Here is a 108,162-nt window from a genome sequence, read left to right as displayed (position 1 = left end):
ATGAAGGAGCCCTTCATCAATCAGCTGAAGCGGCGCTGCAGGCTCACCACGTGTGCGGTGGCGCGCCACGGTTCGAGGCGGACGTAGTTGGCCTGTCCCCAGTCCCAGGTCTCGCCCGTGACCTCGTCGTGCGCGATCACCCGCTCGTGCCAGTCGAACCCGAGCTCCGGCAGGTCGAGGTACAACGTCCCCTCCTGCGCGTTGTGCGGGTCGAGGCTGACCACGACCACGACGGTGTCGCCGGTCTCCGGATCACGCTTGGAGAAGGCGAGCATCGCGTCGTTGTCGGTGTGCTGGAACTTCAGCGTGCGCATCTGCTGGAGTGCCGGGTGCGCCTTGCGGATGTGGTTCAGCTTGCGCAGCCACGGTTCGAGCGAACGCCCGTCCGCGAGGGCACGGGCGTAGTCACGAGGCCGCAGCTGGTACTTCTCGGAGTTGAGGTACTCCTCGCTGCCGGGTTTCACGGCCTCGTGCTCGAAGAGCTCGTAGCCGCTGTAGACACCCCAGCTCGGCGCGAGCGTGGCCGCGAGCGCCGCACGAAGCCCGAACATACCGGGACCTCCGTGCTGCAGCGACTCGTGGAGGATGTCGGGGGTGTTCACGAAGAGGTTCGGGCGCGCCTCGTCCCAGTGGTCGCGCAGGTCCTCGCCGAACTCGATCAGCTCCTGCTTGCCCGTCCGCCACGTGAAGTACGTGTAGGACTGGGTGAAGCCGAGCTTCGCGAGGCCGTAGAGACGGGCGGGCCGGGTGAAGGCCTCGGACAGGAACAGCGTGTCCGGGTAGACCTCCTTGACCTTCCAGATCAGCCACTGCCAGAAGTCCGGCGGCTTGGTGTGCGGGTTGTCGACCCGGAAGATCCGCACCCCGTGCTCGGCCCAGTACAGGACCACGCGCAGCACCTCGTGGTAGAGGCCCTGCGGGTCGAGGTCGAAGTTGATCGGGTAGATGTCCTGGTACTTCTTGGGCGGGTTCTCCGCGTACGCGATCGTGCCGTCCGGCCGGGTGGTGAACCACTCCGGGTGCTTGAGCACCCACGGGTGGTCCGGCGCGCACTGCAGTGCGAAGTCGAGCGCGACCTCCAGGCCGAGCTCGTGCGCACGCTCCACGAGCGCGTCGAAGTCCTCGATCGTGCCGAGCTGCGGGTGGATCGCGTCGTGCCCGCCCTCGTCCGCGCCGATCGCCCACGGCGAGCCGGTGTCGTCGGGGCCGGCGACGAGCGTGTTGTTGGGGCCCTTGCGGTTGACCCGCCCGATCGGGTGGATCGGCGGGAAGTAGACGACGTCGAAGCCCATCGCCGCGACCCGGTCGAGCTCCTTGGTCGCGGTGGCGAACGTGCCGTGCACCGCCTGGCCGGTCTCGTCGATCCCACCGGTGCTGCGCGGGAAGAACTCGTACCACGAGCCGTACGCGGCCTTCTTGCGGTCGCACCAGATCTTGTGCGTCTTGCCCTTGGTGATCAGCTCGCGCACCGGGTGCTCGACCATGACCTTCTGCACCTCGTCGGCGAAGGCCTGCGCGACGCGTTCGGTGAGCGGCCGGTCCTCGTCCCGCAGCGCTTCCGCGGCGGACGTGAGCAGTGCTCGCTCTTGCCTTCGATCGGGTCGGCGTGCCACCCGATCGAGTAGCTGAGCGCCGATTTCCAGATCGTTTGCGAGATCACCGGGGCCTTGGCCGGCCGCGATCTTCACCTCAACGGCGTGGTTCCAGGTGCCCCAGGGGTCACTCCACGCATCGATCCGGAACGTCCACGCGCCCTGGTGGTCGGGAACGATCGTCGCTCCCCACCGGTCGAGGCCGATGCCGACCTCGTGCATGCGCGTCTGGCGAGCGACTCGGTCGTTCGGCCCGCGCCACGTGACTGTGGCCGCGAGTTTGTCGTGTCCCTCGCGCCACACCGTGGCCTGCACCGGAATGTGTTCTCCCACAACGGCTTTGGCTGGATACCGTCCAGCCGAGACCACCGGGGATACGTCGTCGATACCGAGCCGTCCACTCATCGGCAGCGCCTTTCCGCCGTGTCGCTCCGCGTAGGTCGCAATCCTGCCTTGCTCGATCAAGCACCCTGTCAGCGGGTTACCCCATCTAGATCCGTACCCCTTCGGTGTCGATCGCACACCTTGAGCCGCCGGTGTGTCCAGCGTCTCGGCCCACGAGGTGTCGAAAGCATTGGACCGTTCCCAGGCAACTCACATCGTTGCGAACGTGCTACAGGTAGCCTCCCGCGCGTGAACAAGCTTGGCGACCGTTACGTCCTGCTCGACCAGCTCGGCGCCGGAGCGATGGGCGTCGTGTGGCGAGCACGCGACGAACTCCTGCACCGGGACGTCGCGGTCAAGCAGCTGCTGCTCAACGAAGTGCAGCCCAACGAGTTCCACGAGGCGGTCCAGCGCGCCATGCGCGAGGGTCGCATCGCCGCGCGCCTGCAGCACCCGAACGCGATCGCGGTCTACGACGTCGTCGTCGACAACGGCAAGCCGTGCCTGGTCATGGAGTACCTGCCGTCCCGCAACCTCTCGGCCGTGCTGGACGAGCGCGGTCCGATGCCGCCGATGGAGGCCGCGCGGATCGGTTCGCTCGCGGCGTCGGCGCTGGCCGCCGCCCACGGCGCGGGGATCGTCCACCGCGACATCAAGCCCGGCAACGTCCTGATTGGACGTGACGGCGCCGTCAAGATCACCGATTTCGGAATTTCGCGTGCTTTGGGCGATGTGGCCGTGACGAAGACCGGCATGCTCGCCGGCACGCCCGCGTACCTCGCGCCGGAACTCGCCCGCGGCGCCGAGCCCGCGCCGCCCTCGGACGTGTTCTCGCTCGGCGCGACGATCTACGCGATGACGGAGGGCGAGCCGCCGTTCGGCAAGAGCACCAACGACCTCGGCCTGCTGTACAAGGTCGCGAGGGGCGAGACCCGCCCGCCCATGCGCTCCGGCCCGCTCACCGGGTTGCTGGTCCGCATGCTCGCCAACGAGCCGTCGCAGCGCCCGACGGCGGCCCAGGCGGTGGAGGAGCTCAAGGCGATCGCGTCCGGCGCCCCGGTCCCGGTCACCAGGGTGATCCCGCCGCGGCCGGTGACGCCGCCGTCCGGCACGGCCGTGATGGGGGCGTCGGGACCGGGCACGCAGGGGCCTCGCCCGGTGCCGCCCCCGCCGACGCGCACCCGGCCGCCCGCCCCGTTGATGGAGCCGGAGCCGTACGAGCCGGAGCCGGAGCCGAAGAAGAACCGGGGCCTGGCGATCGCCGCGGCGGTCCTCGCGGTGCTGCTGATCTCCGGCGTCGCGTACGCGATCATCGACGGCATGGGCGACGACGGCAGCAGCGCGGATCCCAGCACCTCGACGCCGAAGACCTCCTCGCAGACGCAGGACCCCAGCCCCACGAAGGTGACCAGCACCCCCGCGGCGACGACCCAGAAGCCGACGCAGTCGCAGACGTACCAGAGCCCGCCGCCGTCGTCGAAGCCGTCGGGGAGCAAGTTCACGACCGCCCAGGTCACCCAGTTCGTGAAGCAGCACTACGGGAAGCTGCCGCAGGACCTCGACGGTGCCCGCCAGGACTGGGACCCGGACCAGGCGCCCAGCCCGTCCACCGACAAGGACTACTGGGGCAACTACACCAAGGTCGCGATCAAGGGCACGCCGCTGGTCAAGGCCAACGGCGACACCTTCACCGTCACGACCGCGCTGCAGCTGACCGAGGCGGAGACGAACAAGACCACGACCGAGGAGCACACGCTCACGATCTCCGGCAAGGGCGAGAAGCTGCTGATCACCGGCGAGGAGAAGGGCTGACGTGCAGACCTTCGCCGGCCGGTACGCCCTGATCGAGCGCCTCGGCAGCGGTGCGATGGGTGTCGTGTGGCGCGCACGCGACGAGCTGCTCCACCGCGAGGTCGCGATCAAGCAGCTGCTCCTGCCCGACCTCGAGCAGAAGCAGGTCGAGGAGGCCTGCCGGCGGGCGATGCGCGAGGGCAGGATCGCCGCGCGGTTGCAGCACCCGAACGCGATCGGGGTCTTCGACGTCGTGGTCGAGGACGGCCGGCCGTGCCTGGTGATGGAGTACCTGCCGTCCCGGAGCCTCTCGGCGGTGCTGGCGGAGCGGGGCACGCTGCCGCCGGAGGAGACCGCGCGGATCGGAGCGGAGGTCGTCGCCGCGCTCGCCGCGGCGCACGAGGCGGGGATCGTCCACCGGGACGTCAAGCCCGGCAACGTCCTGATCGGACACAACGGCAAGGTCAAGATCACGGACTTCGGCATCTCGCGGGCGGCCGGGGACGTGGCGGTCACCAGGACCGGGATGCTGGCGGGCACGCTCGCCTACCTCGCGCCGGAGCTGGCCCGCGGCGCGGACCCCGATCCGGCGGCGGACATGTTCTCGTTCGGGGCCACGCTCTACGCGATGATGGAGGGGCAGCCGCCGTTCGGGCGCAGCGCGAACGAGTTCGGCCTGCTCTACAAGATCTCGACCGGACAGCTCGTGCCGCCCACCAGGTCCGGACCGCTGACGCCGTTGCTGACCCGGCTGCTGGCCATCGAGCCGGCGGAGAGGCCGACCGCCGCGCAGGTCGCCGAGGAGCTGGCGGCCCTCACCGGCCCCGCGCCCGCCCCGGTGTCCGCCACCGCGGTCCAGCCCGCCCGCCGTGTGCGCCGCGCCGGGATCCTGGCCGCCGCGGCCGTGGTGCTCGTCGCGACGGTCGTGACCGCGTCCGTCCTGGTCAACCGCTACCAGGCCGCCGGGTCCGGCACCCCGCAGACGAGCCAGAGCACGTCGGCACCCGCAGCCTTGACCACCAAGGACGTGGACGCCTTCGTCCAGCAGCACTTCGCCAAGCTGCCGAAGGACCCTGCGGGCGCGCGCCAGGACTGGGCTCCCGAGTTCCGGCCCGCCGAGCAGGCCGACGACCAGTACTGGAAGCGGTACGAGGTGGTGGCGATCTACGGCGAGCCCCGGATCAGCAGCACCGCGCAGGACGAGGGGAGATACGCCGTCGAGCTCGACCTGACGCTGCGTGAGCACGGTGCCCCCACGAGCGACTTCCCGGGGAAGAACGTGTCGATCGCGGGTTTCCGGCTGGACCTGGTGGTCCGGGACGGCGAGTTGTTCATCGCGCACTCGCGCGAACTGGCCAATTGAGCCGCAAGTCGTTGCAGGTGTGACCGGGAACGTTGTCAGCCCCTCGGGGGTGGCAGGTAAGTTCGCTCGTCATGCGAGCACTTCGCCGGTTCACCGTCCGAGCCAGCCTGCCGGAGCCCCTGTCCGCGCTGAGCACGCTCGCCACCAACCTGCGCTGGACGTGGCACCCGCCCACGCAGGACCTCTTCGCCTCGATCGACTCACGCGTCTGGTCCGAGGTGGGTGGCGACCCACTGCGCCTGCTCTCCGTCGTCGACGCCGGGAAGCTGGAGTCACTCGCGAGAGACGAACAGTTCCTGCTCAAACTCCACGCCCTCGCTTCCGACCTGGAGCGCTACGTCAACGGGCCGCGCTGGTACCAGCGGCGCCAGGACGAGATCGCGGGTCGCCGGGAGCGCGGGTCGAGCGACACACCGCTGCCCACGAGCGTCGCGTACTTCTCGATGGAGTTCGGCGTGCACGAGGCGCTGCCGAACTACTCCGGCGGTCTCGGCATCCTCGCCGGTGACCACCTGAAGGCGGCCTCCGACCTGGGCGTTCCGCTGATCGCGGTCGGTCTGCTCTACCGGTCCGGGTACTTCCGCCAGTCGCTGTCGCTCGACGGCTGGCAGGTCGAGCACTACCCGGTGCTCGACCCGCGCGGACTGCCGCTGGAGCTGCTGACCGAGCCGTCCGGGCTGCCGCTGCTGGTCCACGTGGCCATGCCGGGCGACCGGATGCTGCGCGCGAAGATCTGGAAGGCGCAGGTCGGGCGCGTCCCGCTGCTCCTGCTCGACTCCGACGTGGAGCAGAACGACGACGACCTGCGCGGCGTCACCGACCGGCTCTACGGCGGCGACCAGAACCACCGCATCCGCCAGGAGATCCTCGCGGGCATCGGCGGCGTGCGGGCGGTCCGCACGTTCTGCGAGCTCACCGGCCACGCGCAGCCCGAGGTGTTCCACACCAACGAGGGCCACGCGGGTTTCCTCGGCCTCGAGCGGATCCGCGAGTACATCACCAACGACGGCCTCGACTTCGACCAGGCGCTCACCGCGGCCCGTGCCGGTGCCGTGTTCACCACGCACACGCCCGTGCCGGCCGGCATCGACAGGTTCCCGGTCGACCTGGTCCAGCACTACTTCGGCGCCGAGAACCTGGTGCCGGGCGTGAACACCCAGCGCATCCTCGCGCTCGGGGCCGAGGACAACCCCGGCATGTTCAACATGGCCCACATGGGCCTGCGGCTCGCCCAGCGCGCGAACGGCGTGTCCAAACTGCACGGTGAGGTCAGCAGGGACATGTTCCGCGGCCTCTGGCCGGGCTTCGACGCCACCGAGGTGCCGATCGGCTCGGTCACCAACGGCGTGCACGGGCCGACGTGGGCCGCGACCGAGATGAGCAAGCTGCTGGGGGCGTCCGAAGCTGACAACCAGAGCTCCGGACTCGGCATCGGCGCGTTCGAGCCGGTCACCGACGCGGGCCTGTGGGAGCTGCGGTCGACGTTGCGAGGTCGCCTGGTGCATGAGGTGCGCAGGCGTTTGCGCGAGTCGTGGCTGCAGCGCGGTGCGTCCGCGCTGGAGCTGGGCTGGACCGACTCGGTGTTCGACCCGAGCGTGCTGACCGTGGGCTTCGCACGGCGCGTGCCGACGTACAAGCGCCTCACGCTGATGCTGCGCGACCCGGAACGGCTGCGTTCGCTGCTGCTGCACCCCGAACGGCCCGTGCAGCTCGTGGTGGCTGGCAAGTCGCACCCCGCCGACGACGGCGGCAAGGCGCTGATCCAGCAGATCGTGCGCTACGCCGACGACGCGGGTGTGCGCCACCGGATCGTGTTCCTGCCCGACTACGACATGTCCATGGCCCGGTACCTGTACTGGGGCTGTGACGTGTGGCTGAACAACCCGATGCGTCCGCTGGAGGCGTGCGGCACGTCCGGCATGAAGGCGGCGCTGAACGGCGGTCTCAACCTGTCCATCCGCGACGGCTGGTGGGACGAGCTGTACGACGGGTCGAACGGCTGGGCCATCCCGACCGCGGACGGCGTCAACGACCCGATCCGCCGGGACGACCTCGAGGCCAACGCCCTGTACGAGCTGCTCGGCTCGCAGGTCGCGCCGCTGTTCTACGACCGCGGCGAGGACGGTGTGCCGACCCGCTGGATGTCGATGGTCCGGCACACGCTGGCCTCGCTCGGGCCGGTCGTGCAGGCGTCCCGGATGGTCCGCGAGTACGTGGAGACGTACTACGCGCCGGCCGCCGCGTCCGCGCAGAACGTCGTCGGCGAGGGCTACCGGGGTGCGAAGGAGCTGTCCTCGTACCGGCACCGGCTGCGCGCGTCGTGGACGCGGGTGCGGGTGCTCGACAGCGACCTCGTGCTCGGTGGGTCGTCGGTGCCGGTGCTGGGCGCGCCGGTCATCGTGCGGGCACGGGTGGAGCTGGCCGGGCTGGAGCCGTCCGAAGTGGACGTTCAGGTCGTGCTCGGCAAGGTGTCCCACGACTCCGACGAGCTCAAGGACGTCGTGACGGCGCCGATGAACTACGCGGGCAACGGCAACTACGAGGCGGAGGTGCCGCTGCCGCACGCCGGTGCGCTCGGTTACACCGTGCGCGTGCTGCCCCGGCACGGCCTGCTGGCCTCTCCCGCCGAGCTCGGCAGGGTCGTTCTGGCCAGCTGACCAGGTCAGTTGGATCAACACAGGGCATCCAGTTCGCCTTCAAACGGCGGGCTGGATGCCCTGATGTGTTCGTCTTCTTTGTTCCCTGTTAACTGCTCGTGACCTCGCTCAGGCGCGTGCACGATTCAGGGCCTTCCCTCATTCGAATGAGCGCTTTTTCGAGTGGGTGAATTCGCAATCTCCGCTGGTAGGGGTGCGTGCACGGGCTTACGCTTCATCGCATGGAATGAACCGCACCAGAATTCCCAGTAGGCATTTCCGGCGCGGCTCCAGCGAATTGCGCATTGAGGAAGAAGGTAGCCGTGAAGAAAACGATTACCGCACTCTCGCTCGTCGCAGCACTGTTCACCGCCTCATCGGTCCCGGCTGCCAGTGCGACGCCCGCCGCGCCAGAACTCCCAGCCGCCTGCGCCGGTCTCGTGACGGACCTCGCCGGGAAGCTCACGAAAGTCGTCGGCAGTTTGTTGCCCATTCCGAACGTGGGTGCGGTGACACCGTTGATCGGTGACCTGCTCAACCTCGTGACGGCGTTGCAGGGCGCCGGCTGTCTTCCGACACCGCCGGTGAGCGTGCCGGGCGTGCCGCTGCCCGCGAAGGCCGTGGAGTACAGCGGCCCCGTCGACCAGTGCCTGCCGGTCGTGCTGAACCTGATCTCGTCGATCGCCGGTCTCGGCGGCACGATCCTCGGCGCCGCCAGTGGTGGTCTGCCCGACGTCGGCAAGCTCACAGGAATCCTGACAACGCTGTTGAAGACAGTCACCGACCTGCTGCAGAAGTGCGGCCTGCCGGCGCCGCCCGGTGGCCTGCCCGCGCTGCCCGGCCTGCCGCTGCCGGTCGAGAACAGCTGATCTCCGAACGCGGGGTGGGAAAGGGCCCGTCACCGGTCTCGGTGACGGGCCCTTTCCCGTGCGCGGTGCGTAGTATTCCGGGCAGTGCGGAATGTTGGCGACGAGCTGCGCGCTCACCCGTTCGTTGCGGATCAAGCCATTTCCGGGAATGCACACAATGGGGCGACCGATTCGTTTTCGGCCGTGAGGTGTGGTTAGCCTGCGGGTTGGTGGCGGCGGCAACTGTCCGGGGTCAGCTGATCTCCAGACGGGCGCGGGTCGCCGCCACCCGCGGGCTCCACCCGGCGAGGCCGGTCGCCTCGGCCGTGAGCTCGCGGGCCTTCGCGTTGTTGCCGTCGGCCATCCACGCCCGCGCGATCGTGATCAGTTCGTCGGCGCGGTCCAGCGCGTTCTCGCTCGACTCGGCCGCGTAGCCCGCCAGCTGCCTCGCCTTCGCGGTGTCGCCCTCGATCAGCGCGATGACCGCGAGCACGCCGTTCGACCGGTGCTTCGGATAACCGGCCTCGTAGGCGTTGGCGAGCATGCTCTTGGCCGTCTCCAGCCCGACCTCGGCGGGGAACTGCCCGGCCTCCACCGCGGCCACGGCGACCGCGGCCGTCGTGGCCATCACGAACGCCATCTCGCGCGTGCCGAGGTCCCGCCGCCCGCTCAGCCCGACGACGGTCTGCAACGCCTCCAGGTACTGCTCGCGGGCGCACGCCGTCACGACCTTCAGCCCGACCACGGTGAGCAGGTCGGGGTGGTCGCGCACCAGCTCCTCGTGGATCCGCTCGGCCTCGTCGAGGTCGCCGCGGTGGTAGGCGTCCATCCCGGCGACGACCTGCGGCCGCGCCTCCAGCTCGCCGAGCCGCCGGCCGGTGAGCTTCGGCAGCCCGAAGACGAACCACCCGAGGCTCGTGTGGCCCGGCTTCTCGACGGGCACGAGCTGGAGCAGGAAGCACGCGGTGGTGGCCAGCGCCAGGCCCTTGCCGAACGCCGCACCGGTGGCGAGCCACGTGGCCGCCGCGACCACCGCACAGAGGAGGATCGCGAACGCTCCGGTGAGGACGGTCCGCCTGCGCACGCCCGGCTTCAGTCCGGTGATGCCGATCGTGGCGAGCACGGGCAGGGTCCGCAGCACGATCCGCTGGTGCGTCCTCGTCCACGACTTCAGCTCGCCGCCGACACCGATGATCACGTGCGTGACGCGGAGTCCGAAGAGGACGGCACCGAGCGCCAGCCCGGCCTGCGCCAGCGTGAGCTCCAGCAGCAGTCCTGCCAACGCCCCGGCGAGTCCGGCGAGGGGATCGGGGAAGGTCCAGGCGATCGTGCCCGCAACGACCAGGGCCGTCACGACCCAGCGCACAACTGTCACGATCTCAAGACGCTACCGGCGTGACAGCGGTTCCGCGGTCACACGACGGCCTGCGAGCCACCTTCCCTGATCGGCAGCCCCGCCGCGCGCCAGGCCCGGTACCCGCCGACGAGGTCCGTGGCGTTGGGCAGACCGATGCGCTGGAGGTCGCGGGCGGCGAGCGAGGACGCCCAGCCCTCGTTGCACACCACGACGACCGTCGTGTCCGCGGTGAAGCCGGGCAGCCGCCACTCGCCGGCCGGGTCGAGCCGCCACTCCAGCACGATCCGCTCGACCACGACGGAGTTCTCGATCTCGCCCTCGGCCAGCCGGTTGTGGTGCGGCCGGATGTCGACGACGAGAGCGTCCTCCAGCCGGTGCAGCTCGTGCGGTTCCAGTCGCTTCAGGTGGGACCGTGCCTCTTCGAGGATGGTGTCGACGGTGCTCACGGGCCCTCCTGGTCGGCCAGCTGACGCAGTTCGGACAGGGGAAGGCGCCGGGCGGGCAGCGGCGGGATCGAGTCGGGGATGTCGAGCAGCGACGCGTACTCGCGGGTCGGCACGAGCGGCGGCGAGTAGGCGTGCACGGTCGCGGCAGGCGCCTCGAACGGGTTCAGCACCTGGTGCGCCCGCCCGGACCCGAAGCCCAGTGCGTCACCGGTCTCGCGGACGGCCGACCGCACCGGGCCTGCGGGGTAGCGGTAGTCCTCCCGCAGCCTGCCGGTCAGCACGGTGAACGACCCGGCGGACCCGCCGTGGTCGTGCGGCTCGGTGCCCTGGCCGGGCAGCCACGACAGCAGCCACAGCTCCACGCCCTCGGTCAGTCCCAGCCGCGCCCACCAGCGGCGTTCCGGGGAGTAGTCGAGGATCTCCAGCAGCCCGGTCGTGAGCTCGCTCGCCACGAACGAGGTCAGGTCGCGCAGTTCGCGCGGCGTCCACAGGGATCGGGACGGGTGGATCACGTCACGCAGCAGCCGGCTGTCCAGCCGCGGGTGCAGGTCGAATTGGTCTTGCTCGGCGAACGTCGAAGTCACCGGGTCGCTCCTGGTCGCGTCGGCTTCGGGTCGACGCGCTCTTCGTCGACCCGAAGATGACCCCCATGTTTTTGGGGGTGTCACTGTTACGGCGGGGTAGCGATCAAGACGCGACGCAGCTGCTCAGCGCATGCGTCGCGTCGAGCTACACCCGCACGACGCCACGAGCACGAGGTCGATCGTGCGGTCTGTCCAGCAGTAGACCAGCACGCGGTGATGGTGCCAGACGCTCTCGGAAAGTGGCTAGAGCGTCCACAGGGTGATCAGCGCGGCACCCGCAGCAACAGCAGCGACCGGGCCTCCACCGTCACCTCCGCGCGTGGCGGCAGCGAACCGGGAGCGGCGGGCGATCCGTCCGCCGTCGTCGTGTCCAGGAACGGGTCGTAGGACGGTCCGTACCGCTCGTGGGGCAGCGTCACGGTGATCGGGTCCGCGCCGGCGTGCATCAGCAGCAGCCACGAGTGGTCCGACACGAGCTCGCCCTCCCGCGTGCGGGACAGGCAGTTCGAGCCGTCGATGAACATGCCGAGCGTGCGGCGGCCCTCGTCGAACCAGTCGGTCTCGGCCATCTCGTGCCCGTCCGGCCGGAACCACACCAGGTCCGGGTTGCCGCTGGGTGTCGTGCGGCCCTCGAAGAACTCCGGCTGGCGCAGTGCGGGGGAGGAGGAACGCAGGTCGATCAGCCGCTGGGTGAAGCCGAGGATCGCCTTGCTCGCGTCGGTCTCCTCCCAGTCGACCCAGGAGATCCGGTTGTCGAGGCAGTACGCGTTGTTGTTGCCGCGCTGGGTGCGCCACATCTCGTCGCCCGCGACCATCATCGGCGTGCCGGTGGACAGCAGCAGCGTCGCGAGGAGGTTCCGCGCCTGCTTGGCCCGCAGCGCGAGGACGTCGGGATCGGACGTCTCGCCCTCGGCGCCGCAGTTCCACGACCGGTTGTCGTTCGTGCCGTCGCGGTTGTCCTCGCCGTTCTCCTCGTTGTGCTTGTCGTTGTACGACACCAGATCGCGCAGCGTGAACCCGTCGTGCGCGGTGATGAAGTTGATCGACTGCCACGGCCGGCGCAGGTCGTCCGCGTACAGGTCCGACGACCCGGAGAGCCGGTACGCGAGGTCGCGCACGGACGTGTGGCCGCGCCAGAAGTCCCTGACCGTGTCGCGGTAGCGGCCGTTCCACTCCGCCCACTGCACCCCGAAGTCGCCGACGCGGTACCCGTCGCCCGTCGCGTCCCACGGCTCGGCGATCAGCTTCGCGCGGCACAGCACCGGGTCCGTCGTGATGGCCGTCAGCAGCGCGGAGTCGCGGTCGAAGAACCCGCCGCCCGGCCTGCCCATGGTCGACGCGAGGTCGAACCGGAAGCCGTCCACGCCCATCTCGTCCGCCCAGTACCGCAGCGAGTCCGTGACCAGCCGCACGACCTGCGGCGACCCGGCGTCCAGCGTGTTGCCGCACCCGGTGATGTCGACCGTGCTGCCGCCGCCCGCGTGCAGGTAGTACCCCGGCGCGTCGTACCCGCGGAAGCAGATCGTCGGCCCTTCCGGTCCGCCCTCGCAGGTGTGGTTGTAGACGACGTCGATCAGCACCTCGATGCCCGCCGCGTGCAGGGCCGAGACCATCGTCCGGAACTCCTGCACCTCGTTGCCCGGCTCGCTCGCGTAGCCCGCGTGCGGAGCGCAGTACCCCAGCGGCGAGTAACCCCAGTAGTTGACCGCTTTGCGGCCGATGAGCGACGGCTCGTCCTGGAACGCCTGCACGGGGAGCAGTTCGACGCTCGTGACACCGAGCCGCGTGAGGTGCTCGACCGCTGCCGGGTGCGCCAGGCCGAGGTACGTGCCGCGCAGCCGCTCGGGGATGTCCGGGTGGTTCTTCGTGAAGCCCTTGACGTGCAACTCGTAGATGACGGCCTCTTCGAACGGCACCTCGGGCTTCACGCCCGTGTCCGCGCCGCCCGGCGCGCTCACGACGGAGAGGGGAACGCTGCCGAGCGAGTCGACCGCGGACGGCGGCCCGTGCATCGGGTCGCCCACGTACCCGAGCGCGGCCTCGACGTCGGTGATCCGCCCGGTGATCTGCCGCGCGTACGGGTCGACCAGCAGTTTCGCCGGGTTGCACCGCAGCCCGCGCCCCGCGTCGTACGGGCCGTGCACCCGGAAGCCGTACTTCTGGCCGGGCGTCACGCCGGGGACGAGGCCGTGCCACACGCCGAACGTTCGTTCGGTCAGCTCGACCCGCTTCTCGGCCCCGTCGTCGTCGACGAGACAGACCTCGACCGCGTCGGCGACGTGGGACGTCACCGCGAACCGGACACCGCCTGCTTCGGCGTGTGCCCCCAGTGGGAACGGTCGGCCTGCCAGCACCTCGGACTCCGGTCGCATAGCCATACCTCCGATCTTGGCATCCGGCACCGACAAAAAACTTGAGAGTTCACACAGGCGGCGCAGCCCGGAGTGCACGCGGGGAGCTTTCGTGCGCTCCTGGCGCACGCAGCGTCCCCGCGTGTCGTCTGGAGACCCCCGATGGAGGGGTTGGGGAAGGCCGTTCGGAACAATGGAGGCGTGGCGGACGTCGACGTGACAGATCTGGTCGTGCACATGGCGGGCGTGTCGGTCCGCCGAGGGAAGAACACGCTGGTCGGCAACATCGACTGGAGCGTGGAACTGGACGAGCGCTGGGTGGTGCTGGGCCCGAACGGTGCCGGCAAGACGACCCTGCTACGGCTCTCCAGCGCGGAACTGCACCCCACCAGGGGCAAGGTCCACCTCCTGGGTGAACGCCTGGGCAAGACCGACGTCCAGGAGCTCAAGCCCCGCATCGGTCTGTGCTCGGCCGCGCTGAACGGCCGCGTCCCCGGCGACGAGACGGTCGTCGACCTGGTCGTCTCCGCCGGTTACGCGGTGCTCGGCCGGTGGCGCGAGGAGTACGGCAAGGAAGACACCGACCGCGCCCGCGAGCTGCTCGGCACGCTGGGCATGGAGCACCTCGCCGACCGCCTGTACGGCACGCTGAGCGAGGGCGAGCGCAAGCGCACGCTGATCGCCCGCGCGTTGATGACCGACCCCGAGATGCTGCTGCTCGACGAGCCCGCCGCCGGCCTCGACCTGGGCGGCCGTGAGGACCTCGTCGCGAAGCTGTCCGAGCTGGCGATGGACCCGGACGCGCCCGCGATGGTGCTGGTCACGCACCACGTCGAGGAGATCCCGCCGGGCTTCACCCACGCGTTGCTGCTGCGCGAGGGCTCGATCGTGGCGCAGGGTCTGCTCGACGACGTCCTGACTGAGGAAAACCTCTCAAAGACGTTCGGGCAGGACCTGGAGCTGCAAAAGTCGGGGGACCGGTTCTTCGCCCGGCGCAAGGTCTGACAAGCTACCGCTGGGTAACGTGACATCGCCGTCGCGACAACTAGGAGGGCGCTGCGTGGCTGAGTTCGTGAGGCTCGAGGTCGAGGACGGGATCGGCACGATCCGGCTGGACCGGCCGCCGATGAACGCCCTGAACCGGCAGGTGCAGTCCGAGCTGCAGGCCGCCGCCAAGGAGGCCTCCGAGCGCTCGGACGTCTACGCGGTGATCGTCTACGGCGGCGAGAAGGTCTTCGCCGCCGGTGCGGACGTCAAGGAGTTCGCGCAGATCTCCCACGCCGAGATGACGTTGCGGGCGAAGGGACTGTCCGACGCTCTCGGTGCACTCGCATCGGTGCCGAAGCCCACGGTCGCCGCGTTGACCGGCTACGCGCTGGGTGGCGGCTTCGAGGTCGCGCTGGGCTGCGACCGCCGGATCGCGGGCGACAACGTCAAGGTCGGCCAGCCCGAGATCCTGCTCGGCCTGATCCCCGGCGGTGGCGGCACGCAGCGCCTCGCCCGGTTGATCGGTCCGTCGAAGACCAAGGACCTGCTCTACACCGGCCGGTTCGTCGGCGCCCAGGAGGCGCTGGAGATCGGCATGGTCGACGAGGTCGTCGCTCCCGACGACGTCTACGCGGCCGCGGTGCGCTGGGCGAAGCAGTTCGTCAACGGCCCGGTGCTCGCCCTGGCGGCGACCAAGGCGGCCGTCGACGGTGGCCTCGACACCGACCTGGAGTCGGGTCTGAAGCTCGAAAGCCACCTCTTCGCGGCCCTGTTCGCGACGGAGGACAAGAAGGCCGGTGTGGAGTCGTTCATCGAGAACGGCCCAGGGAAGGCGAAGTTCAGTGGCAACTGATCCGGCACCGAACCCGCACGCGACCGCGGAAGAGGTCGAGGCGGCCTACAAGGACACCAAGCTCGCGCAGGTGCTCTACCACGACTGGGAAGCGGGCACGTACGACGAGAAGTGGTCGATCTCGTACGACGACCGCTGCATCACCTACGCGACGGACCGCTTCCGGGCCGCCGCCGGTGACGTCGGACCGTACGAGCACGCCCTGGAACTGGGCTGCGGCACGGGTTTCTTCCTGCTGAACCTCATGCAGGGCGACGTGATCAAGAAGGGCTCGGTCACCGACCTGTCGCCGGGCATGGTCGAGGTGGCGTTGCGCAACGCTTCGCATCTGGGCCTGGACGTCGACGGCCGGGTCGCCGACGCCGAGCGGATCCCGTACGACGACAACACGTTCGACCTCGTCGTCGGTCACGCGGTGCTGCACCACATCCCCGACGTCGAGGGTGCGATGCGCGAGGTGCTGCGCGTGCTGAAGCCGGGCGGCAAGTTCGTGTTCGCGGGCGACCCGACGAACATCGGCAACTTCTACGCCCGCAAGCTCGGCCAGGCGACGTGGTGGCTCACCACCAACATCACCAAGGCTGTGCCCGCTCTGGGCGGGTGGCGTCGTCCGCAGGAGGAGCTCGACGAGTCCTCCCGGGCCGCGGCGCTGGAAGCCGTCGTCGACCTCCACACGTTCGACCCGGACCAGCTGGAGGCCACGGCTCGCCGCGCCGGTGCCGTCGACGTGCACGCGGTGACCGACGAGCTGTCGGCCGCGCTGTTCGGCTGGCCGGTGCGCACGTTCGAGGCCGCGGTCCCGCGCGAGAAGCTGGGCTTCGGCTGGGCGATGTTCGCCTACCGCACCTGGCAGAACCTCTCGTGGGTGGACCAGAACGTGCTGTCGAAGGTCCTGCCGCGCGAGGTCTTCTACAACGTGTCGGTCACGGGCAAGAAGTCTTCCTGAGTTGGGCTACGCGTTCACCTCCGCCGACGTGGCATTCCTGCGTTCCGGCGCCGGAGCCGCCGCGCTGGCGGAGGTGGACGCGTTGCCGTTCTCGGACGCTTCGCGGCTGCACGACGTCGGCGTGGCCCGCAAGTTGCTGGGGGAGTCGTTCGCCCCGGTCGTGGAAACCGTGCTGCTGCGTCGTCGTGCAGTGTCCAAACTGGACTCACCTGGTTCGTGGCTCTTCACCGATGACGCTCTTCAGCAGGCCACGGCCTCGGCTGTCGCACGGCATCGTGCTCTGCGGTTCGCCGGCCGTGACGTCCACGACGTCACGTGTTCGATCGGCGCCGATCTCTTCGCTTTGAGCGCCGTGGCCTCTCGTTGCATCGGCTCCGACCTCGACCCGGTCCGTCTCGCCATGGCGCGCAACAACGTTCCCGGTCAGCTGGTCGTGCAGGCCGACGCGTTGCGGCCGGTGTCGCGGGCCGGCGCGGTCACCGCGGATCCCGCTCGCCGTGACTCGTCCGGCCGGCGCAAGTGGCATCCCGCGGACTTCGTGCCGCCGCTGGACGAGCTGGCCGAGGTCTACGCGGGGATGGACCTCGCGGTGAAGTGTGCGCCAGGCATCGACTTCGCGGTCGCGCCGTGGGCGGACGAGATCGAGGTCGTGTCGCTGGACGGCGCGGTCCGCGAGGCCTGCCTGTGGACGCGAGGCCTTGCCACGCCAGGGGTTTCGCGCCGCGCCACCGTTCTGCACGGCTCCTCGTCGTGGACTGTCACGGACTCCGAGCCGGACGACTGCCCGGTCGCCGCCCCCGGCGCGTGGCTCATCGACCCGGACGGCGCGGTCGTGCGCGCGGGCCTGGTGCGGCACTACGCGGCGCGACACGGCCTGTGGCAGCTCGACGAGCGCATCGCGTACCTGAGCGGTTCCGAGCCTCCTCCCGGCATCCGGGCGTTCCGCGTGCTCGAACACGGCCACTACACGGAGAAGTCGCTCAAGTCGCTGCTCCGGGCGCGCGGCATCGGCAGGCTGGAGATCCTGGTGCGCGGCCTCGACGTCGACCCGAACACGCTGCGCAAACGCCTGAAGCTGGCCGGTTCCCTCGAACGCACGGTCGTGCTGACGCGGATCGGGTCACGGCCGTTCTTCGTGCTGTGCGAGGCTGAGCGCACCTAGCAGGAGGTCGAGCCGGGTTTCGTCTAGTTCCGGGCGGAGTCTCTTGCCCTGAACGAGCGTCGCGATGCCGTGCAGCGAGCTCCAGAAGACCTCCGTCAACGCCTCCAGGTCTCGTTCGCCCCGGACGGGTTCGACGGCGGCGACGAGCTCCCCGAACGCGTCGAGCAACTCCTGCGGCACCTCTCCCGTGCCCCACGGGATGTCGGACTGCTGCACGAACATCGCGTCGTAAAGCGCAGGCCTCTCTCTCGCGAACCGCAGGTACGTCTCCGCCGCGACCCGCAGCCGCGACTCCCCGCGTGAGGGACGGGCCTGCCGCAGCAACCGCGCCAGCTCACCGCACCCTTCGATCGCGACCGCGCGCACGATCGCGTCCTTGCCCTTGAAGTGGCTGTAGAGCACCGGCTGGCTGTACTCGACCTTGTCCGCGAGCCGACGCGTGGTGACCGCGTCCCACCCTTCGGCCTCGGCCAGCTCCCTGGCCGCCTCGATGATCAGCCGATGCCGTTCCGCGCGTTCACGCTCGCGCCGGTTCTGAATGCTCACGCTCCCAAATCTAGCACCGCTAGACATCCGAGCGCCCATCCTGCTAGCGTCGCTTCTGTCGCTAGCACCGCTAGAACTTCTGGAGGACGAAATGCGTTTCACCACGGTCATGGCCTGGCTGGTAGTGCTGGCAGGCTTCTACTTCGGCCTGAGCTACCTGCTGAACGGCGAGGGCTCCGCCGCAGGCTTCGGCATCGTCGACCCGGCCGGCTATTACGTCGTGAAGGGCGTGCGAGACCTCGCCTACGCCCTGACAGCCCTGATCCTGCTGGTGATGAAGCAGCGCCGAGCCCTCGGCTGGGTGGTCCTGGCGGACGCGATCATCCCGATCGGCGACTGCCTGGCCGTGATGACGCACGGCGGCACCGTGGCCTACGCGTTGATGGTGCACGGCTCGGCCGCAGTCCTGGTGCTGCTCACGGCGTGGCTGCTGCTGCGGGAAAAGGCGCCCGCGCAGCCGAAGCCGGCACCGGTGGGCTGAGGGCAGCGCCGAGGCGATCTCAGGCGGTGCCGGTGGGCTGGCGCCGCCCAGCAGTCCAGAGGACAACGCGCAGCACTACTGGCCGATGGTCTCGAAGCAGCACCCACCGCGCACCTCGCGCGCTGGTCCGGAAGGCACCCCGGCACTGCGCGTTCGCGATCCGCGGCTCACCTTCGCGCGCCAGGCCCCACCCACGGCTCACTTGCGCACGTCAGGCTCAACCCGGCGCTCGCGCCCCAGCCGGGCCGCCGCACCCTCGCTTCAGTCCCGCGCATCTCGCGCGCTGGTCCTGATGGCACCCTCGCACTGCACGTTCGCCACCCGCGGCTCACCTCCGCGCGCCGGGCTCTACCCGCGGCTCACCTCCGCACGCCAGGCCTCAACCCAGCGCCCCCAGCCCGGCCGCCGCCCCCTCAGTCCCGCGCACCAACCCCGTCCGCCAACGCGCGCACCACCTCCGCCACCCCCGAGTCCTCGATCTCCCCCACCAACAACCCGGTCAACACCCGAAAAGCCCGCCCCAACTCCTCAACCCGAGTGGACAACGCGAGCGTCCCCGCAAAAGCCTCCACCCCCGGCAAGTCATCCACCCCGCGCCCCTGCACCGCAGTGACCCCGAAACGCAAGCACCACAACGACATCACGTGATCCCGCATCCCGTTGAGCATGTACAGCGCCTGCCACACCCGCCCCCGCGCGAGCGCCGACCGCACGTGCAGCCCGTGTAGCCAGGCGAGCCCGACGAGCTCATCCCGATCCGGCTGACCCGACTGCGGCAACGAGTTCGCCGCACCGAACAGCAGCCGGAACGTCGGCCCGGTGGCACCGAACTCGGACGACGGCCAGAACGCGATGTCCACCTGCAACGTCGACCGCATCAGGAACACCCGGAACAGCACGGCCCCGCGCCGCACGTCGACATGGCTGACCGCCCCGCGCGAGTACATCAGCGTGGTCCAGTCGCTCACGATCGGGTCCAGCGGGCCGTCAACGGACAGGGCGAGGTCGATGTCGGACCAGCGGTCTTCCTCGCCCACCGCGAAAGATCCCGTCAACGCCGCCCCGACCACGCGCGGGTCGGACTCGGCGGCGGAGACGAGGTCGCGGCGCAGCTGGTCACGTTCGGAAATTGTGAACACAAAGCGACACTATTGGCCCGCGGCTCGAGGGGCCGACACGGGCGAACGGCAGCAGGTCGACCATTCCGAACCGGCCACCAACGCGAGTCGAGGTCGAACGTGAAGCCCCGTGGTCGATGAACTGCCCGAGGAATGTGGAAGGGGGTTGTCGAGGTTCCCCAGGCTCACCTCCGGGTTGGTGAGCCGGATCGGCCCTTCGTGCAACGGATCCTCGGCGGCCCGCCCTCCGCACTCCTCGCGAGCAACGCGTCTTGGACGCTCGGCGAACGGCGCCAGGTCAGGGATACATCCGCCCGAAGAAACCGGGACGAGGCCAGGAGGCCAGCGTGCGCCACGTCAGCTGGGCTTGCGCACCAGGTTCGTGTACCCGGCCAGCGCCAGCGTCGCCAAACCCCACACCGCGAGCTGCACCAACCAGATCGCGGCCGTGAACGCCTGCCCCCACCCCGTGCCGGTGTCGAGATCGCACCTCGTCCGCATGCCCGTCATCGCGAGCGGCAGCCCGCGGTCCAGTCCGAGCCCGACCAGTTCCACTGTGGAGCAGGGAACTCCGGCCGCGGACGTCGACGAGGTGACGCGTTCGGCGGCCAGATGTCCTGGGCGCGTGGAGACCTGGCCCGCCCACCAGCCGAGCACACCGGCCGTGGCGAGCACGAGCACCAGGGCCAGCGCGGTGCGGCGGGCCTGGTAGCCGTAGCCGGCCAGCACTCCCCACAACCAGTGGAAGAGCCGCGTGAGCCGGTTGCTCAGGGCGTCCGGGTTCCGGCGCCGCAGGTCGGTCTGCTGCGCCATCAGGATCCGGCGCACGGTGCCGTCGTGCCCTGCGGCCCGCTCGACGGCGGCCAGGCGCTGGTAGGCGGAGGCGTGGTAGGCGGGCGTGTGGCAGCGGATCAGGTGCAGCCACTGCCGCCAGTCCACTCCCTCGCCGAGGCTGGCGTACGTGAACTCGTCGAGCCGCACCAGCCTCTTGTTCTCGCACGTCGTGCTGATCCCGTTCTCGGGGCACACGAGACCGGGTGGCAGGTGCACGGTCGTGCCCACGGACGTGTTGCGCAGGTCGAGAACCACACCTGATCCCGTGGCGATCCGCACGTCGGTGTCCGCGCTCCTGACGCCGAACGCTCCTCCGACACGGGCACCGCGCAGCGAGACGGTGCCGGTGGGGTCGTTCCCGGAGAGCTCGACCCGCTTCTGCAGGTAGACGCCGACCTCGACACGTGCGCGGTCCAGGCAGATCGCGGGCCCGGTCGTGTTCGTGATCCACACGTCCTTGAACTCGATCTCCTGGTGGACCGCGGCACCGATCAGATCGACCGCGCCGCGTTCGCCCTCCCCCGAGAGCCGGACCCCGTCGCGGAAGAAGACGCTGCCGGTGACGTCGATGCCGTTGAGGTAGAGGGCGGGCCCGTCGGGGTTGGTCACCTCCACGTCGCGGTGCAGCAGGAAGTACTTGGAGATCCTGGCGTTGAGCAGGTTGATCCCGCCGAACCGGCCGTGCCCGGTGAACCGGGCGTTCTGACGTGCGGAGACCGCGCCGTCGACGCGCAGGTCCTCGCAGTCCCAGGCAGGCCCCGCGCTGTTGTGGACCTGCACGTCGTTCAGTTCGAGGTTCCCGCCGATGTGGGCACCGGCCATGTTGATCGCGCCGAGATCGCTGTGCCCGGTGATCCGGCTGCCACCGCGCACGAACATCGAGCCGTCGACGCGCAGGCTGTCGGCCTTGACCGCGGACGCCGTCGTGCAGGTGACCTCCACGCCCTCCAGGTCGAGATCTCCGCCGATGTGCGCGGCGTGCAGCCGGATCACGGCGTCGTCGCCTCCGGTGAACTTGACGCCCTCCCGCAGGTACAGCTCCCGGCGAACGCGCGCGGCGCCGGCGTACAACCCCGCGAGCTGCCCGCCGATGATCATCAGGTGCGGTATTTCGGCGTCGTAGGCCAGAATCGGTTCGTCGAACACGCAGTCGGTGAAGAGCATGCCGACGACGACCTTCGCGCTGTCGAGGTCGAGCATTCCCCCGATCCGCACACCCTCCAGCCGCAGCCCGCGCGTGTGCAGGTCGCCGTGGTGGCCGAGCAGCAGCTCTCGCAGCTGCTCGGCGCGCACGACCTGATCAGGCGTTGTCCCGGTGAAGCAATCGCCGTTCTTGGCCGCCTCGATCAGGTGCTGTTCCGACTCGATCACGGACCGATCATGCCCGTTGCGGCCCACTCGCGGTTGGCGAACTAGCCCATCGCCACGGCGAAGACGTGCAGGTCGCCGTCCTCCGGCAGCACGATGCTCGCGAGCGTCTTGCCTTCCGGAGCCACGTACGTCTTCGTCGCGAAGATGTGCGTGGCGACCTTCTCGTTGCCGCCGCCGAGCTGGTTGCGGTACGGCGTGTTCGCGACGATCACGTTGCCGTAGCTCGGTGTCTGCCCGCCGCCGCCGAGCGTCCAGTCGCTGAAGCCGATCTCGACCGGTGCCGTGGTGCCGTCGGTGAACGTCACCGTCGCGGTCCTCGTCCGCCCGCCGTTGGCCGCCGAGCCGAGGAACGCGAGCCGGGTTCCGGACAGGACAAGCGTTTGCTTCGTCCCTGTCGCATTGTCCGGCCTGCCGGCGGGGGAGTTCGGCCACGTGAACGTCAGACCGTCGACCGTGCCCGTGCCGCCCGGCGTGAGACCCGCCGTGGCCAGCGCCTCGCGCGAGTAGCTGTAGCCGCCGCCGTCGAAATCGCCGTCGCCGTCCGCATCAGCGGACGCACCGACGTTGTTCACGGCGGCGAGCATGCTGCCCGCAGGGGCGACCTTCACCGTCTGCGGCAGCACGACCGGTTTCGCGGCGCCCGCGACGTTCACCGTGACGGTGAAGTCGTAGAAGCCCTGCGCGGTACCGGCTTCCGCCGAGATCGTGAACTCCGACGGCACGGCACCGGTGGTGGGCGTGAACTTCAGCGCCTCCGGTCCGGAGATCGTGTAGGTCGCCTTGGGGTCGCCGTCGTACAGCTTGACCGCGTTGACTCTCGCCGTCACCGACTTGCCCGGCTCGACCACGAGCTGCCGCGGCTCGACCGTGAGGTAGTAGGGCTGGTCGTGCCTGATCGGCTGCTCCCCGTCGCGGAACGACGGCGGCGCGTCCGACGCACCCGTGCCCCACGCGGAGGGCGACTTGCCCAGCACGAAGTCCAGCTTGCCGCCGCGCTCCGCGAACGACTCGGGCAGCCAGGTCTTCGACGACGCGCGGCCGTTGACCTTCAACGACTGCACGTACTTCGTGGCGGTGTTCGCCTGCGGGGCGTTGATCGTGATGTCCTTGCCACCACCGCGGTTGATCTTCACCGACGTGAACAGCGGGCTGCTCAGCACGAGCTCGGCGCGTGACGGCACCTGCGGGTAGATGCCCATCGAGGTGAAGACGTACCAGGACGACATCGCGCCGAGGTCGTCGTTGCCGGGAATACCACCGGGGGCGTTCTTCCACAGCGTGTTGATCGTCTCGCGCAACGTCTCCTGCGTCTTGGCGGGCTGGCCGGTGTAGTTGTAGAGCCACGGCACGTTCACCGACGGTTCGTTGTCCAGTTCGGACTTCGCGCCGCCCTTGCCGGTCAGCGCCCAGCTGCCGTCCGCGTTGTGGAAGAAGTCGTCCAGCCGCTTGTTCGCGCGTTCCCGGCCGCCCAACGACTCCACGAGCCCGGCGACGTTGTGCGTGACCATCCACGTGTACTGCGCGCTGCTGCCCTCGACGAACCCGTTGCCGGTGTCGGGCGTGAAGTCCTTGACCCAGCTGCCGTCGGCGTTGCGGTTGCGGATGTACCCGCCGGTCTTGTCCGCCACGGGATCGAAGTTGTTCTGCCACCACTGCGCGCGTTCGGCGAACGTCTTCGCGGTCTTCTTGTCGCCCGTGCGCGCGGCTAGCTGACTGATCGCGAAGTCCGCCGCGGAGATCTCCAGGGTCTCCGCCGCGCCACCCCACGCGTTCGACACGGACGGCATGTACTGGTGCTTCAGGTACTTGTCGAGCGACGGCCGCTGCCCGACCGACATGACGGCCCAGCCGTCCTTGCTCAGGTCGAGCGGGGTGGGCACGGTCGCGGCCTTCACCAGAGACGTGAGCGACGACTTGATGTCGTACTTGTCGCCGCCGAACGCCGCGATGGCGGCCAGCGCGATGGGCGCGGGGTCGCCGTTCATCACGTGCGTGCCGCCACCGTTGTGCGTCCAGCGGTCCCACACGCCGTTGTTCTGGTCGGCCTGGTTGAGCAGAGACTGCGCGATGTCCGAGCCGATCTGCGGTTCCAGCAGCGTCACGAGCTGCAGCTGCGAGCGGTAGACGTCCCAGCCGGAGAAGGTGCCGTACTGGGCCTTCTGCCTGCGCTTGTCGATCTTGTGGGTCTTGCCGTCGAAACCGGCGTACTCGCCGTTGACGTCGCTGAACAGGTTGGGGTGCAACAGGGAGTGGTACAGCGCGGTGTAGAACTTGGTCCGCTCGTCATCGGAGCCGCCGCCGACCTCGATGCGCCTGAGCTGCTTCTGCCACGCGATGTACGCGTTGTCCCTCATGTCCTCAATGGACTGACCCTTGTTCTCGGTCTTGAGGTTCTCGCGCGCGTTGTCGAGGCTGACGTAGGAGATGCCGACCTTGACGCCGACCTGCGAGCCGGGCGCGAAGCCGAGGTAGGCGCCGGAACCCTTGCCGAGCACCGGCCAGCCGTTCGTGCCGTACGTCGTGCCGCCCTTGGCAGAGGTGGAATCGGGCGTGACAACGTTGTCTTGATACGTGCCGACCTCGGTGAAGTCCTGGTCGAACTCCGCCACGAAGTGCAGCGTGTAGTAGCTGCGGCGGCCGACCTGGTTGATGTAGCCGCAGAAGTTCCCGGACGTGACGCTGCCGGTGATCGTCCGCTTGGCCCTGTCGATCACGGTCTGGGCGTCGGTGCTGCCGACCTGCGACTTGGACGTGTTGACCAGCACCGTCGCCGGCTTGCCCGCGGGGAAGCTGAACCGCGCCGCACCGGTGCGTTCGGTGGCGGAGAGCTCGGCTTTGGCGCCCGACTTGAGGGTCACGTCGTAGCGGCCGGGCTTGGCGACCTCGTCGGCGTGCGCGAACTCGCTCGCGTAGACCTCGTCCTTGGCGTCCGTCGTGGGGCTGGTCGTGACGGTCCCGACGTGCGGGAAGATCGGGATGTCCCCGCTGCCGCCCGCGCATCCCGTCCCCGACATGTGGGTGAGGCTGAAGCCGCGGATCTTCGTGGCGTCGTACCGGTAGCCGCCGGGAGCCGCGGCGCGCAGGGTGTTGCCGCGGGACGCCTCGGGGCTGAAGGAGAACATGCCGAACGGCACGACCGCGCCGGGAAAGGTGTTCCCGAGGTTGGTCGTGCCGATGAACGGGTTCACGTGTGCCGCGGGGTCCGGCACCACCTGGATCTGGGGCTGAGCGGAGGCAGGGACCACTCCGAACGTCATGGCCACCGCCACCGCAGCTGTCGTGAGGACTCTTCGCTGCATGGTCGCGGACCCTACTTTCCGTGCCCGCACAACCCCAGAGAGCGACACGAAGTTGTCGTCAAACGGACAACCGCTGCTCCATGAAGGCCCTCAACGCGGGCCAATCGGTGTCCAACGCGACCTCTACCTGGTGGTTTCCGTCGACGAGCGCACCTTCGTCGTCGACGTCGAGCCGGTGCGTCTCGGTCTTGAGCGCGCCGGGAACGATCGCCTCGGCCACCGCGACCGCGTCGTGGACGTAGATCCCCTGGTTCTCCGACCGGTTGGCGAGGTACGCGCGGTAGGTGCCGGTGAAGTTGCTCAGGACCGGGTCGACCTTCTCGAGGAACTCGGTGTCGGCGATGCAGCGGTGCGTGAGGTTGAGCGGCACGACGACCGGGTTGCCCTTGCGGATCACCGTGCGCGCCGCGGCGGGATCGGCCCAGAAGTTGAACTCGGCGCGCTCGGTCGTGTTGCCGACGTCCAGCCCGCCACCCATGACGATCAGCCTGGGGAACACGAGCCCGGCGTCGAGCGCCCTGGCGATGTTGGTCTGCGGCCCGATCGCCACCACCACGGTCTCCGGCGTGAGGCGCTCACGGAAGAAGCCGACGACGTCGTCACCGAAGAGCTCCCGGTCGTTCTCGGGCAACGTGTGCGCCTGCCCGCCGAGCCCGTCCTCGCCGTGCACGTCCGCCGCCCCGCTGGGCCCTTCCGCACCCTTGACCACGGGCACGTCCGTGCGGCCGAGGTGGGCGAGCAACCGCTGGGCGTTGCGGGTGGTGAGGTCGAGCCCGACGTTGCCGAACACGGTCGTGAGGCCCACGAGCTCGACCTCGGGACTGCGGGCAGCGAGCGCGATCGCGAACGCGTCGTCGACGCCGGGATCGGTGTCGATGATGAGAGGAGTCGCCATGCCTCTAGGGTGCCTGAGACTCCGCGCCCACCTCGGCCAAGTCCCACACGAGGCACGTCAGCCCCGGCCGTTCGAGATAGCCCTCGTCGCGCATCTTCGCGTGGTAGCGACGCGCGTCGTCCTTGTTGTCGAACACCTGGACCGCGTGGCCGTCCTGCGTCCACGTCCCGTGCACGAACCCCGGCGTCCCGACCTTGCTCGACGCCATCAGCGGCACCTGCGCCCGCCACTCGTCGTGCATCTCCGGGCTGAGCTCCCAGACGCCCACGACAGCCCACACGTCGCACCTCCGCTCACCGCCGGGTCACTGTAGAACCGTTTCCCGGTCACCGACGGCTCGAAGTTAGAGTCTCCGGTCATGACATCGACGTGTGCACGATCAAGCGCTGACCTGCTGTAAGAGCTCTCTTTGATCTTGTTCCGGTCCGTCAGGCCGTGTCCAGGCTGTCAGACGTCCTCGGGCCGTGCGTTCGGCACGATCTCGCCGGTCGCTGTCTGCCCGCTGATGGACGGGGCCACCTTGCGCGGTTTGATCATCGAGTTGACGGCCAGGCGCGCCCTGTGGTGACTGGACGGCATCAGGTGTGCGTACTTGCGGAGTGTGAACGCAGGGGAGGTGTGCCCGAGGTAGTCCGCCAACTCTCGGATGCTCACGCCTTGTGCGAGCAGGTGAGAGGCGTAGAGGTGCCTGAGAGCGTGCCAACCTCACTCAGTGGGATTTCCCGCGTCTTGTGTCCCTTTGGCAGTCTGAAAGTCAGCCTGTTGTTGATGATCGCGATCTGGCGGTTGCACGTCGGCAACATCTTCGCTGAAGCTGTGCTTCGCCCCCCGGTGACGACCGCAACCGCCTGGTGCTCGCCACCCTCACGTACCTGCGGGACGGAGCCCAGCTGAACCGCCCGTGACCGGTGACCTCCCATTCTCCTGCGGAACGGACGTCCTCTCCTGCCCGGAAAGGAGGTCGCACGGCGATCAGTGCGCCGGTACTGCAAGAATCGGGTGTCATGTGGGGAGAACAAACTCCGCGGTGGATCGATTCCACCCGGTTTCCGGAAGCCGTCATAGCGGCGATCGAGGTCCTTCCTCCGGGTGAGGATCTCTTCATCGTCAAGGACGGTGTGCCGATCGCGAAGATTTCCGAGGCGGGCGGAACATTCCGCGTCGAAACTCCGAATTCCGACGAAAACCCGTCGGGGACCTACGACGACGTGACCGTCGTGGCCACCGCCATGACGCTGTCGTCGTCCGCGAGGTCGACGCTGTCGGCGCAGCTCGGCTCCGACTACATCGTGCTGGACATGTACTCGGCCCCCGCGAGCGCCGAAGTACTGTTGATCCCGCCGCTCAGCCCGCAGTTGATCGGAAGCCTCCGGCAGATGTTCCCGAAGGCGCGGGTGGTCATCGCGGAGGTCGAGGACAGGGAGCTCGGGGTCGTCTACGAGGGTCCGGTCCGCCGCCTCCTGGACGCCGGTGCCGACGTCTACTTCCCGCCCAACACGATCCCCGGCCTGGCAAAGCAACTGGACCGCACGATCGTCCAGTTCAACCAGATCGCCGCCGCCGAGACTTCGGCACCGCTGGTCATCGAATCAGCGCAGGACCGCGAGTCCACCGAAAGCGAATAACAAGGCAACGGTCCTGACAAGTATCAGTACCCGACCGGCGGGCCGGCGGGCAATCTCGGTACGAGCCATGTCCAAATGGTCGATTGTCCTGACGTTTCCACGTTTCTGATCTCACCGATTCCGATTTGGTGCTTCCGCGCCGGAAACGGCGTCACGACAACCCGGATCGACGATGGCGACGGACAGTGGTTTCCGGAGGCGTGCGTCGAGAGCAGCAGAGGTCAAAAGCTAGAGTCTCCGGTCATGACATCGATCTGTGCACGATCAAGCCCTGACCTGCGATAAGCGCCTTCTTTGATCTTGTTCCTAGGTCGTCACGCTGAACATGTTGTGCCAGCAGTACTCCGACAAGAGCTTGCTGGACGGGATCGAGGAAGGCACGGCCATCAGGGCGTTGTTCCTCGACCCGAACGGCACCCACACCGCCGCTCGTGAGAGCGAGGAGGGGTTGCCCGCGGGACACCTCAGCACGCTCACGCGGTTGAACATCGAGGCACTGAGCCGTCTCGGGGCGAAGGTGTCACCGAACGCCAAGGGTTCGGTAGGCATCCGCGTCTACGACGAGCCGATCCGCTACAACATCACGATCGTCGACCAGTTCAAGTGTGTGGTGCAGCCGTACCTGCCAGACGCGCGGGGCGTCGAGTCGCCCACGTTGGTCATCGAGAAGGACGAGACCATGCCCGGTCTCTACACGACGTTCGCTCAGGTCTTCGAGTCCATGTGGGACCGCGCTCGGGAGGTTGCTTGATGTACCAGCTCGACCACCTGGCGGACGTCGCCCGGAAGGCCGTCCGCATCGGTCGTGAGCTGATCAAGACCGCCCGCCCGGAGACCGTCACGGAGAAGACCGACCGCGACACGTTCACTGACGTGGACGTGAGGATTGAGCACGAGATCCGCGCCTATCTTGCCAAGACAACGCCCGAGATTGGGTTTATCGGCGAGGAAGAAGGTCGCAGCAATGGGGCCGCAGATAGCGAATTCGTCTGGTGGCTGGATCCGATCGACGGAACAGCCAATTTCGTTCACGGCGTGCCGCTATGTGGAGTATCTCTTGCTCTTGCGCAAGGCGATCACACACTCGTTTCCGCAGTTTCTTTGCCCTATATGGATCTTCACTACTCTGCAGTCGAGGGCGCGGGGGCCATCGTAAATGGGAGGACGATGGCAGTAAGTGCTGCTACTGATCTAGCGAAGTCGATCGTGGCGATCGGTGACTACGCAGTTGGAGAAAATGCGACCGAAAAGAATAGGCAACGGATTGCCGTTACTGCCGCGCTCGCGGCGCGCGTAGAGCGCGTGCGGATGTTCGGGTCAGCGGCACATGACCTTGTCTGGCTGGCCGAAGGGCGAATCGATGGTGCGGTAATTCTTTCAAACAGGGCGCTCGATCTAGCGGTCGGTCTACTCATTGCCCGAGAGTCGGGGGCCATCGTAGTCGATAGCGCAGGGAGACCTCATGTGCCAACGTCGGCACACACTATCGTTGCTGCGCCCGGTGTTGCCGACAGCCTGCAGTCGCTCGTCCAATCCGCGATCTCTTGAGATAGGTTAGTCGGAGAATTCTACAATCACCGCTGGGACAGTCTCGGGAATGGCCTCGCCTTTCTGGCTCTCATTAGGAATAATAGTGGAGGTAATCTCTCGCAGTTGACTATCTCCTGCTACGTCGCGAACAACATGGAACTCCGCTCGACTTAGGATTTCGACCATTCCAATTTCGCGTGAACGGACGGCGTCCTTGATTATGTCGAGCAAGTTATCTTGCGCGCCTTTGAAAGCGGCCTCGATAATCCTAAGGCGTGCATCATTGTTTGGCCAGTCTAGTGATGACGATATGGTTCGTGCCTGCTCCGGGCCGCCGTTGAGGTATACCGCCGTTAGCAGTAGAACTTGGAGTCTATCGACCGGTTCGACATCACTTGCAAGGAAATCGAAGCTCGCCGCAAGAGGTCTGATGGATTCCGCATTGCCGCTGCGGATTATATCGGATATGGAGTCCGACAAAACTTCCCTTAGTCGACGGTGGTGCTGTCCGTCGTCGTCTGAACCAATCTGCTTCTTTCCCATTCCAAAGTAGATATGAGCAGCGACAGCTAGCGCTGCGCCTGCGGCAATTACAACGTTGTCTTGCTCGAGCTCGATCGCATGACCGCTGCCTGGTGCATCGATTCCATATTTCTTCATTCTTGCGGCGTAGCGTTCGTCCGTATTTCCTCCAGCATGGATCAAGCAGTTGCGAACCACAAATATCTGCCCGAGGAGTCGCCATTGAACTGGCCACTCTGCCGGCCTCTTTGCAATGCGCATCCCAGTATGCTGCATCAGCAGGGAAATCCAGTCCTCGAACGGCTTCTCCATCTGCGAATTTGCAGCCTTATTTGCGGCTTGCTCAATCACTTTCTCGATCGATCCCAGGGATACCGCATCCTTCAGGGAGAACTGGGGATCTTCTGAAATTGCCGAAGGATGGAGTCCGTAGAAGTATGACAATACCTGTACGGAGAATACCTCGAAGGCCGACACGATTGAGACGATAGCCGCCTGTAGGGCGTACTCCTTGTCCGATATTTGCCTAACAGATCTGAACATATCGGTCGTGACAATATCAAAGGCGGCGCGCACTTCCGGATCTGCGATTCTGTCAGGCAAAACCTGTATATTGGCGCCGGTACTGCCATTTTCTGCAGCATTGAGAGCGGTATGAATGGAGTCTCGGAGTTCGGTGAGGTGGGACCTAAACTTCGCGCTTTGTTCGGGATTTAGGAGCGATTCGACATCTTTGATAATCTTCTTGTTCAGGCGGTATTCGCCCCTGATCTCCGCAGTGGATGTCATTGCCATTCGCAGTGTGGCGACTAGTCGGCGAAAAGCGTCTTCTGCTCCGACCTGGAACGCATTCCTGTCCAACTCTACCCCTAGGCCTCGATGGCGATGTGGGCAACCATGCTAGCCGCTTCTGCGACGTGATCAAAATGGATATTTCTGCTGTCGGTCAATCTCGTGCCATCTGGGTCGGCTCTCGGATGCCGCCTTCCGAGGGCACTTACGATCGTAGTGTGCGGATATCAACGGCGAACTGATGACCAGCTGTACTCCTTGTTGCTGAATTCGGCTTTATGGGATCAAGGCGCGCCGCCGCTGGCGGCGCGCGGGCGGGCGTCTCGCGCTGACACCGCCCACCGTTGCGCCCGCTCCCCGCATCGGGACACGCCGGGCTCCCGCTTCGCTCCGCCCGTCGGCCCCGCGCGGGAGCGCGCGCAGGTGGCCGAGCCCGCGCGCCACCAGCAGCGGCCACACAGGCCGGCCGCGAGCTCCATGAAAGCCGATTGATCTCACCGCGGAATTGCCCGCAAACGCGCAGCTCACAGGCGCTGGCTCCTCCCACGGAGGCCAGATCGTTTAGCACCGTGCCGCCGGTATCAAGGGCGCCTACGGCGTCGCTGCGCGATGGGCCAAGGCCCACCCTTGACACCAACGACACGGTGCTAACTGCGGCCAGGGCCGAGGGAGCGGGGGCGAACAGCCACCGCCCCACTCAAACCCTTCGACCGCAGGAGCGCCGATCATGAGGACTCGCCGCCACCACGCCCCCGCCGGACAGCTCTCCCTCTGGGGCACCTACGAGCTCGAGGCGCAGGCCGTGAGATGGACGAGCCGCCAGGCCCCTCAGGCCTTGGCAACGCTGCCAGCCGCTAAGCAGACGGAGCCTGTGCGCTTGATGCCCTCGTTCCGCTCTGCCGTCAGCCTCATCCCGACGTTCGTCGAGCCCCTCAGCCCATGCCAGAACGGCTCATCGGTCCGTACCAAGGAGCGGGCACGAGGGGCCGTGAAGGTCGAGTTCCAGGCCGTCTCCAGGCCGTCAGAGGTCCAGAACCGACCGGATCTGACCGGATACAACGAGGAAGAAACCAGCAGGTCAGGCCAAGGGCGCGTCGAGAGCAGCAGAGGTCAAAAGCTAGAGTCCCCGCATGACTTCCATGTGGGGCGCTCCGGTGTGGACTCGGTGGGCCAGGTCGCGCCGCGACCCCCAGCAGGCCCGCTTCCTCACGATGGCCTCCCTGCGCTGGGTCCTGCGCCACCGCGCTTACACCCCGTGGTACCTCGTCCGGTACTACCGCCTGCTGAAGTTCCGCCTGCTCAACCCCCACGTGGTGCTGCGCGGCATGGTGTTCTTCGGCAAGCGCGTCGACGTCATGGCCCGCCCCGGCTACGGCCGGCTGGAGATCGGGCGCTGGGTGCACATCGGGGACGGCAACGCCATCCGGTGCCACGAGGGGTCGTTGCGCATCGGCGACAAGGTCGTGTTCGGCAAGGACAACGCGGTCAACTGCTACCTCGACATCGAGATCGGCGCCTCCAGCCTCGTCGCGGACTGGGTCTACATCTGCGACTTCGACCACAAGACCGAGGACATCACCCTGCCGATCAAGGATCAGGGCATCGTGAAGTCGCCGGTCCGCATCGGGCCCGACTGCTGGCTCGGGGCCAAGGTGACCGTGCTGCGCGGCACGCGGGTCGGGCGCGGGTGCGTACTCGGGGCGCATGCGGTGGTGCGCGGGGACGTGCCGGACTTCAAGATCGCGGTGGGCATGCCGGCCCGGGTCGTGCGGGACCGGCGTGCCGACTACGAGGCCGATGCCCAGCGGCGGGCGGACATCGCGGACATGGCGCGCAAGGCCAAGGAGGCGCTGGCTAAGCGAGCGGAAGAAGCGTCGGACGCTTCGGCCTGAAACCGTCGCCCGGCTGCCGTCCGATCAGCTTGTTCCGCGTCCGCGTGTACGCCACCGGCAGCACCTGGTCGCGCAGCCACCGCCAGTGGTCCAGCAACGACGCCGGCGCCGCGGCACCGTCCAGCGGCGCGAGCCACGAGGAGTCGAACGGGATCTCCAGCGCCGACAACAGGTGCCCCGCCAACCGCCGGTGCCCCAACGACGACAGGTGCAGGCGGTCCGGGCCGAAGTAGCGGGAGTCGTGCACGCACTCGTCGGCCTCGACGTCGACCAGCAGAGCGCTGTACCGCACAGCAGCAGCACGAACGGCCGCGTTCAACGCCTCGATCCGCGGCCTCACGCGCCAGCCGAACGGCATGCGGTGCGAGACGTCGCTCAACGTGAACACGGCGACGGTCGGCGCGAACGACGTCACGGCACGAACGAGCGCATCGACCCGTTGCTCGATCTGAGCAGCGGACGCGCCCGACATCACGTCGTTGCCGCCGCCGAACACCGCCACCAGGTCCGGCTTCAACGTCGCGGCGGACGGGACCTGCTCCACCAGCATCTGGTCGAGGCGACGGCCGCGCACGGCCAGGTTGGCGTAGCGGAAGCCCGGCGCGTCCAGCACCGAAGCGACGCGGTCCGCCCAGCCGCGGTACCGGCCGTCGGGAAGCAGGTCGTCCAGGCCCTCGGCGCAGCTGTCTCCGATGGCCACGAAGCGTTGGTATTTCATTCAGTCCTCGGTCACCTGTTGTTCACGGGACCGGCGACTGTAGCGGATCTAGGTGAACAGATTTCCGGTCGCGATCTTGGGCCGGCCGAGGACGCGTGGCTCGCGCACGACGGCGGCCGCGTAGACCTCCGCCGTGTCGGACGCGATGCTCGCCCAGTTGAAGTCCGTGGCCAGCCGGGCTTTCGCGGCACGGGCACGTCCAGCGGCCGCCGCCGGGTCGGACAGCACGTCACGCACGGCGCGGGCGAGACCGTCCACGTCACCGGGAGCGAACGACAGACCCGTCACGCCGTCCAGGACCACCTCGCCGAGACCGCCGGCGGTCGACGCGACCAGTGGCGTTCCCGCCGCCGCCGCCTCCAGGGCCACGATCCCGAACGGCTCGTAGCGGGACGGCAGCACGACGGCGTTGGCGGCCGTGAGCAACGCCGCCAGTGACCTGTCGGAGAGGTGCCCGACGAACTCGACGGCCCGCAGCACGCGGTGCTTGCGCGCCTGCTCCTTGAGCCACTCGGTCTGCGAACCGCCGCCGGCCACGACAACGCGCGTGCCGCGGAAGGTGCGGCGGATCCGGGGGAGCGCGGCGATCAGGTCCTGGATGCCCTTCTCCCACTCGATCCTGCCGAAGAAGAGCAGCAAAGGATCGCCGTGCGGCGAGTACGTGCGCCGTGCCGCACCGACGTCCTTCGCCCGCACCTTCCAGCCGCCCGGCTCGATGCCGTTGTGCAGCACGGAAACGTCGGCGGTGTCCACATCGAACAGATGCGCCACCTCGCGTCGCATGGCCGACGAGCACGTGATCAGCGAGTCCGCGCGGTTCGCGAGCCACCACTCCACCGAGTGGACCTGCTGGTTCAGCGGGTGGGACAGCCAGCCCGAGTGCCGGCCGGCCTCGGTCGCGTGGATCGTGGCCACCAGCGGCACGCCGAACGCCTCCGCCAGCGCGACCGCCGGGTGCGTGACCAGCCAGTCGTGCGCGTGCACGACGTCCGGCCGCCACGAGCCCAGCGAGAGCCCCGCGCGGGTCATCGCGTGTCCCATGGCGAGCGTCCACGCCACGAGGTCCTTCTCGAACACGAGGTGCGCGGGATCCTCGGCGACGCGGATCAGCCGCACGCCCTCGCTCACCAGGTCGGTGGTCGGGTGCGTGACCGCGTCGGTACCGGCCTCCTGACGGCACAGCACGACGACCTCGTGCCCCTGCGCGGCCAGCTGTGTCGCGAGCGCGTGGACGTGCCTGCCCAGTCCGCCGACGACCACCGGCGGGTACTCCCACGACAACATCAGCACGCGCATCCCGTTACCTCATTCCTCGCGCGTCCAGATGCCCGAACGGGCCGTCCGCCGCGCGGAGTTCCGCCGCCCTCGCACGTCCACGACCGCTCCGCGTCAACGCCGCGAGCTCGCTGAAGCGATCGCTGTGAATCTTCGCGCGGTAGCGGGCGTAGTCGGCGGCCGAGTCCTTCGTGACCATGAAGGCCCAGTCGCTCGACAACGCCAGCAGCGCCTCGCGCACCGCCTGGTCCAGCACCGGATCCCGCACCTCGGAAGAGAAGTCCAGGCCCAGCAGTTCCCGTTGCACCGACTCGTTGAGCGACACGATGTCCGACACCTGCGCGCCGTCCCACACCCGCCAGTCCTTGCCGCTGCCCCACGACGACGCCGGCAGCTCGACCGGCGCACCCACGTGCCCGGCCTCGACCGCGCCCCGCAACGTCGTCACGCGCACGCCCGCTTCCGGCAGCGCGCGCAGCACGGCCTCCAGCCACAACGGACCTTCGTGCCACCAGTGCCCGTACAGCTCGGTGTCGTACGCCGCGACGACCAGTCCGCCGTCGATCGCCCGCAACCGCCGCACCACCGTCTCGACGAAGTCGTCAACGTGGCGTGAGATCGCTTCGCGCGCCAGCAGCGGGTCGTAGGGCCGCTTGTCCTCCGGCGCCACGTGCTTGCCGGTCACCCGCGACGGCTTCAGGCCCGTGGGGTGGTCGTAGGTGTGAAAATCCCGGTACGCGGGATCGCCCGGATAGCCGACCTTCGGCGACCAGACCCGGTACGAGACCTCGAGATCACGCCCGAACGCCAGCACGTCCGACGATCCGACGGGATGCGCCGACGAGGTGTCGCCGTGCAGCGCGGGCCCGTCGACCATGAACCGCCGCACGCCCGCCGCCGCATACCCCGCCTCCATGCCAGGCGAGTAACCGCACTCCGGCGCCCAGATCCCTTCCGGCGCACGGCCGATGCGCAACGCCGTGTCGTCCAGGCCGGTCCGCAGTGCGAACGACCGCACTTTCGGGTCCAGCAACGGCTGGAAGGGGTGCGTCGCCGGCCCGCCGAGCAGCTCGATCGTCGATGAGTCCACAAGGGACCGCAGCACGGGTGAGAACCCGTGGCGCCACTGGGTTTCGAACTGGTCCAACGCCCAGGACGACGCGCGGTGCTCGTACGTGGACAGCTCCGGCAGCCGTTCGCCCGCGAAGTGCGAGCGCAGGTGCCAGTTGCCGAGCCAGTCGTGCATGCCGCGCAAGCAGTACGGGTCATCCAGCTGTGCGGCCAGGATCGGCGTGACACCGAGCGTCAGCACGTCCGAGCGGCCCTCGTCGGCGAACCGGCGCAGCATGTCCACGACGGGCAGGTACGAGTGGGCCCACGCCTGGTAGAGCCACTCCTCGCCGACCGGCCACGCGCCGTGGTGCGCGAGCCAGGGCAGATGGCTGTGCAGGACCAGGCAGAACGTTCCTTCTGTTTTCTGTCGGGTCACGCGCGCACCGCCACGGCCACGAGGTCGAGGCTGGTGTCCATGTCCTCGGGCGTGATGTCGAAGTCCTCCACCGTCACCGACTCGACAGCCTCCTTCAGCTCGGCCGGCCACGGCGCACCGGACAGGGCGACTTCGACCTGTGCACTGATGATCTGTCCGTTGAGGAGAGAGTCAAGCCTGCGTCCGTGACGCAGCCCCGTCAGTTCGTCAACCCGGAAACCAGCCTCGCGCAGCATCTCGTCCAGTTCGGACGGTGCGAGCTCCCTGGTGTGGAACGGGTTCAGCGGGGTGTCCTGACCGGGGGAGAACGTCAGCCTGTTCGGGGTGGTCACGATGAGCGTCCCGCCTGGACGCAGCACCCTGCGGCACTCCGCCAGGAACCCCTCCTGGTCCCACAGGTGCTCGATGACCTGCAGGTTCGCCACGACGTCGACCGCGCCGTCGCGCAACGGCAGGGTCGCGAGGTTGCCGCGCAGCACGTTCAGCTGCGGGTACGCGCGGGCGACGTGCTGCGAGGTGAGCTCGTCGTAGTCGAGCGCGACCACCCGCCGCGCGACCGTGCGGATCAGCTGGGCGCCGTAGCCCTCGCCGCAGCCCGCCTCCAGCACGACGGCGTCCGCGCAGTGGCCGATGAGGTGCAGATACGCGGCCTCGTGGCGGCGGAACCAGTAGTTCTCCTCGGCGATGCCGGGCACCGTGCGTTCGCCGGTCAGGGGGAGGGTCACGCGGCCAGGTTACTTGCCAGTAGAGCGCCTGCGAACTACCTGGTGCGCGATGGCTGCCGCGACTCCGGTTCCGGCGAGCAACGCGGTCGGCGTGGTGTCCATGTACTTGGACAGGCTCGGTGCCTCGCTCGGTCCGGCGAGCCACGTCGTCAGCGGGGTGGCGTAGGCCAACGCGAGGGCTCCTGCCCACCAGCGCAGTGCTGTCGAACGGCGGTCGCGCAGGCTCGCGACGAGCACGACGGCGATCGGAATGCCGGAGAGCAGGCCGAACTGGCCGATGACCATGACCGGGGCGGCCCAGGCCGCGACGAGAGTCGACGTCGACGGAGTGGCGGACGTGCGGATGTTGACAGACATGATCTCACCATCGTTACGGGTGGTCGCTGTAGTTATAGCCTCTAACTGTGGTGACAAGCTGAAGCTAGGCTGATGCGCCCGTGAGTGTCAATAGCGAATGTGAGAGGGTCTAACCATGACGGAGTCGGTGCGTAAGCCGCGCGAGCGCTATCGGGCTCAGGTGCGCGATGAGGTCAAGCGGCACGCGTGGTCGCAGATCGCCGGAGCAGGGGTGACAACGTTGTCACTCAACGCCATCGCCAAAGAGATGGGCATGAGCGGGCCGGCCCTCTACCGGTACTTCTCCGGTCGCGACGAGCTGATCACCGAACTCATCCGGGACGCCTACCGCAGTCTCGCCGACACCGTCCGCGCCGCGTTCGAGGCCGGCACCACCGCGGTGGCGCTCGCCGCGGTGATCAGGAAGTGGGCTCTGAGCGACCCGCACCGGTACCTGTTGATCTACGGCACGCCGGTGCCCGGCTACCACGCGCCCGACGAGATCACCGCGATCTCGAACGAGATCCTGGCGGTGCTGCTGGAGGTCTGCGCGGATCCGTCGGACCAGCCGAAGACGCCGTTCGACGTGCTGCTCGGCACGAACCGCGAATGGGCGAGCGCTCTGCCCGCGTCGTCGCCGACCGTGCACCGCGCACTGTCGTTCTGGACGCGTCTGCAGGGCGTGCTCTCCCTGGAGCTCGCCGGCCACTTCGGGCCGATGGGCTTCGACCCCGGACTGCTCCTCGCGGAGGAAGTCGCAGAGTTGTCTTCAGGCTTGTCTTCGGGGTTGTCTTCAGGTCTGTGATCAGAACGGCGAGACCGTGACGGCCAGCGCGCCCGGTCCCACGTTCGCGCCGATCGCCGCGCTGACCTGGGTCAGGACGATGTCGCGCGCGTGCGGGATCCGCTTCTGCAGCAGCTGGAGGAGCTGGTGGCCCTCCTTCTCTGCGGCGAAGTGCTCCACCGCGAGGTCCACGTCGCGCCCGTGCGCCAGGGCCGCGGCCTTGTCGACGAGCTTCGCCAGCGCGCGCTCGCGGCCCACGACCTTGTCGAACGGCTCCACTTCGCCGTTCACCACGGTGAGCAGCGGCTTCACCGAGAGCGCGTCGCCGAAGAGCTTCGCCGCCGCGCTGACCCTGCCCGCCTGGCGCAGGTACTGCAGCGTGTCGACGTAGATCAGCACGTGGGCGTCGCGCCCGCGCTGCTCGGCGACGCTGCGGGCGTGCTGGACGTTGCCGCCGGTCTGCACGATCCGCGCCGCGGCGAGCGCGGCGAACCCGAGCGTCATGCCCGACGAGTGCGAGTCGACGATGAACACCGGCACGCGCGACTTGGCCGCGGCCGCCTTCGCCGCGTCCGTCGCGGGGGAGAGCTTCGGCGTCACGTGCACCGACACGATCGTCTCCGCGCCCTTGGCCCACGCGTCCTGGTACGCCCAGAAGAACGCGTCCGGCGCCGGCGGCTGGGTGGTGATCGGGATCTGCGCCTCCATCGCCTGCAGCAGGCGGTCCGTCGGCACGTAGGCCTCGTCGATCAACTCGGACCCGATCTTCAGCTGCATCGGCACCGTGATGATGTTGAACCGCTCCGCCAGACGGGTCGGGAGTGACGCGGTCGAGTCGGTGACGACGGCTACTCGTGAGGACACGAACGAGAAGGTTAACCAAGGGTGATCGAAGTAGCCACGACCGATCGATGGCAATTCGTGTGATCTACGCCTGGGCGGTTGCATTCCGTACACGGCGAACGCACGGAGTGATCCCCTCGGAAAGGCGTCCTACTTGACACAATCGGGTGACTGCCTGTTGTTTGGAGTTGATCTTAAGCTGCCTTGTTTGTGCAGGAAAGGGACGTTATTCCACGTGTTACAGGCACCCGTTCCGTGCGCTGTCGACGCTGGTTGGCGGTACCGGCCGTGGGTAAGCTCGCACAATCTTCAGCCTGGTTGAGTGAGTAGGTGACCATGGGTGCAAAAGAGCAGGAACTAGTTCCGCTGCACGCCGCTTTCGACGTTGTGTACCGAGGTTTTCATCGACGTCAGGTCATCGAGCACATCGAGAATCTCGAGGAGCAGCTGCGCTTCACGAGTCTCGACCGGGCCGAAGCTCTGGCGCAGGCGGCCGATTTGCGCAAGCTCCTGGAAATGACGCGTCAGGACCTCGAGGAGGCGCGCGCCAGGATCGAACGCCTGGAACAGACGTCCGGCTCGCACGCCAGCGCCACCGAGCGGATGCACCGCATGCTCCGCCTCGCCGAGGACGAGACCGCGGAGATGCACCTGCAGGCCGAGCGCGAGTGCAACGACCTCCGCGCCCGCACCGACGTCGAGGTGGCCGCGTTGCGCGCCGAGGCCGAGCGCGAGGCGGCCGCCATGCGGTCCGAGGCCGAGTCCGAGCTCTACGCGTCCCGCCAGGACTGCGCCTCCCGTGCCGCCGCGATGGAGCGCCGCGAGATCGAGATGGAGCGCCGCTGCGCCGATCTCGAAGCCCAGCACCGCCAGCGCGCCGACGAGGTCGAGCGCGAGTGCACAGAGGCGGTCGCGCAGGCCCAGGCCGACGCCGACATGCTGCTGCGCGAGACGGCCCTGCAGTGCAACTCGCTGGAGGCCGACTCCGAACGCAAGCGCGAGAAGGCCCAGCAGTTCTTCGAGCTCACCATGACGCGCCGCCGCAACGAGGCCGCGCAGCACCTCCAGGAACAGGAGGCGCTCGCGAAGGCCCGCGCGGAGTTCGTGGTGAAGGTGGCGTGCCGCGAGGCGAACCGCCGCCTGGCCGAGGTCGCCGAACGGACCGACGAGCTGCACGAGCTCCGCCGCGTCGTCCACTCGCAGCTGTCCGCGGCCCGCGCGGCCCTGTCGGTGGCCGCCGACCGCGTCGCACCGGTGCACATCCCGGAACAGGTGGCCGCGTCGTGAAGCGCTGGGTCCCGCTGGTCGTCGGTGCGCTGATGGTGCCCGCGTCGGTGACGGCGTTCGGGTTCTCCGTGTACGGCGAGGAACTGGAGACGGCGCTCTCGTCGTCTCCCGCCGTGCCGGACGTGCGCAGCGGCCCGGTGCAGATCTGGGACTCCCTGCCACCGCAGCGGATGCAGCCGCCCGCACCCCTGCTGGTGCCGGCGGCGGTCGCACAGCAGAACGTGCGCGACCTGTTCACGTCGCACGCCGTCAAGGGCATCACGTTCGCGCCGGGCACCGCGTCCCTGGTGGGCCGCGGCGAGGACGTGCGCCGGAGCCTGGCCAGTGTGCTGCGCAACATCTCCGGCGGCGCAGTGACCCTGGTCTCCCACGCGTGGAACGGCGAGACGGCCTCGCACCGCTGTGACGTGCTCGCGATGGAGCGCGCCGGCCTGGTGCGGGACTACCTGGCCGCGCAAGGGGTGGAGAGCGTCATCACCACTCGGGTGATCGTGGACCCCGTCTGGGGCCCGCCCTCGGACTTCGGACCTCAGGTCGACGTCCTCGTCAGCTAGGAGCCTTCGCATGGCAGGGGCCGTCGGAATCGTCTTCGGTTTGTGCGTGCTGTCCTTCACGTTGGGGGCGGCCCTCATGTACGTGGTGCTGAGACGCCGCGAAGACGCCGCATCGCCTTCTCCTTCGGACGAGCCGGTGGAGCGGACGTGGGTGGAAAAGCCCGCGCTCGTGGAACCGGTGGAGGACGACTACGACTCGCGCCCGATCCACCGCAACCCGGTGGTGGGGCTGCCGCAGCTGGAGCCGGCGCTTTCGGTGCTGGCCGCGCCGGTCGCGGAGCCGGAGGCCGAGGTGGAGCCCGAGCCGGAGCCCGAGCCGGCCGAGGTCGAACCGGAGGCCGTTGAGGTCGAGAGCGAACCGGAGCCTGTTGAGGCGGAGGTCGCCGAGGCTGAGGTCGAGGAACCCGAACCGGAGCCTGACGTCGTCGTGGAGGCGACGCTGCCTCCTCCCGCCGAGCCCCAGCCGGTCGAACACACGACGTGGGTGGAGCGGGAAGACTTCCGGCAGCGCTACCTGCGCACGTTCGAAGAGGTCCGCCGGAAGGCCGGCAGCAACTAGTGTCCGAAAGTCTTCGGTTCCCGTCCGAAACTCGCCGGACTTTTGTCGGTACCTGCTGATATCACTTGATCATGCCTTCTGCCGCTGACCGCACCGCGCTCTTCCACGCCCTCCACCGCCCCGGCCCGCTCGCCCTCCCCAACGCCTGGGACGTCGCCTCCGCCCTCATCGCCGAGGCCGCCGGCGCCAAGGCCGTCGCCACCACCAGTGCCGGCGTGGCGTGGACTCTCGGTGCGGCCGACGGCAACAAGGTCGACCGCGACCTCGTCATCGATCTCGTCGCCAGGATCGCCGAGGCGGTCGAGGTTCCGGTGACGGCGGACATCGAGTCGGGCTTCGGCGACACAGCCGAGGAGGTCGGTGCGACTGCCAAGGCCGTCACCGAGGCGGGGGCGTCCGGCGTCAACATCGAGGACGGGCTCGGAGGCGTGCTGCGGGACGTCCAGGAGCAGAAGGAACGGTTGGCGGCGGCACGTGAGGCCGCTCCGGACCTGTACATCAACGCTCGGATCGACGTGTATCTGCGCGGCATCGGCGAGCCCGAGGGCCGCCTCAAGCACACCCTCGACCGCGCCGAGGCCTTCCTCGAAGCCGGGGCCAGTGGCATCTTCGTGCCGGGCGTGACCGACCTCGAGATCGTCACGGAGCTGGCCAAGGGCATCAACGCCCCGCTCAACGTTCTGGTGGGGCCGGGCGCGCCCGCCGTCGACGAGTTGGCGAAGGCGGGCGTCGCGCGGATGAGCCTCGGATCAGCGGTGGCCGAGGCTGCCTACGCCGTCGCCAAGAAGGCAGCCGAAGAGCTGCTGACGCGCGGCACGTACGGCAGCGTCGAGGGTGGCATCGAGTACGGCGAGCTCAACGCCCTGTTCAACTAGCGATGCAGGCGCTAGTGCTTCCTGCCGCGGAGCTTGCGCAGCAGCTGCTCGGCCTGCGCGCGCTTGCGCGGGTCCTGAGCCATCTGCCGCGCCTTGGCTTGGAGCTTGTGGCCCTGCGGGCTGCGCAGGAACCTGGCGATCTTGTCCATGAACGAGGCCATCTGAGGTCCCTCCAGGTGTCCGTTACGTCCAGTTCAACGGACGGAACAGCACCCGGAGTTCCCGAAGATCAGACCGGCGAAACGGTGATGCCCAGCGCGCCGGGGCCCACGTGGGCGCCGATCGCCGAGCTGACCTGCGTCAACATGAACTGGCGGACGTTGGGCACGCCCTTGCGGAGCTTGCGCAGCAGCCGGGTGGCCTTCTCTTCCGCGTCGAAGTGCTCGACGGCGACGTCGACGGTGTCGGTGCCCGCGCGCTTGATCGCGATGTCCAGCATCCGGTTGAGCGCGCGGTCGGCGCCGATCACCTTGTCCAGCGGGGTGATCTGGCCGTCGGCCATGGTCAGCAGGGGCTTCATCGACAGGACGCCGCCGACCAACGCCGCCGCGGCACCGATGCGGCCGCCGCGCCGCAGGTACTCGAGGGTGTCGACGTAGATCAGCTCGGTGGATCTGTCGAAGCGGTGCTGGGCGGTCGCGAGCACTCTTTCGAGGTTGCCGCCCGCCTCGGCCACCTTCGCGGCGGCCTGGACTGCGTAGCCGATGCTCATCCCGCAGGTTTGGGTGTCGATGACGTGCACCGGGACGCGGACCTGGGCGGCGGCCGCGCGGGCCGCCTCCACGGTCGCGGACTGGCGGCTCGACACGTGGATGGACACGATCGAACGGACGCCTTGCGCGGCCAGTTCGTTGTACGTCCAGAAGAACGCGCCGGGGTCGGGCGGGATCGTCGCCACGGGCACGTTGGCACGCATGGCGGAGACCAGCTCGGGGACCGGGATGCGGGACTCGTCGTCGGTGTGGTCGCCGATCCGCACCTGGATCTGCACCACCTCGATGCCGAGTTGATCAGTCAGCTGCGCCGGGAGACAGGCCGTGGAGTCGGTCACGATTGCTACTCGCCGGTACATGTCGGCGCAGCCTAGTCCTCCGAATGGGTTACATCTCAAAAGGTGTCGTCAACGGGTGACAACTGTCACGCTAGCGGGGTGCTTGCTGCCGTTTGCAGGGGTGCTACTGGCGGGTAACATCCGGGTGATGGCAGGGTCGTGAACACCCGGCGGCGCAGTCCCTAAAGTCCTCTGCGCAAGCGTCGCCGCCCGTCCGCAGGAGGTCGAAGAGGACCTATGAACATTGTTGTCCTGGTCAAGCAGGTGCCTGACACCTGGTCCGAGCGCAAGCTCACCGACGCCGACCACACCCTTGACCGCGAGTCCGCGGATGCCGTGCTCGACGAGATCAACGAGCGCGCCGTCGAAGAGGCCCTGCAGCTGCAGGAAGCCCACGGCGGTGAGGTGACCGTGATCGCCATGGGTCCCGACCGCGCCACCGACGCCATCCGCAAGGCGCTGTCCATGGGTGCCGACAAGGCGATCCACGTGAGTGACGAGGCGCTGCACGGTTCGGACGTGCTGGCCACGGCGAAGGTCCTCGCGAAGGCGATCGGCACGGTCGAGAACGTCGACCTGGTCATCGCGGGCAACGAGGCCACCGACGGCCGCGCGGGCGCCGTGCCGGCGATCCTCGCCGAGCTGCTCGGTCTGCCGCAGGTCACCCAGCTGCGCAAGGTCACCGTCGAGGGCACGACGATCAAGGGTGAGCGCGAGACCGACGAGGGCGTCGCGTTCCTCGAGGCGTCGCTGCCGGCCGTGGTCTCCGTGACCGAGAAGATCAACGAGCCGCGTTACCCGTCCTTCAAGGGCATCATGGCCGCGAAGAAGAAGCCCGTCTCCACCGTCACGGTGGCGGACCTGGGCATCGACGCGTCCGAGGTCGGCCTGTCCGGCGCGTACACCCAGGTGCTGGAGGCGGCCCCGAAGCCGCCGCGCAGCGCGGGTCAGCGCGTCGAGGACGGTGGCGACGGTGGATCCAAGATCGCCGAGTTCCTCGTCGGCCAGAAGCTCATCTGAGGGAGGGGAAGTCATGTCTGAAGTTCTGGTTCTGGTCGACCACGTCGACGGCGAGGTCAAGAAGGTCAGCTACGAGCTGCTGACGGCAGCGCGCCGTCTCGGCACGCCGTCCGCGGTGGTCGTGGGTGCGCCCGGCACCGCGTCGAAGATCCGTGAGTCGCTCGGCAAGTTCGGCGCCGCGAAGGTCTACGCCGTCGAGTCCGACGACGCCGTCAACTTCCTCACCACCCCGAAGGTCGACGCCCTGGCCGCGCTCGCCCCGAACGCGTCCGCGGTGCTCGTCTCCGCGACCGTGGAGGGCAAGGAGGTCGCGGGCCGTCTCGCCGTGCGCATCGACTCCGGCTGGCTGGTCGACGTCGTGGACGTCGAGGCCGACGGCACCGGCGTGCAGTCGATCTTCGGTGGCGCGTTCGTCGTCAAGGCGAAGGTCAGCAAGGGCACCCCGGTCATCACCGTCCGCCCCGGCGGCGTCGAGGCCGAGGAGTCCCCGGCGGACGCCGTGCTGGACGAGTCGGTCTCCATCTCGGTGGACACCGCCAAGGCCGCGAAGGTCACCAGCCGTGAGGCCGTCGTCGGTGGCGACCGCCCGGAGCTGACCGAGGCCTCGGTCGTCGTCTCCGGTGGTCGTGGCGTCGGCTCGGCGGAGAAGTTCTCCGTCGTCGAGGAGCTCGCCGACTCGCTCGGTGCCGCCGTCGGTGCCTCGCGCGCCGCGGTCGACTCCGGCTACTACCCGCACCAGTTCCAGGTCGGCCAGACCGGTAAGACGGTCTCGCCGCAGCTGTACGTGGCGCTGGGCATCTCCGGTGCCATCCAGCACCGTGCGGGCATGCAGACCTCGAAGACGATCGTCGCGGTCAACAAGGACCCCGAGGCGCCGATCTTCGAGATCGCCGACTTCGGTGTCGTGGGCGACCTGTTCAACGTCGCGCCGCAGCTGACCGACGAGGTCAAGAAGCGCAAGGGCTGAACAAGGCCGCAGTTGTGAAAAGGGTGTCAGGATTCGGTCCTGGCACCCTTTTTCGTTGTCCGGAATCCTGGCCAGAGCAAGATCGATTCGACTGTTCGGCGGTACCTCTCGCCGTCGTGACCCGGAATTGTCGCAGCTGCATTGTTGTGGGGGCGATGCTCACTGGGGTCAATTCTGGGGTGTCTTCCTCGCACAATGCTTCATCCGCACCTGTTCGGTGCGCTACTGGGGAAAGACTGAGGGAGAACACACTCCATGGGGAACAGGAAGTCGTCGTTCATCGCGGCAGCCGTGCTGGCCGTGTCGGCACTGATCACGACCACCGGGGTCGCGTCGGCGGCCGAGGAGGCCGAGTCCGCCGCGCCGTCCGTCATCGACAGCGCGCAGCCGGGTCAGCTGGAGATCACCGCGGTGTCCGACGGTGACGGTCTGAGCGCGCAGGCCGTGATCACGTGCCGTGGCAACACGGACAACCCGCACAAGTCGCACACGGATTCGACCAGGGCGAACGTGCACGTCAACATCACGTGCACGTCCAGCGTCCCCAGGATCGCGGTGCGCGGCGCGATCTACCGCGACGGCAGGCTGGCCGGCACGTCCGCGCGCAACAGCGTGGCGACGGGTCGCAACAAGGCGACCAACCACGCCAACACGGCCTGCGTCAACAACCGCGTGTACGACAGCTGGGTCGGTGGCGAGATCACCTTCCCGCCCGGCTACCGGCCGGCGACGGGCCGGATCAACGCTTTCGGCCGCAGCGCCCGCATCACCAACTGCTGAGACGATGAGGGCATGACGACAAGTCCCGTTGGCGGCGCACCGAAGCCGGCTCCGGCGGCGACAGCTCACGCTTCCGCGTGGGTTGTCGCCGGTGTCCGAAACTTCGACGGCACGGTCGGCTCGATTGTGCCGCCGGTTTTCCCGGCCTACGCACGCGTGTTCCACCCCGGGTATCGCAGAATCGCGGAAAACGGTGCCGAACCGGTGCGCTGGAGTGAAATAGCAGAAGCGCACCACCGGGTCATGCACCCGCTCGCGCAGTGGCGGCAGATCAATCCGCCGTTGCCGGGCGAAACAACGAATCCCGAAAAATGGGGCAAAGACCTCGGCAGCCTTCCGGCCCGCGCGGGCGTGTGGGACGACGAACCGGTGCTGGGCGCGATGCCGACCTCCGTCGCCGCCCGCCTCGCCACCCTGCTGACCAGGCACACCGGCACTCCCGGCCGGTGCTGGCTGGCGGTCTGGGAGGGCTACGGAGACCTGGCCGGGCGCTGGACCGCCGGGCCTCGGTTCGACGTGCCCGACCGCGGTATGCACCTGCTCGTTGGTCCGGTGGCCGCGGCGGCGTTCCCGCTGGGCGACGAACGCTGGCCGCTCGCGGAACCCGATCGCCGGCTGCACCCGAACCTGTGGTGGCCCGCGGACCAGGCGTGGTGCGTCGCCACGGACGTCGACATGATGACCACCTACGTCGGTGGCAGTGCCGAAACCATCGCCGACGTGCTGGCCGACACCGGGCTCGAGGCGCATCCCGTCAAGGCCGACGACGCCGTCACGTGGGACTCGGACACGATCAACCGCACCACGGGTTAACCCGACTGCCACTGAGGCGTCATCGTTCTGACCTGCTGTCATTCGCCTGCCCGGCTTCACCCTGGTTCGCATGACGCAGCCGCAACTGCTTGTCAGCACCCCCGCCCAGCAGGGCGAGGACACCCCTCACTACTCCCTCCTCGTCGCCCGTGACAGCGAAGAAGTCGTGGCCGCGCAGAAGCTGCGCTACGAGGTGTTCGCCGGCGAGATGGGCGCGACGCTGCACACCGCCGTACCCGGCCACGACGTCGACGAGTTCGACGAGCACTGCGACCACCTCGTGGTCCGCGACGACCGCACCGGCGAGATCGTCGGCGGCTACCGGATGCTGCCGCCCGAGCGCGCGCGGGAAGCCGGACGGCTCTACAGCGACGGCGAGTTCGACCTCTCGAACCTCGACGGCATCCGCCACACCACGGTCGAGACCGGACGTTCCTGCGTGCACCCCGACCACCGCAACGGGGCCGTCGTCAGCCTCGTCTGGGCGGGCATCGCGCGGTACATGCTGCTGAGCGGTCACAAGTGGCTCGTCGGTTGCGCCTCGATCCCGTTGCAGGACGGCGGCAGCCTCGCGGCCGGCGTGTGGGACACGGTGCACGCCAAGCACTACGCGCCCGAGCAGTACCGCGTCACGCCGCACCACCCCTGGGACGTCGACGCGATCGCGCGGCCCGCGAAGACCGTGCTGCCACCGCTGCTCAAGGGCTACCTGCGGCTCGGAGCCAAGATCTGCGGACGGCCCGCGCTCGACGCCGACTTCGGCGTCGCGGACCTCTTCATCCTTCTCGGCATGGACCACGTCGACCAGCGCTATCTCAAGTTCTTCCTGGGGGAGACGGCATGAGTCACGCCTGGATGCCCTCTTCGCCGTGCGGTGACGGCTGTGTCGGCGGCACGGTGGAAGAGGTCGGCAAGCTCAGGCAGATCTGGCGGGTGGTCACGGCGGTCACCGCGCTCCTGTGCGGTGCGGCGATCGCGGTCGCGCTGCTGTTGCCGGGCAAGCAACGGGAGAACGCGATCCGCCTGTGGTTCCACGCCGTGCTCAGGGCGTTCGGCGTCAGGCTGGAGATCCACGGCGCCAGGAAGTTTCAGGCGGTGCCCAGACGCGGCGTGCTCGTCGCGAGCAACCACGTGTCGTGGCTCGACGAGCTCGCGATCGACTCGGTGCAGCCGATCAAGCTCGTGGCCAAGAAGGACATCAGGAGCTGGCCCGTCCTCGGCCGCATCATCACCGCGGCGGGCACGGTCTACCTGGACCGCGAGAACCTGCGCGAGCTGCCGCGGACCGTCGACGAACTCGCGGCAACGTTGCGGGGTGGCAGTGCGGTCGGCATCCACGCCGAAGGCACGACGTGGTGCGGGCTCGCGTCCGGGCACTACAAGCCCGCGCTGTTCCAGGCCGCGCTCGACGCCGGCGTGCCGGTGCGGCCGATCGTGCTGCGGTACCGGATCGGCGGCCACGTGACGACGCAGCCCGCGTTCGTCGGCGGCGACACGCTCGTCGACTCGATCAAGCGCGTGCTCAGGGTCAAGGGACTGGTCGTCGAGGTCCACGTGCTCGACGAGATCGCTCCCGGCCGTGCGGCGACGCGTCGGGAACTCGCGAAACTTGCCGAAGAGCAATCAATTCGCTTGACCTCGACCGAACTGGAGATAGCACCATCAACGGGTGACTCTCACCGCGCCCGCACCATCACGCCTCTGGTCGCCTGACCGCCGCTGGCCCACGACGGGCATCCTGCTGCTGGTGACGCTGTTCGCCTTCGAGGCGATGGGCGTCGGCACCGCGATGCCCACCATGGTCCGCGAGCTGAAGGGCGAGGCGCTGTACGCGTGGCCGTTTCTCGCGAACCTCGCGGCGAGCGTCATCGCGACGGTCTTCTCCGGGCGGCTGTCCGACCGGCGCGGGCCGAAGCTCCCGATCCTGATCGGCGTGGTGCTGTTCCTCGTCGGACTGGTCGTCGCGGGCGTGGCCGGGACCATGACCGTCCTGCTCGTCGGCCGCGTGCTGCAGGGTTTCGGTGTCGGGTTCCTGATCGTCGCGATCTACGTGCTGATCGCGCGCGCCTACCCGGAGAGCGACCGGCCGGCGGTGTTCGGCGCGCTGTCCGCGGCGTGGGTGGTGCCGTCGCTGGTGGGTCCGGCGGTCGCGGGCTGGGCGACCGAGCACCTGACGTGGCGGCTGGTGTTCATCGGGATCATCCCGCTGGTGCTGATCGGCATCGTGCTGCTCGTGCCCGTGCTCAAGGGCCTGCCTCCGCACGACGCGACCCCGCCGCAGCGCAGGTACCTGCCGCTCGCCGCGGTGGCGGCCGGGCTCGGTGTGGCGAGCCTGAGCTGGGCGTTGCAGCACCGCACGTGGTGGCTGCTCGCGGTGGCGTTGGTGTTGCTGGCACCGGCGCTGCGGATCCTGTTGCCGAAGGGCACGCTCCTCGCTCGGCGAGGCCTGCCGGTGACGATCCTCGCGCGCGGCCTGCTGGCGGGCACGTTCTTCGCGGTCGAGAGCTTCGTCCCGCTGACGCTGACCGTCGTGCACGGCTACTCGCCCCTCGCGGCGGGCATCCCGCTCACGCTGAGCGCGCTCGGCTGGGCAGGAGCGTCGATGTGGGCGTCAAGGCACCCGAAGATCGAGCGTCACACCCTGGTGCGGACCGGCTTCCTGTTCACCGCGACCGGCATGGCGGCGGTGACGTTCATCGCACCGTCGTGGGGTCCTGCCTGGCTGACGCCGGTCCTGTGGGGCGTCGCGGGCGCCGGCATGGGCCTGGCGACCTCCAGCGTCGGTGTGCTGATGATGGCCGCGTCGCCCGAGGAGGACCGCGGGTTCAACTCGGCGGCGCTGCAGATCTCGGACATGCTCTTCTGCGCGACCATGATCGGACTCGGCGGCGTCGTGGTCGTGGCGACCGCGCCGACCGCGGGCGTGGTGGTGCTGAACCTCTCGATGGCGGCGTTGGCGGTGGTGGGAGCGGTTCTGACCGGGCCACGCATGCGGGCTACCCTTGAGTCCTGATGGCTTATCTCGACCACGCTGCCACGACCCCCATGCACCCGGAGGCGGTCGCGGCGATGACCGAGGCGTTGTCCACCACGGGCAACGCCTCGTCGCTGCACACCTCCGGCAGGCGGGCGCGGCGTGCGATCGAGGAGGCCCGCGAGAACATCGCCGACGCCCTGGGCGCCCGGCCGTCCGAGGTGCTCTTCACCGGCGGCGGCACGGAGAGCGACAACCTCGCGGTCAAGGGCGTCTACTGGGCCCGTGAGCGGCGCCGGGTGCTCGCGTCCGCCGTCGAGCACCACGCCGTGCTGGACGCCGTCGAGTGGCTGGAGCAGCAGGGCGCGGACGTCACGTGGCTGCCGACCGACCGCTTCGGCCGGGTGTCCGCGGAGGCCGTCGCCGACGCCCTCGACGACGACGTAGCGCTCGTCACGACGATGTGGGCGAACAACGAGGTCGGCACCATCAACCCCGTGCACGACATCGCGCGCGTGTGTGCTGAACGCGGTGTGCCGTTCCACACCGACGCCGTGCAGGCCGTGGGCGCGGTGCCGGTCGACTTCGCTGCTTCCGGCGCGTCCGCGTTGACCATGACGGGCCACAAGGTCGGCGGCCCGTACGGCGTCGGCGTGTTGCTGCTCGCGCGTGACGTGAAGTGCACGCCGTTGCTGCACGGCGGCGGCCAGGAGCGGGACGTGCGGTCCGGCACGCTGGACGTGCCGTCGATCGTCGGCCTGGCCCGCGCGGTGCGGATCGCGGTGGAGGAGCAGGAAGCCAGGGCTGTCGAGCTGGCCGCGTTGCGGGACGACCTGATCGCCTCGGTGCGCGCGGTGGTGCCGGACGTGATCGTGAACGGCGACCCGGTGGACAGGTTGCCCGGCAACGCGCACCTGACGTTCCCCGGCTGCGAGGGTGACAGCCTGCTGATGCTGCTGGACGCGCGCGGGGTCGAGTGCTCGACCGGGTCCGCGTGCACGGCCGGCGTCGCGCAGCCGTCGCACGTGTTGCTGGCGATGGGCGTCGAACCTTCGCTGGCTCGTGGATCTTTGAGGTTCTCGCTCGGGCATACGTCGACCCGCGCGGACGTTGAGAAGTTGGCGACCGTGATCGGCCCGGTGGTCGAGCGCGCGCGTACGGCAGGTCTGGCAGGCATGAGGCGTTCCCGGAAGGTGGTCAAGCAGTGAAGGTCCTCGCGGCGATGAGCGGTGGTGTCGACTCCGCGGTGGCGGCGGCACGCGCCGTCGAAGCGGGACACGACGTGACGGGCGTGCACCTGGCGTTGTCGGCCAAGCCGGGAACGCTGCGGACCGGCGCCCGCGGGTGCTGCACGATCGAGGACGCGCACGACGCCCGTCGTGCTGCCGACCTGATGGGGATTCCCTTCTACGTCTGGGACTTCGCCGAGCGGTTCACCGAGGAGGTCGTCGAGGACTTCGTCGCGGAGTACGCGGCCGGGCGGACGCCGAACCCCTGCTTGCGGTGCAACGAGCGGATCAAGTTCGAGGCGTTGCTGGACAAGGCGATCGCGTTGGGGTTCGACGCTGTGTGCACCGGGCACTACGCGCGGCTCGAGCTCGTGGACGGGCGGCCGGAGCTGCGGCGGGCGGTGGACATCGGCAAGGACCAGTCGTACGTGCTGGCTTCCCTGACGTCCGAGCAGCTGTCGCACGCGATGTTCCCGTTGGGGGACACGGTGAAGGACGACGTCCGGGTCGAGGCTGCGTCGCGTGGGCTGTCGGTGGCCAAGAAGCCGGACTCGCACGACATCTGCTTCATTCCTGATGGGGACACGCAGAAGTTCTTGGCTGGCCGGATGGAGACTCGGCCCGGGCTGTTGATCGACGACGAGACCGGCGCGGTTCTCGGGCGGCACGCCGGGGTGCACGAGTTCACCGTGGGGCAGCGCAAGGGGCTCGGGATCGACGGGCCTGCTCCTGACGGGCGGCCTCGGTACGTGCTGGCGTTGGAGCCTGTGTCCGGGAACGTCCGGGTGGGCTCGGTCGAGAAGCTTGCTGTGACTGAGATTTTTGCTTCTTCTGCCGTTGCTCATGTCGAGTTCGACGGGCCCGTTGAGTGCGTGGCTCAGGTTCGGGCGCATGGGGGGACTGCGCCGGCTGTCGCCGAGCTCGTCGACGGAGGCTTGCGGGTTTCGTTGCGGGAGCCGTTGAAGGGTGTGGCTCCCGGGCAGGCTGTGGCTGTCTACCGCGAGGACGCGGCGGGTGACGTGGTGCTGGCGAGCGCGACGATCGATTCGACCTCCTGAGCTCTAATTCGGTTGTTGCGCTTCCCGGTGCTCTCTAACGTCGGCGGCGTGACGTTCACGGACATGGCGTTCTACGACGGACTTGTCGATGAGGCACGTGTCGCGTTCCGGTGCTTCGTCGCGCAGCGGAGGTCGTTGCGGGGGATCAGGAACGTGCTTCGGGCCGGCGGTGGTGCCCGCCGGCCCGAGCAGCCGATGTGGGCCGTGCCGTTGCACCGGCGGGTGCATCGGGTGCGGGCTAACGCGGTTGCCACTCCGAGTTCGCTCCGCACAGGATCACGCAGGGCAGCTCGCCCGGCACATCGCCCCTGAGGAAAGACGCGAAGGCGGCGGCTCCGGCTGGTTCCACTGCCAGCCGGAAGTCTGCCCAGAGGCGGTCGCGTGCTGCGAGGATCTCCTCGTCGGACACCAGTGCGGACGTGATGTTGTGGTGTTGCAGGACTTCCAGCGGCACTGAGCCTGCCTGGGTGGCGCCGAGTGCGTCCGCGGCGATCGAGTTCACGGGTGAGTCGACGGGCCGGCCCGCCTCGAGGGCGTTGTGCATCGCGCAGCAGTTTTCTGGCTCTACGGCGATGATGCGGCGTCCGCCGGAGGCCAGTGCGGTTCCGGCCACCAGGCCTCCTCCGCCGACGGCCACGGCGATCGAGTCGACGTCCGGGGCGTCCTCGACGATCTCCTGCGTCACTGTGGACTGGCCCTGGATGACGTCGGGGTCGTTGTAGGCCTCGATGTAGGGGAGGCCGAAATCGCGGGCCGCTGTGGCGGCTTCGGCGTAGGTGCTGCCGTGGCGGATCAGCTTGGCGCCAAGGGCCTCGATGCGGGCGGTCTTGGTTTCCGGGGCGGTCACGGGGACGAAGACCGTGGCGTGGGCGCCCAGGAGCTGGGCGGCCTGGGCGACTGCTATGCCGTGGTTGCCGCCTGAGGCGGTGACCACCTCTGAGACGTCGAGGGAGAGCAGTTTGGTGACCGCGCCGCGGATTTTGAACGAGCCGGTGAGCTGGAGGTGCTCCAGTTTGAACACCAGGGGGCGGCCATCTGCGGTGGTGCGCATGATCGGGGTGCGGCGGACGTACTGCGACAACGTTCTCATGTGAACAGCTTCCACAAGAACTGGACGAGAGTCACGATGCCCAGGAGGAAGCACACGACCACGAAGGTGCCGCCGACCATGACTACCAGGCAGGCGCCCCAGGACGTCTCCTCGTGCGGGGTGGCGTCCAGTTCTCGTTGGAGCTCGATCCGGGCTTCCAGGTAGAGGGAGGCGAGGCGGGTTCTCGCCGTTTCGGTGGGGGCCTCGTCCACCCGGCCCTGCCAGCTCAGGGCCACCAGTCTGGCCTCGGCTCGGCGGTAGGCGCGTTCGAAGGCCAGGGTTTCTTCCGGGTCGCGTTCGTCGGAGAGGTAGGCCCAGCGGCCCGCTTGGGCCGGCTGGCCCAGGACTCGGTAGACCTCGGCGAGGCGTTCGCGCAGATCCAGCCGGTGCGGGTAGGTGCCGACGAGTCCGGCGACGCGCTGACGTGCGCGAAGCACGTTTGCGAGGTCGCCTCGCCGCAACTCCTCGGCCGCTTTGTGGAGCGTCAGCTCTACCGGCATGAACATTAGTTTCGCAGGTAGGGCTAGTTTTGACCCGTGTTTGGCCTATCGCTGCTGGTCTCCGGCCTCGCCTGGTGGCTGGGGCTGTACCTGCTCGCCCGTGATCCGCGCAAGCCGCTGATGTGGTGGGCCGGCGTCGGAATGATCGGCTATTCGGCGGCGGTCGTCGTGCCGCATTCCGTGCTCATCGGTGTACCTGCGCTGGCCTGGACGGGTGCGGTGCTGTTGCTCTCCCGGCCGGAGTTGATCAAGTGGTGGGCCTTCGCGGTCGTACCGTTCTTCGTCGCATCGGTCTGGGTGCCGTGGATCGTGTTGCTCCCTCTGGCCGTGTCGACAGTCCTAGCCATAAGGAAACGCTCTTACTTTTCACTCGTTGGAGTGATGTTCGGCCTGTCGGCGGGCGCGTTCCTGCTCGGGCTGCTGCCGGACGCGATCACGTTGCCGTCGCTCGGTTTCGACGTGGTGGCCTTCGGGATCCTGGTCGCGGTCACCGACGCCGTGGAGGAGGGGGAGGCGATCCGCGCGGACATGATGCGGTCGCTGGTGATCTCCGGGTTCACGGCGGTGCTGTTCGGGTCGCAGGTGATCTTCTTCGGCGGCCCGGTGCTGCTGGTGTTCACGACCGTGGCGGCGGCGATCGCGGTGCAGGTGCTGGCGAACCCGCTCGCGGCCGTGGTCGACCGGCTCGCGGTGCCCAGGGTGGCCGCTGAACGGGCCGAGTTGCGGGAGGCGGCCGAGTCGTTGCCGAAGAGGCGGCCGTTGGTCACCGAGGACGAGGCCGAGTTCGCTCGGCTGACGCGCAAGGCGCTGAGCCACTACGGCGATCTCGGAAAGCTCGTCGCGAGCCCGTTGATCGCGCTCACCGACGATGCTCCGCCGCTCGACCGGGCCGCGCAGTTGAAAGGCATGTTGCTCACGAGCATTCAACGGCTCAAGCCCGCGGACGGCGATTTCGGCACGAGCGACGAATGGCGTTATTACAACGCCCTCTACTTCTACTACGTCAAAGGAGTTCGCCCCTACTCGGTCCGGACCAAGCGCGAGGACCTCGACGCCGAGGACCGGCGCGCTCTGCAGTGGTTCGTGACCCAGGTGCCCGAGCGAACCCTCCACAACTGGCAGAACGCCGCCGCGCGCCTGGTCGCGGTGGACCTGATGGCAGGAGTTGGCAGCGCTTGACGTGGTTCTGGCAGCGTCCGGCGGGCGATGGTCAGGCCATGTTGAAATTCGCCTTGAAACTCGACGGTGTCGCTTCGTTCGCGCTGGGTCTGCTGACCCTGCTGGTTCGTCCGGAAGTGGGCATGCCGGTCGGCTGGCAGATCGGCCTCGGCTCTTTCTGCGTGGTTTACGGGATGTTCGTGTTCGGTTTGGGCACCCGCGCCACCCCGGACCGCCGAATGGTGCTGCTGATCATCATCGGCAATCTGGTCTGGGGTCTCGACAGCATTCTCACGGCCGCGCTGAAGTGGTTCCCGCTCACCGGCGTCGGCGTCGCGCTGGTCCTCGCTCAGGGGCTCGCAGTGATCGGCTTCGCGGTGCTGCAGTTCATCGGTCTTCGCGCAGCGTCCGCGAGCGACCGCGGAACTCCGCAACGGTCTCGGGCCCTCGCCTGACCGTGATGTCGTAGATCCCGCTGCGGCCGAACCGGGTCCGTTCCACCGCCTCCGCCACCAGCTCGTCGCCCTCGTGCACGGGCCGGATGAAGTCGATCTCCGCCGTGGCGGCGACGGTGACGGACCCGGCCCTGTTGCAGGCGCAGGCGAACGCCGTGTCCGCCAGCAGGAAGACGTAACCGCCGTGCGCGATGCCGTGACCGTTGATCATCAGCTCGGAGACCGTCATCCGCAGCAACGCGTAGCCGTCGCGCAGCTCGACGGGCTCGATGCCCAGGGCGTTGGACGCCTTGTCGGCGGCGAGCATCTCGGCAGGACCATTCATTCGTGGCAGCGTAATCACTCTGGCGGTGGTGTCACGCCGAGTTGAGCGCCCCTTACTGTCCGGATGCCTTGATCGCTCAACGTCGGAGGTGGTCGTCATGGGTGGTTGTTCTTGCTGCAGCTCGTGCACGGGTCCGAGCTGCGGGTGCTGCGGCTCCTGCTAGCGGTTCCGGACGAACGAACGAAGGCCGGTGCGGGGACGGAAGATCCCGCACCGGCCTTCGCTCCGCAGGGTGAATCAGCCCGTGTAGACCTTGAACAGGTTCGTGAACTCCCAAGTGCTCTGGGAGATTCCGCTGCACGTGGGGGAAACTCCGCCACCGGCGCACGAACCGTTGTCACGGCCCGCCGACCAGAACGCCACGCGGCCGACGTGGTTGGCCTTCGCGTAGTCGAGGACCTTGCGCGCATCGGTCTGTGTTGTCGTCATTCCGGTGTCGTTGCGTCCGATCATCGGCGTCAATCCGAGCAACGCCTTCAACTGCGCGTCGGACTTCGACGGCCAGATGGTGCGCATCTGCCCGAGGGTGGCGTTGGCCGCGGCGACCATCGCGTCGCCCCAGTTACCCGTGTAACCGAAGTTCATCAGCATGGGGTTCACCAGCACGGTGACGCCCTTGGCCGCCGCGTCCTTCAGGACGTCGACCGAGTACGGGTCCATGCCGTAGTCCTGGCCCTGGATGCGCATCGTGTAGCTGACCGTCGTGCCGCGGGTGTCCTGCAGCCGCTTCAGCGCCGTGTTCACGATCGCCTGCGGGATCGTCGCTTCCACGTCCACGTCGATGCTGTTCGAACCCACCGCGTCCAGCACGGCGACGTAGGCGTTGTACAGGGCGTCGGCGCTTGAGCAGACGTGCTCGAGATACGGGCCCATGGCGCCGCCGGTCGCGACGATCACGCTGCCGCCGCGTGCCTTCAACGCGTTGACGTCGTTCACGATCCGGCTGTCGTTCAACGGCACGGTGCCGCCCCACGCCGGTGCACAGCCCGAAGAAGAACCGAGTGCGAACGCCAGGGTGAAGACCTTCTGGCCGGTCGCGTTGGCCACGTCGACGAGTGACGGCGTGGGCATCGTGATGTCGATGTACGGCGCGACGCGCGCGCTACCGGGCGTTGGCGGTACATCGGACGTTGTGGTGGTGGAAGGCGGAGTCGTCGTCGTTGGGGTGCCACCACCACATGGGACGCCGTTGAGCTTGCAGTTCGACGGCACCGCCGAGCCGCTCACCAGGAAGCCGAAGCTTGTCGACGCGCCCGCGGAGACGTTGCCGTTGTACTCGCGGTTGGTGAACGTGTGGTGGTTGCCGCTGCTGGTCAGCGTGGCGTCCCAGTAGGAGCCCACGGAGGCTCCGGCGAGGTCGAACTCGAGCTTCCAGCCGGCCAGCGCGGTCGTGCCGGCGGTGATCGTGTACTTGCCCTGGTAGCCGGAGCCCCAGGTGGAGTCCTGACTGAACGCCGCGGACTCGCCGGCGGCGGAAGCGGGAGCGATGGCGACGAGTCCGGCCACCAGTGCGGTGGCGGCCCCGGCGGCGAAGAGGGCGAAGCGGGCCATCGGGTGGTCCTTCCGGCAGGGGAGGAACACAGTGGCGCAGGACCGCGGGGCGCGTCGCGGTCCTGCGCCACGTGCAGGGAGGTGCTCGCACGCTCAGCACCTGCTCAATCACGGTAAGTGGCCTAGACCATAGCGTCAATGGGTCTAGACCTCTTCTGTCTGCCGGACAGTGGAACAATTCGGCGGGTGCGTGGAGCCACTGGAATCGGATCGCTGCCCGGAACCGACATCGACGAGGCGGCGCGAGTCGTCGTCGGTGAGCTGCCGGAGCTGCCGCACGTGCCCGAGCTGCCCGCGCGGGGCGTCGGCGCGGACATGATCGGCCGCACCGCCGGCCTGCTCGTCGACCTCGCGATCGAGGTCATCACGTCGGGCTACCGCGTCACCGCGCGTCCCGGCCGTGACCACCGGCGTGCCGTCGACCTGTTGCGCGGCGACCTGGACGCGTTCGACGAGGCCCTGGAACGGGCGGGCGCGCAGCCGGAGACGGTCAAGGTGCAGGCGGCCGGGCCGTGGACGTTGATGTCGAACATCGAGCTGATGCGCGGTCATCGCGTGCTCACCGACCACGGCGCGGTGAAGGAGTTCTCCGAGTCGCTCGCCGAGGGGCTGCGGCAGCACGCGGCCGAGATCGCCAAGCGCACCAGGGCGAAGGTCGTGGTGCAGCTCGACGAGCCGGGCCTGCCCGCCGTGCTGCAGGGCCTGCTGCCGACGCCGTCGAAGCTCGGCACCGTGCCCGCCGTGCCGGAACCGGACGCCCGCGCGGTGCTCGCCACCGTGATCGAGGCGCTGAAGGACCACGAGGTCCTCGTCCACTGCTGCGCGCCGCAGCCGCCGTTGACGCTGCTACGGGAGGCCGGTGCGGCCGCGATCGCGTTCGACGTGACGTTGGTCAAGGGGGCAGAGGCGCTCGACGAGATCGGCGAGACCTGGGAGGCGGGCACGACGCTGGCGCTGGGCCTGGTGCCCAGCACCGACCCCGGCACGCCCGTGACGTTGAAGGAGGTCGGGCAGAGGGCGTTCACGCTGGTCGACCGTCTGGGCTTCCCCCGCTCGATCCTCGCGGAGAAGGCGTTGCCCACTCCGACGTGCGGTCTAGCGGGTGCGACGGCCAGTTGGGTCAAGCGTTCGCTCTCGTTGACCCGTGATCTCTCCTCGGCCTTCTCGGAGCCGCCAGAGGGCTGGTGATGTCCGGTTTGGGCGGCTAGTCTGCTGCGAACTATTAGGAAACTTTCTTAACCGAAGGCCACCGCCGCGGCCTGGACCGGGAGTTCCGAACATGCGCATCAGACGTGCGGCCCTGGTCGCCGCAGTTCTCACAGGTGTGGTCGTGGCGCCTGCTCAGGCGGCCCCCGCCGCGCACATCAGGCTGGACCAGATCGGTTTCGGCACCGCCGAGGCGAAACACGCCTACGTGCTCGGTGGTGCCGCGAACACCAGGTTCACCGTGGTCGACAGCTCGGGCAGGACCGTGCTGACCGGCAGGACGGGCGCCTCGACGGGCTCGTGGAGCGACAGGTTCCCCGCGGTGCACCCCATCGACTTCTCCGCGGTGAAGACGGCGGGGACGTACCGGATCAAGGTCGGTTCGGCCACCTCGACGCCGTTCAGGATCGACTCGCCGGCCCGGTTGTTCCAGCCGGTCGCGAACAGCACGGTCGAGTTCTTCCAGGCCCAGCGCGACGGCGCGTCCGTCATCCCCGGCCGGTTGAACCGCAAGCCCGCGCACCTCACCGACCGCGACGCGATGGTCTACGAGGAGCCGGTGTTCAAGGGCGAGGGCGGCGACGAGATCGCGGCGCCTCTGCAACCCACGGGTGTGAAGGTCGACGTCGAGGGCGGCTGGTTCGACGCGGGTGACTTCGTGAAGTTCACCCACGCGTCGTCGTACTCGACCGCGTCGATGCTGCTGGCGTTGCGCAACAAGCACAACGACGCGCTGTACGAGGAGGCCAAGTTCGGCCTCAAGTGGCTCGACAAGGCGTGGGACGAGAAGACCGGCGTGCTCTACGCCCAGGTCGGCATCGGCACCGGCTCCGAGGAGTTCGGCTTCGTCGGCGACCACGACGTGTGGCGCCTGCCGGAGGCCGACGACAAGCTCGACGTGAAGCCGGGCGACAGCCAGTACTACATCAAGTACCGGCCGGTGTTCCGGGCGAACAAGCCGGGCGAGAAGATCAGCCCGAACCTGGTCGGGCGCGTGGCCGGGTCGTTCGCCCTGGCCGCGCAGATCGAGTCGCGCCGCAACCCGCGCCTGGCTTGTCAGTACTTGGAGAAGGCGGCGTCTCTCTTCGCGCTGGCCAAGACTTCGGACGTCGGCGAGCTCGTGACGGCGTTCCCGCACGCGTACTACCCCGAATCGTCGTGGGCCGACGACATGGAGTTCGGCGCGACCCAGCTGGCGCTGGCCGCGAAGGCGTTGAACGACAGGCGTTACGGCGAGTTCGCGCGTGCCGCCGCCCACTGGGCCAAGGAGTTCTTCGCCACCGCCGATCCCGACACGTTGAACGTCTACAACATCTCCGCGCTCGGCCACGCCGACCTCGCCCCGTTGCTGAAGAGGGGCGTTCCCGGCGCCGAGGTGACCGAGGCTCAGGTCGTCGGCGACATCAAGCGCCAGCTGCAGCAGGGTGCTTCCGCGGCTCAGTCCTCGCCGTTCCGCACGGCTGCCAACGTCGAGACCTGGGACGTCGGCTCGCGCACGTTCGGCTTCATCACGACCGCCGCGCTGTACCAGAGGCTGACCGGCTCCCGGGAGTACCAGACGTTCGGCACGCAGCAGCGCGGTTTCGCCCTCGGCACCAACGCCTGGGGCACGTCGCTGATCGTCGGTGTCGGCGCGAAGTTCCCCGAGTGCCCGCACCACCAGGCGGCGAACCTGTCCGGTTCTTCTTCCGGCGGCTCGAAGGTGCTGGTCGGCGCCGTGATCAACGGCCCGAACGACGCCTCCCTGTTCACCGACCTCGGTGAGATGCCGCCGGGTTCCGTGGACTGCACCAAGCCGTACACGAAGGAGTTCGACTCCGCGAAGTCCGTGTTCGCCGACGACCTGAGGTCGTGGCCGAGCTCCGAGCCGGCCATCGACTTCACGGCGACGGGCGTGCTGGGCTTCTCGCTGATCGCTTCGAGCTGAGTGGCGCCGGCGCGGGCCCGGGTGTCCAATTCGGACTTGTGCTCAGGCTCGCGCTGGTGCTGCTGCTTCTGACCGCGGGTACGGCCGAGGCCCTGCCTTCGAAGGTCTCCTGCCGAGTTCCCGGCGTGCACGACCCGGACGTGATCCGGGCCGTGCACGCCGTCGGTCTTTCGCTGCGGGTCAGCGACAAGGTGATGCTCGCCGGCTTCGAGGCCGGCTGGGTCGAGTCGCACATGAACAACCTCGCGTGCGGCGACCGCGATTCGCTCGGGGTGTTCCAGCAGCGGCCGTCGATGGGCTGGGGCACGCCCGCGGAGATCATGGATGTGTTTCACGCGGCCCGGCGGTTCTTCGAGTACGCGGTGAAGGTGGACCGGCCGGAGTTGAGCGCGGGGCTGCTCGCCGACGCGGTGCAGCGGTCGTGCTGCCCGGAGCGCTACGACCAGGCGGTGGACCGGGCGTCGTTCATGCTGCGCCAGGCGTGGCAGGGAGGGCCGGAGGTCGCCGAGGGCGTTGTGCACGTGGTGTCCGACGGCGATGTTCGTGCCGGTGATGTCGTGTTGAGCCGCTCCGGTGACTTCGTCGGGCGGCCTTCGGTGGCCGGGCGGTTGGTGTTCGCGCGGACGGCTCGGGGCGAGGTGCGGGTGCTTGCCGGTGGGGTGTGGCGGTCGGTGGCTTCGGGGGTCGGCGGGGATCCCGAGGCCGTGGTTCGTCCTGATGGGACGGTCGGCGTGTACAGCCTGATCGGCGGCCGCGTGCACCGCCTCGGTGCGGGCTGGGAGCCGTTGGGCGCAGGTACCTTCATCGACACCGTGTCCGCGCTGCCCGACGGCACGGTCTACGCGCGCAAGGCCGACGGCACGGTGCTCAAAGCCGGTTGAACGGCTCCGCGTACCGGAACGCCCCGGCCGGCACCTCGCCGAACAGCCGGGCCTGGAAGTGCGGCCCCCACTCGGGAACCGGCGGCGTGATCCCGAACTCCGAAGCGAGCCGGAAGCCGAACCGCGAGTAGTAACCAGGGCTGCCGAGCAGGATCACCGCGCGCTCGCCCCGTGCCTCCGCCGCGCCCAGGACGGCGTGCATCAACGCCTTGCCCACGCCCCGTCCCTGGTGGTCCGGGTGCACGCTGACCGGCCCGATTCCGACCGCGGGGAAATCACCGACGTACCCGCGCGTGCCGACGACGTGTCCGATCACGCCGTCCGCGACCAGCGAGAACTCGGGGATCCAGCCCTCGTCGGCGCGCAGCCAGTCGATCAACGGAGCTTCGGGGCCGTTCTTGAAGGCGAGGTTGGTGACTGCACGGATCGCGTCGACGTCTGCGGGCGTTTCCCGGCGGATCAGCATGTGCGAACTGTGCCTGGGCAACACGACCGGGTGCCACTCATAATTCGCCTGGACGAGGGGGAGTTCATGAGGCGTTGGTGGCCGTTGCTCGTGCCGGTGGTCGTGGCGGCGCTGGGGTGGTTCCTGCTCGGCGGGACGGAAACGCTTGCGGGCACCGCGACCGGCATCAAGCCGGTCAAGCTGGACCGGTGGGAGTCGGCGCAGGTCGGCGACTGCGTGTGGTTGGACGAGGCGGGCACGCTGTTCCGGGTCGACTGCCGGACCGGTTACGCCGGGCAGCGGGTGGTGTTCCACAACGACCCGCTGACGGCCTGCCGCAACCAGGACGCGTACGTGTGGCTGCAGCAGGACGACCACTCGCCCCGGTTGTGCATGGTCCTCAACGCCAACACCGGTGACTGCTTCTCCGGCGTTCTCAACCGGACCTCCTACATGGGGCAGGCCGTCAAGGTCGAGTGCGCGACGGCGACGGCCGAGATGAAGGTGCTGATGGCCGGGACCTACGACTACACCGCCCGGTGTCCCGAGGAGACGACCTTCGCCCACCGGTACCCCTATCCGCCGATCCTGCTCTGCATCAAGACGTACTGAGCGCCATAATCCGCGTCGTGGTTGTGCGACAGACCGTGCTCGTGTGCGTACTCGCCGTGCTGGCCTATCTCGGGTTGTGGTGGGCTTTCAGCTCGGACGAACCGTCGCCGGCGGCACCGGAGTCCCTGTTCCTCACCGACTACTCGAAGGCGGAGAAGGGCAGCTGCGTCAGGTTCAACGGGCCAGGCGAGGACGACCTCGGGCTGACCGTCATCGACTGCAAGGGCGAGCGGGCCGCGTTGAAGGTCGGGACCGTGCTGGGCGAGACCAGTGCCGAGTGCCCGCGCGGTGAGTACAAGGTGTTGCGCGACACCAGGCACAACGCCGCGCTGTGCCTGCTGCCCAACGCCGAGCGTGGCGACTGCTTCGAGCTCGACACCGAGGACCTGCAGCGGTCGGTGGTGTCCAAGTTCGACTGCGCGGCGCCGCGGGTGAACGTGCAGGTGGTCGGCATAGCTGAGGAAAGTTGCCCCGAAGAGGCCGAACTCGGTGTTCCCTATGAGGAGATGACGCTCTGCCTGAGGAGGGTGCGTTGATCTTCTTCGAAGGTCCCGCCGAGTTCGACGCGTGGCTGCACGAGCACGGCGCCACCGAGACCGAGCTGTGGATCAAGTACGCCAAGAAGGGTTCCGGACTGAAGACGATCACCTACGACGAGGCGCTGGACGTCGCGTTGTGCCACGGCTGGATCGACGGGCTCGTGCGGTCCATCGACGAGACCTACTACTCGCAGCGTTGGACGCCGCGGACGGCGCGCAGCAAGTGGTCCAAGCGCAACTGCGGCAAGGTCGAGGAGCTGGTCGCGGCCGGCCGGATGCTGCCGGCGGGGCTCGCGGAGATCGAGAAGGCCAAGGCCGACGGGCGGTGGGAGGCGGCGTACGCGGGTCCGGCGACTATCCAGATGCACGACGACCTGCGCGCCGCGCTGGACGCGAACCCGGCGGCCGCCAAGGCTTTCGAGACGTTGAACAGCCAGAACAGGTACGCGATCCTGTTCCGCGTGCACGACGCGAAGAGGCCGGAGACGCGGCAGAAGCGCATCGCCCAGTTCGTCGACATGCTGGCCGAGGGACGCAAGCTCTACCCTTGAGAATCATGAAGTGGTTCCGCCGCCGCAAAGCCGAAGACGCCGTCCCCGCCCACCTCCCGAACGCGGAGGAGGCAGCGCTTCGGTTCTGGGAGCGGTGGTTCGAGCTGGTACCGGTGGTCAGCGCGGCGCTCGGCGACGGCGAGCCGCACCGCGTCGAGGACGAGCTGCAGGAGCTCGTGCGCGCGATGCACCCGGACCTCGTGTTCTCGCTCGAGCAGGGGCACATGGCGATGTACGCGCTGGTGATCACCGGTCAGGAGGACCCGCGGCTGCGGCCGTACACCGACGCGTGGATCAAGGCCGCGCCGCCCGCGGACATGGTGTGGGAGTTCCACAACTCGGTGCCGCCGGTGCCGGACCCGACCGAGGTGGTCGTGAACCTCGGTGAGGTGAAGGTGCGGCTCGGCGACTACCGCGTGGTGGCCCAGGTGGACGGTGACGTCGTCGACGTCGCGGTCTACCACCCGGCGCTCGCCGAGCTGACCGAGCGGCAGCGGCAGACGATGACGTTCCTGCCGCTGGACGTCACTCTCGGCGAGCGGCTGGCGGGGGAGCGGTTGCGGCGCGTGGAGACCGCGCAGCTGGAACCGGAGGGCACGATCAGCCTGCTGGAGCTCCGTTCACTCGTCCGGACACTGGCTCAGGTCGCGGACGACTGAAAACTGTCAGACCTGCTCACTAAGCTGTGGGACGTGACCAGCGAGAGCCTTGAAGACGTCCCCGCAGAGGTGCGCGAGCGGCATGCCGTGCTCGCGGAAGAGGTGCGCTCGCACCAGTTCCGCTACTACGTGCTGGACGACCCGACCGTCACGGATGGTGAGTTCGACGCGCTCCTCAAGGAACTCGAGGCGCTCGAGGCGGATCATCCCGGTCTGGCCACACCGGACTCGCCGACGCAGCTCGTCGGCGGCACGTTCTCGACCGAGTTCAAGGCTGTCGACCACCTGGAGCGCATGCTCAGCCTCGACAACGTCTTCACGCAGGACGAGCTGACGGGCTGGTTCGAGCGCGTCCGGAAGGACATCGGCGAGGGCACGCACTTCCTGTGCGAGCTGAAGATCGACGGCCTCGCGATCAACCTGCTGTACGAGAAGGGCAGGCTGACGCGCGCGCTGACCCGCGGCGACGGCCGCACCGGCGAGGACGTGACGTTGAACGTCCGCACGATCGCGGACGTGCCGGTGGTGCTGAAGGGTTCCGGCGAGTACCCGGTGCCGGACCTCGTCGAGGTGCGCGGTGAGGTCTTCTTCGCGGTCGAGGACTTCCTCGCGTTGAACGCCTCCCTGGTCGAGCAGGGCAAGCCGCCGTTCGCGAACCCGCGCAACACGGCGGCGGGTTCGTTGCGGCAGAAGGACCCGAAGGTCACCGCGTCGCGCAAGCTGCGGATGATCTGCCACGGCATCGGCAAGACCGAGGGCTTCGAGCTGGCTCGTCAGTCGCTCGCGTACGAGGCGCTCAGGTCGTGGGGCCTTCCGGTTTCCTCGCACACCAAGGTCCTCACGGATCCGGCCGGGATCCGCGAGCACGTCGAGTACTGGGGTGAGCACCGGCACGACGCGGTCCACGAGATCGACGGCGTGGTGATCAAGGTCGACGAGGTGGCGCTGCAACGGCGCCTGGGGACGACGTCGCGGGCTCCGAGGTGGGCCATCGCGTACAAGTACCCGCCGGAGGAGGCCACCACGACGTTGCTGGACATCCAGGTCCAGGTCGGCCGCACCGGCCGCGTGACGCCGTTCGCCCTGATGGAACCGGTGAAGGTGGCCGGCTCGACGGTCGCGCGCGCCACGCTGCACAACGGGTCCGAGGTCAAGCGCAAGGGCGTGCTGATCGGCGACCGCATCGTCATCCGCAAGGCGGGAGACGTGATCCCCGAGGTGCTGGGTCCCGTGCTGGCCGCGCGCCCAGCCGACGCGCGCGAGTTCGTGATGCCGACGCGGTGCCCCGAGTGCAACGCCGAGCTGCGTCCGATGAAGGAGGGCGACGTCGACATCCGTTGCCCGAACGCCGAGACGTGTCCCGGCCAGCTGCGGGAACGCCTGGCGTACCTGGCCTCCCGTTCCGCGCTGGACATCGAGGTGCTCGGCTACGAGGCCGCTGCCGCGATCACCGAGTCCACGGTGTACACGAACGAGGCCGACCTGTTCGACCTCGACGCCGAGGCGTTGAGCCAGATCGAGCGCTTCAAGACGAAGAACGGCGAGCTCTCCGCGAACGCGCTGAAGCTGCTGGACAACCTGGAAGCCGCCAAGTCGCGTCCTCTGTGGAGGGTGCTGGTGGCGTTGTCGATCCGGCACGTCGGCCCGACCGCCGCCCGCGCGCTGGCGCTGCAGTTCGGCTCGATGGACGCGATCCTCGCCGCCGACGAGGAGGTGCTGGCCGGCGCGGAGGGCGTGGGCCCGACGATCGCGACGGCCGTCGTCGAGTGGCGTGAAACGGCGTGGCGTCAGGAAGTCGTCGAACGGTGGCGCGCGGCGGGCGTGCGGATGGAGGACGAGCGCGACGCGTCCATCACCCGCAACCTCGAAGGCCTGTCCATCGTGGTCACCGGCTCGCTCACCGAGTTCTCGCGCGACTCGGCCAAGGAGGCCATCCTCGCCCGTGGCGGCAAGGCGGCCGGTTCGGTCTCCAAGAAAACAGCTTTCGTGGTCGTGGGCGACTCACCAGGATCCAAGTACGACAAGGCCATCTCCCTGAAGGTCCCGGTGCTCGACGAGGCGGGCTTCCGAGTCCTGCTCGAGCAGGGCCCGGACGCGGCGAGGGACGTGGCCATCACCGGGGAAGAGGAGACAGATGGCTGACCTGATCATCCGCGCGGCCACGGAAGCCGACCTGCCCGAGGTCGGCTCCGTGACGGTCGAGGCGTACAGCGCGGACGGCTTCGTCGGCGCCCACGACGACTACGCCCGCGTCCTGGCCGACGCCGCGGCACGCCACCGCGACGCCGAAGTGCTCGTCGCGACGGACGACACCGACGCCGTGCTGGGCACCGTGACGGTGGTCCTGCCCGGCACGCCCTACGCCGAGATCTCCCAGCCGGGCGAGCTCGAGTTCCGGATGCTGGCCGTCTCGTCGGCCGCACGGGGCAGGGGCGTGGGCGAGGCCCTGGTGCGCGCGGTGATCGACCGCGCGCGGTCGGCCGGCATCGGCAGGGTCGTGCTGTCGTCCTCGGAGAAGATGCTGGCGGCGCACCGGCTGTACGAGCGCCTCGGCTTCACGCGCCTGCCGGAACGCGACTGGATGCCGTTGCCCGGCGTCACGCTGAAGGCCTACGCGTACGGGATGCCGCTCTGAGCGCAACCACCCGCGGTGCCGGGCGTCCACCGGACAGCACTGGTGACCGCGAATGGGGGTTCGCGCATGAGACCGGCCGCACTGTTCCTGCTGATCGTCGTGCTGACCGCTGCCTCGACCGCACCGGCTCACCTGCCGGACCACGAGCGGCAGCAGATCGCGGAACTCGCCCAGCGCTACCTCCAGCACCGGGCGGACAAGGTCACGAACAGCCCTCAGGTCGCGGGCTTCGGCGTGCCCACGACCGACGCGCTGGCCGCGGGGCTGCGCGACGACGAACGAAAACTCCGCGCCCGCAACGCGTCGTACAGCTCATTTCCGGGCGGCGGCTACTCCCGCGCCGCCGTCAGCACGACCCTGCGACGGCTCCACGTCGACCCGGACGGCAGCGTCGTCGCCCACGTCCGCGAGGTGACAGAGCTGCACTTCGCGAGAACCGGATCCGTGACGCACTCCACGTTCTCGATCACCACGGTGCTGGTCTTCGACCGCACCGCCACCGGCTGGGTGCTGGCGGCCGCGATCAGGCCACCGGGCACCAAGTGCGGCCTGCCGGCGGAAACGCAGTTCTGCGGCCACCTAACCGAGCGATGACACGATCCGCGCCCGCAGCTTCAGGTCTCCGGCGGCCTGGTCGTAGAGCAGGTCCCGCAGCACCTCCGCGGGCAACGCTCTCAGCACGTCCCGGAGCTCCACGTCCTCCGCGTCCGGCGGCGGCACCGTCTCGCCCCGGTCCAGCAGCACCAGCCCGACCGCCACGCAGTGCTTGCAGAAGAACCCCTCCGACCCGTGCGGGCAGCTGCACGCGCCCACCAGGTGCGTGCCCGACCAGGAGAGCTCCACCGCGTACGCCGCCTCGTCGCTGCCGCGCACCCGAGCCGCCACGTGCCGGCTGTGCACCCGCAGGGACAGCACGGCGTCGCGGTAGGTCAGGCCGCGCCAGTACGACTTGGTGCCCGCGCGGTGCAGCAGCAGCTCGGTGGTGAGATCCGTCGACACGGGGGTCATCCAACCGGGTGACCGCAGAAAGGATCAACATGATCGCGATCAGCCCGCTCCAGCCCGCAGACCGCGCGAGGTGGCAGGAGCTCTTCGAGGGCTACAACACCTTCTACGAACGCACGCTGCCAGCGGAAACCTACGACGAGAAGTGGGAAGCGTTCCAGCGGAACGAAACCATCCACGCGCTGTGCGCCCGCGACGAGACCGGCGTCGTCGGCATCACGCACTTCTTCAAGCACCCCAGCACGTCCGGCCCGGACGTCTGCTACCTGCAGGACCTCTTCACCGCCCCCGAGGCGCGCGGCCGTGGCGTCGGCGGCGCGCTCATCGAGGCGGTGACCGAGTGGGCGAAGCAACGCGACTGTGCCCGCGTGTACTGGCACACCAGCGAACGGAACGAAACCGCCCGCCGGCTCTACGACAAGGTCGCGGAGAAGACGCCCTTCGTGAACTACCGAATCGTGCTCTAGCGAGCCGTCGACTCCAGGTCGAGCAACGTCACGGCGGCGCGGAAGTACTTGTTGGTGCCCAGGTCACGCACGGTCTTGATGTTGAACGCGGCCTTCAGCTTCTCCGCGTCGCCCGCGCTCACGCCCTGCAGCGCGTCGACGGGGGCGTCCAGGATCTCGTTGAGCGGGAGGTTCTCGTAAGCCTTGTCGAGGAGCATGTCGAGGTTCACGGTGATGGCCATGATCTTCTTACCTCCTGGAGGTGGGGCGATCACGGCCGATTCTGGGGGCAGATCGCGGACTTCGCAGGACGTAACGGCGGTCGCAGGGCTCGCGATGAGGCGGTCATGCAAAAGCTCGAAGCCCATGAGGTGCCACTGCACAAGGTGTTCGGCAGCGACTACGACTTCCGGATTCCCGACTACCAGCGGCCCTATGCGTGGGAGGTCGAGCAGGCCCAGCAGCTCCTCGACGACCTTGTCGAAGCACTCGACAGGGACAGCGACGAGCCCTACTTCCTCGGTTCGATGGTGCTCGTGAAGAGCGACGGTGCCGCGGACTCCGAGGTGATCGACGGCCAGCAACGGCTCACGACGCTCACGATTCTCCTCGCCATCGTCCGGGATCTGGCCAACCCAGGAGGTATCCGCGACTCGCTCGGCAAGATGATCGTCGAGCAGGGTGACGAGCTGCTCGGCCTCGAAGCGAAGCCGCGCCTCGCGCTCAGGAAGCGTGATCAGGCGTTCTTCCGGTCCTACGTGCAGATGCCGGGTCGCATCGGGGAACTGGTCGCCCTCAGCGACGGGGCGTTGAAGACGGACGCGCAGAAGGCGATCCGCGACAACGCCAAAGCGTTGCGCGACGCTCTCGTCGAACGAGACGAAGAGGCCCGGCACCGGCTGGTCAAGATGATCAGCGCACGGACGTTCCTCGTGGTCGTCAGCACGCCGAACTTGGCCAGCGCGCACCGGATCTTCAGCGTGATGAACGCCAGAGGCCTCGACCTCTCTCCGGCGGACATCTTCAAGTCGAAGGTCATCGGAGAGCTCGACGACGAGTACGCCACGAGGTGGGACGAGGCCGAGGTGATGCTCGGCAGGAACGACTTCGCCGACCTGTTCCTCTACATCCGGATGATCTTCGCCAAGGAACGCGCGAAGCAGGACCTGATGACGGAGTTCCCGAAGCAGGTGCTGAACCAGTACCTGCACGGACGGGAGGCCGAGTTCGTCGACGACGTGCTGGTGCCCTACGCGGAGGCCTACCTGCAGATCCGTGACTTCGGGTACGCCGCGACGGAGAAGGCCGAACGGATCAACTCGTGGTTCCGCAGGCTCGCCCAGATCGACAACAGCGACTGGCTGCCGCCCGCGTTGTGGGCCGTGCGCCACCACGGTGACGACCCGGACTGGCTGGACGGCTTCTTCCGGAAGCTGGAGCGGCTCGCCGCGAGCATGTTCATCCGCCGGATCTACACGACGCCGCGGGTGATCAGATACGCCAACCTGCTGCGAGATCTCGCGGCCGGGCACGGGCTGGGTTCGGCCGCCTTCGAACTCGACGCCGACGAACGCGCCGACACGGTGCGGCAGCTCGACGGCGCGCTGTACCTGGTCCAGAAGACGCGGAAGTACGTGCTGCTCAGGCTCGACGAGATGCTTGCGGACAGCTCCGGGGTCACCCACGACTTCCCGATCATCACGGTGGAACACGTCCTGCCGCAGCAACCGAAGGAAGGTTCGCGGTGGCGGGACGACTTCACGGCCGAGGAGCGAGTCGTCTGGACGCACAGACTCGCGAATCTGGTGCTGCTGAACAGGTCGAAGAACTCGCAGGCCAGGAACTACGACTTCGCCGACAAGAAGGCCAAGTACTTCCTCAGCGGCAAGGGCGTGGCGGCGTTCCCGCTGACCAGCCAGGTGCTTGCTCACACGGAGTGGACACCGGCGATGCTGGAGACCCGGCAGAAGGAGCTGCTCCGGACGCTGGCGGAGGAGTGGAAACTCTGATCAGCGCCGCTTCCGGCGCGTGAGGGCCACGACGATCACGCCCGCCACCGCGAGCACCCCGGCCGCCCCCAGCACCAGATCTCCTGCTGCCAGGTCGGATTGGGCGAGCGCCAAGGCCAGTCGCATGCCTTGAAGCTAGCCCTTGGAGCAGCGCGGCGGCGAGGTTTGTGTGGGACCGTGGAACTGTGCTGCAAGCCTGCCTGAACGGCTCCCGCACGGCCGAGGAGCACCCGGCGCTGCCGCTCACCGCCGAGCGCCTGGCCGAGGACGCCGCCGACGTCGCCGCGCTCGGTGTCACGTCGGTGCACCTCCACCCGCGGGACGTCATCGGGGCGCCCACGCTGGCCGGTCCGGAGATCGCCGGCACCATCGCCACGGTCAGGGCGGCCGTGCCGGGCATCGAGATCTGCGTGTCGACGGACGTTCCCGGCAGCCGTACCACCCTCATCGCCAGCTGGGCGGCGCTCGCGGCAGGCCGGCCCGACATCGCGAGCGTGCACACACAGGAACCGTGCTGGCGGGAGCTCGCCCGAGCGTTGCGCCAGGTCAACGTCGGCGTCGAGCTGGTCGTGGAGGAGCCCGTCGAGCTCCGCGAGCTGCCCGCGGGGACCAGCCGGATCACGGTGAGGGCGACCGCGCGAACGGCGGAAAGCCTGCTGGAACGCGTGGAACCGCTCGGCCTGCCGATCCTGTTGCACGGCAGAGACGACGACGCCTGGGTCGTGTTCGACTACGCGGCACGGCTCGAGCACCACGTGCGCATGGGGCTGGAGGACACCCTGCGCATGCCCGACGGCCGCACGGCCAGGAACAACGCCGAGCTGATCGCGATGGCCCGGCGGAACCAGAAGACCAAGGCGCCCAGTTAGTCGGGCAGCACCACGGCGACGATCCCCGCCAGGTGCGCGAGGCGTGCCACCTCGGCCGCGCGGAACATCGGGCCGCCCGGTCGTCCCACGACCAGCACGCGGTCCGGCTTGCCCAGCGGGGTCGCGGCCAGCTCGGTGCCCAGCTCGCGCCAGGTCTCCGGCACCCACTCCTCCTCGCCGTCGAGCACGGTCGCGCGCTCCAGCGGGAACCACGGCACGTTCGCCATCCGCGTCTCCGGGGCCGCCGACGACGACGTCAGCCGGTTGATGCCGGTGCCTTCGGGGCCGACGACGACGGCCCAGCCCGCGCGGATGATCTTCGGAACGCCCTCGGTGAAGACCTCGAGGCCCTTGTGCGGCTCCTCGGCGATCTCCTCGACCAGTTCGAGCTCGCGGTGGGTGTCCAGAATCCCGGCGTACGGGCGCACCGCGTCGACCTCGACGCCGTCCACGGACTCGGCGGCGGTGATCAACGTGTCGGGCAGGCGGCCCGACGGCAGCTCCACCACCAGGTCGTCGATGGCCACGCCGGAACCGCGTTCCACCACGTCGACGCTGAGTATGTCCGCCCCGATCTCGCCCAAAGCCGTTGCGACCGCGCCGAGGGTGCCGGGACGGTCCGGGAGCTGGACCCGGATCAGGAACGACAAGGTGAACGCCTCCATAGCTCGTGCGTGAGACCCCGCGTCTCGCGCCGTTGCCGGTCGGTGATTCTCGCAGACGGATCCTCAACGCATGACCCGCTGTCCGCGTTGCGAACCGGTTAAGTTGACGTGCCGGTCAACCACGGAGGCGGTAACCGGTTCGAAGGCGCGCCTGACCAGCCCATAGACTCACGGGGTTCCCGATTCGTATCCCGACCCTACGGGGGTTGACAGGAGTGCCCAGCATCTCCCGCGACGAGGTCGCGCACCTGGCGAAGCTCGCCAGGCTGGCCGTCACCGAGGACGAGCTCGACTTGTTCGCCGGCCAGCTCGACGTGATCCTCCAGTCGGTGGCTTCCGTTGGCGACATCGCCACGGCCGACATCCCGCCGACGTCGCACGCCGTTCCGCTGACCAACGTCTTCCGCGAGGACGTGGTCCGTCCGAGCCTCGGTCAGCAGCAGGCGCTCTCCGGCGCTCCTGAGGCCGAGGACGGCCGGTTCCGCGTGCCCCGCATCCTGGGTGAGGAAGCATGACCAACGACCTGATCCACGCCACCGCGGCCGAGCTCGCCGCGAAGATCCACAGCGGTGAGGTCTCGTCCGTCGAGGTCACGCAGGCCCACCTGGACCGCATCGCCGAGACCGACGGGAAGGTCAACGCCTTCCTGCACGTCGACACCGAGGGCGCGCTCGCGCAGGCCCGCACGGTCGACGAGGCCGTCAAGGCCGGTGAGACCGTCGGAGCGCTCGCGGGTGTCCCGCTGGCGCTCAAGGACGTCATGACCACCGAGGGCGTGCCGACCACGGTCGGTTCCAAGATCCTCGAGGGCTGGCTGCCGCCCTACGACGCGACGGTGACCCGCAAGCTGAAGGAAGCCGGCGTCGTCATCCTCGGCAAGACGAACATGGACGAGTTCGCCATGGGTTCGTCGACCGAGAACTCGGCGTACGGCCCCACGCACAACCCGTGGGACCTCGACCGCATCCCCGGCGGCTCCGGCGGTGGCTCGTCCGCGGCGCTCGCGGCGTACCAGGCCCCGCTCGCGATCGGCACCGACACCGGTGGCTCGATCCGCCAGCCCGGCGCGGTCACCGGCACCGTCGGCGTGAAGCCGACCTACGGCGGTGTGTCGCGTTACGGCCTGGTGGCGTTCTCCAGCTCGTTGGACCAGGCCGGTCCGTGTGCGCGCACGGTGCTCGACGCTGCGTTGCTGCACGAGGTCATCGCCGGCTACGACCACATGGACTCGACGTCCATCAACGCGCCCGTGCCGCCGGTCGTCGCCGCTGCCCGCGAGGGTCTGTCCGGTGACCTGTCCGGTCTGCGCATCGGTGTCGTCACGCAGTTCCAGGGCGAGGGCTACCAGCCCGGCGTGCTGCGCAGCTTCCAGGCCGCCGTGTCGCAGCTCAAGGAGCTCGGCGCGGAGATCGCGGACGTGTCGTGCCCGAGCTTCGACTACGCGCTGCCCGCCTACTACCTCATCGCGCCGAGCGAGTGCTCGTCGAACCTCGCCCGGTTCGACGCCATGCGCTACGGCCTGCGCGTCGGCGACGACGGCACGCGCAGCACCGAGGAGGTCATGTCGCTGACCCGCGAGGCCGGCTTCGGTCCCGAGGTCAAGCGCCGCATCATGATCGGCACGTACGCGCTGTCGTCCGGCTACTACGACGCGTACTACGGCTCGGCGCAGAAGGTCCGCACGCTGATCACGCAGGACTTCGCGAAGGCGTTCGAGAACTTCGACGTGCTCATCTCGCCGACCACGCCGACCACGGCGTTCAAGATCGGTGAGCGCGCGAACGACCCGATCGCCATGTACAAGGCGGACCTCTGCACGATTCCCGCGAACCTGGCGGGCACCCCGGCCATGAGCGTCCCGAGTGGTCTGTCCGATGAGGACGGTCTGCCGGTCGGCCTGCAGATCATGGCTCCGGCGCTGCAGGACCACCGCATGTACCGCGTCGCCGCCGCGTACGAGGCCGCGCGTGGTGCATTCGGAGGTCCGTCACTGTGAACATCAAGAAGGCGCGGGGCCTGCTCGGCCTCGCCGGTGCCGTGGCCGGAGCCGTGGGAGCGTTCTCCGGCTTCCGGAACGCCCGTGCGAAGAATGACAAGCTGCTCTTGGCGAACGCGATCGCCAGCATCGCCGTGGCGGTCACCGGTGCGGCGCTGGCCGTTCGTGCTCTGCGGAAGGACGAGTTGGCATGACCTCTCTGGTTGAGCTGATGGACTACGACGAGGTCATCGAGAAGTACGACCCCGTCCTGGGCCTCGAGGTGCACGTCGAGCTGCACACCAACACGAAGATGTTCTGCGGCTGCGCCAACGAGTTCGGCGGCGAGCCGAACACGCACACCTGCCCGACGTGCCTGGGTCTCCCCGGCTCGCTGCCGGTGGTGAACGGCAAGGCCGTCGAGTCCGCGATCCGCATCGGCCTCGCGCTGAACTGCGAGATCGCCGAGTGGTGCCGGTTCGCGCGGAAGAACTACTTCTACCCGGACATGCCGAAGAACTTCCAGACGTCGCAGTACGACGAGCCGATCGCCTTCAACGGCTGGCTCGACGTGACGCTGGACGACGGCGAGGTCATCCGCGTCGAGATCGAGCGCGCGCACATGGAGGAGGACACCGGCAAGTCGCTGCACGTCGGCGGCGCCACCGGTCGCATCCACGGTGCCGAGCACTCGCTGCTCGACTACAACCGCGCCGGCGTGCCGCTGATCGAGATCGTCACGAAGATGATCCCCGGCACCAAGGAGCGCGCTCCCGAGGTCGCCCGCGCGTACGTCACGGCGCTGCGCGACCTGCTCAAGGCGCTCGACGTGTCCGACGTCCGCATGGACCAGGGCTCGCTGCGCTGCGACGCGAACGTCTCGCTCAGCCCGAAGACCACCGGCGCCCTGGGCACCCGCACCGAGACCAAGAACGTCAACTCGCTGCGCAGCGTCGAACGCGCCGTCCGCTTCGAGATGACGCGTCAGGCCGCGGTGCTGGAGTCGGGTGGCGAGGTCATCCAGGAGACCCGTCACTTCGACGAGTCGTCGGGCAGCACCTCTTCTGGCCGCAAGAAGGAGACGGCGGAGGACTACCGCTACTTCCCGGAGCCCGACCTGGTCCCGATCGCGCCGTCGCGCGAGTGGGTCGAGGAGCTGCGCGGCACGCTGCCGGAGCTCCCGTGGGAGCGCCGTGCGCGCATCCAGAAGGAGTGGAACCTCACCGACGAGGTGCTGCGCGACCTGGTCAACGCGAACGCCCTGGACCTCATCGAGGCCACCGTCGTCGCGGGCGCGAAGCCGGACGAAGCCCGCTCCTGGTGGGTGTCGTACCTGGCCCAGCAGGCCAACACCCGTGGCGTCGAGCTGACCGACCTGCCCATCACCCCGGCCCAGGTCGCACGGGTCATCGAGCTGGTCAACACCGGCGCGCTGACCAACAAGCTCGCCCGTGAGGCCGTCAACGGCGTCCTGGAGGGCGAGGGCTCCCCGGACGAGGTCGTCGAGAAGCGCGGCCTGAAGGTCGTCTCGGACGACTCGGCGCTGGAGAAGGCCGTCGACGAGGCCCTCGCGGCCCAGCCTGACGTGGCCCAGAAGATCCGCGACGGCAAGGTCCAGGCGGCCGGCGCCATCGTCGGCGCGGTCATGAAGGCCACCAAGGGCCAGGCCGACGCGGCCCGCGTGCGCGAGATCGTGCTCGCACGCTGCTCGTAGATACATAAAGGACGCAAAAATCACAAAGGGTCACCTGTTCGTGCAGGTGACCCTTTGTGATCTTAGGCCGACCGAGTGGCTGTTAGCTAAATGAGACGCATACCCGTAGCTGTGTGTGCCACCCTCTTTGACGCGCCCATCTGGGGGGATGGGAAGTAAATAGTCCAAACGAGGGGGGAAACCTCATGACTGGCCAGCGCGAAGGTTTGATCGGCGACATCTTCAAGAAGGTCAAGGACCTCGTCACCGACGACGACAACACGAACCCGACGCCGCCTCCTCCGGCGCCTGAACCGACGCCGGCGCCGCAGCCGGGGCCTCCGGTCACGCCGCAGTGCTGTGGCCACACTCCGAAGTTCGCGGGCACCGCGGAGGAGCTCACCAGCGACGAGCCGATCGTCCACGACGCGAACTGCCCGAACCACCCGGACAACCTGGCCAAGGAAGTAATGGTCTAGTCACCCTCCGCGCTGTCCGCCACCACGCCCCTGCGCCTGGATGGCGGACAGCGCCATTTGGAGGCGTGTGGTGTGATGATCACATGCCCGCTCGTGCATTGGACACAGCGCGCGAGTTGTACGAGAAGGGATGGACGGAGCAGGATCACTACCGCTTCCCCTCCGCCATCCGCCTTCACAAGCGTGCGCTCGTGCACGCCGATCGCGCGCCTGACAGTCCGGAACGGACGGAGCTGCGGGTCCGCATCCTGTACTGCCTCGGCGACGCCACCGGTGAAGCCAGCGGGTTGGACGCCGCCGTCGGGTTCTTCGACCAGGCGCGTCAGGAGATCGAACGACTCGAAGACCCGTGGTTGCGCGTCCTGCTGAAGGGCTGCGCCGACTACTACCAAGCCTGCATCATCCTGCGCACGGGGCAGCCTGAGCAGGCGGTCGCGTGGTTCGGCCCGTTCATCGACTTCGCCGAGGCCGCTCTCGCGACCTCACCCGAGCGGGTGGACGCGGAGTGGATCAACCGGCTCGCGTCCTCGTTGATCTCCAGGGCGCTCGCGAACGCGGCCATCCGCCGCAGCAAGGCAGCCATCAGCGATCTGACCCGCGTGGCCGTGCTCAGCGGTGAGCACAGTCTGGACCGGCTCTACCCCTACGTGGTCGCGGCGCTCGCCAACACCTACAAGCAGAGCGGCCGCGTGATCGAGGCTCTGCGGCACTACGAGGAGGCCGAGCGCCTTTACCTCGCGCACGAGAAGATGTCGAACTATGCCGGCACGCAGCTCATGCACGCCGAATGCCTGCTGATGGTCGGCATGTCCGACCACGTCGGCCGCATGCTCGACGAGGCGTTGCCGGTGCTGCGCAAGAACAAGGTCAGCCAGGACATCGCCGAGGTCGAGATGTACCGGGCGTCCGCGGCGCTCATGGACGACCAGTTCGACCTCGCCCGTCGCATGGCGAAGGCGTCCATGCGCAAGCTGGAGAAGCGCGGCAGCACGTGGTGGATGATGGCCGCGCTGATCGAGCTCTGGGCGCACGCTATGCAGGTCAAGCGCGTCACGAACGCGTTGGTGCAGAAGGCGTTGACCCTCTCCGAGCACCTCGCGGCCAACCACCTGATCGACGAGGCCAGGTTGGCCGGAGTGCTCGCCGTCCGGCTCCAGGTGCGCAGGCGGCGGATCGCGGACGCCGAGGAACTGCTCAGTCGGCTGCCGGCTCCGCGTGCCGTCACGCCGCTCGACCACCGCATGCAACGCCGGCTGGTGCTGGCCGAACTCGCTCTGGCCAAGGGCGACCGGCGCACCGCTTTGACGCACGCGCGCAAGGGACTCGACGAGCTCGGCCGGGTGCGCGACCAGCTCGGCGGTCTGGAGCTGGTGTCCGCGACCGCCGTGCACGGACGTGAGCTGCGTGAGCTCGCGATCCGGCTGGCGCTGGAGAGCGATGACGCCCGTCAGGTGTTCGTGTGGCTGGAACGCACCCGAGCCCAGGCCTACCGCTACGAACCGCAGGAACTGATCGAGGACGGCGAGCTGGCGGAACGCATCGCCCAGGTGCGCGGGCTCGGCCGCGAGCTGATGCGGGCCGGTCTCGACGGCCGGCCGACCGCCGAGCTGCGCAACGAGCTGGTGAAGGCGCAGCGCGAGGCGACCAGGCTGGGCTGGCACTCGCAGCGGTGGGGCCGCACGCGTCCGATGGCGACGATCAACGAGGTGATCGCCGAGCTGGGTGAGCGCGCCATGGTCAGCTTCGTGGTGTCCGGCGGAACCATGGTGGCCGTGGTGGTCGCGGCCGGCCAGGTGCGGATGGTCCGGCTCGGTGATGCCCACGACGCGCTGGAAGGGGCCCAGAAGCTCCACATCGACCTCAACGCGCTGGCTCCCGACTACCTGCCGCCACCGCTCGTCGAGGTGATCGGCGGGTCGGCGCGCAGGCAGGCGGCCGCACTGGACTCGTTGCTGATCAAGCCGTTGATCCACCTCATCGGCGAGCGGGAGCTGGTCGTCGTCCCGACCGGTCCGCTGTACACGGTGCCGTGGGGTGTTCTTCCGAGCCTGCACGGACGTCCCGTCGTCACGGCGCCCTCGGCGACGGCCTGGCTGACGGCGACCCAGGCCGAGAAGCCGAAGACCGATCGCGTGCTGCTGGTCCAGGGCCCGAGCCTGCAGTTCGCGGACGGCGAGCTGGACCGGCTCGCCGCGTTCCACGACAGCGCCACCGTCCTCGCCGGTGAGGACGCGACCGCTGCGAAGGTTCTCGAAAACCTCGACGGCGCGGATCTCGTGCACGTCGCCGCGCACGGCGAGCACGAGAACGAGAACGCGTTGTTCTCCCGTCTGGAACTCGTCGACGGGTCGCTGTTCGCCTACGAGCTGGGGCGTCTCCGCAAGCCGCCCGTCCACGTCGTCCTGTCCGCCTGTTCACTGGCGTCGAACCGCGTCCGCCCGGGAGACGAGGCACTCGGGTTCGCCGGCGCGATGATCGCCGGCGGCACCAGGACCGTCATCGCGGCGTCCAGCAAGGTCGGCGACGAGATGAGCGCGGCCGCGATGGCCGACTACCACCGGGCGCTGGTGGCCGGGGCGGCACCGGCTGTCGCACTGGCGGAGGCGATGGCGAAGGACCCGTTCCGCAGGCCTTTCCTCTGTCTGGGGTCGGGCTAGGCCGTTCGAGTGGTCGTCTCACGATCGCCGAAATGAACGCGCTGGTCAGTCGTGACTTCTGTCCCGCTGGTGGATGCGGTTGGTGAACTTCTCTCGCTAGGCTGCTGGTTCGAGTCTTGACCGAGGGGATCAACGGCCCGCCTATCGGCTCTAGTCGGTACGCGGGCCGTTGTGCAAGAAACGACCGCATGCGCAGAACTCTGCTCGCTGTTCTCCTGGCGGTCACCGCGGCGGTGGCGGCGCCCGTCAACGGAACAGCACAACCGTCGGACCCAGACCGAGAACCCGGAAACGGGCCCGAGCGGAATGTTGTCGCGGCCGTGGACAGCGCTTTCACGGCGCAGCTGGTGCAGGCCCAGGGGGAGAACCGGGCCGACCGCTACCAGGGCTACCCGCGCCGGACGACCCTCCGCACGTATCCGGAGAACCCGGCCGACAAGACCATCAAGCTGAACCTGGCGCCGTACCACTCGCTGGCGCCGAAGCTGAACGCGTTGCAGCAGAAGAGCAACCGGATCTCGGTCGAGGTCGTCGGCCAGTCAGGACTCGGCCGCGACCTGTACCTCGTCACGCTGACCGCGCCCGAGAGTCCCGCGCAGACCAGGCTGCAGGAGCAGTTCCGGGCGAGCATCGAAGAAGGACGCAAGGTTCCGGCGGGTCTCTACAAGGCGCCGGTCTGGATCAACAACAACATCCACGGCGACGAGTGGGAGGGCACCGACGGCGCGCTCAGGGTCATCGAGCACCTCGCCACGTCCAACGACGCGGCGACCAAGAACCTCTTGCAGCGCAGCAGGATCTACTTCAACCTCACCGCGAACCCCGACGGCCGCGTCGCCGGCACGCGGCAGAACAACGCGGGTTTCGACCTCAACCGCGACTTCGCCACGAGCTCGCAGCCCGAGAACCGGGCGATGCGCGAGATCGTCGAGAACACCCAGCCGTTGATGATGCTGGACGAGCACGGCTACGTGGAGAACACGCTCATCGAGCCCACCACTCCGCCGCACGGCCAGAACTACGACTTCGACCTCTACATCAAGCACGGCTACGCGGGTGGCCTCGCGATGGAGAAGGGCGTGCAGGCGCTGGGGCACCCGGAGACCGCGAAGCCGGAGATCCCGTTCCGCGACTACGACCCCGGCGTGTGGGACGGCTGGGCGCCGATCTACACCGCCCAGTACTCGATGTACCACGGCGCCATCTCGTACACGATCGAGATCCCGCAGCAGGTCAACCGGCAGGCCTACGACACCCTGCCCGCGGCAGAGCTGCAGCGCCGGGCGAAGATCAACACCGACGTCGTCGAGTCGACCATCAAGACCACGATCGACTACGTGGACGACCACCGCGCCGACCTGATCTCCAACCAGACCGAGATGTTCCGCCGCGGCAAGGCAGGCGAGCCGCAGCGCGAGATCCCGGACGGGTTCGTGCCCGGCTTCGGTCCGGAAGACCGCTACCGCACGGAGTTCCCGCGTGCCTACGTGATCACGAACGACCGCTCGGCACCGGCGACGGCCAGGCTCGTCGACCACCTGGTCGCACACGACGTCCGCGTGAAACGGGCCGAGAAACCGTTCACGCTGGGCGGTAAGCGCTATCCAGCTGGGTCGTACGTCGTCGACATGCACCAGCCGAAGCGTGCGCTCGCGAACGTGATGCTGGAGCAGGGCAGCGACATCAGCACCAAGGTCCCGGTGATGTACGACATCTCCGGCTGGAGCCACCGGTTGCTCTGGGGCGCGTCGATCGACATCTACCAGAACGGCCCGTTCCACTTCTACGGCAAGGACGTCGTCACGGCGGCCCCGACCGGTGACGTCGACGGGGCTCCTGGCGCGGACCTCGCCCTGACGTTGAACGACGCCAAGGACGCGCAGGCCGTCAACGACCTGCTCGGCCGCGGCATCGCGGTGCGCCGCCAGGACGACGGCACGATCGTGGTCCCGGCCGCCGAGAGGCTCGCCGCGAAGGAGGTCGCCGACCGCTACGGCGTGCGGTTCACCACCGCCAAGCCGGGCGGAACGGCGTTGCAGCGCAAGGTGATCGCGGCCGCGGTCGGCCCGGACGAGCTGCAGGTGCTGCGCGAGTCCGGTTTCGACGTCCGCACGATCTCCACCACCGTGCTCAACGCCGGCTTCGACTGGTCGCGGATCGACGTGCTGTTCGTGTCGTCGGGCCTGAACTACCCGCAGCTCAACGCCACCGCCAAGGCGGGCCTCGACGAGTTCCTCAAGCGCGGCGGAGTCGTTACGCGAGGCGCGACGGGCGGCAGGTTCAACGTCGACGCCAAGCTGCTGCAGGCCACCCCGGTCGCGGGCTGGGAGGACGCCAACGGCGTGGTGAACGTCGTCAACGGCACCGGCCCGGTCGGCACCGGCGCGCTGCCGCACTCGTTCGTCTACTCCCCGCAGTGGTTCACGAACCTCGGCGCGGGCGTGACGGTCGAGCAGCGCTACGGCAGCACGGTGATCGCTGCTGGTCACTGGCGCCCACGCGACAACGGCACGGGTGGCCAATCCGACGCCGCAGGCCAGGCGGCAGTCGTCTCCGGCACCGCGTCCACCGGCGCCAGGGTCGTCCTCTTCGGCACCGAGCCCATGTTCCGCAACCACCCCAAGGGCCTCTACGCCCAGGTAGCACGAGCCATCTTCTGGACCGGCACCCGCTAGTTGGAAGTGCACGCGGGGAGCTTTCGTGCACTCAGAGCGAACGAAAGGGCCCCGCGTGCGCTCACATCAGCCGAGGCCTGGTGGGAGGTAGCCGTGGGCTGAGAGGTCGAACCAGTTGCCCTCGGGGTCGATGGCCCGGTACTCGGCGAACGGGCGGTCGCCGCCGCGCAGAGCCGGGCGGGGCTCCAGGGAGTCGAGGTACGGCGCGACGTCCGGAACGTGGAACCCGAAGTGGTTGAAGCCGGTCGGCACGTCACCGTCGAGGCGCTGCTGGATCAACGCCAGGTTGATGTAGCCGTCGGTGACGAAGTGGCTGCCGTCCGGGTCGGTGTGGAACAGCTCCATCCCGAACCGCGAGGTGTAGAAGCCGGCCATCTCCTTCGCGTCCTGCACGACGAACGCGATGTGCCGCAACCGGGGCCTGCTCATGACTTTCCCTTCGGGATCATGTTGTGGAACGCGGCGATCTCCCACCCGTCGGCGCGCTGGACGACGACGGCCTGCGCGTGGGTGGTGATGCCCGCCGGGGCGATGGAAGACGTGACGTGCACGAGCGAGATCCCGTCGGCCAGCGGCTTGATCAGGCTGATCTCGGCGGTCAGCTTCGTGTCGCGGTACGGCCCGGCGAAGAGCTGCGCGTGACCGGCGGCGACCGCACGCCGCCCGTACAGCTCCTCACCCCGCACGGTCACGAAGTCGACGTCCTCGGCGAAGACGGCGGCGAACGCCTCGGCGTCGCCGTGTGCCCAGCCCTGCTCCATGCGCCGCCAGAGCGCGTAGATCTGTTCTGTCATGAGTGGTTCATCCTCAACGGCAGGCGCAGGCACTCGGCGTCCCACGCGGCGAGCGAGTAGTAGAGGCCGCCATGGCGGCGTTCGAGGTAACAGACGACGTTCACGGGCCATCCGCTGTTGCGGAACATGTGCTCGTCCATCGGCGTCGGGTGGTCGCTCAACGGCCGGTCGCGTTCGCATTCGGGTCCGAGACGGTGCCAGTCCGGGTGCAGGTGGATCGAGCCGAGCACGTCGAGATCCCTGGCGTCCGCCGCGCGGGTGATCGTCAGCAGGTCCGCGGGGTCGAGCCACCACGCCCGCACCGGGTTCTCGTACGCCGTGCCGAACCGCGGCACGATCGTCGACGCGAACTCCTCGCGTGCCGAAGGGTCGGTCAGCCGCGCGTTGCGGCCGAACGCGACGTCGGAGACCACGACCTCCGAGCCCGCCGCAAGACCCAGCAGGACCGCGAAACACGGTCTCGGCTCGTCCTCGGTGATGAACGAGTATTCGACGGACGCGGCCTCCAGAAACGCTTTCAGTGCGCGATCCGAAAACAGCACCGCGTCGGTGCGCGCCGGACGCTCGGCCAATTCCATCACGCAGACGAACGTATCGATTGCGAAGGGTGTTCGGCCTATTACATTCAGCGATAACATCGGCCGCATGCGTCTCGACGTGCGGCATCTCGAACTGGTCGTGGCGATCGCCGACTGCGGGAGCCTGCGCAAGGCCGCCGCACGCCTGCACCTCACCCAGCCGGCCGTGACGACGCAGCTCAAACGCATCGAGGACCACCTGGGCGGAGCGCTGTTCCTGCGCGCGGCCGACGGCGTGCGGCTCACCCCGGCGGGTCAGGACTTCGTGCAGGAAGCGCGGTCGATGCTCACCCAGCTCGTCACGCTCGAACGCGTCACGCGCCGCAACGCGCACAGCCCCTGCGCTCCCACCAGGATCGCCGGAATCCCCGCCTATCACTTCGGACTGCTCGTGAGCGCGCTGAAAGACAACGTCACGAGTCGCACCATCAAGGAGACGGGCACGCTCACCGCGTTGCTCACGACCGGCGAACTCGACGTGGCGGTCCTGCGTCAATTCCCCGGTACTCCGCTTTCGCTTCCGCCGAACGTCGGGCACCGCCTGCTCACCCGGGAACCGCTGTTCGTCGGAGTGCCGGAGCGCCACCCGTACGCGCAGGAGACCGAGGTACCGCTCGAAGCGCTCGCCGACGACAAGTGGGTCATGCCCGAACCGGACGACAGCGGCATGAACGCCCACTTCGCCCGCGAGTGCGCGGCCGCCGGGTTCGAGCAGCGGATCGCACACTTCAGCAACGAGGCGCACATCGCGCTGACGTTGATCAGGGAGTCCGGCGCGGTCTGCCCGCTCTATCCGGTCGGCAGCACCCCGCCCGGTGTCGCGCGGCTGCCGATCACGGGCAACCCGCTGTTCCGCGAGGTCGTGCTGGCGTGGCGGGTGGACGCGCCGGTCGCCGTCCGGATCGACGACCTGTGCCGGCAGGTCGCGGCCGGATACCTCAGGCTGGTCGAGGAGAGCGAGGTCTACGCGCGCTGGTGGCGCAACGGCGGAGAAGCCTTTGCGAGCTAGTCCTTGCCGCCGCCACCGCCGCCTTCACGGACGATGATCGCGACCCGGTCGTCGGACGACACCGGCTGGCCACCGGCCTTGTTGACCGTGCCGACCAGCGACGCCGAGTCGTTCAGCATCTCCACCGGCCCGATCCGGCCGTAGCCGTTCTCCTGCATGATCAGTTCCGGCTTGCCCGTGAACGCACCGGCGGCGTTCATCGACAGCGTCTGCAGGCCGGGCGTCTTGGACGTCGCCACGGTCAGGTTGTCCGAGTACGAGGCGCAGCCCATCACGCCGGGCTTGTCCGGCCAGTTCCACGCCACCTCGCCGAGCTTGCCGGGCGTGACGCGGTAGACGACGTCGGCGCTCGCGGTCCAGTCGGTCACCCAGGTCTTCTGGCCGTCCGCCGACACGCACAGGCCGCCGGGCAGCCTCAGCCCGGACGACACCACCGCGGAGCCCGCCGTCGGGTTGCCCTGCGCGGGCTTGCCGGAGCCGTCGATGCGCAGCACCTTGCCCGCGAGCGAGTTCGGGTCGGCGGCGAGCGCCGGGTTGCCCGCGTCGCCGGTGGCCACCAGCAGCGAACCCTTGCGGTCGCTCGCCAGCACACCGCGGTTGCCCGTCGGGCCCTTCGGGATGCCGGTGAGGATCGGCTTGGGCGTGTCGCCCGGCGCGATCCGCAGCACCCGGTTGTCCGTCGCCGTCGTCACGTACACGTAGGCGAGCTGGTCCTCCGCGAACGTCGCCGACAGCGTGAGTCCGGTCAGCCCGCCGTCGGACGACGTGTCCGTCTCGATCTGCGCCAGCACCACCGGGTCGACGTCCTTGGTGACCTTGATCAGACGTCCGCCGCGTTCCGTCGCGTACGCCGCGACACCGCCCTGGGCGTCCGCGCCGATCGGGGCGACACCCGTGACGGTGCTCAGGCAGGTGGCGATCACGCCGGGGTTGAAGTCCTTGCAGCCCTGCGGCGGCGGCACGCTCTGCGGCGTCTGGCCCTTGTTCTGCTCACCCGGCGACGGGCGGAACTCGCCCGGCAGCTCCGGTTTCGGGCCCGCCTGCGGGGTCAGCTGTGGTTGCGCGCTCCAGCTCGTAGGTGCCGGCTCGTCAGGAAAGCTCGCGCAGCCCCCTGCCAGCAGGCAGGCGGCGGTCAGCAACACGACGGAACGAACCACGACTCCCAGGCTAAGTGCGCGACCGTGAACCCGAAGTGAACGCCTCGGCCGTGGCGAAGTCGACCGACCGCACCCGGTCCAGCAGCAGATCGAGCTCGGCACTGACGACCTCAGGAGCCTCCAACGGCAGGTAGTGGCTGCACGGCAGCACCCTCAGCCGCGCCTGGGGCAGCGCGCCGACGGGCCCGGACATGCTCTCCGTGGTCGCCAGCAGGTCGTCGCGGCCCGCCAGGATTGTGATCGGGCACACGATCGGGCCGAGGTCCTGGCGCGGCGTCTCGCCCAGCGCGAGCGCCAGCGTGAAGTACCAGCGCCAGTCGTGCTGCAGGAACCGGCCGACCGCGTTCGTCACGGCCTTCTGGTCGCTGCTCGGCTTGATCACACCGCTGTGCCGCAGCAGGAACGTCGTCACGTCCGTCACCGGGACGCGGTGCAGCACGGTGTCCAGCAGCGGACCCGCCTGCTGCAGCAGCCTGGTGCCCGTCAGCCCGACGAACCGGCGCACGTTCTTGGGGACCAACGGCAGCATCGCGTCGAACGAGTCACCCGGCGCGCCCGCGACGAGCAGCACGCCCGCCACCCGTTCCGGATGACGCAACGCGAGCTCGGCCGCGATCGTGACGCCCATCGACCAGCCCATGACGACGCACCGCTCCACACCGGCGTCGTTGAGCACGGCGATCGCGTCCGAAACGTGGTCGTCCAACGAGATGTTGCGCTCGTCGACGGGCCGGTCCGACCCCATCGTGCCGCGCATGTACCAGCTGAGCAGGCCACCGCGGTCGGCGAGCGACGGCCACGACTCGGGTCCGGAACCCACGCCGGGGCACAGCAGCACAGGTGTGCCGTCGGTGTCCGTCTGCCACGCTCGGATCTTCGTGCCGTCCCAGGAGATGACGTCGTGCTCCCGCATGTCCGCCATTCTGACGTACGTTGGCCCGGTGACGCTCACCGTGCTCGTGCCAGATGACTTCGGAGTTCAGGCGCTGTCTCAGGTGGACGGTGTCCGGCCTGTCCGCTACACGCCGGGTCAGCCGTTGCCGGCGGACGGACTGGACGCCGAGGTCCTCGTGCCGAAGTTCCTCGCCGGCACCGACCCCCGCGACGTGTTCGCGCAGCTGCCGAATCTCAAGCTCGTGCAGTTGCTCAGCGCGGGCGCGGAGAACTTCATCGGCCGCGTACCGGAAGGCGTGCTGCTCTCGACGTGCCGCGGCGCGCACGGCGGCAGCACCGCCGAGTGGGCGATTGGCGCGTTGCTGGCGATCTACCGAGACTTCCTCGTTTTCGAACGCGCCCGTGCCGAAGGCCGCTGGGACTACCACCTCACGGACACCTTGCAGGACAAGAAGGTTCTGATCGTCGGCGCCGGTGATCTCGGCGAGCAGCTGCGGCGGCGCCTCGAACCGTTCGACGCCACCGCCGTGCTGGTCGGCCGCACCGCGCGCGACGGCGTGCACGGCGTCGACGAGCTGCCGTCGCTGCTCCCCGAGTTCGACGTGGTCGTGATCTTCACGCCGATGACGGAGGAGACCAGGCACCTGGTCGACGCCAAGTTCCTGGCCGCGATGAAGGACGGCGCCATCCTCGTCAACGGCGCCCGCGGCCCGGTCGTCGACACCGACGCGTTGCTCGTGGAACTGAATTCCAGGCGACTGCGCGCGGCTCTCGACGTGACCGATCCCGAACCGCTGCCGGAGGATCATCCACTGTGGACCGCGCCGGGGTTGTTCCTCACCCCGCACGTGGCCGGGTCGTGCACCGGGCACACCCAGCGCGCCTACGCGATCGTCGCCTCCGAGGTCGCCCGGTATGCCGCAGGGGAGCGCCCACGCAATCTTGTGAACGGCACCTACTAGTCCGTTCGGGTGAAACAGAGCTGCCGTTCGGCCCTCGCGCGCCCGCGACGGGTCTCCTAGGTTGCGGGCGTGGCTACTCACGACAAAGGCTCGACCACCTCGAGCGCTTTCTCCGACGACTCGTTCTACTCGAGCAGCGGAGGGGGAGTGCACCACTTCGACGACAGCACGACCAGAGTCGGATCGGACGTCACCTCGCCGTACGACCAGACGACGAAGGCGTTCGACAAGACCGGGTACACGCCGCTGGACAAGTCCTCTTTGGACACCCAGGATGACCCGTTCGAGGACGACCGCAAGAAGTTCGGCTGGACGGCCGGCCCCGACCTCGGCCTGCTCGGGCTGCGGGCGGTGCTCGGCGGCATCTTCGTCCTGCACGGCCTGCAGAAGGTCTTCGGACTCTTCGGCGGCCCCGGCATCAACGGCTTCGCGCAGTCGCTCGAGAAGATGGGCTACCGCGAGTCGGTCGTCCTCGCCTGGGTCACCGGCATCACGGAACTGGCCGGCGGCGGCCTGCTGGTCCTCGGCCTGTTCACCCCGCTGGCCGCGGCGGGCCTGCTCGCGGTGATGGCCAACGTCATCGCGCTCAAGTACAAGGGCGGCTTCTTCGGCCCCAACGGCGTGGAGCTGGAACTGGCCCTCGCGGGCATGGCCTTCGCGGCCCTGTTCGCCGGACCCGGCCGGGCCGCGCTGGACTACAACCGCAGCTGGTTCCGCCACCCGGTGGCGGCCGGTTTCATCGCACTCCTGCTCGGAGCGGGTGGTGCGGCGGTCACGTTCTTCGTGTTCCGATAAGCCCTGTGCGGAAGAACCTGACGGGAGCACTGCTCCAGCTCGCCCTGCTGGTGATCGGGATTCCGGTCGTGTACCTGGTGGCGCTGCCGTTCGGTCTCACCGCGAAATCCCTCCTGCCGCCGCTTGGCCTGCTCGCCGGTCTGATCATCAGCGGCGTCGTGGTCAAGAGAACGGAACAGCCCGTCAGCGGACCGCTGACGGGCTGGCTCGTGTTCGGGGCCTGTCTGGCGCTAGCTCTCGCTGTCTAGGACGCCGGTGATGTTCTCGCGCAGGTGCGCCACCGAGGACGTGCCCGGGATGAGCAGGATGTTCGGCGACCGCCGCAGCAACCAGGCCAGCGCGGCAGACCTCGGCGACTGAAGTGGCGTGAAGCCCCCGAGCGGGAAGAACGGCACGTACGCGATCCCCTCCACCGCGAGCTTGTCGATCAGATCGTCGTCGTCGCGGTGGTCGAGGTTGTACATGTTCTGCACGCACACGATCGGTGCGATGCTCTGTGCCTCGGTGACCTGCTCCGCGAGCGCGTTGCTGACCCCGAGGTGCCGGATCAGACCCTCTTGCTGGAGTTCGACGAGAGCCCCGAACGCCTCCGCGATCGAACCGGGCTGAGGACCTTCGGCGTTCCCGAGCCGGAGGTAGACCAGGTCGAGCACGTCGAGTCTGAGGGACTTCAGGTTGTCGTGGACCTGGCTGCGCAGGTCCTCCGGCCGCCGGGCCACGGGCCAGCCGCCCTGGTCGTCGCGGGTCGCGCCCACCTTGGTCGCGATGTGCAGCGACTCGGGGTACGGGTGCAACGCCTCGCGGATCAACTCGTTGGTGACGCGCGGGCCGTAGGCGTCGCTGGTGTCGATGTGGGTGATGCCGAGCTCGACCGCTTCACGCAGAACGGCGAGAGCGCCGTCGCGGTCGGCGGGCGGCCCCATGACCCACGGGCCCGCCAGTTGCATGGCGCCGTAACCGAACCGGGAAACGGTCAGGTCGCCCAGAGTCCAGGTGCCACCGGGAAGAGTGTTCATGAGCACTAGTCTTGGAGAGGAACTTCCTGTCGGGAAGTAGGCACTCAGAAGTGCGTAACCCCTCCACGGGTGAGAGGTGAGGTCAGTGGCGACGAGGAACGCGGCCCAGAAGCGGGCTCAGGCCAAGGTGGAGTACAACGCGTTCCTGGCGGGGTGTCCCAGCCGGCAGCTGCTCGACCGGATCTCGGACAAGTGGGTGGTCCTCGTCCTGTGCGCGCTCGGCGATGGCCCGATGCGGTACTCGGAGATCGCCCGCCTGCTCGCCGGGGTCAGCCAGAAGATGCTCACGCAGACGCTGCGGTCGTTGGAACGCGACGGACTGGTCACCCGCACGGTCACGCCGACCGTCCCCGTCACGGTGACCTACGAGCTGACGGAGCTCGGTCTGTCGCTGCACCAGATGACGCGCGGGCTCAGGGACTGGGCCCAGGCGAACATGGGTGAGGTCCTCGCGAACGTCGAGAAGTACGACGCACAAGAAGTGCTGCCCTGACCGAAGCCGGCCAGGGCAGCACCAAGAGCGGTCTACCTGCTCGGGTCGCGCACCGCGCCCGTCGACGCGTCCGTCGCCATCCGCGCGTACGCCCGCAGCGCACCCGTGACCGGGCGGACGCGGTCCACCGGCTGCCACGGGCGTTCCGACGCCTCCATCTTCGCGCGGCGCTCAGCCAGGACCTCGTCGTCCACCAGCAGCTCCAGGCGCCGCTCGTGCACGTCGATGAGGATCCTGTCGCCGTTCTCGACCAGGCCGATCGTGCCGCCGCCCGCAGCCTCCGGGGAGATGTGGCCGATCGACAGGCCCGAGGAGCCGCCGGAGAAGCGGCCGTCGGTGATCAGGGCGCACTTCTTGCCGAGGCCCGAGCCCTTGAGGAACGCCGTGGGGTGCAGCATCTCCTGCATTCCGGGGCCGCCTGACGGGCCCTCGTAGCGCACGACCAGGACCTCGCCCGCCTGGATCTCCTTGTTCAGGATCGCCGAGACGGCCTGCTCCTGGGACTCGACGACGCGCGCCGGGCCCTCGAAGTGCCACAGCTCCTCGTCGATGCCCGCGGCCTTGATGATCGCGCCGCGCTCGGCGAGGTTGCCCCGCAGCACGGCCAGGCCGCCGTCCCGCGTGTAGGCGTGCTCGAAGTCGCGGATGCAGCCCTTTTCGGCGTCCGTGTCCAAAGAGGACCAGCGGTTCGACGTCGAGAACGCCTGGGTCGTGCGCACCCCACCGGGAGCCGCGTGGAACAGCTCGATCGCCTCAGGAGACGGCGAAGCGGCGCGGATGTCCCACTTGCCGAGCCACTCCGCGAGCGTCGGCGTGTGCACCGACGTCACGTCCTCGTTGAGCAGGCCCGCGCGGTGGAGTTCGCCGAGCAGCGCGGGGATTCCGCCGGCCCGGTGCACGTCCTCCATGTGGTAGTCGGAGTTCGGCGACACCTTGGACAGGCACGGCACGCGGCGGGACAGGTCGTCGATGTCCTGCAGCGTGAAGTCGATCTCGCCTTCCTGCGCGGCGGCGAGGATGTGCAGCACGGTGTTCGTCGAGCCGCCCATGGCCATGTCGAGGGCCATCGCGTTCTCGAACGCCTTGCGGTTCGCGATCGACCGCGGCAGGGCCGACTCGTCGTCCTCGCCGTACCAGCGCTTGCACAGCTCGACGACCACGCGGCCGGCCTCGGAGAACAGCTCGCGGCGCGCGGCGTGGGTGGCGAGCGTCGAACCGTTGCCCGGCAACGACAGGCCGAGGGCTTCCGTCAGGCAGTTCATCGAGTTCGCGGTGAACATGCCGGAGCAGGAACCGCACGTCGGGCACGCGGAGCGCTCGACCTCGGTGAGCCCGTCGTCGTTCACGGCGGGAGAAGCCGAGGCGGAGATCGCGGTGATGAGGTCGGTCGGCGCGACGGCGACGCCCTCGACGACGACGGCCTTGCCGGCCTCCATCGGGCCGCCGGACACGAACACGACGGGGATGTTGAGCCGCATCGCCGCGTTCAGCATGCCGGGGGTGATCTTGTCGCAGTTCGAGATGCAGACGATCGCGTCGGCCTGGTGCGCGTTGACCATGTACTCGACGGAGTCGGCGATGATCTCGCGGCTCGGCAGCGAGTAGAGCATTCCGCTGTGGCCCATGGCGATGCCGTCGTCGACCGCGATGGTGTGGAACTCGCGCGGCACGCCACCCGCCTCGCGCACCGCCTCGGCCACGATGTCGCCGAGATCGCGCAGGTGCACGTGACCGGGCACGAACTGCGTGTAGGAGTTGGCGATCGCGATGATGGGCTTGCCGAAGTCGCTGTCCGTCATACCGGTCGCGCGCCAGAGAGCGCGGGCTCCGGCTGCGTTGCGGCCGTGGGTGGTGGTGCGAGAGCGGAGCTGAGGCACTGCTCCTCCAGATTCAGTTCTTCATGACAAACGCGCGGGACGGCCGGGTGAGGCGTCCACCAGTCTGGGAGCGGTGCCTCAAACCTTACTTGTGCGCAGACTCGCCGAGAGCAGCAGATACGCCAGTGCGAGGGTGATCACGTGCACGACGGAGCACCACAGGCAGATCTTGCCGATGATGAGCAACTCGACCGCGACCAGGTACACGACCATCAGGACGCCGACACCGATCGCGCCCAGCCGAACCCACTTCAGCGCGTCGATCCGCCACGCGAACGGGAGGCAGATCACGGTCAGGAAGGCGAAGAACGCCAGGCCGAGGAACGCGACGGGGATGCCCAGGAGCTCCGACTGGTCGCTCGTGGTCACCGTCTCGCAGTCGATCACGGCGTCGGCCGAGCACAGCAACGCACCCGCGTTGAAGTGCGTGTACGTCAGGTAAGCCGAGGTCAGCAGGCCTGCGATGGACAGCAGCAGGCTCAGCAGCGGAACTCGTTGGATCACTTCTCCGACTCTACGGATTCCTCCGCCGGTTCCTCGGCAGGCTCCTCCACGACACTCGGGTCGGGCACGCGTCCGCCGCTGACCAGCGACAACGCCGGCAGGTGCATGAACCGGACCGCGGGCAGCGTCACCTCGGTGTCGTCGGTCCGAACGGCCTTGAGCCAGCCCTTCTCCGCGAGCCGGATCGACTTCACCTCGTCCCACTTCACCGTCGTCGTGCCGAACACGCCGCGGGCGACGAGCTCGGACTCGGTGACGGTGGTGCGGTTGCGGACGACCCAGTACGCGTAACCGAGCGGCAGGACGTAGAGCGCTTGCAGTCCGGGAACGGCCCACGCGACAGGGGTCACGCAGATGGCGATCAGACCCGCCGCGAGCAGCGCCGTTGCCGGGATGCGAAAGACCAGCTTCTTCACTCGAAGGATTGTTCCACGTCCACGATCCGGGAATTCCGTCTCGCAGAGTTGACGCACTCTTGCGCGAGGGGATAACGTCCGCTTCATGCAGCGCACGCTCGTTCTCGTACTTCTCAGGCGCGTCGACGCCTGAGCCGAACAGCCTGCGTCGACGCGCGACCCTCGCACGACCCTTCTCCGGGTTGTCGAGGGTTTTTTCGTGTCCGGACCCCGATACCCACGAGGCAATGATGACCAGCGCACCATCGCGACAGGCTTCCGAGCCCACGTCGCCACGTCCAGGTCCGCGGCCCAAACCGGCCCCGCCGACGGGCGCACCGATTCGTGTAACCGGTGCTCAGTCGCTCGTCCGGTCGCTTGAAGCGGTCGGCTGCGAAGTGGTCTTCGGCATTCCCGGCGGGACGATCCTTCCCGCGTACGACCCGCTGCTGGACTCCACGAAGGTCCGGCACATCCTCGTCCGCCACGAGCAGGGCGCAGGACACGCGGCGACCGGATACGCGCAGGCCACCGGCAAGGTCGGGGTCTGCATGGCGACCTCGGGACCGGGTGCGACGAACCTCGTCACCCCGCTCGCGGACGCGAACATGGACTCCGTGCCCGTCGTCGCGATCACCGGCCAGCAGACGCGACCGCTGATCGGCACGGACGCCTTCCAGGAGGCGGACATCTGCGGCATCACGATGCCGATCACCAAGCACAACATGCTCGTGACCGACCCGGCGGAGATCCCGCGGGCGATCGCGGAGGCGTTCCACATCGCGGCGACCGGCCGACCCGGCCCGGTCCTCGTCGACATCCCGAAGGACGTGCTGCAGGAGCAGACCAGCTTCTCGTGGCCGCCCGACCTGCGCCTGCCCGGTTACCGGCCGACGACCCGGCCGCACGGCAAGCAGGTGCGCGAAGCCGCCAAGCTGATCGTGAACGCCCGCAAGCCCGTCCTGTACGTGGGCGGCGGCGTCATCAAGGCGGACGCGCACGCCGAGCTGCTGCGCCTGGCGGAGGACACCGGCATCCCGGTCGTCACGACGCTGATGGCGCGCGGCGCGTTCCCCGACTCGCACGACCAGCACCTGGGCATGCCCGGCATGCACGGCACGGTCGCGGCGGTCGCGGCGATGCAGAAGTCCGACCTGCTGATCGCGCTGGGCGCCCGGTTCGACGACCGCGTCACCGGCCAGCTGGGCTCGTTCGCGCCGGACGCGCAGATCATCCACGCCGACATCGACCCGGCCGAGATCTCCAAGAACCGCCGTGCGGACGTCCCGATCGTGGGCGACTGCAAGGAGATCATCACCGAGCTGATCGACGCCGTGCGCACCGAGCGCGAGACGGCCAAGGCCGTCGACCTCACCCCGTGGTGGGACACGCTCAAGTCGCTGCGCGAGACGTTCCCGCTGGGCTACGACTGGCCCGAGGACGGCACGCTCTCGCCGCAGTACGTCATCGAACGCATCGGCGCGCTGTCGCCGGCCGACACGATCTACACCGCGGGTGTCGGCCAGCACCAGATGTGGGCCGCGCAGTTCGTGAAGTACGAGCACCCGCGCACGTGGATCAACTCCGGCGGCCTCGGCACGATGGGCTTCGCCGTTCCCGCCGCGATGGGCATCAAGGCGGGTGAGCCCGACCGCACGGTGTGGGCGATCGACGGCGACGGCTGCTTCCAGATGACCAACCAGGAACTCGCCACCTGCGCCATCGAGGGCCTGCCGGTCAAGATCGCCGTGATCAACAACGGCAACCTGGGCATGGTCCGCCAGTGGCAGACCCTGTTCTACGGCGAGCGGTACTCCAACACCGATCTGGGGACGCACAAGCACCGCATCCCAGACTTCAAGCTCCTGGCGGAGGCACTCGGGTGCGCCGGCCTGCGGGCCGAGTCGCGCGAGGAGGTGGACGACGTGATCGCGAAGGCGCTGGAGATCAACGACCGTCCCGTCGTGATCGACTTCGTCGTCGGCAAGGACGCCCAGGTGTGGCCGATGGTCGCGGCCGGCACCGGCAACTCCGAGATCATGGCCGCCCGCGGCATCCGCCCCCTGTTCGACGAGGATCTGTGATGACCAGGCACACGCTGAGCGTTTTGGTCGAGGACAAGCCCGGTGTGCTCGCGCGCGTCGCCGGTCTGTTCTCCCGCCGCGGCTTCAACATCGAGTCGCTCGCGGTCGGCCGCACGGAGTACCCCGACATCTCCCGCATGACCATCGTGGTCTCGGTCGACGAGCTGCCCCTGGAGCAGGTGACCAAGCAGCTCAACAAACTCATCAACGTCATCAAGATCGTCGAGCTGGAGCCGACCGCTTCCGTTCAGCGGCAACTGGTGTTGATTAAGGTTCGTGCGGATGCGACGGTGCGGTCGCAGGTCCTCGAAACCGTTCAGCTCTTCCGCGCGAAGGTCGTCGACGTCTCTCCTGAGGCGGTCACGATCGAGGCCACGGGCACTTCTGAGAAGCTCGACGCCTTGCTGCGCATGCTGGAGCCCTACGGGCTTCGCGAGATCGTCCAGTCCGGCATGGTCGCCATCGGCCGTGGCGCTCGTTCCATCACCGCCACCGCGGTTCGTTAGAAACGCGAGGTCGTGCCTGTCGTCCGGTCGCCTCTTCGTGCCGATTCGGCGAAGCCCAATCGGTGCGAAGCGGCGGGCGGATGACAGGCTTCTCGACGACCTCGCCGCCGTCTGCGCAGCAGCGGCAATCAAACACAGAGAGAAGGAAATATCGTGAGCGTCGAGATCTTCTACGACGACGATGCCGACCTGAGCATCATCCAGGGCCGCAAGGTGGCCGTGATCGGCTACGGCAGCCAGGGCCACGCCCACGCCCTGTCCCTGCGCGACTCCGGCGTCGAGGTCCGCATCGGTCTGCAGGAGGGCTCCAAGTCCCGCGCCAAGGCCGAGGAAGAGGGTCTGGAGGTCGGCACCCCGGCCGAGGTCTCCGCGTGGGCCGACGTGATCATGATCCTGGCGCCGGACACCGCGCAGCGCCACATCTACGCGAACGAGATCGCCGCGAACCTGAAGGAAGGCGACGCCCTCTTCTTCGGCCACGGTTTCAACATCCGCTACGGCCTGATCACCGCTCCGTCCGGTGTGGACGTCGCCATGGTCGCCCCGAAGGGCCCCGGCCACCTGGTGCGCCGCCAGTTCGTGGACGGCAAGGGTGTTCCCGCTCTCATCGCGGTCGAGCAGGACGCGTCGGGCAACGCCCAGGCGCTGGCCCTGTCGTACGCGAAGGGCATCGGCGGCACGCGCGCCGGCGTCATCAAGACGACGTTCAAGGAAGAGACCGAGACGGACCTCTTCGGCGAGCAGGCCGTCCTCTGCGGTGGCGCGTCGGCGCTGGTGCAGGCGGGCTTCGAGGTCCTCACCGAGGCGGGCTACGCCCCCGAGGTCGCGTACTTCGAGTGCCTGCACGAGCTCAAGCTGATCGTCGACCTCATGTACGAGGGCGGCATCGCCCGCATGCGCTACTCGATCTCCGACACCGCCGAGTTCGGTGACCTGACCCGCGGCCCGCGCGTCATCACCCCCGCGGTCAAGGAGGAGATGAAGAAGATCCTGGGCGAGATCCAGGACGGCACCTTCGCGAACGAGTGGGTGGCCGAGGACGACAACGGCCGCGCCAACTACAAGAAGCTCCAGCAGGAGGGTGAGAACCACCCGATCGAGGCAACGGGCAAGAAGCTCCGCGACATGATGTCGTGGGTCGACCGCCCGATCACCGAGACCGCCTGAGTCTTTCCCCGGCGTTTCCCCCAGGGAGGCCCGTGGAGCGTGTGTGACGCTCCGCGGGCCTTTCCGCTAGCTTGCCTCTCATGACGGAAAGTGCGCCGATCTACGACGACAAGGCCCACGTGCGCGGCAACCTCGACCTCCGCGGCGCGGAGTGGAAGCGTCCGCCGGAGCCCGAGCCGGAGGACGGCCACGTCGAGATCGCCTTCGTCCCGCACACGGACGGCGCCACGTACGTCGCGATGCGCAACTCCAAGCAGCTCGAACCCGTGCTGGTGTTCACGATGGCGGAGTGGGACGCGTTCGTGGCGGGCGCGAAGGACGGGGAGTTCGACGAGCCCTGGTAGCGGTCAGGACGGCGTCGACGACCTCGTCGAGGGGTCGTCCGCCGTCGACGATCACCGCGCCCAGGCTCCGGTAGGTGGACTCGACGTGGCGGTTGTGCCCGAGTGAGGCCGCGAGTTCCTCGGGGTGCTTGCCGAACGAGTTCGTCGTGCGGGTCAGCAGACGGTGGCGCAACGTCTCGTCGTCGATCACCAGGCAGACCACGAGATCGAAGAGGTCCAGGACATCGGCGTCGTTCTCGACGCACGTGCAGAGGAACGCAGTCGTGTCGTGTGCCCGCGCCGCAAGAGCCTCGACCTTCGCGCGATCGATCCGCCACCCGAAGCGGTCGAGCCAGCCGGGAGGCACCGGATCGGGTGGGTCGGTGACGACCTGTCCGGTCACCCGGTCCACCCAGTGGTTGTAGCCCTCCCAGTCGGCGTCGACCGCGAGGTGCCCGAGGCTGCCCAGCCGTGCGCAGACGGTCGACTTGCCGGCTCCCGAGGTGCCGGTGACCCACACCAACGGCATCGGCGCAGAGTTTCACGCCACGTGGTCGTGGTCAGCTGGTTTTCGTCGCCGCGGCCAGCAGGACCGCGAGCGCCCTGATGTGCTCGACGAGCTCGGGCGGTTCGTGCACCTGGAACGCGAACCCCTTGCCCGCCACGTAGACGGCCAGTTCGTCCAGGGAGTTCGAGCCGGCGAGCAACGTGCAGCTGTGCTCGTCGATCGGCTCCAGCGTCGCGGTGGTCGGGGCGATCCGTTCCGCCGCGGTCTCGGCGCTGACGTGCAGCGTGAACCTGGCCTGGTAGCGGTAGACCGACGTGGAGATCGCCCGCGAGGTGTAGCCGCCCAGGTCGGGGTCGGGTGGCGTGCGCGGGGTGAACCGGGGTCCGGTGGGCGTGCGCGGGTCGAGGCGGTCGACCCGGTAGGTGCGCCAGTCCTGGCGGTCGACGTCCCAGCCGACGAGGTACCAGCGCCGCCCTGAGTGCACCAGCCGGTGCGGTTCGGTCGTGCGGATGCTGCTGGTCCCGTCGTGCGTGCGGTAGTCTAAGCGCAGGCGCAGCGAGTCCCGGCAGGCGGCGGCGATGGCCGTGAGCGTGCTCGGGTCGACGGTGGGACCGGCGTTGGTCATCGGCACCGTCACCGACTGCAGAGCGTTGATCCGGTGCCGCAACCGGGACGGCAGCACCTGTTCGACCTTGGCGAGCGCCCGCACCGAGGTCTCCTCGATGCCGGTGATCGAACCGCCCGCGGCCGTGCGCAGACCCATCGCGACCGCCACGGCCTCGTCGTCGTCCAGCAGCAGCGGCGGCAGGTCCGCGCCGGCACCCAACCGGTAACCGGCGGTGCCGGCCGTCGCGTGCACGGGATACCCGAGCGTCCGCAACCGGTCCACGTCACGGCGCACCGTGCGCGGAGTGACCTCCAGCCGTTCCGCCAGTTCGGCGCCTGACCAGTCGCGCCGGGCCTGCAGGAGCGAGAGCAGTCGCAGCAGCCGAGCCGAGGTTTCCCGCACGGCTCGAAGTCTGCCACGCAGTTAGGACCGAACCTGACCTAACCGGCTCGTAGCGTTGTCCACATGGAGCACAACACCGAGATCCGTCCCTTCACCATCGACGTTCCGCAGGCCGACCTGGACGACCTGAGGGACCGGCTCGCCAGGACCCGGTGGGCCGCGGACCTGCCCGGTGCCGGCTGGAGTCGCGGGATGCCGGTGAGCTACCTCAGGGAACTGGCCGAGTACTGGCGCGACGGCTACGACTGGCGCGTGCACGAGCAGGAGCTGAACTCCTACCCGCAGTTCACCACCGAGATCGACGGGCAGAACATCCACTTCCTGCACGTGCGCTCGCCCGAACCGGACGCGCTGCCGCTGATCCTGATCCACGGCTGGCCCGGCTCGGTCGTGGAGTTCCTGAACGTGATCGGCCCGCTGACCGACCCGAGGGCGCACGGCGGCGACCCCGCGAACGCGTTCCACCTGGTGATCCCGTCGAACCCGGGCACGGGGTTCTCCGGGCCGACCCGTGAGACCGGGTGGGACACCAACCGGGTGACCAGGGCGTACGCCGAGCTGATGCGCAGGCTCGGCTACGACCGCTACGGCGTCCAGGGCGGTGACACCGGCGCGGTCATCGGCCCCGGCCTCGGCAGGCTCGACCCCGGCCGGGTCGTGGGCGTGCACGCGAACGGGCTCTCCGCGTTCACCGAGATCGGCCAGGACGAGGCGGCCGGGCTGACCGAGGCGGAGCGGGCGCGGCTCGAGCACCTGTCGTACCTGAAGACCGAAGGCGCCGGTTACGTGATGATCCAGATCACCCGGCCGCAGACTTTGGCGCACGGACTGCACGACTCCCCGGTCGGGCAGCTGGCCTGGATCGTGGAGAAGTTCAAGGAGTGGACCGATCCGGCCGCCGAGCTGCCGGAGGACGCGGTGGACCGGGACCTGTTGCTCACCAACGTGATGCTGTACTGGCTGACCGGCACCGCCGGGTCTTCCGCCAACAGCTACTACGAGACTGCGCACGCCGGAGCCTGGGGTGCGAGCGAACGGTCCGCGGTGCCGACCGGGGTCGCGGTGTTCCCGCTGGACGTGTCGATCCGGCCCGCGCTGGAACGTGAGCACAACGTCGTGCACTGGTCGGAGTTCGACCGCGGCGGGCACTTCGCCGCCATGGAGGCACCGGATCTGCTCGTCGGCGACGTCCGGGAGTTCTTCGCCGGGCTGCGCTGACACGACCCTCGCGCCGCGGTCCCGGCCTCGGCGCGCCGAGGTCGTCCCACGTGGTGGCGGGCCGAGGTGAGAACCAGCGCAAACGCCGTCCCATCTCACAGGACACCGGCAGTGACCTGAGCCACCCGCCACAGGCCTGGGCAAGCCCCCTGTCTATGCTCGTTAACAGTCCGGACACATTGCGGTGCCCGGTCGGCGCGGGCCAGCCGCCCCCGACCACGCCCGCGCCCCACGATCCGACCCTTCCTGGGAGCGATGTCCGTGAGCAACACGAGCCGACCCGTTGTCCTCATCGCCGAGAAGCTCGCGCCGTCCGTTCTGGACGCTCTCGGCGACGGCGTCGAAGTGCGCCACGTAGACGGCACCGACCGCGCGGCCCTCCTCGAGGCCGTGCAGGACGCGGACGCCCTGCTCGTCAGGTCCGCCACCCAGGTCAACGCCGAGGTCTTCGCCGCCACCCGCAAGCTCAAGGTCGTGGCCCGCGCCGGTGTCGGCCTGGACAACGTCGAGGTGCCGGCGGCCACCGCGAACGGCGTGATGGTGGTCAACGCGCCGACGTCCAACATCGTCAGCGCGGCCGAGCACGCCGTCGCGCTGCTGCTCAGCGTCGCCCGCCAGATCCCGGCGGCGCACGAGACGCTGCAGAACCACGAGTGGAAGCGCAGCAAGTTCAACGGCGTCGAGCTCAACGGCAAGACGGTCGGCGTGGTGGGTCTCGGCAAGATCGGTCAGCTGTTCGCGCAGCGCATCGCCGCGTTCGGCGTCGAGCTGATCGCGTACGACCCGTACGTCTCCGCTCAGCGCGCCGCCCAGCTCGGCATCGAGCTCGTGACGCTGGAGGAGCTCCTCGAGCGCGCGGACGCCATCAGCATCCACCTGCCGAAGACGCCGGAGACCAAGGGCCTCATCGGCGCCGAGCAACTCGCGAAGGCCAAGCGGGGCGTCATCATCGTCAACGCCGCCCGCGGTGGCCTCATCGACGAGGAAGCGCTCGCAGAGGCGGTCAGGGAGGGTCAGGTCGGCGGTGCCGGCATCGACGTCTTCTCGACCGAGCCGACCACCGAGAACCCGCTGTTCAACGTTCCCGGCATCGTCGTCACCCCGCACCTGGGCGCGTCGACCAGCGAGGCGCAGGACCGCGCGGGCACCGACGTCGCGAAGAGCGTGGTCCTCGCGCTCGCCGGTGACTTCGTGCCGGACGCCGTGAACGTCCAGGGCGGCGCGGTCGGCGAGGAGGTGCGCCCGTACCTGCCGCTCGTGCAGAAGCTCGGCACCGTCCTCAGTGCACTGTCGCCGAAGGCGCCGACCAGCGTCACGGTCGAGGTGCGCGGCGAACTGTCCAATGAGGACGTCCAGGTGCTCCCCCTCGCGGCGCTGCGCGGGGTCTTCTCCAAGGTCGTCGAGTCGCAGGTGACGTTCGTCAACGCCCCGCAGCTCGCCGCGGACCTCGGCGTGAACGTGGACCTGGTCAAGGAGACCGAGAGCCCGAACCACCGCAGCCTCGTCACGGTCAAGGCCGTGCAGGCGGACGGCAGCACGAACAGCGTGTCCGGCACCATCAGCGGCATCGCGCAGGTCGAGAAGCTGGTGAACATCAACGGCCGCAACTTCGACCTGAGGGCCGAAGGAACCGTGCTGCTGCTGGAGTACCCGGATCGTCCGGGTGTCATGGGCACGGTCGGCACGCTGCTCGGCGAGGCCGGCGTGAACATCGAGGCCGCGCAGATCAGCCAGACCGGCAGCGACGCCGTGATGGTGCTGCGGGTGGACCGCCCGGTCGACACCGCCGTGCTCGACCCGATCGGTGCCGCCGTGGGCGCGCGCACCGTTCGCTCTGTCGACTTCGGATAGTCACGACAAACCGGGACGGGGACGGCAAAGTCCCCTTCCCGGTTTGATCGTCGTTCACAACGAAGTCGTAACGGGCAACTATCTGTAGACCATATTCATACTTTCGGGGCAGTCGCAGACACACGATCAGCGATTAGCGTCCCCACGAGGTTGACCCGGTGCCGTAGAGGGCGCGGCACTTTGTATTCGGGTCGGAAGCACACACCTCGGTTGGGGCAACGTTGTGAAGAGACGATCAAGTCTGGTGGTGTTCTCTGCCATCACCACACTGCTGATCGCACCCGCCACGGCACGGGCGCAGAGCGAACCTCTCGCGCAGCCGGTCAAGGGTGCACACGGGCTGGACGCGAAAGCGTTGCAGCTCAAGGTTTCTCCCAGGCTGAACCAGAACGGCAAGGTCACCGCGTTCGTCGCGCTCGACCGCAAGCCGGCCGTCGACGCGTTCGACGAGAAGAAGAGCCAGGGCAAGGAAGTCGCGAAGCAGGCCGCCAAGCAGGCGAAGAGCGACGTGTCGGCGACGGTCGACCAGGTCGTCGGCCAGCTCAAGACCGCGGACACGGCCACCAAGGAGCTGTACCGCACGTCCAACGGCGTTCCCGGCGTCGTCGTGAACGCCGACGCGCAGAAGGTGCGTGAACTGGCCCAGCGCCAGGACGTTCTCGCCGTCTACCCGGTCGTGCCGAAGACGCGCCAGAACTCCAACGCCGTCCAGCTCACCAGGACGCTCAACGTCTGGCAGCAGTACGGCAAGCTCGGCGACGACGTGCGGGTCGGCATCATCGACACCGGTGTCGACTACACGCACGCGAACTTCGGCGGTCCCGGCACAGTCGCGGCGTTCAAGGCGGTCGACCCGCGCGCGAAGGACCCGAACTTCCCGACCGCGAAGGTCGTCGGCGGTTACGACTTCGTGGGTGAGGAGTACGACGGGGCGAGCACCGACCCGGCGGTCAACACGCCGAAGCCGGACCCGAACCCCATCGACTGCGACGGCCACGGCTCGCACGTCGCCGGCACCACCGCCGGTTTCGGTGAGAACGCCGACGGCAGCACGTTCAAGGGCGACTACACCAAGCTCACGCCGGAAGCCCTCAACGCGATGAAGATCGGCCCCGGCACCGCGCCGAAGGCCCTCATCTACGCGCTGAAGGTCTTCGGCTGCGAGGGCTCGACCAACGTCACCGGGCAGGCGCTCGACTGGGCGCTCGACCCCGACGGCGACGGCGACTTCTCCGACCACCTCGACGTGGTCAACCTGTCGCTCGGCTCCGACTACGGCGCACCGGACGACCCCGAGAGCCTCTTCGTCAAGAAGCTGTACAAGGTCGGCGTCATGCCGGTCTTCTCCGCGGGCAACGGTGGCGACCTCTACGACATCGGCGGCTCGCCGGGCAACACGCCCGAAGCGCTGACGGTGGCGTCGACGCGCGACTCGTTCGTGCTGCGTGACGGTGCCGAGGCCAACGGCCAGGTCAAGCCGGGTCAGTACAGCCAGAACTTCACCGGTTACATCGGCTACGACAAGACCCTGCCGGTCGTGAAGCTCACCCAGGCGGGCAACCTCGACGGCTGCCAGGCGATCACCGAGAACCTCGCGGGCAAGTTCGTGTGGCTGGAGTGGGACGACAACGACGCGACGCGCCGTTGTGGTTCGGGTGGCCGCACCAACAACGCGCAGGCCGCAGGTGCACAGGGCGTGGTGCTTTCGTCCACTTTGAACAACTTCAACGCGGGCATCGCGGGCAACGCGACCATCCCGGTGTTCCAGTTCACGGGCGACGCCACCAACCAGCTGCGTCCGGTGCTGAACGCGGGCACGCTGACCGTCCGCCTCGCGGGTGCCCTGCGCACCACGGTGCCGACCTACGACCAGTCCATTTCGGACACGCCGAGTTCGTTCACGAGCCGCGGCACGCGCAACGGCTCGATCAAGCCGGACGTCGCGGCGCCCGGTGACACGATCTCGTCGACGGCCGTCGGTTCCGGCAACGACCGTCTGGTGATCTCCGGTACGTCGATGGCGTCCCCGCACGTCGCCGGCATCGCCGCCCTGGTGCGCCAGACGCACCCGGACTGGTCGCTGGAAGAGGTCAAGGCCGCGATCATGAACACGTCCGGCGCGGACGTGAAGGAGAACGGCAAGACCTACGCTCCCAACCGCGTCGGCACCGGCCGCGTGGACGGCAAGGCCGCCATCGACAACCAGGTCCTGGCCTACGTCGAGGACGACCCCGGCTACGTCAGTGCGAACTTCGGCGTCGTCGAGGTCTCGAAGCCGGTCTCGAAGACCAAGACGATCAAGATCGTCAACAAGTCGACGAAGGCCGTGGAGTACAAGGTCGGCTACACCGCCGCCACGTCGATCCCCGGCGTGAGCTACGTGCTCTCGCAGGACAAGGTGAAGCTGAGCCCGCGCGGTGTCGCCCGCGTCAAGGTGACGCTGAAGATCGACGACCCGAAGGCGCTGCGCAAGACGGTCGACTCGACCGTCGAGCCGACGCAGCTCGACGTGCCGCGGCAGTTCCTCGCGGACGCGTCCGGTCGCGTGACCCTCACGCCGACCGCGGGTGCCACGGTGCCGCTGCGCCTGTCGGTGTACTCGGCGCCGAAGCCGGTGGCGGACATCAACACCGCCTCCACGCTGAAGTTCCGCGGCACCGACAAGCAGGCCGTGCTGAACCTGACCGGCCGCGGCGTCGACCAGGGCACGGGCTCGCAGGCCTACCGCTCGCTGATCAGCGTCCTCGAGCTGCAGGCCCAGTCGCCGAAGCTGCGCGACTGCCGTCGCAACGTCACCGAGAACTGCGCGCTCAACGAGACCGCCAAGGGCGGCGACCTGCGCTACGTCGGCGCGGCCTCCACGGCCCCGCTCGCGAAGGCCCAGGGCAAGCCCGCGGAGTCGCTGCTCGCGTTCGGTGTCGCGACGTGGGGCAACTGGTACAACCTCGGCAAGAACACGGTTCCGTTCGTCGACATCGACACCAACGGCGACGGCACCGCGGACTTCGAGACGTTCGCCACCCGCCTGACCGACACCGACGTGCTGGTCGCGTCCACGGTCGACCTCAAGACGGGTGAGACGGTCGACATCCAGGGCGTCAACGGCCTGTTCGGCGACGTCGACGCGAACACGGCCGACACCAACGTCGTGGTCCTGCCGGTGCTGCTCACGGCACTGGGCATCGACCCGGCGAAGGACTCGGCGCGGATCTCGTACGTCGTGGGCACCAGCGGCTTCTACGTGGCGCCGGGCAACGCGAACAAGCTGGTCGACGTCATCGACCGCAACCTGTCCTACGACCCGCTCAAGCCGGGTCTGTGGGCGCAGGGCGGCGGCGACGCGGCGCTCTCGTACGTCGCCAAGCCGGGCACCGCGCTCGTGGTGAACAAGGACGCGGCGGCGCTGAAGGCCGACAAGTCCGAGGGCCTGCTGGTCCTCAACCACCACAACGCCAACGGCGACCGCGCGTCGGTCGTCTACGTCTGCTCGACGGGCCGCTCGTCGGCCTCGTAGGTGGGGTTTGACTGCACGCGGGGACCTTTCGTTCGCATGGAGCGAACGAAAGCTCCCCGCGTGCACGTAGAAGGGGCCTGGGTTCCGCACGCGGAACCCAGGCCCCTTCTGGTGTGAGCAGGGCCGTCACCCCTTGACGCGACAGGCTTACTGCGGTCGAGTGACACCCGAAAGTGCGGAATGGGCCGTGTGGGTGTCCCGCAGTACGGGAGAAACCACCCCGAAGGGGTGTCCGGCATGCGGCGAGTGGCCGTGATGCCGGTAGCCTTTCGCGAAGGAAAGTAGTCCCACTAATTGGGGACGGACACCTGGGAGGTGTGTGGATGCGGCTCGCAGTGATCCCAGGAGACGGGATCGGGCCCGAGGTCATCGCTGAGGCCCTGAAGGTCCTCGGCGAGGTCGTTCCGGCGGCCGAGATCACTCGCTACGACCTCGGCGCGGCGCGCTGGCACGCCACGGGAGAGTTGTTGCCCGAGTCGGTGCTGGGAGAGCTTCGCCAGCACGACGCGATCCTGCTCGGCGCGGTGGGCGACCCGTCGGTGCCGAGCGGAATTCTGGAGCGAGGGCTGTTGCTGCGCCTGCGCTTCGAACTCGACCACCACGTGAACCTCCGCCCTGCTCGTCTCTACCCCGGCGTCCGCAGCCCGCTCGCGGACCCGCCGGAGATCGACATGGTGGTGGTCCGCGAGGGCACCGAGGGCCCGTACGCGGGCAACGGCGGACTGCTCCGCAAGGACACCCCGCACGAGATCGCCACCGAGGTCTCGCTCAACACGTCGTTCGGCGTGGAGCGCGTCGTCCGCGACGCCTTCGCCCGCGCGTCGAACCGCCAGCGCCGCCACCTGACGCTGGTGCACAAGACGAACGTCCTCACGCACGCCGGCTCGTTGTGGTCGCGCGTCGTCGAGGAGGTCTCGCTCCAGCACCCGGACGTGACCGTGGCGTACCAGCACGTCGACGCGGCCACGATCCACATGGTCACCGACCCCGGCCGCTACGACGTGATCGTGACGGACAACCTGTTCGGCGACATCCTGACCGACCTCGCTGCCGCCGTCACGGGTGGCATCGGCCTGGCCGCGTCGGGAAACCTGGACGTGACGCGCCGCAACCCGTCGATGTTCGAGCCGGTGCACGGCTCGGCACCCGACATCGCGGGCCAGGGCATCGCGGACCCGACGGCCGCCGTGCTGTCCGTGGCGCTGCTGCTCGACCACCTCGGCGAGCACGAGGCGTCGCGCCGGATCGAGGCCTCCGTGGCGTTCGACCTCGCGACCCGCGACCACCAGTCGCCGGGCGCGACCTACGCGATCGGCGACAGGCTCGCCGCTCTCGTGTCGTCGAACGTCCGCACGGGCTGAGCGTTCTCGGCTGTTCCGGCTCCCGGCACCTGCGTGGTGCCGGGAGCCGAGCCGTCTACGGGGACTGTTCGAGCCGCGTGGCGCGCACCTTCAACTCCTCCGCCGTCTCGTCCCAGTCGGGACCGAAACTGAGGAGGTCGGCCGCTGCCTCGCGCAGCAGCTCCGGGTCGTCGGGCCGCTGCAGGCAGGCGAGCCGGTACGCCAGATTGCGAGCCCACACCGGAAGAGCCGTCCAGTCGGCCGCCTGCACGTCCCGCAGGGCGGCCAGGATCTCGCCGGCGTCGGCGAACGTGAGCTTCTCGATGAAGTCACGGACGGCGAACGGGATCTCCGGGCCCTCGTCCACCGAGGTGATCAGATCCCTCGCCGCCGGGGTCAGTTCGCGCACGACCCCCACCTCACCACACCGCGTGCCTTTCAGAGCTGGCCGTGCGCCTCACGCCACGCGCGTTCCTTCTGGATCCACACGTTGTCCTGCGGGAACTCGTCGATCGTCGGCACCCTGCGGATCTCGGTCTTGAACCCGGCCGCCCTGATCGGGGCGCGCTTGGCCCACTCGACCGCCTCCTCCTTCGAGGAGACGTTGATGATGTAGAAGCCGTTGAACAGCTCCTTGGCCTCGCCGTACGGCCCGTCCGTGACGAGCGGCGGTTCGACGGAGTAGTCGACGACGACACCCTGCGCCGGGTCGTCGAGGCCCTCGGCGGCCAGCAGCACGCCCGCGCGGATCATCTCCTCGTTGAACTGGCCGGTGAGCTCCAGCATCTTGTCGAAGTCCACGTCGCCCAGGTTCGCCCAGGCCTCGTCGGTCGCGCGCCAGATCAGCATGAACTTCATGGTGTGTCTCCCGTGTCTGTGCGGGGCTCCTCAGCCCCTCGGCATCCACAGGTCGAACGGGCCCGGCGCCGGATCGACACGACCGCCGAACTTTTCCGAAGATCTTTTTTCCCGGTCCGCCCGACACGGACCGTGAGCCCTCGGTAACGTACCGCTCTGCCGATCTGGGGGGGATTGGTCGAACGGGAGAGGCATGCACAACGAGAACCAGGCGGTGGAGCACGCACGGCGTTACCGCAACGGTGAGGGGGAGCCGGAGGCCTTTCTGGAGGCGTTCCGGGCGAGCACGGTCTACCTGCAGCGGATCGATCCGCTGTCGTTGCCGGTCATCACCATCGAAGGACTGAGCTGGCTCGCCGCCTTCTCCAGTCTCGAGCTGTTGCGGCAACACCTGGAAGCCAGGGGCGAGAGCGTCGACGTCGGCTACCTGGCAGTCACCGGCGAGCGGCTGCTCGACCACTACCTCCGCGCGTTGCCGAGGCCGACCGGCGTCGTCTTCGACAACGGGACCGAGCACATGATGACCCTGCCTCCGGTGCGCGGCATCGTCGCCGACGACGTGGCGGTGGACGCGTGAACGGCTTCGGTGTCGACCTCGGCGCGATGGGGCAGGCGATCAAGGGCATCAACGACACCGTCGCCGCCCTGAAGGAGATCGCACCCGATGGCGGCCACCTCGCGTCCACCACGAGCACCTTCGGGATGCTCTGCCCCGGCCAGGACGAGTGCGGTGACGAGGTGCTCGCCGACGCGCTGGAGGAGTTCTTCGACCGGTGGCGCTGGGGCCTGCGCCACCTGGTGAAGGAGGGCACGGAGATGGTCTCCGCGCTCACCGACACCAAGACCGTGTACGAGCAGGCTGAGGACAAGGTCAAGGAGGCGTTCCAGCTGCTGCTCGGCAACCCGAACTCCCACGACGACCCGACCAAGCAGTCGTGGGAGGACCTGGCCAGGTCCGGCCTGAACCAGACCACGCCGGGCGCGCAGTGGGACAAGGCCACCAAGGGTGCCGCGGACGCGTGGGACTCGTCGGTCGAGGACGTCCTCGGCGAGGAGACCTCGTTCAAGAAGGCCGGTGACCGCTCGTGAGCTTCTTCGGCCGCAGCGAGCTCGGCGACACCGACGACCCCAAGGAGCTCGTTCCCGGCGACATCGCGACCCTCGAGGAGACCGCGAACGGGTTGCGCAAGCTCTCGACCGCCTGCCAGGAGGCGTACGCCGGGGTGTCCAAACTGGACGTCGGACACTGGATGGGGCAGGCGGCCGAGAAGTTCGGCGGCTACTTCGCCGCGGAGACGCCGAAGTGGCGCGACGCGGCGGAGGCGTTCGGTCCGGCGGTGGACGCGCTGACGACGTACAAGGGTGCGGTCGAGCGTGCTCAGCGCGAGGCCGCCGAGGCGATCCGCCTCTACAACGAGTCGAAGGCGGAGACGCGGGCGGCCGAGAAGGAGTACGACGCCGCGTCGGCGCGACACGAGAAGGCCTCGCTGGACGCGTTCGCGAAAGGTGATGCCGCACCGAATCCGCTCGCGCCGTTCAGCGATCCCGGCAAGGCCAAGCGGGAGCAGGCCGAACGGATCCTCGCCGACGCGCGGAACGCGTTGAAGGACGCTGCCGCGCAAGCCGCCTCGGTGATCAACAGGTCGAAGGACAAGGCGCCGGAGGAACCGGGCTTCCTCTCCAAGTTCGCGGCGACGGCCGAGGACACGTTCGAGAAGATGTCCGAGCAGGTGGAGAAGTTCGGCGACGGCCTGGGCAGGTCCGTGACCAGCCTGGTGACGCTGATCCGAGCCGGGAGCCCGCTGGACCCGTACAACGTGACGCATCCCGGTGAGTACGCGGCGAACATGATGAAGCAGGCCGCGGGCATGGTGCACATGGCCACGCACCCGGCGGAGGCCGTCAAGGGCATCCTCAACTTCGAGGAGTGGAAGAAGGACCCGTTCGGCGCGGCGGGCCAGCTGGTCGGTGACATCGCGATCGGTCTCGCGACGGACGGTGCCGGTCTGGCCGGCACGGCGGAGAAGGCCGTTGCCCGCGAGGCGGTGGAGGCAGCCGCGCGGGAGACGACCGAACAGGCCGCCACCCAGCTCGGCCGGCACGTCGACGACGGCAGGCCGCCGTGGCTGCGGGAGGACTACGAGCTCCCGTCGCACACGCCGGACTTCGACCCCCGTCACGGTGACGAACCGTTCGGTCCGCAGAAGACGGACCCGGACCAGCCGGACGCCCCGTCCGAGCACCGCGAGCCCGACCCGCCGGCGGAGGAACCGAAGCGAGAGCCGGACGAGCAACCCAGGATCAGGGAACCGGAACACCTGCCGGAGCCGGACAAGAGCCAGTACTTCTACCTCAAGGACCTGGTCGGCCGGATCGAGAGCGGATTGGGCGGCCTTCCTCCCGGCGAAGTGTTCGCGCAGCGGGAATTGATGAACAGCTACCGGCAGCAGATGCGCGACATCATGGGCAAGCACGCCTGACGCGAAGGCGACCACCGAGGAGTTCGTACCGATGCACCCCCAACAACCGCCGATGCGTCCGCAGCACCCGATGCGTCCGGCGCAGCGACAGGCGCCACCTCCCCCGCAGCCCGTGGAGGAGCTTCCCGAGTGGACGAAGGGCGGCGAGTTCCCGCCGGTGTCGCGGAACATCCCGCTTCACGGCAAAGATCCCGCGTCCGGCGAGGAACAGCTCTGGGTCGGCCGGGTCGTGTGGCAGGCCAGGACGGCGAAAGAGATCACGATGGCCGTCTACGGTCCGT

108 protein-coding genes and 1 pseudogene (1 of these 109 running past the window's edge) are annotated in these 108,162 nt (G+C 68.6%); 66 read left to right on the top strand and 43 right to left on the bottom strand.

Annotated elements, in window-relative coordinates:
• Nucleotides 1-20: 20 nt before the first annotated feature.
• Nucleotides 21-1,997 carry an alpha-1,4-glucan--maltose-1-phosphate maltosyltransferase gene (locus AOM45_RS25510; RefSeq protein WP_030467808.1) on the bottom strand — a complete coding sequence of 659 codons (1,977 nt, stop codon included), beginning with the start codon at nt 1,995-1,997 and terminating at the stop codon, nt 21-23.
• 228 nt (nt 1,998-2,225) lie between these two features.
• Here AOM45_RS25510 and AOM45_RS52415 point away from each other — a divergent pair, with 228 nt between their 5' ends.
• The 4 genes from AOM45_RS52415 (at nt 2,226) to AOM45_RS25490 (ending at nt 8,635) form a co-directional block, all read left to right on the top strand.
• The gene (locus AOM45_RS52415) at nt 2,226-3,788 is read left to right on the top strand and encodes a serine/threonine-protein kinase (RefSeq protein ID WP_051783428.1); all 1,563 of its coding nucleotides are present in this window, start codon (nt 2,226-2,228) and stop codon (nt 3,786-3,788) included.
• Nucleotide 3,789: 1 nt separating this feature from the next.
• Nucleotides 3,790-5,130 (top strand): serine/threonine-protein kinase, encoded by a 1,341-nt coding sequence (locus AOM45_RS25500; protein WP_051783431.1) that lies wholly within the window; start codon nt 3,790-3,792, stop codon nt 5,128-5,130.
• Between the two features lie 71 nt (nt 5,131-5,201).
• The gene (glgP, locus tag AOM45_RS25495) at nt 5,202-7,787 is read left to right on the top strand and encodes an alpha-glucan family phosphorylase (RefSeq protein WP_030467811.1); all 2,586 of its coding nucleotides are present in this window, start codon (nt 5,202-5,204) and stop codon (nt 7,785-7,787) included.
• A gap of 302 nt (nt 7,788-8,089) precedes the next feature.
• On the top strand, nt 8,090-8,635 hold the full coding sequence (locus AOM45_RS25490) for a hypothetical protein (protein ID WP_030467812.1): 546 nt from the start codon (nt 8,090-8,092) through the stop codon (nt 8,633-8,635).
• A gap of 232 nt (nt 8,636-8,867) precedes the next feature.
• Here AOM45_RS25490 and AOM45_RS25485 read toward each other — a convergent pair whose 3' ends face one another.
• The 4 genes from AOM45_RS25485 to glgX all read right to left on the bottom strand — a co-directional run bounded on the left by AOM45_RS25485 (nt 8,868) and on the right by glgX (nt 13,379).
• A complete protein-coding gene (locus AOM45_RS25485) occupies nt 8,868-9,989 on the bottom strand; it encodes a hypothetical protein (RefSeq protein WP_035910337.1) in 1,122 nt (373 codons plus the stop codon).
• A gap of 38 nt (nt 9,990-10,027) precedes the next feature.
• Nucleotides 10,028-10,417: a rhodanese-like domain-containing protein gene (locus AOM45_RS25480; protein WP_030467814.1), complete on the bottom strand. Its 390-nt coding sequence runs from the start codon at nt 10,415-10,417 to the stop codon at nt 10,028-10,030.
• Nucleotides 10,414-11,001, bottom strand: a complete 588-nt coding sequence (locus AOM45_RS25475; protein WP_030467815.1) for a cysteine dioxygenase — start codon at nt 10,999-11,001, stop codon at nt 10,414-10,416. Before AOM45_RS25475 ends, AOM45_RS25480 begins: the two co-directional genes overlap by 4 nt.
• A 263-nt stretch (nt 11,002-11,264) precedes the next feature.
• Nucleotides 11,265-13,379 (bottom strand): glycogen debranching protein GlgX, encoded by a 2,115-nt coding sequence (gene glgX / locus AOM45_RS25470; protein ID WP_030467816.1) that lies wholly within the window; start codon nt 13,377-13,379, stop codon nt 11,265-11,267.
• Between the two features lie 135 nt (nt 13,380-13,514).
• On the opposite strand from glgX, the gene AOM45_RS25465 reads away from it, so the two are divergent.
• From AOM45_RS25465 to AOM45_RS25450, 4 genes are read left to right on the top strand one after another with little or no spacing between them, the layout of a single operon-like run.
• Nucleotides 13,515-14,357: an ABC transporter ATP-binding protein gene (locus AOM45_RS25465; protein ID WP_051783434.1), complete on the top strand. Its 843-nt coding sequence runs from the start codon at nt 13,515-13,517 to the stop codon at nt 14,355-14,357.
• 55 nt (nt 14,358-14,412) lie between these two features.
• Complete coding sequence (locus tag AOM45_RS25460; RefSeq protein WP_030467818.1) at nt 14,413-15,192, top strand: enoyl-CoA hydratase/isomerase family protein; 780 nt, start codon at nt 14,413-14,415, stop codon at nt 15,190-15,192.
• Nucleotides 15,182-16,138 carry a class I SAM-dependent methyltransferase gene (locus AOM45_RS25455; RefSeq protein ID WP_030467819.1) on the top strand — a complete coding sequence of 319 codons (957 nt, stop codon included), beginning with the start codon at nt 15,182-15,184 and terminating at the stop codon, nt 16,136-16,138. The genes AOM45_RS25460 and AOM45_RS25455 overlap by 11 nt, the downstream gene beginning before the upstream one ends.
• Before the next feature lies 1 nt (nt 16,139).
• Nucleotides 16,140-17,300, top strand: a complete 1,161-nt coding sequence (locus tag AOM45_RS25450) for a THUMP-like domain-containing protein (protein WP_030467820.1) — start codon at nt 16,140-16,142, stop codon at nt 17,298-17,300.
• Here AOM45_RS25450 and AOM45_RS25445 read toward each other — a convergent pair.
• Nucleotides 17,259-17,846: a TetR/AcrR family transcriptional regulator gene (locus AOM45_RS25445; protein ID WP_030467821.1), complete on the bottom strand. Its 588-nt coding sequence runs from the start codon at nt 17,844-17,846 to the stop codon at nt 17,259-17,261. The genes AOM45_RS25450 and AOM45_RS25445 overlap by 42 nt on opposite strands.
• Before the next feature lie 91 nt (nt 17,847-17,937).
• Here AOM45_RS25445 and AOM45_RS25440 point away from each other — a divergent pair, with 91 nt between their 5' ends.
• Entirely contained in the window at nt 17,938-18,327 is a 390-nt protein-coding gene (locus AOM45_RS25440; protein ID WP_030467822.1) for a DUF4267 domain-containing protein, read from the top strand.
• Between the two features lie 413 nt (nt 18,328-18,740).
• Here AOM45_RS25440 and AOM45_RS25435 read toward each other — a convergent pair whose 3' ends face one another.
• The 6 genes and pseudogenes from AOM45_RS25435 to AOM45_RS52410 all read right to left on the bottom strand — a co-directional run.
• Complete coding sequence (locus AOM45_RS25435; RefSeq protein ID WP_030467823.1) at nt 18,741-19,466, bottom strand: nucleotidyltransferase domain-containing protein; 726 nt, start codon at nt 19,464-19,466, stop codon at nt 18,741-18,743.
• 336 nt (nt 19,467-19,802) lie between these two features.
• Nucleotides 19,803-21,650: a hypothetical protein gene (locus tag AOM45_RS25430; RefSeq protein WP_030467824.1), complete on the bottom strand. Its 1,848-nt coding sequence runs from the start codon at nt 21,648-21,650 to the stop codon at nt 19,803-19,805.
• A gap of 41 nt (nt 21,651-21,691) precedes the next feature.
• Nucleotides 21,692-24,949, bottom strand: a complete 3,258-nt coding sequence (locus AOM45_RS25425; protein WP_030467825.1) for a GH92 family glycosyl hydrolase — start codon at nt 24,947-24,949, stop codon at nt 21,692-21,694.
• A 58-nt stretch (nt 24,950-25,007) separates the two neighbouring features.
• The gene (locus tag AOM45_RS25420) at nt 25,008-25,844 is read right to left on the bottom strand and encodes a nucleoside hydrolase (protein ID WP_030467826.1); all 837 of its coding nucleotides are present in this window, start codon (nt 25,842-25,844) and stop codon (nt 25,008-25,010) included.
• A 4-nt stretch (nt 25,845-25,848) separates the two neighbouring features.
• Nucleotides 25,849-26,124 carry a hypothetical protein gene (locus AOM45_RS25415; RefSeq protein ID WP_156093838.1) on the bottom strand — a complete coding sequence of 92 codons (276 nt, stop codon included), beginning with the start codon at nt 26,122-26,124 and terminating at the stop codon, nt 25,849-25,851.
• Nucleotides 26,125-26,291: 167 nt separating this feature from the next.
• Nucleotides 26,292-26,531: pseudogene (locus tag AOM45_RS52410) on the bottom strand (hypothetical protein); the annotation flags it as partial.
• Nucleotides 26,532-26,848: 317 nt separating this feature from the next.
• Between AOM45_RS52410 and AOM45_RS25405 the strand changes: the two are divergent.
• From AOM45_RS25405 to AOM45_RS25395, 3 genes are all read left to right on the top strand, one after another.
• Entirely contained in the window at nt 26,849-27,469 is a 621-nt protein-coding gene (locus AOM45_RS25405) for a hypothetical protein (protein WP_035910339.1), read from the top strand.
• 325 nt (nt 27,470-27,794) lie between these two features.
• Nucleotides 27,795-28,220, top strand: coding sequence for a DUF5919 domain-containing protein (locus AOM45_RS25400; protein WP_051783438.1), 426 nt, complete (start codon nt 27,795-27,797; stop codon nt 28,218-28,220).
• Nucleotides 28,220-29,017 (top strand): inositol monophosphatase family protein, encoded by a 798-nt coding sequence (locus tag AOM45_RS25395; RefSeq protein WP_030467829.1) that lies wholly within the window; start codon nt 28,220-28,222, stop codon nt 29,015-29,017. Before AOM45_RS25400 ends, AOM45_RS25395 begins: the two co-directional genes overlap by 1 nt.
• Before the next feature lie 6 nt (nt 29,018-29,023).
• On the opposite strand, the gene AOM45_RS51085 is transcribed toward AOM45_RS25395, so the two are convergent.
• Nucleotides 29,024-30,310 carry a hypothetical protein gene (locus tag AOM45_RS51085; RefSeq protein ID WP_156093839.1) on the bottom strand — a complete coding sequence of 429 codons (1,287 nt, stop codon included), beginning with the start codon at nt 30,308-30,310 and terminating at the stop codon, nt 29,024-29,026.
• Nucleotides 30,311-31,443: 1,133 nt separating this feature from the next.
• On the opposite strand from AOM45_RS51085, the gene AOM45_RS25390 reads away from it, so the two are divergent.
• Nucleotides 31,444-32,205, top strand: a complete 762-nt coding sequence (locus tag AOM45_RS25390; RefSeq protein WP_030467830.1) for an acyltransferase — start codon at nt 31,444-31,446, stop codon at nt 32,203-32,205.
• Here AOM45_RS25390 and AOM45_RS25385 read toward each other — a convergent pair.
• The 5 genes from AOM45_RS25385 to AOM45_RS25365 are packed head-to-tail and all read right to left on the bottom strand — an operon-like array spanning nt 32,168 to nt 36,769.
• The gene (locus AOM45_RS25385) at nt 32,168-32,923 is read right to left on the bottom strand and encodes an SGNH/GDSL hydrolase family protein (protein ID WP_030467831.1); all 756 of its coding nucleotides are present in this window, start codon (nt 32,921-32,923) and stop codon (nt 32,168-32,170) included. The two genes, AOM45_RS25390 and AOM45_RS25385, sit on opposite strands and share 38 nt — an antisense overlap.
• 48 nt (nt 32,924-32,971) lie before the next feature.
• Entirely contained in the window at nt 32,972-34,219 is a 1,248-nt protein-coding gene (locus tag AOM45_RS25380; protein WP_030467832.1) for a glycosyltransferase family 4 protein, read from the bottom strand.
• Between the two features lie 4 nt (nt 34,220-34,223).
• Nucleotides 34,224-35,687, bottom strand: a complete 1,464-nt coding sequence (locus tag AOM45_RS25375; protein ID WP_030467833.1) for a 1,4-alpha-glucan branching protein domain-containing protein — start codon at nt 35,685-35,687, stop codon at nt 34,224-34,226.
• Nucleotides 35,684-36,412, bottom strand: coding sequence for a class I SAM-dependent methyltransferase (locus AOM45_RS25370; RefSeq protein WP_030467834.1), 729 nt, complete (start codon nt 36,410-36,412; stop codon nt 35,684-35,686). The genes AOM45_RS25375 and AOM45_RS25370 overlap by 4 nt, the downstream gene beginning before the upstream one ends.
• A gap of 9 nt (nt 36,413-36,421) precedes the next feature.
• Nucleotides 36,422-36,769: a hypothetical protein gene (locus AOM45_RS25365; protein WP_030467835.1), complete on the bottom strand. Its 348-nt coding sequence runs from the start codon at nt 36,767-36,769 to the stop codon at nt 36,422-36,424.
• Between the two features lie 115 nt (nt 36,770-36,884).
• Here AOM45_RS25365 and AOM45_RS25360 point away from each other — a divergent pair, with 115 nt between their 5' ends.
• On the top strand, nt 36,885-37,553 hold the full coding sequence (locus AOM45_RS25360) for a TetR/AcrR family transcriptional regulator (RefSeq protein ID WP_030467836.1): 669 nt from the start codon (nt 36,885-36,887) through the stop codon (nt 37,551-37,553).
• Here the strand turns inward: AOM45_RS25360 and AOM45_RS25355 are convergent, their stop codons facing one another.
• Complete coding sequence (locus tag AOM45_RS25355; protein ID WP_030467837.1) at nt 37,554-38,396, bottom strand: DegV family protein; 843 nt, start codon at nt 38,394-38,396, stop codon at nt 37,554-37,556. It abuts the gene before it with no gap.
• 315 nt (nt 38,397-38,711) lie between these two features.
• Here AOM45_RS25355 and AOM45_RS25350 point away from each other — a divergent pair, with 315 nt between their 5' ends.
• The 4 genes from AOM45_RS25350 to AOM45_RS25335 all read left to right on the top strand — a co-directional run bounded on the left by AOM45_RS25350 (nt 38,712) and on the right by AOM45_RS25335 (nt 41,650).
• Nucleotides 38,712-39,662, top strand: coding sequence for a coiled-coil domain-containing protein (locus tag AOM45_RS25350; RefSeq protein ID WP_156093840.1), 951 nt, complete (start codon nt 38,712-38,714; stop codon nt 39,660-39,662).
• Nucleotides 39,659-40,216, top strand: coding sequence for an OmpA family protein (locus AOM45_RS25345; RefSeq protein WP_030467839.1), 558 nt, complete (start codon nt 39,659-39,661; stop codon nt 40,214-40,216). Before AOM45_RS25350 ends, AOM45_RS25345 begins: the two co-directional genes overlap by 4 nt.
• A 10-nt stretch (nt 40,217-40,226) precedes the next feature.
• The gene (locus tag AOM45_RS52225) at nt 40,227-40,775 is read left to right on the top strand and encodes a hypothetical protein (protein WP_030467840.1); all 549 of its coding nucleotides are present in this window, start codon (nt 40,227-40,229) and stop codon (nt 40,773-40,775) included.
• A gap of 71 nt (nt 40,776-40,846) precedes the next feature.
• Nucleotides 40,847-41,650, top strand: a complete 804-nt coding sequence (locus tag AOM45_RS25335) for an isocitrate lyase/PEP mutase family protein (RefSeq protein ID WP_030467841.1) — start codon at nt 40,847-40,849, stop codon at nt 41,648-41,650.
• A gap of 11 nt (nt 41,651-41,661) precedes the next feature.
• Here the strand turns inward: AOM45_RS25335 and AOM45_RS51850 are convergent, their stop codons facing one another.
• Together AOM45_RS51850 and AOM45_RS25330 are read right to left on the bottom strand one after the other, a co-directional pair.
• The gene (locus tag AOM45_RS51850; protein ID WP_169774253.1) at nt 41,662-41,811 is read right to left on the bottom strand and encodes a hypothetical protein; all 150 of its coding nucleotides are present in this window, start codon (nt 41,809-41,811) and stop codon (nt 41,662-41,664) included.
• Between the two features lie 68 nt (nt 41,812-41,879).
• Nucleotides 41,880-42,722 (bottom strand): DegV family protein, encoded by an 843-nt coding sequence (locus AOM45_RS25330; protein WP_030467842.1) that lies wholly within the window; start codon nt 42,720-42,722, stop codon nt 41,880-41,882.
• A gap of 216 nt (nt 42,723-42,938) precedes the next feature.
• Here AOM45_RS25330 and AOM45_RS25325 point away from each other — a divergent pair, with 216 nt between their 5' ends.
• The 9 genes from AOM45_RS25325 (at nt 42,939) to mnmA (ending at nt 51,542) form a co-directional block, all read left to right on the top strand.
• Nucleotides 42,939-43,721: an electron transfer flavoprotein subunit beta/FixA family protein gene (locus AOM45_RS25325; RefSeq protein ID WP_030467843.1), complete on the top strand. Its 783-nt coding sequence runs from the start codon at nt 42,939-42,941 to the stop codon at nt 43,719-43,721.
• A gap of 13 nt (nt 43,722-43,734) precedes the next feature.
• The gene (locus tag AOM45_RS25320) at nt 43,735-44,688 is read left to right on the top strand and encodes an electron transfer flavoprotein subunit alpha/FixB family protein (protein ID WP_030467844.1); all 954 of its coding nucleotides are present in this window, start codon (nt 43,735-43,737) and stop codon (nt 44,686-44,688) included.
• A 255-nt stretch (nt 44,689-44,943) separates the two neighbouring features.
• Nucleotides 44,944-45,468 carry a hypothetical protein gene (locus AOM45_RS25315; RefSeq protein ID WP_030467845.1) on the top strand — a complete coding sequence of 175 codons (525 nt, stop codon included), beginning with the start codon at nt 44,944-44,946 and terminating at the stop codon, nt 45,466-45,468.
• 204 nt (nt 45,469-45,672) lie between these two features.
• Nucleotides 45,673-46,281: a hypothetical protein gene (locus tag AOM45_RS25310; protein WP_156093841.1), complete on the top strand. Its 609-nt coding sequence runs from the start codon at nt 45,673-45,675 to the stop codon at nt 46,279-46,281.
• A 70-nt stretch (nt 46,282-46,351) separates the two neighbouring features.
• On the top strand, nt 46,352-47,125 hold the full coding sequence (locus AOM45_RS25305) for a GNAT family N-acetyltransferase (protein ID WP_030467847.1): 774 nt from the start codon (nt 46,352-46,354) through the stop codon (nt 47,123-47,125).
• Complete coding sequence (locus tag AOM45_RS25300) at nt 47,122-47,994, top strand: lysophospholipid acyltransferase family protein (protein WP_081902146.1); 873 nt, start codon at nt 47,122-47,124, stop codon at nt 47,992-47,994. Before AOM45_RS25305 ends, AOM45_RS25300 begins: the two co-directional genes overlap by 4 nt.
• Nucleotides 47,951-49,294, top strand: coding sequence for an MFS transporter (locus AOM45_RS25295; protein ID WP_035910341.1), 1,344 nt, complete (start codon nt 47,951-47,953; stop codon nt 49,292-49,294). The genes AOM45_RS25300 and AOM45_RS25295 overlap by 44 nt, the downstream gene beginning before the upstream one ends.
• Complete coding sequence (locus tag AOM45_RS25290) at nt 49,294-50,463, top strand: cysteine desulfurase family protein (RefSeq protein ID WP_030467850.1); 1,170 nt, start codon at nt 49,294-49,296, stop codon at nt 50,461-50,463. The genes AOM45_RS25295 and AOM45_RS25290 overlap by 1 nt, the downstream gene beginning before the upstream one ends.
• Nucleotides 50,460-51,542: a tRNA 2-thiouridine(34) synthase MnmA gene (gene mnmA, locus AOM45_RS25285; RefSeq protein ID WP_030467851.1), complete on the top strand. Its 1,083-nt coding sequence runs from the start codon at nt 50,460-50,462 to the stop codon at nt 51,540-51,542. The genes AOM45_RS25290 and mnmA overlap by 4 nt, the downstream gene beginning before the upstream one ends.
• 238 nt (nt 51,543-51,780) lie before the next feature.
• Here mnmA and AOM45_RS25280 read toward each other — a convergent pair whose 3' ends face one another.
• Together AOM45_RS25280 and AOM45_RS25275 are read right to left on the bottom strand one after the other, a co-directional pair.
• Entirely contained in the window at nt 51,781-52,632 is an 852-nt protein-coding gene (locus AOM45_RS25280) for a serine/threonine dehydratase (protein WP_051783443.1), read from the bottom strand.
• Entirely contained in the window at nt 52,629-53,132 is a 504-nt protein-coding gene (locus tag AOM45_RS25275) for a DUF6584 family protein (protein WP_030467853.1), read from the bottom strand. Before AOM45_RS25275 ends, AOM45_RS25280 begins: the two co-directional genes overlap by 4 nt.
• Nucleotides 53,133-53,168: 36 nt before the next feature.
• Between AOM45_RS25275 and AOM45_RS25270 the strand changes: the two genes are divergently transcribed.
• Both AOM45_RS25270 and AOM45_RS25265 read left to right on the top strand, forming a co-directional pair.
• Complete coding sequence (locus AOM45_RS25270) at nt 53,169-54,311, top strand: hypothetical protein (RefSeq protein WP_030467854.1); 1,143 nt, start codon at nt 53,169-53,171, stop codon at nt 54,309-54,311.
• Entirely contained in the window at nt 54,308-54,745 is a 438-nt protein-coding gene (locus AOM45_RS25265; RefSeq protein WP_051783444.1) for a hypothetical protein, read from the top strand. The genes AOM45_RS25270 and AOM45_RS25265 overlap by 4 nt, the downstream gene beginning before the upstream one ends.
• Here the strand turns inward: AOM45_RS25265 and paaI are convergent.
• Nucleotides 54,678-55,070, bottom strand: a complete 393-nt coding sequence (gene paaI / locus AOM45_RS25260; protein ID WP_030467856.1) for a hydroxyphenylacetyl-CoA thioesterase PaaI — start codon at nt 55,068-55,070, stop codon at nt 54,678-54,680. The genes AOM45_RS25265 and paaI overlap by 68 nt on opposite strands.
• Nucleotides 55,071-55,307: 237 nt before the next feature.
• Nucleotides 55,308-56,621: a glycoside hydrolase family 18 protein gene (locus AOM45_RS25255; protein ID WP_030467857.1), complete on the bottom strand. Its 1,314-nt coding sequence runs from the start codon at nt 56,619-56,621 to the stop codon at nt 55,308-55,310.
• Between the two features lie 186 nt (nt 56,622-56,807).
• Here AOM45_RS25255 and AOM45_RS25250 point away from each other — a divergent pair, with 186 nt between their 5' ends.
• From AOM45_RS25250 to AOM45_RS25240, 3 genes are all read left to right on the top strand, one after another.
• Nucleotides 56,808-57,809: a methionine synthase gene (locus tag AOM45_RS25250; protein WP_030467858.1), complete on the top strand. Its 1,002-nt coding sequence runs from the start codon at nt 56,808-56,810 to the stop codon at nt 57,807-57,809.
• A 91-nt stretch (nt 57,810-57,900) separates the two neighbouring features.
• The gene (locus AOM45_RS25245; protein ID WP_030467859.1) at nt 57,901-59,754 is read left to right on the top strand and encodes a glycoside hydrolase family 9 protein; all 1,854 of its coding nucleotides are present in this window, start codon (nt 57,901-57,903) and stop codon (nt 59,752-59,754) included.
• Between the two features lie 56 nt (nt 59,755-59,810).
• Nucleotides 59,811-60,635 carry a hypothetical protein gene (locus tag AOM45_RS25240; RefSeq protein ID WP_156093842.1) on the top strand — a complete coding sequence of 275 codons (825 nt, stop codon included), beginning with the start codon at nt 59,811-59,813 and terminating at the stop codon, nt 60,633-60,635.
• Here the strand turns inward: AOM45_RS25240 and AOM45_RS25235 are convergent.
• Complete coding sequence (locus tag AOM45_RS25235) at nt 60,622-61,101, bottom strand: GNAT family N-acetyltransferase (protein ID WP_030467861.1); 480 nt, start codon at nt 61,099-61,101, stop codon at nt 60,622-60,624. The genes AOM45_RS25240 and AOM45_RS25235 overlap by 14 nt on opposite strands.
• A gap of 66 nt (nt 61,102-61,167) precedes the next feature.
• On the opposite strand from AOM45_RS25235, the gene AOM45_RS25230 reads away from it, so the two are divergent.
• From AOM45_RS25230 to AOM45_RS25200, 7 genes are all read left to right on the top strand, one after another.
• Nucleotides 61,168-61,692 (top strand): hypothetical protein, encoded by a 525-nt coding sequence (locus tag AOM45_RS25230; RefSeq protein WP_030467862.1) that lies wholly within the window; start codon nt 61,168-61,170, stop codon nt 61,690-61,692.
• Nucleotides 61,693-61,709: 17 nt separating this feature from the next.
• Nucleotides 61,710-62,228: an LppU/SCO3897 family protein gene (locus AOM45_RS25225; RefSeq protein WP_156093843.1), complete on the top strand. Its 519-nt coding sequence runs from the start codon at nt 61,710-61,712 to the stop codon at nt 62,226-62,228.
• Nucleotides 62,225-62,782, top strand: coding sequence for a YdeI/OmpD-associated family protein (locus AOM45_RS25220; RefSeq protein WP_156093844.1), 558 nt, complete (start codon nt 62,225-62,227; stop codon nt 62,780-62,782). Before AOM45_RS25225 ends, AOM45_RS25220 begins: the two co-directional genes overlap by 4 nt.
• Nucleotides 62,783-62,787: 5 nt before the next feature.
• A complete protein-coding gene (locus AOM45_RS25215) occupies nt 62,788-63,441 on the top strand; it encodes a hypothetical protein (protein ID WP_030467865.1) in 654 nt (217 codons plus the stop codon).
• Nucleotides 63,442-63,474: 33 nt separating this feature from the next.
• A complete protein-coding gene (ligA, locus tag AOM45_RS25210) occupies nt 63,475-65,583 on the top strand; it encodes an NAD-dependent DNA ligase LigA (RefSeq protein ID WP_372497475.1) in 2,109 nt (702 codons plus the stop codon).
• Nucleotides 65,576-66,076 carry a GNAT family N-acetyltransferase gene (locus tag AOM45_RS25205; protein WP_030467867.1) on the top strand — a complete coding sequence of 167 codons (501 nt, stop codon included), beginning with the start codon at nt 65,576-65,578 and terminating at the stop codon, nt 66,074-66,076. The genes ligA and AOM45_RS25205 overlap by 8 nt, the downstream gene beginning before the upstream one ends.
• Nucleotides 66,077-66,142: 66 nt before the next feature.
• Nucleotides 66,143-66,670, top strand: coding sequence for a hypothetical protein (locus tag AOM45_RS25200; protein ID WP_030467868.1), 528 nt, complete (start codon nt 66,143-66,145; stop codon nt 66,668-66,670).
• Here the strand turns inward: AOM45_RS25200 and AOM45_RS25195 are convergent.
• The gene (locus tag AOM45_RS25195) at nt 66,656-67,075 is read right to left on the bottom strand and encodes an SWIM zinc finger family protein (RefSeq protein WP_059362690.1); all 420 of its coding nucleotides are present in this window, start codon (nt 67,073-67,075) and stop codon (nt 66,656-66,658) included. The genes AOM45_RS25200 and AOM45_RS25195 overlap by 15 nt on opposite strands.
• Before the next feature lie 38 nt (nt 67,076-67,113).
• On the opposite strand from AOM45_RS25195, the gene AOM45_RS25190 reads away from it, so the two are divergent.
• Entirely contained in the window at nt 67,114-67,548 is a 435-nt protein-coding gene (locus tag AOM45_RS25190) for a GNAT family N-acetyltransferase (RefSeq protein ID WP_030467870.1), read from the top strand.
• Here AOM45_RS25190 and AOM45_RS25185 read toward each other — a convergent pair.
• Nucleotides 67,545-67,769 carry a hypothetical protein gene (locus AOM45_RS25185; RefSeq protein WP_030467871.1) on the bottom strand — a complete coding sequence of 75 codons (225 nt, stop codon included), beginning with the start codon at nt 67,767-67,769 and terminating at the stop codon, nt 67,545-67,547. The genes AOM45_RS25190 and AOM45_RS25185 overlap by 4 nt on opposite strands.
• Nucleotides 67,770-67,874: 105 nt before the next feature.
• On the opposite strand from AOM45_RS25185, the gene AOM45_RS25180 reads away from it, so the two are divergent.
• The gene (locus AOM45_RS25180) at nt 67,875-69,536 is read left to right on the top strand and encodes a DUF262 domain-containing protein (RefSeq protein ID WP_030467872.1); all 1,662 of its coding nucleotides are present in this window, start codon (nt 67,875-67,877) and stop codon (nt 69,534-69,536) included.
• Here the strand turns inward: AOM45_RS25180 and AOM45_RS53540 are convergent, their stop codons facing one another.
• Nucleotides 69,537-69,662: a hypothetical protein gene (locus AOM45_RS53540; RefSeq protein ID WP_269083661.1), complete on the bottom strand. Its 126-nt coding sequence runs from the start codon at nt 69,660-69,662 to the stop codon at nt 69,537-69,539.
• A 59-nt stretch (nt 69,663-69,721) separates the two neighbouring features.
• On the opposite strand from AOM45_RS53540, the gene AOM45_RS25175 reads away from it, so the two are divergent.
• Nucleotides 69,722-70,405, top strand: a complete 684-nt coding sequence (locus tag AOM45_RS25175) for a 3-keto-5-aminohexanoate cleavage protein (protein WP_030467873.1) — start codon at nt 69,722-69,724, stop codon at nt 70,403-70,405.
• On the opposite strand, the gene AOM45_RS25170 is transcribed toward AOM45_RS25175, so the two are convergent.
• Nucleotides 70,402-71,055 carry an ACT domain-containing protein gene (locus AOM45_RS25170; RefSeq protein WP_030467874.1) on the bottom strand — a complete coding sequence of 218 codons (654 nt, stop codon included), beginning with the start codon at nt 71,053-71,055 and terminating at the stop codon, nt 70,402-70,404. The two genes, AOM45_RS25175 and AOM45_RS25170, sit on opposite strands and share 4 nt — an antisense overlap.
• Nucleotides 71,056-71,285: 230 nt before the next feature.
• Here AOM45_RS25170 and gatC point away from each other — a divergent pair, with 230 nt between their 5' ends.
• The 7 genes from gatC (at nt 71,286) to AOM45_RS25135 (ending at nt 80,549) form a co-directional block, all read left to right on the top strand.
• Complete coding sequence (gatC, locus tag AOM45_RS25165) at nt 71,286-71,585, top strand: Asp-tRNA(Asn)/Glu-tRNA(Gln) amidotransferase subunit GatC (RefSeq protein WP_030467875.1); 300 nt, start codon at nt 71,286-71,288, stop codon at nt 71,583-71,585.
• A complete protein-coding gene (gene gatA, locus AOM45_RS25160) occupies nt 71,582-73,066 on the top strand; it encodes an Asp-tRNA(Asn)/Glu-tRNA(Gln) amidotransferase subunit GatA (protein ID WP_030467876.1) in 1,485 nt (494 codons plus the stop codon). Before gatC ends, gatA begins: the two co-directional genes overlap by 4 nt.
• Nucleotides 73,063-73,260, top strand: a complete 198-nt coding sequence (locus tag AOM45_RS25155; RefSeq protein WP_207310891.1) for a hypothetical protein — start codon at nt 73,063-73,065, stop codon at nt 73,258-73,260. Before gatA ends, AOM45_RS25155 begins: the two co-directional genes overlap by 4 nt.
• Nucleotides 73,257-74,759 carry an Asp-tRNA(Asn)/Glu-tRNA(Gln) amidotransferase subunit GatB gene (gatB, locus tag AOM45_RS25150; protein ID WP_030467878.1) on the top strand — a complete coding sequence of 501 codons (1,503 nt, stop codon included), beginning with the start codon at nt 73,257-73,259 and terminating at the stop codon, nt 74,757-74,759. Before AOM45_RS25155 ends, gatB begins: the two co-directional genes overlap by 4 nt.
• A gap of 185 nt (nt 74,760-74,944) precedes the next feature.
• Entirely contained in the window at nt 74,945-75,217 is a 273-nt protein-coding gene (locus AOM45_RS25145; RefSeq protein WP_030467879.1) for a hypothetical protein, read from the top strand.
• A gap of 191 nt (nt 75,218-75,408) precedes the next feature.
• Nucleotides 75,409-77,874 carry a CHAT domain-containing protein gene (locus tag AOM45_RS25140; protein ID WP_162185663.1) on the top strand — a complete coding sequence of 822 codons (2,466 nt, stop codon included), beginning with the start codon at nt 75,409-75,411 and terminating at the stop codon, nt 77,872-77,874.
• Between the two features lie 188 nt (nt 77,875-78,062).
• Nucleotides 78,063-80,549 carry a M14 family zinc carboxypeptidase gene (locus AOM45_RS25135; RefSeq protein WP_030467881.1) on the top strand — a complete coding sequence of 829 codons (2,487 nt, stop codon included), beginning with the start codon at nt 78,063-78,065 and terminating at the stop codon, nt 80,547-80,549.
• 66 nt (nt 80,550-80,615) lie between these two features.
• On the opposite strand, the gene AOM45_RS51075 is transcribed toward AOM45_RS25135, so the two are convergent.
• From AOM45_RS51075 to AOM45_RS25120, 3 genes are read right to left on the bottom strand one after another with little or no spacing between them, the layout of a single operon-like run.
• Nucleotides 80,616-80,978 carry a VOC family protein gene (locus AOM45_RS51075; protein WP_030467882.1) on the bottom strand — a complete coding sequence of 121 codons (363 nt, stop codon included), beginning with the start codon at nt 80,976-80,978 and terminating at the stop codon, nt 80,616-80,618.
• A complete protein-coding gene (locus tag AOM45_RS51070; RefSeq protein ID WP_051783457.1) occupies nt 80,975-81,343 on the bottom strand; it encodes an SgcJ/EcaC family oxidoreductase in 369 nt (122 codons plus the stop codon). The genes AOM45_RS51075 and AOM45_RS51070 overlap by 4 nt, the downstream gene beginning before the upstream one ends.
• Complete coding sequence (locus AOM45_RS25120) at nt 81,340-81,924, bottom strand: MPN domain-containing protein (RefSeq protein WP_201780067.1); 585 nt, start codon at nt 81,922-81,924, stop codon at nt 81,340-81,342. Before AOM45_RS25120 ends, AOM45_RS51070 begins: the two co-directional genes overlap by 4 nt.
• 64 nt (nt 81,925-81,988) lie before the next feature.
• Here AOM45_RS25120 and AOM45_RS25115 point away from each other — a divergent pair, with 64 nt between their 5' ends.
• A complete protein-coding gene (locus tag AOM45_RS25115; protein ID WP_051783459.1) occupies nt 81,989-82,930 on the top strand; it encodes a LysR family transcriptional regulator in 942 nt (313 codons plus the stop codon).
• Here AOM45_RS25115 and AOM45_RS25110 read toward each other — a convergent pair.
• Both AOM45_RS25110 and AOM45_RS25105 read right to left on the bottom strand, forming a co-directional pair.
• Entirely contained in the window at nt 82,927-84,087 is a 1,161-nt protein-coding gene (locus AOM45_RS25110) for a PQQ-dependent sugar dehydrogenase (RefSeq protein WP_236703823.1), read from the bottom strand. The two genes, AOM45_RS25115 and AOM45_RS25110, sit on opposite strands and share 4 nt — an antisense overlap.
• A 10-nt stretch (nt 84,088-84,097) precedes the next feature.
• Complete coding sequence (locus AOM45_RS25105) at nt 84,098-85,000, bottom strand: alpha/beta fold hydrolase (RefSeq protein ID WP_236703822.1); 903 nt, start codon at nt 84,998-85,000, stop codon at nt 84,098-84,100.
• Between the two features lie 28 nt (nt 85,001-85,028).
• Between AOM45_RS25105 and AOM45_RS25100 the strand changes: the two genes are divergently transcribed.
• The 3 genes from AOM45_RS25100 (at nt 85,029) to AOM45_RS25090 (ending at nt 86,986) form a co-directional block, all read left to right on the top strand.
• A complete protein-coding gene (locus AOM45_RS25100; protein ID WP_030467887.1) occupies nt 85,029-85,943 on the top strand; it encodes a 2-hydroxyacid dehydrogenase in 915 nt (304 codons plus the stop codon).
• Between the two features lie 69 nt (nt 85,944-86,012).
• A complete protein-coding gene (locus tag AOM45_RS25095; protein WP_156093846.1) occupies nt 86,013-86,738 on the top strand; it encodes a DoxX family protein in 726 nt (241 codons plus the stop codon).
• 5 nt (nt 86,739-86,743) lie between these two features.
• Nucleotides 86,744-86,986 carry a hypothetical protein gene (locus AOM45_RS25090; protein WP_030467889.1) on the top strand — a complete coding sequence of 81 codons (243 nt, stop codon included), beginning with the start codon at nt 86,744-86,746 and terminating at the stop codon, nt 86,984-86,986.
• Here AOM45_RS25090 and AOM45_RS25085 read toward each other — a convergent pair.
• Entirely contained in the window at nt 86,969-87,754 is a 786-nt protein-coding gene (locus tag AOM45_RS25085) for an oxidoreductase (protein WP_030467890.1), read from the bottom strand. The genes AOM45_RS25090 and AOM45_RS25085 overlap by 18 nt on opposite strands.
• Nucleotides 87,755-87,839: 85 nt before the next feature.
• On the opposite strand from AOM45_RS25085, the gene AOM45_RS25080 reads away from it, so the two are divergent.
• Entirely contained in the window at nt 87,840-88,247 is a 408-nt protein-coding gene (locus tag AOM45_RS25080; protein ID WP_030467891.1) for a winged helix-turn-helix transcriptional regulator, read from the top strand.
• A 32-nt stretch (nt 88,248-88,279) separates the two neighbouring features.
• Here the strand turns inward: AOM45_RS25080 and ilvD are convergent, their stop codons facing one another.
• From ilvD to AOM45_RS51845, 3 genes are all read right to left on the bottom strand, one after another.
• On the bottom strand, nt 88,280-90,124 hold the full coding sequence (gene ilvD / locus AOM45_RS25075) for a dihydroxy-acid dehydratase (RefSeq protein WP_030467892.1): 1,845 nt from the start codon (nt 90,122-90,124) through the stop codon (nt 88,280-88,282).
• Between the two features lie 78 nt (nt 90,125-90,202).
• Nucleotides 90,203-90,628 (bottom strand): vitamin K epoxide reductase family protein, encoded by a 426-nt coding sequence (locus AOM45_RS25070; RefSeq protein WP_030467893.1) that lies wholly within the window; start codon nt 90,626-90,628, stop codon nt 90,203-90,205.
• Nucleotides 90,625-91,044 (bottom strand): PH domain-containing protein, encoded by a 420-nt coding sequence (locus tag AOM45_RS51845; protein ID WP_162185664.1) that lies wholly within the window; start codon nt 91,042-91,044, stop codon nt 90,625-90,627. Before AOM45_RS51845 ends, AOM45_RS25070 begins: the two co-directional genes overlap by 4 nt.
• Nucleotides 91,045-91,274: 230 nt before the next feature.
• Between AOM45_RS51845 and AOM45_RS25060 the strand changes: the two genes are divergently transcribed.
• From AOM45_RS25060 to AOM45_RS25045, 4 genes are all read left to right on the top strand, one after another.
• Nucleotides 91,275-93,107 (top strand): acetolactate synthase large subunit, encoded by a 1,833-nt coding sequence (locus tag AOM45_RS25060; protein WP_081902169.1) that lies wholly within the window; start codon nt 91,275-91,277, stop codon nt 93,105-93,107.
• Entirely contained in the window at nt 93,107-93,613 is a 507-nt protein-coding gene (gene ilvN / locus AOM45_RS25055) for an acetolactate synthase small subunit (protein WP_030467896.1), read from the top strand. The genes AOM45_RS25060 and ilvN overlap by 1 nt, the downstream gene beginning before the upstream one ends.
• A gap of 111 nt (nt 93,614-93,724) precedes the next feature.
• Nucleotides 93,725-94,780 (top strand): ketol-acid reductoisomerase, encoded by a 1,056-nt coding sequence (gene ilvC / locus AOM45_RS25050; protein ID WP_081902151.1) that lies wholly within the window; start codon nt 93,725-93,727, stop codon nt 94,778-94,780.
• A gap of 80 nt (nt 94,781-94,860) precedes the next feature.
• Nucleotides 94,861-95,124 (top strand): DUF397 domain-containing protein, encoded by a 264-nt coding sequence (locus tag AOM45_RS25045; protein ID WP_030467898.1) that lies wholly within the window; start codon nt 94,861-94,863, stop codon nt 95,122-95,124.
• Here AOM45_RS25045 and AOM45_RS25040 read toward each other — a convergent pair.
• Both AOM45_RS25040 and AOM45_RS25035 read right to left on the bottom strand, forming a co-directional pair.
• Nucleotides 95,057-95,632, bottom strand: a complete 576-nt coding sequence (locus tag AOM45_RS25040; protein WP_030467899.1) for an AAA family ATPase — start codon at nt 95,630-95,632, stop codon at nt 95,057-95,059. The genes AOM45_RS25045 and AOM45_RS25040 overlap by 68 nt on opposite strands.
• Nucleotides 95,633-95,663: 31 nt before the next feature.
• Nucleotides 95,664-96,620 (bottom strand): helix-turn-helix transcriptional regulator, encoded by a 957-nt coding sequence (locus tag AOM45_RS25035; RefSeq protein WP_030467900.1) that lies wholly within the window; start codon nt 96,618-96,620, stop codon nt 95,664-95,666.
• Nucleotides 96,621-96,683: 63 nt separating this feature from the next.
• Here AOM45_RS25035 and AOM45_RS25030 point away from each other — a divergent pair, with 63 nt between their 5' ends.
• The 4 genes from AOM45_RS25030 to AOM45_RS25015 all read left to right on the top strand — a co-directional run bounded on the left by AOM45_RS25030 (nt 96,684) and on the right by AOM45_RS25015 (nt 104,564).
• The gene (locus tag AOM45_RS25030) at nt 96,684-97,838 is read left to right on the top strand and encodes an epoxide hydrolase family protein (protein WP_030467901.1); all 1,155 of its coding nucleotides are present in this window, start codon (nt 96,684-96,686) and stop codon (nt 97,836-97,838) included.
• Between the two features lie 261 nt (nt 97,839-98,099).
• Complete coding sequence (serA, locus tag AOM45_RS25025) at nt 98,100-99,689, top strand: phosphoglycerate dehydrogenase (RefSeq protein ID WP_030467902.1); 1,590 nt, start codon at nt 98,100-98,102, stop codon at nt 99,687-99,689.
• A gap of 241 nt (nt 99,690-99,930) precedes the next feature.
• Nucleotides 99,931-103,203 (top strand): S8 family serine peptidase, encoded by a 3,273-nt coding sequence (locus AOM45_RS25020; RefSeq protein ID WP_081902170.1) that lies wholly within the window; start codon nt 99,931-99,933, stop codon nt 103,201-103,203.
• Between the two features lie 323 nt (nt 103,204-103,526).
• Complete coding sequence (locus tag AOM45_RS25015) at nt 103,527-104,564, top strand: 3-isopropylmalate dehydrogenase (protein WP_030467904.1); 1,038 nt, start codon at nt 103,527-103,529, stop codon at nt 104,562-104,564.
• 55 nt (nt 104,565-104,619) lie between these two features.
• Here the strand turns inward: AOM45_RS25015 and AOM45_RS25010 are convergent, their stop codons facing one another.
• Nucleotides 104,620-104,952 carry a hypothetical protein gene (locus tag AOM45_RS25010; RefSeq protein WP_063757040.1) on the bottom strand — a complete coding sequence of 111 codons (333 nt, stop codon included), beginning with the start codon at nt 104,950-104,952 and terminating at the stop codon, nt 104,620-104,622.
• Nucleotides 104,953-104,981: 29 nt separating this feature from the next.
• Nucleotides 104,982-105,401, bottom strand: a complete 420-nt coding sequence (locus tag AOM45_RS25005) for a YciI family protein (RefSeq protein WP_030467906.1) — start codon at nt 105,399-105,401, stop codon at nt 104,982-104,984.
• Between the two features lie 193 nt (nt 105,402-105,594).
• Here AOM45_RS25005 and AOM45_RS25000 point away from each other — a divergent pair, with 193 nt between their 5' ends.
• The 4 genes in view from AOM45_RS25000 to AOM45_RS24985 are tightly spaced (at most 31 nt apart) and all read left to right on the top strand, a layout consistent with a single transcriptional unit that may run on beyond the window.
• Nucleotides 105,595-105,978, top strand: coding sequence for an SseB family protein (locus tag AOM45_RS25000; RefSeq protein ID WP_051783463.1), 384 nt, complete (start codon nt 105,595-105,597; stop codon nt 105,976-105,978).
• Complete coding sequence (locus AOM45_RS24995) at nt 105,975-106,490, top strand: hypothetical protein (RefSeq protein WP_030467908.1); 516 nt, start codon at nt 105,975-105,977, stop codon at nt 106,488-106,490. The genes AOM45_RS25000 and AOM45_RS24995 overlap by 4 nt, the downstream gene beginning before the upstream one ends.
• Nucleotides 106,487-107,881 carry a putative T7SS-secreted protein gene (locus AOM45_RS24990; RefSeq protein ID WP_030467909.1) on the top strand — a complete coding sequence of 465 codons (1,395 nt, stop codon included), beginning with the start codon at nt 106,487-106,489 and terminating at the stop codon, nt 107,879-107,881. The genes AOM45_RS24995 and AOM45_RS24990 overlap by 4 nt, the downstream gene beginning before the upstream one ends.
• Nucleotides 107,882-107,912: 31 nt before the next feature.
• A protein-coding gene (locus AOM45_RS24985; protein ID WP_156093847.1) for a hypothetical protein crosses the window boundary here: on the top strand, nt 107,913-108,162 show its start. 338 nt of this gene lie beyond the right edge of the window; only the first 250 of its 588 coding nucleotides appear in the window; the start codon lies at nt 107,913-107,915; its stop codon lies beyond the right edge, outside the window.

This window comes from Lentzea aerocolonigenes (assembly GCF_000974445.1).
Taxonomy (GTDB): domain Bacteria; phylum Actinomycetota; class Actinomycetes; order Mycobacteriales; family Pseudonocardiaceae; genus Lentzea; species Lentzea aerocolonigenes.
Note: the sequence above shows the minus strand (reverse complement) of the source record. Positions and strands in the feature narration are given on the sequence as shown.

Coding starts and splice junctions, on each gene's coding strand:
- paaI (WP_030467856.1), bottom strand. CDS start 55,070: ATGAATGGTCCTGCCGAGATGCTCGCCGCCGACAAGGCGTCCAACGCC.
- AOM45_RS25300 (WP_081902146.1), top strand. CDS start 47,122: ATGAGTCACGCCTGGATGCCCTCTTCGCCGTGCGGTGACGGCTGTGTC.
- AOM45_RS25245 (WP_030467859.1), top strand. CDS start 57,901: ATGCGCATCAGACGTGCGGCCCTGGTCGCCGCAGTTCTCACAGGTGTG.
- AOM45_RS51070 (WP_051783457.1), bottom strand. CDS start 81,343: ATGACAGAACAGATCTACGCGCTCTGGCGGCGCATGGAGCAGGGCTGG.
- AOM45_RS25400 (WP_051783438.1), top strand. CDS start 27,795: ATGTTGTGCCAGCAGTACTCCGACAAGAGCTTGCTGGACGGGATCGAG.
- AOM45_RS25405 (WP_035910339.1), top strand. CDS start 26,849: ATGTGGGGAGAACAAACTCCGCGGTGGATCGATTCCACCCGGTTTCCG.
- AOM45_RS25200 (WP_030467868.1), top strand. CDS start 66,143: ATGAGACCGGCCGCACTGTTCCTGCTGATCGTCGTGCTGACCGCTGCC.
- AOM45_RS25215 (WP_030467865.1), top strand. CDS start 62,788: ATGAAGTGGTTCCGCCGCCGCAAAGCCGAAGACGCCGTCCCCGCCCAC.
- gatA (WP_030467876.1), top strand. CDS start 71,582: ATGACCAACGACCTGATCCACGCCACCGCGGCCGAGCTCGCCGCGAAG.
- glgP (WP_030467811.1), top strand. CDS start 5,202: ATGCGAGCACTTCGCCGGTTCACCGTCCGAGCCAGCCTGCCGGAGCCC.
- AOM45_RS25350 (WP_156093840.1), top strand. CDS start 38,712: ATGGGTGCAAAAGAGCAGGAACTAGTTCCGCTGCACGCCGCTTTCGAC.
- AOM45_RS51075 (WP_030467882.1), bottom strand. CDS start 80,978: ATGAGCAGGCCCCGGTTGCGGCACATCGCGTTCGTCGTGCAGGACGCG.
- gatB (WP_030467878.1), top strand. CDS start 73,257: ATGACCTCTCTGGTTGAGCTGATGGACTACGACGAGGTCATCGAGAAG.
- AOM45_RS25145 (WP_030467879.1), top strand. CDS start 74,945: ATGACTGGCCAGCGCGAAGGTTTGATCGGCGACATCTTCAAGAAGGTC.
- AOM45_RS25275 (WP_030467853.1), bottom strand. CDS start 53,132: ATGCCGGTAGAGCTGACGCTCCACAAAGCGGCCGAGGAGTTGCGGCGA.
- AOM45_RS25420 (WP_030467826.1), bottom strand. CDS start 25,844: ATGGCGACTCCTCTCATCATCGACACCGATCCCGGCGTCGACGACGCG.
- AOM45_RS25320 (WP_030467844.1), top strand. CDS start 43,735: ATGTCTGAAGTTCTGGTTCTGGTCGACCACGTCGACGGCGAGGTCAAG.
- AOM45_RS25465 (WP_051783434.1), top strand. CDS start 13,515: ATGGAGGGGTTGGGGAAGGCCGTTCGGAACAATGGAGGCGTGGCGGAC.
- AOM45_RS25040 (WP_030467899.1), bottom strand. CDS start 95,632: ATGCCGTTGGTGTGGGTCACCGGCACCTCGGGAGCCGGCAAGTCGACC.
- glgX (WP_030467816.1), bottom strand. CDS start 13,379: ATGGCTATGCGACCGGAGTCCGAGGTGCTGGCAGGCCGACCGTTCCCA.
- AOM45_RS25395 (WP_030467829.1), top strand. CDS start 28,220: ATGTACCAGCTCGACCACCTGGCGGACGTCGCCCGGAAGGCCGTCCGC.
- AOM45_RS25360 (WP_030467836.1), top strand. CDS start 36,885: ATGACGGAGTCGGTGCGTAAGCCGCGCGAGCGCTATCGGGCTCAGGTG.
- AOM45_RS25205 (WP_030467867.1), top strand. CDS start 65,576: ATGGCTGACCTGATCATCCGCGCGGCCACGGAAGCCGACCTGCCCGAG.
- AOM45_RS25190 (WP_030467870.1), top strand. CDS start 67,114: ATGATCGCGATCAGCCCGCTCCAGCCCGCAGACCGCGCGAGGTGGCAG.
- AOM45_RS25005 (WP_030467906.1), bottom strand. CDS start 105,401: ATGAAGTTCATGCTGATCTGGCGCGCGACCGACGAGGCCTGGGCGAAC.
- AOM45_RS25180 (WP_030467872.1), top strand. CDS start 67,875: ATGCAAAAGCTCGAAGCCCATGAGGTGCCACTGCACAAGGTGTTCGGC.
- AOM45_RS25365 (WP_030467835.1), bottom strand. CDS start 36,769: ATGTCTGTCAACATCCGCACGTCCGCCACTCCGTCGACGTCGACTCTC.
- AOM45_RS25330 (WP_030467842.1), bottom strand. CDS start 42,722: ATGTACCGGCGAGTAGCAATCGTGACCGACTCCACGGCCTGTCTCCCG.
- AOM45_RS53540 (WP_269083661.1), bottom strand. CDS start 69,662: ATGCGACTGGCCTTGGCGCTCGCCCAATCCGACCTGGCAGCAGGAGAT.
- AOM45_RS25015 (WP_030467904.1), top strand. CDS start 103,527: ATGCGGCTCGCAGTGATCCCAGGAGACGGGATCGGGCCCGAGGTCATC.
- AOM45_RS25060 (WP_081902169.1), top strand. CDS start 91,275: ATGACCAGCGCACCATCGCGACAGGCTTCCGAGCCCACGTCGCCACGT.
- AOM45_RS25115 (WP_051783459.1), top strand. CDS start 81,989: ATGCGTCTCGACGTGCGGCATCTCGAACTGGTCGTGGCGATCGCCGAC.
- AOM45_RS25390 (WP_030467830.1), top strand. CDS start 31,444: ATGACTTCCATGTGGGGCGCTCCGGTGTGGACTCGGTGGGCCAGGTCG.
- AOM45_RS25325 (WP_030467843.1), top strand. CDS start 42,939: ATGAACATTGTTGTCCTGGTCAAGCAGGTGCCTGACACCTGGTCCGAG.
- ilvN (WP_030467896.1), top strand. CDS start 93,107: ATGACCAGGCACACGCTGAGCGTTTTGGTCGAGGACAAGCCCGGTGTG.
- AOM45_RS25045 (WP_030467898.1), top strand. CDS start 94,861: ATGACGGAAAGTGCGCCGATCTACGACGACAAGGCCCACGTGCGCGGC.
- AOM45_RS25185 (WP_030467871.1), bottom strand. CDS start 67,769: ATGGCCATCACCGTGAACCTCGACATGCTCCTCGACAAGGCTTACGAG.
- AOM45_RS25030 (WP_030467901.1), top strand. CDS start 96,684: ATGGAGCACAACACCGAGATCCGTCCCTTCACCATCGACGTTCCGCAG.
- AOM45_RS25385 (WP_030467831.1), bottom strand. CDS start 32,923: ATGAAATACCAACGCTTCGTGGCCATCGGAGACAGCTGCGCCGAGGGC.
- AOM45_RS25280 (WP_051783443.1), bottom strand. CDS start 52,632: ATGAGAACGTTGTCGCAGTACGTCCGCCGCACCCCGATCATGCGCACC.
- AOM45_RS25425 (WP_030467825.1), bottom strand. CDS start 24,949: ATGCAGCGAAGAGTCCTCACGACAGCTGCGGTGGCGGTGGCCATGACG.
- AOM45_RS25230 (WP_030467862.1), top strand. CDS start 61,168: ATGAGGCGTTGGTGGCCGTTGCTCGTGCCGGTGGTCGTGGCGGCGCTG.
- AOM45_RS25305 (WP_030467847.1), top strand. CDS start 46,352: ATGACGCAGCCGCAACTGCTTGTCAGCACCCCCGCCCAGCAGGGCGAG.
- AOM45_RS25290 (WP_030467850.1), top strand. CDS start 49,294: ATGGCTTATCTCGACCACGCTGCCACGACCCCCATGCACCCGGAGGCG.
- AOM45_RS25315 (WP_030467845.1), top strand. CDS start 44,944: ATGGGGAACAGGAAGTCGTCGTTCATCGCGGCAGCCGTGCTGGCCGTG.
- AOM45_RS51850 (WP_169774253.1), bottom strand. CDS start 41,811: ATGGCCTCGTTCATGGACAAGATCGCCAGGTTCCTGCGCAGCCCGCAG.
- AOM45_RS25510 (WP_030467808.1), bottom strand. CDS start 1,997: ATGAGTGGACGGCTCGGTATCGACGACGTATCCCCGGTGGTCTCGGCT.
- AOM45_RS25135 (WP_030467881.1), top strand. CDS start 78,063: ATGCGCAGAACTCTGCTCGCTGTTCTCCTGGCGGTCACCGCGGCGGTG.
- AOM45_RS52225 (WP_030467840.1), top strand. CDS start 40,227: ATGGCAGGGGCCGTCGGAATCGTCTTCGGTTTGTGCGTGCTGTCCTTC.
- AOM45_RS25235 (WP_030467861.1), bottom strand. CDS start 61,101: ATGCTGATCCGCCGGGAAACGCCCGCAGACGTCGACGCGATCCGTGCA.
- AOM45_RS25335 (WP_030467841.1), top strand. CDS start 40,847: ATGCCTTCTGCCGCTGACCGCACCGCGCTCTTCCACGCCCTCCACCGC.
- AOM45_RS25255 (WP_030467857.1), bottom strand. CDS start 56,621: ATGGCCCGCTTCGCCCTCTTCGCCGCCGGGGCCGCCACCGCACTGGTG.
- AOM45_RS25105 (WP_236703822.1), bottom strand. CDS start 85,000: ATGCGGGAGCACGACGTCATCTCCTGGGACGGCACGAAGATCCGAGCG.
- AOM45_RS25380 (WP_030467832.1), bottom strand. CDS start 34,219: ATGCGCGTGCTGATGTTGTCGTGGGAGTACCCGCCGGTGGTCGTCGGC.
- AOM45_RS25000 (WP_051783463.1), top strand. CDS start 105,595: ATGCACAACGAGAACCAGGCGGTGGAGCACGCACGGCGTTACCGCAAC.
- AOM45_RS51085 (WP_156093839.1), bottom strand. CDS start 30,310: ATGACATCCACTGCGGAGATCAGGGGCGAATACCGCCTGAACAAGAAG.
- AOM45_RS25440 (WP_030467822.1), top strand. CDS start 17,938: ATGCGTTTCACCACGGTCATGGCCTGGCTGGTAGTGCTGGCAGGCTTC.
- AOM45_RS25085 (WP_030467890.1), bottom strand. CDS start 87,754: ATGAACACTCTTCCCGGTGGCACCTGGACTCTGGGCGACCTGACCGTT.